Here is a 112,207-nt window from a genome sequence, read left to right on the forward strand (position 1 = left end):
CTCGACGCCTCCTTCGGCCGGTTCGCCGGACTCCCCCCGGCGCTGCGGGCCGGCCTCGCCCACCAGCCGGTGCGTCACGAGCCCATGGCGGTCGTCCTGCCCGAGGGTCACCCGCTGGCCCGGCTGCCGCAGGTGCCGCTGTCCGCACTCGCCGGGGAGACCGTGTACGCCGGGGCCGGCAACCCGCGCACGCCGGAGTGGACCGACCTCGCGCACCGCCTGTTCGCGGGACGCGGCATCGACGTGGCGCCGCCCCTTCCGCCGGCGATCGGGGAAGAGGAGTTCCAACGCATCATGGACAAGACACGCAATCCGATCCTCGCCGTGGTGAGTTTTCCGGCCATGGCCGCCACCGTGGTGCGTCCGCTCGTCAACCCCGTGCCGCTGTCGCCGGTTTCCTTGGTCTGGCGAAAGGGACTGGTGCATCCGGCGCTCGACGCGCTGCGCCGGGCGGCATCCCAGGTCGCGGCCGAAAAGGGTTGGCTCAGGGTCCCGGCCGAGGGGTGGATTCCGGCCGCCGACGCGACTGTGATGTCCGCCCATAAGTGACACTCGGCAACCACGCATCCTCCGCGTGCGCTACATTCTTTGCCTGAGCACGGTGTGATACAGGGGGCGCTCGAACCTGGTGGGGGCCGGTTCGACCGACGAGTGCTCGGAGTCGTACGCGCACCCGGAAGTGTTCCGTGGGGGGAAGTGCGCGCGTGTGAAGAAATGGCAAGAAGACGCCCAACCGGAGTGGCCCGAGGTCGAGTCCGGGGCTCGTGAACTCCCGGAGGCAAGACAGGATGCCCAGGCCACCGAGGTGCTGCCGTCGACCCGGACCGTCCCATCGGCCGGGGAACCTCCGATGACCGCGACCGGCGGGCCCGGTGGACCCACCGGGTCCGGGCACACCGGAACCACCGGGCCCGCGTCGGACTCGGGGTGGTTCGGAAGTCCCGGTGAGGGCCGTCCTCGTCACGGGAGTTCCGCCGGCGACCGGACGGAGATCCCCGGCTCCCGAATAGCGGACCGGACGGGCCGGCGCCCGAGGGACGGTGCCCCGGCGGGCGGAGCCCGTGGGTCTCGCGGCCTGGGCCCCGATCCGCTGGCTCAGGGACGGATAACCTGGGGCACGACCGACCCGGCCGGGGCGAACCGGGGCGAGGCCACACCGAACGGCAACGCCCCGTACGGCAGCACGCCGTCCGCCGACGCGTCGTCCGCCGACGCGTCGTACGGCGACGCCTCGTCCGCCGACGCCCCGTACGGCAACGCTCCGTACGGCAACGCTCCGTACGGCAACGCCCCGTACGGCAACGCCCCCTACGGCGGCACCGCGTACGGCAACGTCCCGAACGACGCCGCCCCGAGCGGGGCCCGTCCGACCGGGACCGACCCGGCGAGGGCCGACCCGGCGAGGGCCGACTCCACGAGGACCGACCCGTTCGGCACGGCAGCTCCCGGCGCCGCCCCGCCGCCCGGACCCGGCCACGCCCACCGCGGCACCGGTACGGACGCCGACCGGACGGACGTCCTCCCGTCGGCCGGTCCCGCCGCCCCGGCCGTTCCCACCCGCGCCCTCCCCGCCACCGCCGCACTCCGCGACCCCTGGCAGGAGACCCCGGGCACGGACGGCGACGCGGGTGCCGACGCCGGTGGCCACACCCACGACCCGCACGAGGTGACGGTCCAGCTCGACGCCGTCCAGCTCGGCGACGGCGTACTCCTGCGGGCCGACGGCGGACACCGCAAGAGCGGCCCGGAGGCCTCCGAGGGGCCCGTCTTCGTCGACGCCTCGGGCCGCCGCAGCCGCCTGTACCGCCGGCTGGGCATCCTGGTCGGCATCGCCTGCGCGGTCTACGCCGTCGTCATCGTCTCCACGCTGCTCTCCGGCAACTCCGACGCGCCCTGGATGCCCGTACCGGCCCAGGAGGAGGGCGCCCCGGCCGGCCAGGTCGACACCACCCCGCTGCCCTCCCAGTCTGCGCAGCCCTCCGGCACCGGCACCGCCGACCCGCGGGCCACGCCCTCGACCGGCACCGGCGCGACCACCGCGCCGGGCGTCGAGGCGCCCGCCTCGGGCACGTCCGGCGCGTCCGGCACCACGGGCCGGCCCGGTACGAGCGCCGTCCCCGAGTCGTCGGCGCCGGGGACCGGCCGGAACCCGGGCGGCACCGGCGCGACCGGCCCCGACCCGACGCAGTCGACACAGGCGCCGCCCCCCGCCACCACGGACCCGTCGGCCACGACGGGCGGCGGCACCACGGCCGACCCGGCCACACCCACCGGCGGCTCCACCACGGGCACCGACCCGGGTACGGGCGGCACCAACGCCAACGGCGCGAGCGACCCCGGCCCCGTCGCCGGGCCGGCCGGCGAACCCGTCGTGGTCGCCGAACCCGGCGACATCTCCACGTCCCCTTCCCTGTCCCCGGAGAACACCCTCTGATGGCATCCCGCACCCGCCGTCACGGGGCCGCGCGCGGCGCCCGTGAGGGCTCCCGCCGTCGCCTGCCCCTGCGTCTGCTGCTTCCGCTGCTGGTCCTGGTCGCCCTGGTCGCGATGCTCATGCTGCGCGGATACGTGCACAGCGAGATCCTCGCCGACCACCGCGTCCAGCCGCCCGCCGCCACCACCCACGTGCCCGAGAAGATCATGGAGGGCGGCCCGGTCATCGACGTCCGCGGCGGCCGCACCGAGAGCATGAGCGTGCCCGACCACCGGCTCGTCCTCACCTTCGACGACGGCCCGGACCCGACCTGGACACCGCGCGTCCTCGACGTGCTGAAGAAGCACGACGCGCACGCGGTCTTCTTCGTCACCGGCACCATGGCCTCCCGCTACCCCGACCTCGTCGAGCGCATGGTCGACGAGGGCCACGAGGTGGGCCTGCACACCTTCAACCACCCCGACCTCTCCTACCAGTCCGCGAAGCGCATCGACTGGGAGCTGTCGCAGACCCAGCTGGCGATCACCGGCGCGGCCGGTGTCCGCACCTCGCTCTTCCGTCCGCCGTACTCCTCCTTCGCCGACGCCATGGACGACAAGTCCTGGCCCGTGACCGAGTACATCGGCAGCCGCGGCTACATCACCGTCGTCAACAACACCGACAGCGAGGACTGGCAGAAGCCCGGTGTGGACGAGATCATCCGCCGCGCCACGCCGCACGGCGGCAAGGGCGCCATCGTCCTGATGCACGACTCCGGCGGCGACCGCCACCAGACCGTGCAGGCCCTGGACAGGTTCCTGCCCGACCTGAAGAAGAAGGGCTACGAGTTCGACAACCTCACCGAGGCCCTGGACGCGCCCAGCGCCATGACCCCGGTGGCCGGCGCCGAACTGTGGAAGGGCAAGGCATGGGTCTTCCTCGTCCAGGCCTCGGAGAGGCTCACCGACGTCCTGGTGGTGGGCCTGGCGATCATCGGCACGCTGGTCATCGGGCGCTTCGTCCTGATGCTGCTCCTTTCCGGCGTCCACGCCCGCCGGGTCCGGCGCCGGCGCTTCCGCTGGGGACCGGCGGTCACCGAACCGGTCACCGTGCTGGTCCCGGCGTACAACGAGGCCAAGTGCATCGAGAACACGGTCCGCTCCCTCATGGAGAGCGACCATCCGATCGAGATCATCGTCATCGACGACGGCTCCAGTGACGGCACCGCCCGGATCGTGGAGAAGCTGGGTCTGCCGGGCGTCCGGGTGATCCGGCAGCTCAACGCGGGCAAGCCGGCCGCGCTCAACCGGGGCCTGGCCAACGCCCGCTACGACATCGTCGTGATGATGGACGGCGACACCGTCTTCGAGCCCTCCACCGTCCGCGAACTCGTCCAGCCCTTCGGCGACCCGAAGGTGGGCGCCGTGGCAGGCAACGCGAAGGTCGGCAACAAGGACAGCCTCATCGGCGCCTGGCAGCACATCGAGTACGTGATGGGCTTCAACCTGGACCGCCGGATGTACGACATCCTCGGCTGCATGCCGACCATCCCCGGCGCGGTCGGCGCCTTCCGCCGCTCCGCCCTGCAGCCCATCGGCGGCATGAGCGACGACACGCTCGCCGAGGACACCGACGTCACCATGGCGCTGCACAGGGCCGGCTGGCGGGTGGTCTACGCCGAGAACGCCCGCGCCTGGACCGAGGCCCCGGAGTCCGTGCAGCAGCTGTGGTCCCAGCGCTACCGCTGGTCGTACGGCACCATGCAGGCCATCTGGAAGCACCGCCGCGCGGTGATCGAGAAGGGCTCCTCGGGCCGCTTCGGCCGCGTGGGCCTGCCCTTCGTCTCCCTGTTCATGATCGTGGCGCCGCTGCTGGCCCCGCTGATCGACGTCTTCCTGCTCTACGGCCTCGTCTTCGGGCCGACCGAGGAGACGGTCATGGCGTGGCTGGGCGTCCTGGCCATCCAGGCGGTCTGCGCGGCCTTCGCCTTCCGGCTCGACCGGGAACCGCTGACCCCGCTCATCTCGCTGCCCCTCCAGCAGATCCTGTACCGCCAGATCATGTACGTGGTGCTGCTCCAGTCCTGGATCACGGCGCTCACCGGCGGCCGGCTGCGCTGGCAGAAGCTGCGGCGCAGCGGCGGCGTGTCCGCGCCGCCGCCCGGAGCCGACGGCGTCGTGTCCCAGCGGCGGTCCGGTGCCGTGGACGGGAGGCCGGTCGGATGACCACCCCGCCGTTCGACCCGACGCGGCCGACGCCCGCCGCCCCGGCCACCGCCGCCCCGACCCGGAGAGTCCCGCACGTGACCGCACCGCCCCCGTATCCTCCCGTCGGCGCGGACTCGGCCGCACGGACCGCACCGGCCGGCCCTCCCGTGCCTGCCCGTCCCGCGGCGCCGGCCATGCCCCAGCAGCAGGCACGGCGCGCTCCCGTCCGCGACCGTTACTTCGACCTGCTGCGGGCCGTGGCCCTCTTCCGCGTGGTCCTCTACCACCTGATGGGCTGGGCCTGGCTGCCGGTGGTGTTCCCGTCCATGGGCGTGATGTTCGCCCTCGCGGGCAACCTGATGGCGCGCTCCCTCAAGCGCCCGGCCGTCCAGGTCGTCCGCAGCCGCATGCGCCGTCTGCTGCCGCCGCTGTGGCTGCTGGGCGTCGTGGGCGTGACCGGCATGGTGCTGCAGGGCTGGGGACCGAACGACGACGGGCACCCGGGCTTCTGGTGGCTCCACCTCGCCTTCTGGATCCTGCCGCTGAGCGACCCGCCGTTCGCCGAGGGGCTGCCGGGCATCCACGGCATCCTGGGCGAGGACTGGGCCTCGGAACTCGCCGGTCCGCTGTGGTACATCCGCGCCTACCTCTGGTACGTCCTGCTCTCCCCGGTACTGCTGCGCGCGCTGCGGGCCCTGCCGTGGCTGACGATCCTGGCGCCGCTCGCGCTGTCGGCCGCCTTCCAGTTCGGCTACCTCAACCTGCCGGGCGAGCGGTTCCCCTCGGCGCTGACGGATTTCAGCACCTTCGGGGCCTGCTGGGTCCTGGGCATGGCCCACCAGGAAGGCGTCCTGAAGCGGCTGCCGCGCTACGTCGTGCCCTCGATGGCACCGGTGATCGCGGCTGTGGGCCTCTGGTACGCCTTCCGGGAGGGCTTCAAGACCGGGTACGACCTCGACTCCATCCCCTTCGCGCAGGCCGTCTGGTCCTTCGCCACGGTCCTGCTGCTCCTGCACGTCAGTCCGTCGTGGACGGAGTGGCCGCGCCGGCTGCGACGCTGGGACCGGCTGATCACCCTGCTCAACTCGCGCGCCGTGACGATCTACCTGTGGCACAACGTCTGCATCCTCGTCGCGGCCACCCTGTGGGACCAGCTGTGGGGCTTCGACGTCCTCTACGAGCACGTCCCGTGGCTGCTGGAGAGTGCCTGGCCGGTCCTGGTCATCGCCTGGCTGCTGATCGGGAGCTGCATCGTCTGGTTCGGCTGGATGGAGGACGTGGCCGCCAAGCGCAAGCCCCAGCTGTGGCCGGACGGCGGCGGGAAGCGCCCCGCGCGGAAGCAGCCCACGGGCCGGGCCCGGGCGGCACACCGGAGCTGACGCGTGTCGGCCCTCCGTGCGAGACTGCCCCGGTTGCGCAAGTGAACACAGTGGCGCGAGCCGGTCAGGGGGAGCGGGCGGGATGAGCAAGCGGCAGACGCGGAAGATGCTGCGGTTGATGGCGAGCGGGGAGCCGGTCCAGCTCACCAGCCCGATGGCGTCCGTGAAGAAGCTCGCCAGACTCGCCTTCGTCGCCCAGCAGTTCGGGTACGAGTACGCCGACGTGCGCCAGGGCGGCGGGAACAACGCCTCGCTCACCATGCTGCTCGTCCCCGATCCCGGCCCGCAGGCCCGGACCCGGGCGGCGCAGAACTGGGCGCAGTATCCGAACGCCGGTGACGGGGTGTCGGTGCCGCCGCTCGTGCCGGACGCCTTCGAACTCCTCAAGGCGCGGATCAACTTCGACCTCACCGGCAAGAACGCCGAGAAGCGGATGGGGTACGGCGCCCTCGGCGTCACCGTCGGCTGTGTGGTCCTCGCCTACCGCGCGGGCGGCTCGTCCGGCGACTTCGTCGTCGCCGCGGTCGTCTGGCTGTTGGTCCTGGCCCTCCTGGGCGTCGGCTTGCTCGTCACCCGCAAGCGCAACGCGAAGTTCGCGGCCCGGCTGCGGGCCGCCGGGTTCATGCCGGTGGCCGACGAGGAGGGGCGGGTGCGCTACCTGCCGCCCTGGGGTTACGGACATCCGCTCCCCGGCCAGTACGCCGCCCAGCCGCAGCAGCAGCCGTACGGTCATCCGCAGCAGCCCTGCCCGCCCCAGCGGGCCCCGCAGCCCTACGCCCCGCAGCCGCAGCAGCCGTACGCCCAGCCCCAGCAGCATGACGCACCTCAGCAGGCCCCGCGGCCCTACCCGCCGCAGCAGGCCCCGCAGCCGTACGCGTCGCCGCAGCCGTACGCGTCGCCGCAGCCGTACGCGTCGCCGCAGGAGCGGCAGCCGTACCCGCCGCAGGCCCACCCGCAGCAGAACCCGCACGGGCAGCCGCACTCCCCGCAAGGCTGACCGCGATCTCTCGGCCCGCGCAGGCGCCGGGTGAGAGCAACGTTCCCTTCCGGTCATCCACAGCCCCACCGGCCCGAAACGCGCTCTCCCTAGCTTCTTGGGAACCGAGCTGTGGAGCACCGTGGAGGCGCGATGAAAGTCCCTGGCGGACGCTGGATCGAGCATTGGGACCCCGAGGACGAGACCTTCTGGAAGGAGACGGGGGAGCGGACCGCTCGGCGCAATCTGTTCTTCTCCGTTCTCTCCGAGCACATCGGGTTCTCCGTCTGGACGCTGTGGTCCGTACTGGTGCTCTTCATGGGCCCGGAGTACGGGCTGACACCGGCCGACAAATTCCTGCTGACGTCCGTGGTGACGCTGGTCGGCGCCGTCGTGCGGGTGCCGTACACGTTCGCCGTCGCGATCTTCGGCGGTCGCAACTGGACGGTGATCTCGGCGGGCATGCTGCTCGTCCCGACGCTTGCGGCCTTCTACGTGATGGAGCCGGGGACGTCCTTCTCGACATTCCTGCTGGTCGGGCTGTTGGCGGGCATCGGAGGCGGCAACTTCGCGTCCTCCATGACCAACATCAACGCCTTCTTCCCTCTCCGGGAGAAGGGCTGGGCGCTCGGCCTCAACGCCGGTGGCGGCAACGTCGGTGTACCGGTCATCCAGCTCGTCGCGCTCGCCATCATCGGGGCGAGCGGCGGGCCGAGGCTCCTCCTCGGCATCTACATCCCGCTGATCCTGGTGGCCGTCGTCCTCGCCGCGCTCTTCATGGACAACCTCACCACGGTGAAGAACGACACCGGTGCCGCCAAGGACGCGGCCAGGGACGCCCACACCTGGATCATGTCAGTGCTGTACGTCGGGACCTTCGGCTCGTTCATCGGCTACAGCTTCGCCTTCGGGCAGGTGCTGACGGCCCAGTTCGGGCGGACGCCGCTGCAGGCGGCGTATCTCACGTTCATCGGCCCGCTGCTGGGGTCCCTCGTCCGTCCGCTGGGCGGCAGGCTCGCCGACCGGTACGGCGGTTCGAGCATCACGCTCTGGAACTTCGTCGCGATGGCCGTCGCCACCGGGGTCCTCGTCCTGGCCGGCATGGAGAGGTCCCTGGCTCTGTTCGTGACCGTGTTCGTGGTGCTGTTCGTGCTCAGTGGGCTCGGCAACGGTTCGACGTTCAGGATGATTCCCGGCATCTTCCACTCCAAGGCGCTGGCCCGGGGGCTGAGGGGCGAGCGGGCCGTACTGCACGGGCGGCGGCTGTCGGGCGCGTCCATGGGACTGATCGGCGCGGTGGGCGGTCTGGGCGGCGTCGGCATCAATCTCGCCTTCCGGCAGTCCTTCCTCTCCTCCGGTTCGGGTACCGGTGCCTTCGTCGCCTTCCTCGCCTTCTACGCGGTGTGCATCGCGGTGACCTGGGCGGTATACGTTCGCCGTCCCACCGTCCGGAACGAGGACCCGGCGAGTCCGGCGGTGTCGAAGGCGCTGCTCAGCCATGCCGAGGTCTGACGTAACACTGGTGACATGAGGCGGAACCGAGCCCGTCACGCACTGTTGACAGGCTCGGTCGCCACGTGACTGTGCACATGGGCGTGAACGGATCGGAGCGCGGCGAACGATGGACGACGTGGGCGACGTGGACGACGAACAGCGGCGACCCGAGCACGGCCCCCTGGCCGGCTTCACCGTGGGCGTGACCGCCGCCCGCCGGGCCGACGAACTGGGCGCGCTGCTCCAGCGGCGCGGTGCCGCAGTCCAGCACGCACCCGCGCTGCGGATCGTGCCGCTCGCCGACGACAGCGAGCTGATGGCCGCGACCAAGCAGCTCATCGACCGGGCCCCGGACGTCGTCGTCGCCACCACCGCCATCGGGTTCCGGGGCTGGGTCGAGGCGGCCGACGGCTGGGGGCTCGGTGACGCCCTGCTGGAGCGGCTGCGCGCGGTCGAGCTGCTGGCGCGCGGCCCCAAGGTCAAGGGGGCGGTCCGGGCCGCGGGGCTGACGGAGCGGTGGTCACCGGCCTCCGAGTCCATGGCGGAGGTGCTCGACCGGCTCCTGGAGCAGGGCGTCACGGGCCGCCGGATCGCCGTACAGCTGCACGGTGAGCCGCTGCCGGGGTTCGTGGAGGCGCTGCGGGAGGGCGGCGCCGAGGTGGTGGGCGTGCCCGTGTACCGGTGGCTGCCACCGGAGGACATCGGCCCCGTGGACCGGCTGCTGGACGCCGCCGTGTCGCGGGGCGTGGACGCCGTGACGTTCACCAGCGCGCCCGCCGCGGTGTCCCTGCTGGGGCGGGCCGAGGAGCGGGGCCTGCTGCCGGAACTGCTCGCCGCCTTCGGCCACGACGTGCTGCCCGCCTGCGTCGGTCCGGTCACCGCGGTGCCGCTCCAGGCGCACGGTGTCGACACGGTCCAGCCCGAACGCTTCCGGCTCGGGCCCCTCGTCCAACTGCTCTGCAAGGAACTGCCGGCCCGCGCCCGTGCCCTGCCGGTCGCCGGGTACCGGCTGGAGATCCGCGGGCACGCGGTGCTCGTCGGCGGGGAGCTGCGGGCCGTACCGCCGGCCGGCATGTCCCTGCTGCGGGCCCTCGCCCGGCGGCCGGGCTGGGTCGTGCCCCGCGCTGAGCTGCTGCGCGCCCTGCCGGGCACCGGCCGCGACGAACACGCCGTGGAGACGGCGATGGCCCGCCTGCGCACGTCCCTCGGCGCCCCGAAGCTGATCCAGACGGTGGTGAAACGCGGCTACCGCCTGGCCCTCGATCCGGCGACGGACGCCAAGTACACGGACGGCTGAGACACGGCGCGTCCTCCCCGCGCGCCCGGCAGCTCGGCACCGGTCGGCCGCGAGGGCGCGTGCGGCGGTCGCCGGACGGGTACGCCGGACACCCAACGCCCGGCCGGGTGCGGTACCTCCCGCGTCGACGTCCGCCGTTTCTCCTCCGGCGTCACCGGCGTCACCGGCGTCACCGCGTCACCGGCGTCACCGCGTCACCGGCGTCGCCCGCGTCACCCGTCCCCACGCCACGGCCCGGCGCGCGGGCGCATCCGCAAGCGGCCACGCGGGAGCGGTACGAGGGGTTCCGGCCGCGGGTGCGGGCAGGCACTGTAGAGGGAACGGTCCACAAGCGGTCCACCTGCTCCCCTTCCCAGCCCGCGCCTCGCCGGGCAAGCCCTAGGCGGTGACAGGAACATGGCACTGGGTACGGCCACCGACCCGTACGAGCTGCGGTTCGACACCGGGCGGATCTGTCTGGACCTCATCGCCACCACCCACCCCGTGGAACGCCTCGGTTCCCTGGCCGCACTGCGCGCCTGGATCACCGGCTCCGGACTCGTCCCGCCCGGCACCCCGCTGACCCACGCCGACACCGCCTGGCTGACCGGCTTCCGGGAACTGCGCGGCGAGACCGCGAGGTTGGTGCGTACCCGGCCGGTCCCCCGCACCCACCCGTACGAGCTCGCGCTCGCCCGCGTCAACGAACTCGCCCTCGCCGCACCCCCCGCACCCCGCGCGGTCCCCGGTGAGGACGGCGCGCTGGTGCGGCGGCTGACCGGGCCGCCGCAGTGCGCGGCGCTGCTCGGCGCTCTCGCCCGGGACACCGTGGAGCTGCTCACCGACCCCGTCGCGCGGGCGAGCCTGAGGCAGTGCGCGGGCGACAACTGCCCCATCGTCTACGTGGACACCTCCCGCGGCCGCCGCCGGCGCTGGTGCTCCAGCGAGATCTGCGGCAACCGCGAGCGCGTCGCCCGGCACCGCCGCCGCGCCGCCCTCGCCCGCTGAACCGCGCCTGCGGGGGCCGGGCGGCCGGGGGTTTCGTCGGTGTCCGCGTGACAGAAAGGTGAAGAGAAAGGGGCGGTTATGTGCTGCCGTGTCCCTCTCGTCACGCCACCCCCGGGAAAACTCTCATCCCGCTTTGAACACACCGCAGTTCGCGTCCGTACCGAATGGGCGAGCGACCGACTGGGGGAACCCCCGGACATCGGAGGTGGGCGTGCGCAAGGATTCCGTCGTGGCCAATGAACGTGGTGCGAGGGCCCGACATCGCATGTCGCAGTCGTCCCCGGAACCCGACGAGGAGCTGATGCGCGCGCTGTACCGCGAGCACGCCGGCCCCTTGCTGGCCTACGTGCTGCGGCTGGTCGCGGGGGACCGCCAGCGCGCCGAGGACGTCGTCCAGGAGACGCTCATCCGTGCCTGGAAGAACGCCGGTCAGCTCAACCGTGCGACCGGATCGGTACGCCCCTGGCTGGTGACGGTCGCCCGGCGCATCGTCATCGACGGCCACCGCAGCCGGCAGGCCCGGCCGCAGGAGGTCGATCCGTCGCCGCTGGAGGTCATCCCCGCGGAGGACGAGATCGACAAGGCGCTGTGGCTGATGACGCTGTCGGACGCGCTCGACGACCTGACCCCGGCTCACCGGGAGGTTCTCGTCGAGACGTACTTCAAGGGGCGTACCGTCAACGAGGCGGCGCAGACACTGGGCATACCCAGCGGCACCGTTCGCTCCCGGGTGTTCTACGCCCTGCGTTCGATGAAGCTGGCTCTGGAGGAGCGGGGGGTGACGGCGTGATGAGCGGGTACGGGGGAGTTCAGGGATTCGGCCCGGGGGACACGGGTAATCCTGTCCCCATGGAGGGATCACCGGCGCCGAACGAGCACGAGACCGTCGGCGCCTACGCCCTCGGGATTCTCGACGACGCGGAGGCGACGGCCTTCGAGGCCCACCTCGCCACCTGCGAGTGGTGCGCCCAGCAGCTCGACGAGCTGGCCGGCATGGAGCCGATGATGGCCGCGCTCGCGGACCTGCCCGGCACCGGTACGCCCGCGATCGCCGAGTCGCTGACCGCCAGGCCGGGCCCGCGGCTCTCGGAGAAGCTCGTCGACGAGGTCGCCGAACGCCGTGCGAGCAAACGCCGCCGCAACTTCTACCTGGTGGGCACCGCGGCCGCGCTGATCATCGGCGGCCCGTTCGCCGCCGTGGCGACCACGGGCGGCGGTGGCGGTGACGACACCGGCGGCGGCCGCAGGACCGAGTCGTCGCAGCAGGCCGCGAGCCCCGCCGAGTCCGCCTTCGCCGCCATGCCGGACCGGGTCACCGCCACCGACCCGGCCACCCGGGTCAGCGCGACCGTGGCCCTGGAGAAGAAGGCCTGGGGCACCGAGACGGTCCTGGAGCTCAAGAACCTCAAGGGCCCCCAGAAGTGCTCCCTGATCGCCGTCGGCAAGAACGGCGAGCGGGAGACGCTCACCTCCTGGACGGTCCCCGACTGGGGCTACGGCATCCCGGACGCCACCACCGACAAGGCAAAAAAACCGCTCTACGTGCACGGCGGCGCCGCCTTCGAGCCCAACCAGATCGCCCACTTCGAGGTCATGACCTTCGACGGGAAGCGACTGGTGGAGGTCGACGCGTAGGGTCCGTCCAAAAGACGGGCCCTGAGGCCCGCTCCAGGCGCGCCGTAGCTTCCCGGGCCCCCTTCGCGTATTTTTGACGGCTGCCCAGCACGTCAGAAGGGGGCCCGGTGGCCGCACAGGCTCAACAGGACTCAGCGGTCGACTCGGTGCACGACTCCGCACGGGAGGATTCCGTACGGGAGGACTCCGTACGGGACCGAGAGATCAACGTGGAACAGGCACACCTGGACCGGGTGTACCGCCGCCTCGAGGAGAAGATCCACGAGGCGGAGTTCCTCATGCACGACGCCGCCCAGCGCGGCCACGTCGGCACGCCCGGCGCCCTGGCCGAACGGGACGCGCAGGTCTTCCGGGCCGGCATCCACCTCAACCGCCTGAACAACGAGTTCGAGGACTTCCTGTTCGGCCGCATCGACCTGCTCCCGGGCAAGGACGGCAAGAAGGGCCCGGACGGCGCGTACACGGCCGTGGAGCCCGCCGAGGGCGCCCTGCGGCCCGACGACACCGCCGACATCGCCGAGACCCTGCACATCGGCCGCATCGGCGTCCTGGACGAGGACTACGCCCCCCTGGTCGTCGACTGGCGGGCGCCCGCCGCCGCCCCCTTCTACCGGTCCACGCCGGTCGACCCGGGCCGGGTCGTGCGCCGCCGGGTGATCCGCTCCAAGGGGCGGCGCGTCCTCGGCGTCGAGGACGACCTCATGCGGCCCGGGATCACGGCCCGCCTGGACGGCGAGGAGCTGGCCGTCGTCGGCGACGGCGCCCTGATGGCCGCCCTCGGCCAGGCCCGTACGCACTCCATGCGGGACATCGTGGCCTCCATCCAGGCCGAGCAGGACCAGGTGATCCGCGCCCCCGCCGCCTCCGTGACCTACGTCGAGGGCGGCCCCGGCACCGGCAAGACCGCCGTCGCCCTGCACCGGGCGGCGTACCTCCTCTACCAGGACCGGCGCCGGTACGCGGGCGGCATCCTCATCGTCTCGCCGACGCCGCTGCTCGTGGCGTACACCGAGGGCGTACTGCCCTCCCTCGGCGAGGAGGGCCAGGTCGCCATCCGCGCGATCGGCTCCCTGGTCGAGGGCGCCGAGGCCACGCTGTACGACTCCCCGGCCACCGCCCGTGCCAAGGGCTCCTCCCGCATGCTCAGGGTGCTGCGCAGGGCCGCGCGCGGAGCGCTGGAGCCGGCCGGCTCGCCGACCCTGCTGAGGGTCGTCGCCTTCGGCCGCCGCCTCGAACTGGAGGCCGGGGAGCTGGACGGCATCCGCCGCACCGTCCTCGGCGGCACCGCGCCCGTCAACCTGCTGCGCCCCCGCGCCCGACGCCTGCTCCTGGACGCGCTGTGGGAGAGGTCGGGCGCCGGGGCCCGGCACACCGACCCCGAGCTGGCGGCCGAGCTGCGCTCCTCCTTCGACGAGGACGTCAGCGCCGAGGACTCCTTCACCGGCTTCCTGGACGCCTGGTGGCCGGAGCTGACCCCGGGGGCCGTGCTGGCGGCCATGGCGGACGAGCGGCGCCTCGGCCGCTGGGCCCGGCGTGTCCTGAACCCGGGCGAGGTCCGCAAGGTGGCCCGTTCACTGCGGCGCGAGGGCCGCTCCGTGCACGACATCGCCCTGCTCGACGAGCTCCAGGCGATCGTCGGCACCCCGGCCCGGCCCCGCAAGCAGCGCGAGGCGGACCCGCTGGACCAGCTCACCGGCCTGGAGGAGCTGATGCCGCAGCGCGAGGAGACCCAGTGGGAGCGCGCCGAGCGGCTGGCCCAGGAACGCACCGAGTACGCGCACGTCATCGTCGACGAGGCGCAGGACCTCACGCCCATGCAGTGGCGGATGGTCGGCCGCCGCGGCCGGCACGCCACGTGGACCGTCGTCGGCGACCCGGCCCAGTCCTCCTGGTCCGACCCCGACGAGGCGGCCCAGGCCCGTGACGAGGCCCTGGGCACCCGACCGCGCCGCCGCTTCGAGCTGACCGTGAACTACCGCAACCCGGCCGAGATCGCCGAGCTGGCCGCCAGGGTGCTCGCCCTCGCCATGCCGGGCTCCGAGTCGCCGACGGCCGTGCGCTCGACCGGTGTGGAGCCGCGCTTCACGGTGGTGCGGGACTCCCTCGCCCGGACGGTCCGGGCGGAGGCGGACCGGCTGCTCGGCCTCGTGGACGGCACCGTCGGCGTCGTGGTCGCCATGAACCGGCGCGAGGAGGCCCGGCGCTGGCTGGCCGGGCTCGGTGACCGGGTGGTCGCGCTGGGCAGCCTGGAGGCGAAGGGCCTGGAGTACGACGCCACGGTCGTCGTCTCCCCGGCCGAGATCGCCGACGAGTCGCCCGCCGGCCTGCGCGTGCTGTACGTCGCCCTGACCCGGGCCACCCAGCAGCTGACGGTCGTCTCGTGCGAGCGGGACGAGCCGGACGCCGCGGGGGTGCCGGACCTGCTCCGCGACTGAGCGCACCGGGCCGGGGCACCGGCTCGGCATGCGGGGGAGCAATGCGAGAGGCCCGCGCCGTCCGGCGGCGCGGGCCTCTCGTCTTCTCTTCGTCTGAGCGGCACCGGCCCGCCATGCTCGCCTCGCGGCAAGTGGTCGCTCGTAGCGACGATGGTTGGGCCCGGGGGCTTGGATCGAGCCGGTGCCACGTCCAAGGTAACAAACGATCCCCGCAAGACAATTCCCGTCCCGCGGGTTCCTTGCGTGGCCGGGCCGCGTCCTGCCCGGGTGTTCCGGCGGGCCCTTCCCCCGACGGGCCACTTCTCGTATGGTGGAAGTCGTTTTCCGAAAGTGCCACGAACAAAAAGTTCGCAATCCGGGGTGGCTACCACGTACTCAGTGGTAGGTGCGACGATCGGACGGCACAACCCAGTTACACGGTGAAAGCAGAGGAAGTCGGCCATGGCAACGGCGCCCAGCGTCTCCTACTCGATGACGGTCCGACTGGAGGTGCCCGCGGGCGGGACCGCGGTCTCGCAGCTCACCACCGCGGTCGAGTCCGCAGGCGGCTCGGTCACCGGCCTCGACGTCACGGCCTCCGGCCACGACAAGCTCCGTATCGACGTCACCATCGCGGCCGGTTCGACCTCCCACGCCGACGAGATCGTGGAGCAGCTGCGCGGCGTCGAGGGCGTCAACCTGGGCAAGGTCTCCGACCGTACCTTCCTCATGCACCTCGGCGGCAAGATCGAGATGGCGTCCAAGCACCCCATCCGCAACCGCGACGACCTGTCCATGATCTACACGCCCGGCGTGGCGCGGGTCTGCATGGCGATCGCCGAGAACCCCGAGGACGCCCGCCGCCTCACGATCAAGCGCAACTCCGTTGCGGTCGTGACGGACGGTTCGGCGGTGCTCGGCCTCGGCAACATCGGCCCGAAGGCCGCGCTGCCGGTGATGGAGGGCAAGGCGGCCCTGTTCAAGCGGTTCGCCGGCATCGACGCCTGGCCGCTCTGCCTGGACACCCAGGACACCGACGCGATCGTCGAGATCGTCAAGGCCATCGCCCCGGGCTTCGCCGGCATCAACCTGGAGGACATCTCCGCGCCGCGCTGCTTCGAGATCGAGGCCCGGCTGCGCGAGGCCCTCGACATCCCCGTCTTCCACGACGACCAGCACGGCACCGCCATCGTCGTCCTCGCCGCCCTGACCAACGCCCTGCGCGTCGTCGACAAGCCCATCGAGAACGTACGGGTCGTCATGTCCGGCGCGGGCGCCGCCGGTACGGCCATCCTCAAGCTGCTGATCGCCGCGGGCGTCAAGAACGCCGTCGTCGCCGACATCCACGGCGTCGTGCACGCCGGCCGCGCCGACCTGGTGGACGCCGCGCCCGGGTCGGCCCTGCGCTGGATCGCCGACAACACCAACCCCGAGGGCCTCACCGGCACCCTCAAGGAGGCCGTGCACGGCGCGGACGTCTTCATCGGCGTCTCCGCCCCCAACGTCCTCGACGGCGAGGACGTGGCCGCCATGGCCGAGGGCGCCATCGTGTTCGCGCTCGCGAATCCCGATCCCGAGGTCGACCCGGCGATCGCCCGCCGGACGGCCGCGGTCGTCGCCACCGGCCGCTCGGACTTCCCGAACCAGATCAACAACGTGCTGGTCTTCCCGGGTGTCTTCCGCGGTCTGCTGGACGCCCAGTCCCGCACGGTCAACACCGAGATGATGCTGGCCGCCGCGCACGCCCTCGCGGACGTGGTGACCGAGGACGAGATCAACCCGAACTACATCATCCCCAGCGTCTTCAACGACAAGGTCGCCGGTGCCGTCGCGGGCGCCGTGCGAGAGGCGGCGAAGGCCGCCGGAGTGGTGGCGTAGGTTCCCCCGGCCGGGGAAGGCGGCCTGTGGCGTGGTGGTGAGGATCACCACGGCGGGGCCGCCCCACCGGCGCGTCGCGGGATGTCGGGCCTCGGGTCGCCCTCTAGGGTTGCGCAAGGCTCAGGCCCTCTCGGCGTGTGACTCCCAAGGGTGTTCTCACGACTCCTGGGGGTGCCGGATTGGCTTTACCGCCGCAGGTGGAGGCAGGATGCCTCCCTGGGCGCGAGGGTCTGACGACCGACCCGGGTCCGGGGAATGTCAGAGGGCCCTGGCAGCATCGGCATCGCTGTGCCCAACATGCGGCTCCGCCGCGTGGCACGCCTCAATGGCAAGAAGAACACGGGAGTAACAACATGAACCGCAGTGAGCTGGTGGCCGCGCTGGCCGACCGCGCCGAGGTGACTCGCAAGGACGCCGACGCCGTGCTGGCCGCGTTCGCCGAGGTTGTCGGCGACATCGTCTCCAAGGGCGACGAGAAGGTCACCATCCCCGGCTTCCTGACCTTCGAGCGCACCCACCGTGCCGCTCGCACCGCCCGCAACCCGCAGACCGGCGAGCCGATCCAGATCCCGGCCGGCTACAGCGTCAAGGTCTCCGCGGGCTCCAAGCTCAAGGAAGCCGCCAAGGGCAAGTAATCGCTCCGCATCGAGCGCCGGGGAACTGCGCGGACCGTCCGTCCGGCCCGCGGGCCGTGCGCGGCCGCGGGCCGGACGCGGCTGGTCGCGCAGTCCCCCGCGCCCCTCGCAGGGACGCTGCTCCGTAACGCCGATGGGGCGGCCACCCGAGTCCGGGTGGCCGCCCCATCGGCGTACGTGCCGCGGTCAGCCCAGTGCCTTGCCCGGCAGCTCGACCTTCGCGCCCAGCTCCACGAGCTTCTCCATGAAGTTCTCGTAGCCCCGGTTGATCAGGTCGATGCCGTGGACCCGGGAGGTGCCCTGGGCGGCGAGGGCGGCGATCAGGTACGAGAAGCCGCCGCGCAGGTCGGGGATGACCAGGTCGGCCCCCTCCAGCTTGGTCGGGCCGGACACCACGGCCGAGTGCAGGAAGTTGCGCTGGCCGAAGCGGCAGTGGGAGCCGCCCAGGCACTCGCGGTAGAGCTGGATGTGGGCGCCCATCTGGTTGAGCGCGGAGGTGAAGCCCAGCCGGGACTCGTAGACCGTCTCGTGCACGATGGACAGCCCCGTCGCCTGCGTCAGCGCGACCACCAGCGGCTGCTGCCAGTCGGTCTGGAAGCCGGGGTGCACGTCCGTCTCCAGGGCGATGGACTTCAGCCGGCCGCCCGGGTGCCAGAAGCGGATGCCCTCGTCCTCGATCTCGAAGGCGCCGCCCACCTTCCGGAAGGTGTTCAGGAACGTCATCATCGAGCGCTGCTGGGCGCCCCGGACGTAGACGTTGCCCTCGGTCGCCAGCGCGGCCGACGCCCAGGAGGCGGCCTCCAGGCGGTCCGAGAGGGCCCGGTGGGCGTAGCCGCCCAGCTCGTCCACGCCGGTGACGCGGATCGTGCGGTCGGTGTCCATCGCGATGATCGCGCCCATTTTCTGCAGGACGCAGATCAGGTCCTCGATCTCCGGCTCCACGGCCGCGTTGGACAGCTCCGTGACGCCCTCGGCGAGCACGGCGGTCAGCAGGACCTGCTCGGTCGCGCCGACGGACGGGTACGGCAGGTTGATCTTCGTACCGCGCAGCCGCTGCGGAGCCTCCAGGTACTGGCCGTCCGCCCGCTTCTCGATCGTCGCGCCGAACTGCCGCAGCACGTCGAAGTGGAAGTCGATGGGCCGGCCGCCGATGTCGCAGCCGCCCAGACCGGGGATGAAGGCGTGCCCGAGGCGGTGCAGCAGCGGGCCGCAGAACAGGATCGGGATGCGCGACGAGCCCGCGTGGGCATCGATGTCGGCGACGTTCGCGCTCTCCACGTGGGTCGGGTCCATCACCAGCTCGCCGGGTTCCTCACCCGGACGGACGGTCACCCCGTGCAGCTGCAGCAGTCCGCGTACGACCCGCACGTCGCGGATGTCCGGCACGTTGCGCAGCCGGCTCGGCGCACTGCCCAGCAGGGCGGCCACCATGGCCTTCGGCACGAGGTTCTTCGCCCCGCGGACCCGGATCTCGCCCTCCAGCGGGGTCCCGCCGTGGACAAGCAGTACGTCATCAGCGCCGTTGACGGTCATGAATCTCGCGTTCCGTGGGGTTGGGCAGGGGCCAGAAGGGAAAGGGTAATCGTCTTGTACCCCCCTTCAGTGCGCCTCCGCACGGTCGGACAACGTCATGGATTTGTCACAACACGCGGTGTTCACCGGCGCGTACGGGGGGTCACGGCCGAGGGGCGTGCGCGGGGGCGTGTTCACTCCCGTGCCTCCGATTGCCTCCCCACGGGAGGGGAACATGCGGGATCATGTCTGGCATGACCGAGGTGTCCTCGCTCACGGGGCGGCTGCTCGTGGCAACGCCCGCCCTGGCGGACCCGAACTTCGAGCGTGCGGTGGTGCTCCTCCTCGACCACGACGAGGAGGGCTCCCTCGGTGTCGTCCTCAACCGTCCCACGCCGGTCGACGTGGGCGACATCCTGGAGGACTGGGCGGGCCTGGCCGGCGAGCCGGGCGTCGTCTTCCAGGGCGGCCCGGTGTCGCTGGACTCGGCCCTCGGTGTCGCCGTCGTCCCCGGCGGGGCGTCGGGCGAGCGGGCGCCGCTGGGCTGGCGCCGGGTGCACGGCGCGATCGGCCTGGTGGACCTGGAGGCGCCGCCGGAGCTGCTGGCGTCCGCCGTGGGCGCCCTGCGGATCTTCGCCGGGTACGCCGGATGGGGGCCCGGGCAGCTGGAGGACGAGCTGACCGAGGGCGCCTGGTACGTGGTCGAGTCCGAGCCCGGCGACGTCTCCTCGCCGTTCCCGGAGAGACTCTGGCGCGAGGTCCTGCGCCGGCAGCGGGGCGACCTGGCGATGGTGGCGACGTATCCGGACGACCCGTCGCTCAACTGAAGCGTGTGAGCTTCAGTACCCTTGGCGGTTATGAGCACTCTCGAGCCCGAGCGCGGGACTGGTACGGGGACCCTCGTCGAGCCGACGCCGCAGACGTCCCACGGCGACGGTGATCACGAGCGCTTCGCGCATTACGTCCAGAAGGACAAGATCATGGCGAGCGCCCTCGACGGCACGCCCGTCGTGGCGCTGTGCGGCAAGGTCTGGGTGCCGGGCCGCGACCCGAAGAAGTATCCCGTGTGCCCCATGTGCAAGGAGATCTACGAGTCCATGAGCGGGGGCGGGGACGAGGGCAAGGGCGGCGACAAGAAGTAGCGCTTCTGCCCGGACAGTCCTCTCGGATCTTCCCGAAGGCCCCCGGAGTGTGCCCGCGCGCACTCCGGGGGCCTTCGTGCGTCACGAACTGGTTCAGACCTCTTGTGGACAGGTTCATCCGGTCCCTAATCTCCTGCTTGTTGTGCAGAGCGAAACCGTCATTGCATATGTTGCAACGCACGTCCGGAGGAACACTCCATGAAGCTCGCCCCCCGCCTGGCCGTACTGCTGGCCGCCGCCGTGGTCGCAGCGACCGCATGCGCCCCCCAGACGTCCGACAACTCCTCCTCCGGCGAGGACGAGAAGAGCGGAACCCTGCGCGTCTGGCTCTTCCAGGAGGTCAACAACAAGCCGAAGGAAGAGGTCGTCGACACCGTCCTGGCCGGCTTCGAGAAGGCGCACGAGGACACGGAGGTCGCCGTCGAGTACATCCCCGTCGAGACCCGTGCCCAGCGCATCAAGGCCGCCTTCAACGACCCGGAGAGCGCCCCCGACGTCATCGAGTTCGGCAACACCGACACCGCCGGGTACGTGAAGGACGGCGGACTCGCCGACGTGAGTGCGGACTTCGCGGCCTGGGACGAGGCCAGGGACACCGACCCCACCGCCCGCCAGTCGGTCACCGTGGACGGAAAGGTCTACGGCGCCCCCTACTTCGTCGGCGTACGCGCCCTCTACTACCGCACCGACGTCTTCGGTGAACTGGGCCTGGAGGCCCCCACGTCGCTGGCCGAACTGGCGTCCACCGCCAAGAAGGCCAGGGCCGCCGAGCCCGGCCTGTACGGAATCGCGGTCGGCGGCGCCTACACGTACGGCGCCATGCCCTTCATCTGGGTCAACGGCGGCGAACTGGCCACCGGCAAGGGCGGCTCCTACGCCTCGGCCATCGACGGCGCCGCCGCCCGGAAGGGCATCAAGGCGTACACCTCCCTGTTCGGCGACGACAACTGCCCGGCCGCCAAGTGCGCCGGTATGGGCGGCAACGACACCGTCACCGCCTTCGCCTCGGGCAAGGCGGCCATGGCGATCGGCGGCGACTTCAGTCACCAGGCCGTGGAGGCCGGCCGGGTGAAGGGCAAGTACGCGGTCGTGCCGCTGCCGGGCGTCGAGTCCGGCTCCATCGCCCCCGCCTTCGCGGGCGGCAACAACATCGGCGTCCTGCGGAGCACCTCGCACCGCACCCTCGCCGTCGACCTGATGAAGCGGCTCGCGTCGAAGCAGGCGCAGGGCGAGCTGTTCGACGCGATGGGCTTCCTGCCGACCTTCGCGGACGTACGGCAGCAGGTGGCGGCCGAGGAGCCGTTCGTGAAGCCGTTCGTCGACACGCTCGCCGCAGGCACGAAGTTCGTCCCGGCCTCTCCCGCGTGGGCGACGATCGACTCCTCGCAGGTGCTGCCGACGATGTTCCAGGAGGTGGTCAGCGGCAAGAAGGACGTGGACGCGGCCGCCGGGGACGCCGCGAAGAAGATGGACGCCGCGTTCGGCTCCGCCGGATGAGCGTGCCGCCTTCCGGCTCGGCGGGTGCGGTCCGTGGGCGGGCGACGGTGCGCCGCGGCCTGTCGCGCCCACGCGGCGCCGGCCGCGGATCCGACACGGCCCCGCACCCCTCGGGGCGCGGCTCCCGTACCCCCTGGCTGTATCTCGCCCCGGCTCTCGCCGTCCTCGGCGGGCTGCTCGTCTACCCCGTCTACCAGCTCGGGCTGATCTCCCTTCTGGAGTACACGCAGGCTCAGGTGTCCGGCGGTGAACCGACGACCTTCCAGGGATTCGGGAACTACACCGAGTTGTTCGCGGACGGCGAGTTCTGGCGGGTGCTGCTCGCCACCGTCGTGTTCGCCGCCGCCTGCGTCGTCTCCACGCTGGCCGTCGGGTGCGCGCTCGCCGTGCTGCTCACGCGGGTGCGCGCCGTGCCGCGCCTGGCGCTGATGCTGGCGGGGCTGGGCGCCTGGGCGACCCCGGCGGTCACCGGGTCGACGGTCTGGCTGCTGCTGTTCGACCCGGACTTCGGCCCCGTCAACCGGATGCTGGGCCTCGGCGACCACTCCTGGACGTACGGGCGCTACAGCGCCTTCCTGCTCGTCCTGCTGGAAGTCGTCTGGTGCTCCTTCCCGTTCGTCATGGTGACCGTCTACGCCGGGATACGGGCCGTACCGTCCGAGGTCCTGGAGGCCGCCGCGCTCGACGGCGCCTCGCAGTGGCGGATCTGGCGCTCGGTGCTCGCGCCGATGCTCCGGCCGATCCTGGTGGTCGTCACCATCCAGTCGGTCATCTGGGACTTCAAGGTCTTCACCCAGATCTACGTCATGACGAACGGCGGCGGCATCGCCGGCCAGAACCTCGTCCTCAACGTCTACGCCTACCAGAAGGCGTTCGCGTCCTCGCAGTACAGCCTCGGCTCCGCGATCGGCGTGGTCATGCTGCTGATCCTGCTCGTCGTGACGCTGGTCTACCTGCGGTTGCTGCGCCGCCAGGGGGAGGAGCTGTGAATCTTCCGCGCGCGCGTGTGCGCCGTCCGTGGCGGCTGGCCGCGGAGACCTCCGCGCTGCTGATCGCGGTCGTGGTCGCCTTCCCGCTGTACTGGATGGTGCTGAGCGCCTTCAAACCGGCCGGGGAGATCGAGTCGAGCGAGCCCAGGCCCTGGACGTCGGCGCCCTCACTGGATTCCTTCCGGCGCGTCTTCGGGCAACAGGAATTCGGTCGGTACTTTCTCAACAGCCTGCTCGTGGCGGGTACCGTCGTGATCGCCTCGGCGCTGATCGCGTTCCTCGCGGCGACCGCGGTGACGCGTTTCCGGTTCCGTTTCCGGACCACCCTGCTGATCATGTTCCTGGTGGCCCAGATGGTGCCCGTGGAAGCGCTCACGATCCCGCTGTTCTTCCTCATGCGGGACCTCGGCCAGCTGAACACGCTGGGCTCGCTGATTCTGCCCCACATCGCCTTCTCGCTGCCCTTCGCGATCTGGATGCTGCGGGGCTTCGTGAAAGCCGTGCCCGAAGCCCTGGAGGAGGCCGCCCGCATCGACGGCGCGAGCCGGGCGCGCTTTCTGTGGCAGATCCTTTTCCCGCTGGTCCTCCCGGGACTGGTGGCCACCAGTGTCTTCTCCTTCATCTCGACCTGGAACGACTTCCTGTTCGCCAAGTCGTTCATCATCAGCGACACCTCCCAGTCGACGCTGCCGATGGCGCTGCTGGTCTTCTACAAGCCGGACGATCCCGACTGGGGCGGCGTCATGGCCGCGTCCACGGTGATGACGGTTCCGGTGCTGGTCTTCTTCGTACTCGTACAACGACGACTCGTCTCCGGCCTCGGCGGAGCGGTGAAGGACTGACCTCGTGACGGATGTGACGGATGTGACGGGCGTGATGGACTCGGCAGGCGTGATCCCCCGGCCACGGCAAGTGGCCCGCCAGGACGCCTTCTTCGAACTCGGGCCGGACACCGGGCTGACGGCCGATGACGGCAGCCGGCCCACCGAGCGCTGGCTGCGGGCCACGCTGGGTGCGGCCACCGGCCTGCCGCTGGCACCCGGAGCGGGTGACGGCGGAGCCGTCCGGCTCGCCCTGGACGGTGAACTGCCCGACGAGGGCTACCGCCTCGACATCGCGCCGGAGGGCGTGCACCTCACCGGCGGCGGCCCGGCCGGCCTCTTCTGGGGCGCGCAGACGCTGCGCCAGCTGCTCGGCCCGGACGCCTTCCGGCGAGCCCCGCTGCCCGACCGCCGCTGGCGGCTGCCACTGGTCCGCATCGAGGACGCGCCCCGCTTCCGCTGGCGCGGCCTGATGCTGGACGTCGCCCGGCACTTCATGCCCAAGGACGGCGTCCTGCGCTACCTGGACCTGATGGCCGCCCACAAACTCAACGTCCTGCACTTCCACCTGACGGACGACCAGGGCTGGCGCGTCGAGATCGAACGCCACCCGAGGCTCACCACGACCGGCTCCTGGCGGGCCCGTACCAAATACGGTCACCGGGCCTCGCCGCTGTGGGAGGACAAACCCCACGGCGGCTACTACACCCGGGAGGACATCCGGGAGATCGTCGCCTACGCCGCCGAACGGCACATCACCGTCGTCCCCGAAATCGACGTACCCGGACACTCACAGGCCGCCATCGCCGCGTATCCGGAACTCGGCAACACGGACGTGATCGACACCACCGCCCTCTCCGTCTGGGACACCTGGGGCGTCTCCCCGAACGTTCTCGCCCCCACCGAGAACACATTGCGCTTCTACGAGGGCGTGTTCGAGGAACTCCTGGAGTTGTTCCCCTCGGAGTTCATCCACATCGGCGGCGACGAATGCCCCAAGGAGCAGTGGCGGCGTTCGGCCACCGCGCAGGCGCGGATCGAGGCACTCGCACTCGCCGACGAGGACGAACTCCAGGCCTGGTTCATCCAGCACTTCGACACCTGGCTCAGCGAACGGGGGCGCCGGCTCATCGGCTGGGACGAGATCCTGGAGGGCGGACTGGCCAAGGGCGCGGCCGTGTCCTCCTGGCGCGGTTACGCGGGCGGGGTCGCCGCCGCGCGCGCGGGGCACGACGTCGTGATGTGCCCCGAGCAGCAGGTCTACCTGGACCACCGGCAGGCCGCGGGCGAGGACGAACCCGTGCCGATCGGGTTCGTGCGCACCCTGGAGGACGTCTACCGGTTCGAGCCGGTTCCGGCGGAACTGACTCCGGACGAGTCCGGACATGTGATCGGCACCCAGGCGAACGTGTGGACCGAGGTGATGGAGAACCAGGAACGGGTGGACTACCAGGTGTTCCCGAGGCTCGCCGCCTTCGCCGAGGTCGCCTGGAGCACGCTGCCCGCCCCGGCCGACCGGGACTTCGCCGCCTTCGAGCGGCGGATGGCCACCCACTACCGGCGACTCGACGCCCTGGGCGTCGCCTACCGGCCGCCCGGCGGCCCGCTGCCCTGGCAGCGGCGGCCCGGCGTGCTCGGCCGGCCGATCGAAGGGCCGCCGCCGGTCAAGTAGGGAGATCCGGCTCGCGAAGCGCCTCCGAACGTCACCCAAGAGTGGCAACTCGCGCACATCGCACGTAGCTCCGATCGTCGGAGATCCCGTGTGAAAACGGACCATCTCCCCGGCGGGGCGGGCGAATGCCTCCTAGCGGACCCCTGCGTTCGGGCCCTGGAAAGATGTGCCAGAGTTGCCACGTCCGCCCTTTCAGGTCGTACCGTACGGCCACATGGGCGGGACCAGGTGGGACAGCGGGAAGGGGCAGTCGGTTTGACCACGCACGCACCGCAGGCGGCGCAGGCCGTCACGCTGCCCACGACACTGGACGAGGCCGTGGCGGCGCTCGCCGCGATGCCCGCGGCCGTGCCTGTCGCGGGCGGCACCGACCTGATGGCGGCCGTCAACTCCGGCCAGCTCAGGCCCGCCGCGCTGGTGGGCCTCGGGCGGATCAGCGAGATCCGCGGCTGGCAGTACCAGGACGGGCACGCGCTGCTCGGCGCAGGGCTCACCCACGCCCGCATGGGGCGCCCCGACTTCGCCGCGCTCATCCCGGCGCTCGCCGCCGCCGCGCGTGCCGCCGGGCCGCCGCAGATCCGTAACGCGGGCACCCTGGGCGGCAACATCGCCTCGGCCGCCGCCACCGGGGACGCGCTGCCGGTGCTGGCCGCCCTTGAGGCGACGCTGATCATCGCGGGCCCGGACGGGGTCCGCCGGGAGATGCCGGTCTCGCACCTGCTGGCGGGCATGGAGATGCTCCGCGCGGGCGAGCTGATCGGCTACGTGCGGGTGCCGCTGCTGCACGCGCCGCAGGTCTTCCTGAAGGCGACCGGCCGGACCGGCCCGGGCCGCGCGACGGCCTCCGTGTCGCTGGTCCTCGACCCGGGCCGGCGCGGCGTGCGGTGCGCGGTCGGCGCCATCGCGCCGATGCCGCTGCGGCCCCTGGAGGCCGAACACTGGGTGGCCTCCCTCATCGACTGGGACAACGGCCGCGCCATCGTCCCGGAGGCGCTGCGCGGCTTCGGCGAGTACGTCGCCGCCGCCTGCATCCCCGACGCGGCCCCGGCCGAGGACGGCTCCGTGCCACAGCTCCCGCCCGCCGTACTGCACCTGCGGCGCACCGTCGCCGCGCTGGCCCGACGAGCACTGGGGAGGGCGCTGTCGTGACCGACGACCAGAACGACGACCAGTACGACGGCCAGTACGACGACCAGTACGACGGCCAGTACGACGACCGGCACGACGGCCAGTACGGCGACCGGCACGGTGATCAGCACGGCGACCAGTACGGCCAGTACGGCGACCGGCACGGCGATCAGTACGCCGACCGGCACGGCGACCGGCACGGCGACGAGTACCGAGGGGGTACACCCCCGAGCGGCGGTCGCTGGGACCCGCTGCCCCAGGGCGACTACGACGACGGCGCCACCGCCTTCGTCAAGCTCCCCGAGGGTGGCGTGGACGCGCTCTTCGCCTCCTCCGACAGCCCGCTCGCCGCGCCCGGACACGGCTACGTGCCGCCCCGGATCACGGTCACGCCCGCCACCACCGCCGATACCGACCCGGCCGCCACCGGCTCCTGGGCGGTGCCGTCCGCGCCCGTGGACGGCACCCAGTGGCAGGTCCCGGACGCCGGGCAGGAGCCCTCCGCTCACCAGGGATACGCCGAGTACGACCAGCACGACCAGCACGACCCGTACGGCGGGGCCGCGCCCTACGACCCGGACGCCGGGCGGGGTGCCCCCGGGCAGGACGACCGCTTCAGTTACCAGCCCGGGGCCACCGGACAGTGGGACTTCCCGCAGGCCGGGACGGAGGCCGGGACGGAGGCCGGGGCGGCCCGGCCCGCGCCCGGCCAGGACGTGACCGGGCAGTGGTCCATCCCCGTCGCCGACGGGGATCTGCCGGACGAGTCGGGCGAGTTCACCACCTCGTCCCTGACCGGGCAGTGGGGGGCCGGTGCTCCGGCCACCCTCCCCGGCGGCGCCCCCGCGCCCTGGGCGACGCAGCCGGCCGGTCAGCCGTGGGGCGAGGGCGAGGCACAGGCCCGGCCGGACGCCGGGGAAGGGCCCGCCGAGGCCCGTCGCGCGCCGTCGGTCCGGCCCGGCGGTCAGCCGTGGGGCGAGGAGGCGGCGCAGGCCGGGCCGGGCAGCGATGAGCAGCACCCCGAGAGCGCGCAGGCACCCGGCGCCGCCGAGAGCCCGTACGCTCACGCGCCCGTCGAACCCGCGGCCGAAGCCGCCGCCGAACCCGCGGCCGAACCCGCGGCCGAAGCCGCCGCCGAACCCGCGGCCGAAGCCGCCGCCGGGGCCGCCGCTGAGACCGACCCTGCCGCACCGGTGGCCCCTGCCGCACCGGCGGCCGACGGGACGGCCGAGACGGCCACCGGCGAGCCCGGTGGGGCCCAGGAGGCCCCTGAGGGCCTCACAGAGCGCTCTCCGGGCTCCGCCGAGGAGTCGATGACCGAATCCGGTCCGGAGGCCGCCGAAGGCCCCGTGACGGGCCCGGCACCGGCCACCGTTCGGGAACCGGCACCCGGGCCCGGGCCCGGGCGAGACCACGGGCAGGAACCCGCAGGAGCGCCGCAGCCGGAGGCCGCAGGAGCGCCGCAGCCCGAGACCGCGGGAGCGCCGCAGCCCGAGGCCGCTGGAGAGCCGCGGCCGGAGCCCGCGCCCGGCCCCCGGGGAGCCGGGGCCGGCCTGTCCGACCAGGACGGCCGCGGGGCCGACCCGGCGGACACGGCCGGCGCCCGTACCGACCCGGACGAGGCCCGGCCCGATACGGGCGGCACCGGGGCCGCCCCGGCCGCGGTCCGTGAACCGGGCCCCGCCGGACCGCACGAGGAACACCCCCTCGCCTCCTACGTGCTGCGTGTCAACGGCGCCGACCGGCCCGTCACCGACGCCTGGATCGGCGAGTCCCTGCTGTACGTGCTGCGCGAGCGGCTCGGCCTCGCGGGCGCCAAGGACGGCTGCTCACAGGGCGAGTGCGGCGCCTGCAACGTGCAGGTCGACGGACGGCTCGTCGCCTCCTGCCTGGTCCCGTCCGTGACCGCGGCCGGCAGCGAGGTGCGCACGGTCGAGGGCCTGGCCGCCGACGGGCAGCCGTCGGACGTGCAGCGGGCGCTCGCCCGGCGCGGCGCGGTGCAGTGCGGCTTCTGCGTGCCCGGCATGGCGATGACCGTGCACAACCTCCTGGAGGGCAACCCGGCCCCGACCGAACTGGAAGCCCGCCAGGCCCTGTGCGGCAACCTGTGCCGCTGCTCCGGCTACCGGGGCGTGCTGGAGGCGGTCAAGGAGGTCGTCGCCGAACGCGAGGCACACACCGGCACCGACGCGGACTCCGACGAGCCCCGCATCCCGCACCAGGCGGGGCCGGGCGCGGGCGGCGTCAACCCGGCGGCGTTCGAGTCCCAGCCCCCGCCGGGGACACCGCACGCGACAGGACCGCACGACCAGCCCTACGGTGACCACGGCCAGGACGGAGGCCACGCGTGAGCAACGACGCCGCGACTGCGGAGGCCGAGGGGACCGCCGAGACGGCGACCCCCGTACCCGAACCGATCCCGCACGGCCTCGGCGCGTCCCTGCCGACCGCCGACGCCCGCGCCAAGACCGAGGGCACCTTCCCGTACGCCGCCGACCTGTGGGCCGAGGGCCTGCTGTGGGCGGCCGTCCTGCGCTCACCGCACCCGCACGCGCGCATCGTGTCCATCGACACGACCCACGCGCGCGAGATGCCCGGCGTCCGGGCCGTCGTCACGCACGAGGACGTCCCCGGCACCCCCCTGCACGGACGCGGCGGCCGGGCCGACCGCCCGGTGTTCGCCTCCGACGTCGTACGCCACCACGGCGAACCCCTCGCCGCCGTCGCCGCCGACCACCCGGACACGGCGCGGATGGCCGCCGCCGCCGTCATCGTCGAGTACGAGGTGCTCGACCCGGTGACCGACCCGGAGCAGGCCTTCGAGGCCGAGCCGCTGCACCCCGACGGCAACCTGATCCGGCACATCCCGCTGCGCCACGGCGACCCGGAGGCGGCCGGCGAGCTCGTCGTCGAGGGCCTGTACCGCATCGGCCGCCAGGACCCGGCGCCCATAGGAGCCGAGGCGGGTCTGGCCGTACCGCGCCCCGACGGCGGCGTGGAGCTGTACCTGGCCTCCACCGACCCGCACGGCGACCGCGACACGGCCGCCGCGTGCTACGGCCTGCCACCGGAACAGGTGAAGATCGTCGTCACCGGGGTGCCGGGCGCCACCGCCGACCGCGAGGACCAGGGCTTCCAGCTGCCGCTCGGCCTGCTGGCGCTGAAGACCGGCTGCCCGGTGAAACTGACCGCCACGCGCGAGGAGTCCTTCCTCGGACACACCCACCGGCACCCCACCCTCCTGCGCTACCGCCACCACGCGGACACCGAGGGCCGCGTCGTGAAGGTCGAGGCGCAGATCCTGCTCGACGCGGGCGCCTACGCCGACACCTCCTCCGAAGCCCTGGCCGCCGCGGTGGCCTTCGCCTGCGGCCCGTACGTCGTCCCGAACGCCTTCATCGAGGGCTGGGCCGTGCGCACCAACAACCCGCCCTCCGGCCATGTGCGCGGCGAGGGCGCCATGCAGGTGTGCGCCGCGTACGAGGCGCAGATGGACAAGGTCGCCAAGAAGCTCGGCCTCGACCCGGCCGAGGTGCGGCTCCGCAACGTCCTGGCCACGGGCGACGTGCTCCCCACCGGCCAGACGGTCACCTGCCCGGCGCCGGTCGCCGAACTCCTCCAGGCGGTCCGCGACTTCCCCCTCCCCGCGCTGCCCAAGGACACGCCCGAGGACGAGTGGCTGCTGCCCGGCGGTCCCGAGGGCGCGGGCGAACCGGGCGCGGTGCGCCGGGGCGTGGGCTACGGCATCGGCATGGTGCACATGCTGGGCGCCGAGGGCGCCGACGAGGTCTCCACGGCCACCGTGAAGGTCCAGGACGGCGTCGCCACGGTGCTGTGCGCGGCCGTCGAGACCGGCCAGGGCTTCACCACGCTGGCCCGGCAGGTCGTGCAGGACACCCTCGGCGTCGACGAGGTCCAGGTGGCGCCCGTCGACACCGACCAGCCCCCGGCAGGACCGGGCTGCCGGGGCCGGCACACCTGGGTGTCGGGCGGCGCGGTGGAGCGGGCGGCCAAGATGGTCCGCACCCAGCTCCTCCAGCCGCTGGCGCACCAGTTCGGGATGTCCACCGAGCTGCTCCAGATCGCCGACGGCAAGATCACCTCGTACGACGGCGTGCTGTCGACGACGGTCGCCGAGGCGCTGGACGGCAAGGAACTGTGGGCCACCGCCCAGTGCCGCCCGCACCCGACCGAGCCGCTGGACGAGGCCGGGCAGGGCGACGCCTTCGTCGGCATGGCCTTCTGCGCGATCCGCGCGGTGGTGGACGTCGACATCGAGATCGGCTCGGTACGGGTCGTGGAGCTGGCCGTCGCCCAGGACGTGGGCCGCGTCCTGAACCCCGCCCAGCTGACCGCCCGTATCGAGGCGGGCGTCACCCAGGGCGTCGGCATCGCGCTGACGGAGAACCTCCGCACCCCCCGCGGCCTGATCCGCCACCCCGACCTGACCGGCTACGCCCTCCCGACCGCGCTGGACGCCCCCGACATCCGGATCGTCAAGCTCGTGGAGGAACGCGACGTGGTCGCCCCCTTCGGCGCCAAGGCCGTCAGCGCGGTGCCGGTGGTGGCCTCCCCGGCGGCCGTCGCCTCCGCCGTACGCGCGGCCACGGGACGTCCGGTCAACCGGCTCCCGATCCGCCCGCAGGCCGCGGTGGTCACCGGAAACTGAGCCGCCCGCCCGCGTGAGGCAACGGGTGGGCGGCCGGGCGCGTCCTACCGGGCGAGCGGGGTCCGCACACGAAGGCGTTGTCAGTGGTGGCGCGTAGTCTCCGAAGGAGTGCGAACGGCAGCCGTCGGCACACGGACGGCCATACATTCTCGGGGGAGACGATGCACACGGTCACCGGTGGTACGACGGCCATGCCGGGTTCGGCGGCGGATGCCCGGACGGCCCCCTCGCTGGTGACCCGGGTCCGCCTCGCGACGTCGGTGGAGGACCCGTCGTGGACGCGCGGCGCCCTCCGGTGGTGCCAGGGCGCGGGCGAGAGGCCGTCGCTGTGGAATACGTCGACGCTGATGAGCTGCCTGCTCCTGGCGGTGAGCCACCGCACGGCGCCGGGAGCCTCCCGGGACCTGCCGGACCGGTTCCTGGACCAGGAGTTCGGCCGGGACCGGGTGACGCGCTTCGAGGACGTCGACTTCCCGGGGACCCTGGAGCACGAGCCCACCCGCCGCTTCCTGCGCGGGACGGGCCTGCCCGAGGACGCCCACCCCTTCCGGCTGGACACGGACGACCTCCCGGTGCCGCTGCCGACGCTGGCGGAGTACTGCGGCGAGTTCCCCGGGCAGCGGCTCCCGTCCGGCGCGGACCACCTCATACGTCTGGGCCGGCTGGCGGACGGCGATCACGTGGTCGTCGACGGCACGACGGGCGCCGTCCTGATGTGGAGAGCGTCCGCCGGCACCCTCCACCCCCTGGTGTCGGACGTCTCCGCCCTGGCCCTGACCCTCTGGGTCCTGCGCCGCGCGGCGCAGTTGGAGGCAGTGGCGGGCACCGGCCCCGCGTAGCTCCCCGGCGGGGGCGTGGGCGGCGACGCGGGTGCGTGCGCCTCACTCCCGGGATCAGGACCGTCCCCGAGGTACCGCGAGAACCCGCCGCAGGCGGATGTGACGTCCGTCCCACCCGGGAGTGACCCGCCCCGGTGGGCGCGTTGATCCCGTCCGCCCGCCGGTAGGGTGGCCCGGTTGTCATACGTGGCCGAGCCGTTCTACCCCCCTTCGGAGACCGTGACTACCACCGCCAGCTCCAGCACCTCGCACCACCTGTCCCCGGCCTTTCCCGGCCGTGCCCCCTGGGGCACCGCCGGCAAGCTGCGGGCCTGGCAGCAGGGGGCCATGGAGAAGTACCTCCAGGACCAGCCCCGGGACTTCCTGGCGGTCGCCACCCCCGGAGCCGGAAAGACGACCTTCGCGCTGACGCTGGCGTCCTGGCTGCTGCACCACCACGTCGTGCAGCAGGTGACCGTCGTCGCGCCGACCGAGCACCTGAAGAAGCAGTGGGCCCAGGCCGCGGCACGGATAGGGATCAGGCTGGACCCCGAGTACAGCGCCGGACCGCTCAGCCGCGAGTACCAAGGCATCGCCATCACCTACGCGGGCGTCGGCGTCCGCCCCATGCTGCACCGCAACCGCGTCGAGCAGCGCAAGACCCTCGTCATCCTCGACGAGATCCACCACGCAGGTGACTCCAAGTCCTGGGGCGAGGCCTGCCTGGAGGCGTTCGAGCCCGCCACCCGGCGCCTCGCGCTCACCGGTACGCCGTTCCGCTCCGACACCAACCCCATCCCCTTCGTCACGTACGAGGAGGGCAACGACGGCATCCGCCGCTCCGCCGCCGACTACACCTACGGGTACGGCTCCGCGCTCTCCGACGGCGTCGTGCGCCCCGTCATCTTCATGAGCTACAGCGGCAACATGCGCTGGCGGACGAAGGCGGGCGACGAGATCGCCGCCCGGCTCGGCGAGCCCATGACCAAGGACGCCGTCAGCCAGGCCTGGCGCACCGCGCTCGACCCGCGGGGCGAGTGGATGCCCGCCGTGCTGCGCGCCGCCGACCAGCGGCTCACCGAGGTCAGGAAGGCCGTCCCGGACGCCGGCGCCCTCGTCATCGCCGCCGACCAGGACTCCGCCCGCTCCTACGCCAAGCTGATCCGCGAGATCACCGGCGACAAGGCCACCGTCGTCCTGTCCGACGACACCGGCGCGTCCAGGAACATCGACGACTTCAGCGCGAGCACCGACCGCTGGATGGTCGCCGTCCGCATGGTGTCCGAGGGCGTCGACGTCCCCCGCCTCGCGGTGGGCGTCTACGCCACGACCATCTCCACCCCGCTCTTCTTCGCCCAGGCCGTCGGCCGCTTCGTACGGTCCCGGCGGCGCGGCGAAACCGCCTCCGTCTTCCTCCCCACCGTGCCCGACCTGCTCACCTTCGCCAACGAGATGGAGCGCGAGCGCGACCACGTCCTCGACAAGCCCAAGAAGGAGGGCGAGGAGGACCCCTACGCCGAGTCCGAGAAGGAGATGGACGAGGCGAACCGCGAGCAGGACGAGGACACCGGCGAGCAGGAGCAGTTCTCCTTCGAGGCACTGGAGTCCGAGGCCGTCTTCGACCGGGTGATGTACAACGGTGCCGAGTTCGGCATGCAGGCCCACCCGGGCAGCGAGGAGGAGCAGGACTACCTCGGCATCCCGGGCCTGCTGGAGCCCGACCAGGTGCAGCTGCTCCTCCAGAAGCGCCAGGCCCGGCAGATCGCGCACAGCCGCAAGAAGCCCGACGACGAGGCCGACCTGCTCGAACTGCCCGCCGAACGCCGCCCGGTCGTCTCCCACAAGGAGCTGATGGAGCTGCGCAAGCAGCTCAACACCATGGTCGGCGCCTACGCCCACCAGAGCGGCAAGCCGCACGGCGTGATCCATACCGAACTGCGCCGTGTGTGCGGCGGCCCGCCCAGTGCCGAGGCGACCGGCGGCCAGCTGCGCCAGCGCATCGCCAAGGTGCGGGAGTGGGCGACGCGGCTGAAGTGAGGCGCGGGGTCTGAGGTCCGACCCGCGCGTGCGACACGTATCGGGACAAACACCGGCAGTCGATAACGGTTGGCGCCCGGATTCTGGACGGAGCCTTCCGCTGAGCGGACCTGGTAGTTACTGTCCCGCTACGCATACGCCCCGTGGCAGCGCCGCCGCGGAGCGCAGCCGTGAAGCGACTGGGCCCGGGCACAAGGCCGGGCCGTCAGCCGATCGGCGGCCTCTGAAGCGCGTCACTGACGGGACTCGGTGACGCATCCCCGCGAGGAGGGCCGCCGACCTCACCACTAAGGAGTGGGCGTCGTGACCGCGGAGACCTCTCAGACGCTCGACCGGGGACTGCGTGTCCTCAAACTGCTGGCCGATACGGACCACGGGCTGACCGTCACCGAGCTGTCCCACAAACTGGGCGTGAACCGGACTGTCGTCTACCGGTTGCTCGCCACTCTGGAGCAGCACGCACTCGTACGCCGCGACCTGGGCGGCCGCGCCCGTGTCGGACTCGGGGTACTGGGCCTGGGCCGCCAGGTGCACCCACTCGTCCGCGAGGCGGCGATGCCCGCACTGCGCGCGCTGGCCGAGGACATCGGGGCGACGGCCCACCTGACACTGGTGGACGGCGCGGAAGCACTGGCCGTGGCCGTCGTCGAGCCCACCTGGACCGACTACCACGTCGCCTACCGCGCCGGCTTCCGCCACCCCCTGGAGCGGGGCGCCGCGGGCAAGGCGATCCTGGCAGCCCGCCGGCCGCCCCAGCCCACCGGCGGCGAGTCCGTGGACGACCCCGGGTACACCCTCACCCACGGCGAACTGGAGGCCGGCGCCTGCGGGGCGGCCGCGCCGCTGCTCGGAGTGACGGGGGTGGAGGGCAGCGTCGGCGTGGTCATGCTGGCCGACGTGGTCCCCGAGCGGGTGGGCGAACGCGTCATGCACGCGGCCCGGGAGGTGGCGGAGGCACTGCGGTGACGTCGCGCGGCGCGCCGGTGTCGGCCCCGCGCCGCGTAGGCGACGAAGTCGCCCCGGGCGGCGGGGGAGACGGCGAGCTGTGGACCGCACCCGTCCTCGGATCCCGGCTGCGAACCGTGGGGGGACATGTGGCGGTCTCCACAGCGTCCCTCACCTCCGAGGAGTGCCGGGGAGGCGAAGCAGCGGCACGGCCGCCCGCGGCCGGACCGGTGGTGCCGTCGCGTTAGATTGACCCCGTGCTCTCTCGTCTCACGCGCCCCCGGTTCCTCGCCGTCTGCGGCCTGCCCGTCGTGGCGCTGCTCGCCACCGCGGTGTTCGCGCCGCTGCCGTTCTCCGTGGCGCAGCCGGGGCTGACGGCCGATGTGCTGGGCGAGAACCGGGGGACCGAGGTGATCACGGTCAGCGGGGCGCCGACGCAGGAGACCAGCGGGCAGCTGCGGATGACGACGATCGAGGCGACCGGGCCGGACGCGAGTATCCACCTCGGGGACCTGCTCGGCAGCTGGTTCGACACCGGCCGGGCCGTCATGCCGCGCGACGCCGTGTACCCGAGCGGCGACGACCTGGGCGAGATCGAGGAGTACAACCGGGAGCAGATGAAGGAGTCGCAGGACAGCGCCACCACGGCCGCGCTCGGCTACCTGCACCTCGACGACGAGGACGTCGACGTGCGGCTCCGCCTGGAGGACGTCGGCGGGCCCAGCGCCGGGCTGCTGTTCTCGCTCGGCATCGTCGACAAGCTCGGCGCCGGTGACCTCACCGGGGGCAAGGTCATCGCCGGGACGGGGACCATCACCGACGGCGGCAGGGTCGGCGCCGTCGGCGGGGTGCCGCTGAAGACGCAGGCCGCCCGGCGGGACGGGGCCACCGTCTTCCTCGTACCGAAGGCGGAGTGCTCGGACGCGCGGGCCGAGCTGCCGAAGGGGCTCCGGCTGATCCCGGTGACCAACCTGGAGGGCGCGGTCGACTCGCTCAAGGCACTGGAGAGCGGGAAGGGCGGCGTTCCCGCCTGCTGAACACCGCGGGCCCGGACAGCGCTACCCCTCCTTCACGAAGCCCTTCTCCTTCATCCAGTCCAGCGCCACCTGGTGCGGATCCTCGCCGTCCACGTCGACCTTCGCGTTCAGGGTCTGTGCCACGTCGTTGGTCAGCGCCTCGGTGACCGGGTCGAGGACGGAGGCGATCGCCGGCCACTTCTTCAGGGTCGCCGTGCGGACCATGGGCGCCGCGTTGTAGTTCGGGAAGAACTTCTTGTCGTCCTCCATCACCACCAGGTTCATGGACTTGATCCGGCCGTCGGTGGTGAAGACCTCGCCGTAGGTGCAGACGCCCTTCGCGGTCTGGGTGTAGATGATGCCGGTGTCCATCTGCGTGGTGTTCCGGGCCGGAATGTCCATCCCGTACGCCTTCTCCAGGCCGGGGAGCCCGTCCGCGCGGTTGGCGAACTCGCCCTCCGCACACAGCGTCACCGCGCCCGGGTCCGACTTCGACAGCTCGGCGACCTCCGAGAGCGTCTTCGTGCCGTACTTCTCGTAGTTGGCCCGGTTCATCGCCAGCGCGTAGGTGTTGTTCATCGGCGCCGGCTCCAGCCACGTCAGCCCGTTCCCCGCGTCGGCCTTCTTCACCGCCTCCCACTGCTGCCGCGGGTCGGGGATGGGCTTGCTGTTGCCCAGGTACGTGATCCAGGCGGTGCCCGTGTACTCGTAGGTGGCGTCCGCGTCGCCGTTCTCCACCGCCGCGCGGGTGCCGACGGAGCCCTGGATGCCGGTGCGGTCGAGCACCTCGGCGCCGGCCGCCTCGAAGGCGATGCCCATGATCGCGCCGAGGACCAGCTGCTCGGTGAACTCCTTGGAGACGACCCTGAGGTCGGCCCCCTCCAGCGGTTCACCCCTGCCGATCGTGCCGGGCTTCACGTCGTCGACCATGGGGGATCCGCTGGTCAGACCGCAGCCGGCGGACGCCAGCAGGAGGGCCGCGGCCGGCAGGCAGGCACGCCGCCTCATGTCCCCGCCTCCAGACCTCGCGGGCGCAGCAGCACCTCGGCCAGCGAGGCGAGCCAGTCCACCAGCAGGGCGAGGGCGACGGTGAGGATCGACCCGAGCACCAGCACGGGCATCCGCTGGCTGGTGATGCCCGTGGTGATCAGTACGCCCAGGCCGCCGCCTCCGCCGAAGGTCGCCAGCGTCGCCGTGCCGACGTTCAGTACCAGCGCGGTGCGTACACCGGCCAGGATCAGGGGGACGGCGAGCGGCAGCTCCACCCGGGTGAGCACACCGGTGGGGGACATGCCGATACCGCGGGCCGCCTCAAGCAGCGTCGGGTCGTTGGCCCGCAGGCCCGCGATCGTGTTGGACAGCACCGGCAGGATCGCGTAGACGATGATGCCGATCAGGGCGGACCTGCGCCCGATGCCCAGCCAGATCACCAGCAGAGCCAGCAGGCCCAGCGCCGGTGTGGCCTGGCCCATGTTGGCGAACGCCATCGCCACCGGGGTCGCCTTCCGGAACATGCGGCGGGTGAGCAGGATGCCCAGCGGGATGGCGATGACCAGTACGAAGAAGGTGGAGATCACGGTGAGCTGGATGTGCTGCCACAGCGCCTTCGTCACCGCGCCCTGTCCCAGAGCGTTCCGGCTCAGGGGGTCCAGGTCCGCCTGGCGGAACCACAGCCACGTCGCCAGCAGTACGGCGATCAGGGCCACGGGCAGGAAGGTGAGTTTGCGCCAGGTCAGCCTCCGTGCCCCCGCGGCGGGTGACGGCGTACCGGGCTGCCGCTCGTCCTGGTCCTGCTCCTGCTCCTGGTTCTGGCCCCGGTCCTGCCGTACGGCCCCCATGGCTTCGTCGGCGCGCTGCGGGCGCCACTCGGACGAGCCGCTCACGCCTTCGCCTCCCCGCCGAATCCTTCCTGCTCGGCGTGGGTCCGCCCGGACCGGGCCTCCTGGAGGTCGTGCTGGTGCTCCAGCGCGTCGAGCCGGTCGGCCTCCAGCATCTCGTGCACCGAGTTGATCAGCGTCTCCATGTCGACGACACCGGTGTACTCGCCGCGCCGCCCGGTGACGGGCACCCGTCCCGCGTTGTCGGTCAGCACCGCCTCCAGCGCGTCCCGCAGCGTCGCGTCCCTGGTGACCGTGTCGTGCACCAGTGTCCCGGCCCGGGCCAGGGAGCCCCTGGCCCGCATCAGGTCACCGCGTCGCAGCCACTTGTACGGACGTCCGCGCCGGTCCAGCAGCAGCACCTCGTTCGTCCCACCGCCGCGCAGCGCGTCGAAGATGTGCTGAAGCGGGTCCTCCACGGTCACCGTCGGATAGTCGGTGATCTCCACGTCCCGCACACGCGTCAGGTTCAGCCGCTTCAGGGCCGCCCCCGCGCCCACGAAGCCGGAGACGAAATCGTCGGCCGGGTTGGTGAGGATCGCCTCCGGGGCGTCGAACTGGGCGATGTGCGACTGCTCGCGGAGCACCGCGATCCGGTCGCCCAGCTTGATCGCCTCGTCGAAGTCGTGGGTGACGAAGACGATCGTCTTGTGCAGCTCGTGCTGGAGGCGGATCAGCTCGTCCTGGAGATGGTCCCGGGTGATCGGGTCGACCGCGCCGAACGGCTCGTCCATCAGCAGCACCGGCGGGTCGGCCGCCAGGGCGCGCGCCACCCCCACCCGCTGCTGCTGGCCACCGGACAGCTGGCGGGGGTAGCGGTCGTGGAACTCCGCGGCGTCCAGCCCGACCAGGTCGAGCATCTCCTCCACCCGGGACCGGACCCGGGCCTTGGACCAGCCGATCATGCGGGGCACCAGCCCGATGTTCTGGGCGACCGTCATGTGCGGGAAGAGGCCGGAGGACTGGATCGCGTAGCCGACCTTCCGGCGCAGTTTCACCGGGTCCATGTCGGTGACGTCCTCGCCCCCGATGCGGATGCGTCCGCCGGTGGGCTCGATCAGCCGGTTGATCATCTTGAGGGTGGTGGACTTCCCGCAGCCGGACGGGCCGACGAGGATGACCGTCTCTCCCGCGTTGATCCGCATACTGACGTTGTCGACGGCCGGCTGCGGAGTGCCGGGGTAGAGCTTGGTCAGCGAGTCGAGCTCGATTGTCGCGCCCGTCGTGGCGTCGGAGCCCGTTCCGGACGCCGGGCCGGGCCCGCCGGCAGTGGACCCGGACATCGCTTCCCCAGAACGTCCGGGCACGGACGCGCCCTCGGATCTCTCACCCACGGATCCCCCTGGAAATGGTCAGCCGTCCCAGCAGGACGTACGCCGCGTCGAACAGCAGGGCAAGGACGATGATCCCGAGCGTGCCCGCGAGGACCTGGTTGAGCGCGTTCTTGCTGCCCAGCGACGCGATCCCGCGGAAGATCTCGTTGCCGAGGCCCGGCCCGGAGGCGTAGGCGGCGATCGCCGCGATGCCCATCAGCATCTGCGTCGAGACCCGGATGCCGGTCAGGATCGGCGGCCAGGCCAGCGGAAGCTCCACCCTCAGCAGCCGGGCCGGCCGCGACATCCCGATGCCCTTGGCCGCGTCCACCAGCGTCGGGTCCACCCCGCGCAGCCCCACGATCGAGTTGCGCACGATCGGCAGCAGCCCGTAGAGGGTCAGGGCGATCACCGTCGGCGCCACACCGAGGCCCACGATCGGGATGAGCAGGCCGATCATGGCCAGCGACGGGATGGTGAGGATGGTCGAGGTGGACAGGGTCGCCAGGTTCCCCGCCCACTCGCTGCGGTAGGTCACGACGCCGATCAGCACCCCGATCAGGGTCGCCACGACCATGCACTGGAAGACCGCGCTGGCGTGCTGGTAGGCGTCGGCGAGCAACTGCTGGTGGCGGCTGCCCAGGAAGTCCCAGAAGTTCACCTCCGCTCACCTCCGGGATCGGGCCGGTCTCAGTCGGGTACACCGTTGTCCCGGGCCGCCTGCTCCACCAGCGGGATGATCCGCAGCGGAACGGGGTTCTCCATGACGATCGCCGTGGCGGCCCGGACGATGCCATCAAAACCGACAACCCGGTCGATCACCCGCTGGAGATCGGCGTTGGACCGGGCCACCAGACGGCACAGCATGTCCCCGGTGCCGGTCGTGGTGTGCAGCTCCAGTACCTCCGGCACGTTCGCCAAGTGCGCCCGTACATCGGCTCCTTGGCCCTGCCGGATCTCCAGCGTGGCGAACGCCGTCACCGGGTAGCCGAGGGCCGCCGGGTCCACCTCCGGACCGAAACCGCGGATGACTCCGTTCGACTGAAGCCGGTCGAGCCGCGCCTGCGCGGTGCCGCGCGCCACCCCCAGCCGCCGGGACATCTCCAGCACCCCGATCCGCGGTTCCCGCGCCAGCAGACCGATGATCCGCCCGTCCAGTCGATCGATCGCCATCTCACGCCCTCCCGGCTGGTCATCCTGTACAGATCGCCCGCCCCTACCGGCATATCACTGGTCAGGTTGCCCACTGAAAACGCAAACTATTGCGCACCTTGCGGAGGCGGGAGACCCTGCGGCTATGACGCAGACCACACACCACACTCCCGACACCGTCCGGCAGGCCGATCCCTTCCCGGTCAAGGGAATGGACGCGGTCGTCTTCGCCGTGGGCAACGCCAAGCAGGCCGCGCACTACTACTCCACCGCCTTCGGCATGAAGCTGGTCGCCTACTCCGGACCGGAGAACGGCAGCCGGGAGACCGCGAGCTACGTCCTGGAGAGCGGCTCCGCCCGCTTCGTCCTCACCTCGGTGATCAAGCCCGCGACCGACTGGGGCCGCTTCCTCGCCCAGCACGTCGCCGAGCACGGCGACGGCGTCGTCGACCTCGCCATCGAGGTCCCGGACGCGCGCGCCGCCCACGCCTACGCCGTCGAGCACGGCGCCCGCTCGCTCGCCGAGCCGCACGAGGCCGAGGACGAGCACGGCACCGTCGTCCTCGCCGCGATCGCCACGTACGGCGAGACCCGCCACACCCTCGTCGAGCGCACCGGCTACGACGGCCCCTACCTGCCCGGGTACGCGGCCGTGAAGCCGATGGTCGCCCCGCCCGCCCAGCGGGTCTTCCAGGCCGTGGACCACTGCGTCGGCAACGTCGAACTCGGCCGCATGAACGAGTGGGTCGGCTTCTACAACAAGGTCATGGGCTTCACGAACATGAAGGAGTTCGTGGGCGACGACATCGCCACCGAGTACAGCGCGCTGATGTCGAAGGTCGTGGCCGACGGCACCCTCAAGGTCAAGTTCCCGATCAACGAGCCCGCCGTCGCCAAGAAGAAGTCCCAGATCGACGAGTACCTGGAGTTCTACGGCGGTGCCGGTGTCCAGCACATCGCGCTGAACACCAACGACATCGTGCGGACCGTCCGCGCGATGAGGGCGGCCGGCGTCGAGTTCCTTGACACCCCCGACTCGTACTACGACACGCTCGGCGAGTGGGCCGGCGAGACCCGGGTGCCCGTCGACACGCTGCGCGAGCTGAAGATCCTCGTCGACCGCGACGAGGACGGCTACCTGCTGCAGATCTTCACCAAGCCGGTCCAGGACCGTCCGACCGTCTTCTTCGAGATGATCGAACGCCACGGCTCGATGGGCTTCGGCAAGGGCAACTTCAAGGCCCTGTTCGAGGCGATCGAGCGCGAGCAGGACAAGCGCGGCAACCTCTGATCCCGGTCAGCCGGGCGGGCCCTCCACCGGGGGCTCGCCCAGCTCCGCCAGAGCCGCCTCCGCCCGCGGCACCCGCAGCGGGGAGAAGGACGGGTTGATCGTCAGCGCCTCCCGCAGATGCCGCCGCGCGGGCCCGGACCGGTCCAGCTCCTTCTCGATCACACCCCGGTGGAACAGGTGCAGCGCGCTGCGCGCCCCGCCGCCCCGGTCGCCGTCCGTGGCGATCGCCGCGAACTCCAGCGCCTCCCCGCCGGCGCCGGCGAGGTGCAGCGCCCAGCCCAGCGCGTCGGCGACCGCGGTCCCCGGCTGCCGCCCCCACTCGGCCCGCAGCAGGCGCACCGCCGCGGCCGGGTCGCCGTGGTCCGCCTCCAGGCGCCCCAGCACCAGCCGCTCGTCGGCCCCGGCCGCCTCGGCGACGCGTACCCGCTGCCGCAGCAGGTCGTACTCCACCCGCGCCGCCTGACCCAGGCCCAGCGACTCGTACAGCTCGCCCAGCTCCAGCGCGTACTCGGGGCTGGGCCGCTTGGCCAGCGCCGCCCGGTACGCGGACAGCGCGTCCGTCGTGCGGCCCAGCGCCGCCAGCACCCGGCCCTGCCCGGCCTGCGCGGCCCGCTGGTCGGAGTCGGTGCGCAGCGCCTCCTGGAAGAACCGCAGCGCCTCCACGCGGTCCCCGCGCTCGAACGCCAGCCGCCCGGCCTGCTCCAGGTACGCCGCCCGCTCGGCCGGCGCCCCTGCCCCCGCCGCCGCGTCGGAGATCCGGGCCGCCGCGTCCTCCCGCCAGCCCCGGTCCCGGTAGACGGCCGCGGCAAGCGCGCCCACCGCCGGTGCCTCCGGGCGCAGCTCCATCACCTTGTCCAGGGCACGGCCCACGCCCCTGTGGTCGCCGAGCCCGGTGTACGCGCCGATCAGCACGGCGTGCGCCGTCCACCGCTTCGGCGCCGCCCTCACGGCGCTCTCGCCCCACTTCTTCGCCGCCGGGAAGTCCCGGCGGGCCACCGCCAGCGCGGCCAGTCCCTCCAGGGCCTGCGGATTGCGCCGCGCCCCCGTCTTCAGGGAGGCGCGCAGCGCCTTCTCGGCCTTCGGCCAGTTCCCGGGGTCCGCCGTCCGGCGGCCCTGCTCGACGTACGCCGTGCCCAGCACCGCCCACGACGCCCCGTCCAGCGGATGCGCCCGCAGATGGGTCTCCCGGTCGCCGATGAGCGCCTCCAGGTCCCCCAGCGCGGCCGGCACCCCCGCGGTGACCGCGCCCCGTGCCAGCGCCGCGGGCCCCGGCGCGGGCGGGGGAGTGCCGCCCCCCTCCCACGGCAGCAGCATCAGGACGCCGCCGAGTACGGCGGCCCCGGCGACGGAGGCGATCAGCACCCGGCGCCGACGCGACCGCCATCCGCGACGCGACCGCCACCCGCGCCCGGTCTCCCGTTCCGTGACCCCTGCGGCCCCCGTGACCCTCATGCCTTCCATGGCGCTCACTGTGCGCCCATACGATGAGCGCACCGGGCAGGTGGCGGGTGCCGCCCACGGGGTTCACACCGATGGCCCCCGGGTGCGACGCTGTGATCATGAGCCGTATCGAAGCGCCTCGCGACGAAGACGACGCAGCCGCGGCGGTCGACAGCACCCTCGTCGACCGGCTGCTCGACGGACTGCCCGCCGGTTCCGTCCTCACCGACCCCGACGTCACGGCCGCCTACGCCAACGACATGGCGAGCTTCTGCCCGGCCGGCGCCCCCGCGGCCGTCGTCCTGCCGCGCACCGCGGAGGACGTCCAGCACGTCATGCGCACCGCCACCGAGCTGCGCGTCCCGGTGGTCCCGCAGGGCGCCCGCACCGGCCTGTCCGGCGGCGCCAACGCCACCGACGGCTGCGTGATCCTCTCCCTGACCCGGATGGACCGCATCCTGGAGATCAACCCGGTCGACCGCGTCGCCGTCGTCGAACCCGGCGTCGTCAACGCCACGCTCTCCCGCGCGGTGAACGAACACGGCCTGTACTACCCCCCCGACCCCTCCAGCTGGGAGACGTGCACCATCGGCGGCAACATCGGCACCGCCTCCGGCGGCCTGTGCTGCGTCAAGTACGGGGTGACCGCCGAGTACGTCCTCGGCCTCGACGTCGTCCTCGCCGACGGCCGCCTGATGTCCACCGGCCGCCGCACCGCCAAGGGCGTCGCCGGGTACGACCTCACCCGCCTGTTCGTCGGCTCCGAGGGCTCCCTCGGCATCGTCGTACGGGCGGTCCTCGCGCTGCGCCCCAAGCCGCCCGAGCAGCTGGTGCTGGCCGCCGAGTTCGCCTCCGGGGCGGCCGCCTGCGACGCCATCTGCCGGATCATGGAGGGCGGGCACGTGCCGTCCCTCCTCGAACTGATGGACCGTACGACCGTCAAGGCGGTCAACGACCTCGCCCACATGGGTCTGCCGGAGACCACCGAGGCCCTCCTGCTCGCCGCCTTCGACACCGCCGACCCGGCCGCCGACCTGGCCGCCGTCGGCGCACTGTGCGAGGCCGCCGGTGCCACGCAGGTGGTGCCCGCCGACGACGCGGCCGAGTCCGAACTGCTCCTCCAGGCGCGGCGCCTGTCCCTCACCGCCCTCGAAGCGGTCAAGGGCACGACGATGATCGACGACGTGTGCGTGCCGCGCTCCCGCCTCGGCGACATGCTGGAGGGCATCGAGCGCGTCGCCGCGAAGTACGGCCTCACCATCGGGGTCTGCGCCCACGCGGGCGACGGCAACACCCATCCCACCGTCTGCTTCGACGCCTCCGACCCCGACGAGTCCCGGCGGGCCCGCGAGTCCTTCGACGAGATCATGGCCCTCGGCCTGGAGCTGGGCGGCACCATCACCGGCGAGCACGGGGTGGGCGTGCTGAAGAAGGAGTGGCTGGCACGGGAGATCGGCCCGGTGGGCCTGGAGATGCAGCGGGCGATCAAGCAGGCCTTCGATCCGCTGGACATCCTCAACCCGGGCAAGCTCTTCTGACCTCTGCCGCTCCCGGGAACGCTCCTCGGACCGCGCCTCACCGGGCGAGCAGTTCGGCCAGCCCGTCGTCGATGCCGAGCCGCCCGCCCTCCGTCCCCGGCGGCACCGCCCGCAGGGTCCGCTCCAGCCAGGCCGACACCTGGGGGGCCGGCGCCTCCAGGAGGGCGTCCCCGTCCGGGCTGCTCAGCGCCACCAGAACGACGCCGCGTCCCTCCGCCTTCGACGGCCACACCCGCACGTCCCCGTGCCCCGACGGCCGGAAGACGCCCTCCACCAGGAGATCGCGGGCGAACGTCCAGTGCACCGGGTGCCCGGAGTCGACGTGGAAGGTGAGGTGGACGGCGTAGGGGTCGTCGGTGTGGTAGCCGAGGCGGGCCTGCACCGGGATGCCGTGCTCGGGCGACAGGATGAGCCGCAGCTCCAGCTCGCGTTCCACGACGGTGGGGTGGGGGGCGGGATCGGGGTGCATGGCACGGTGTCCTCTCGTACGGTCCGTGCGGGCCGCCCGGATCGGGCCCGCACGAGTGAGAGCGACCGGGGCCGCGAGCGTTACGCGGGTTCGCGGAACTTTTTTTCGCGGACTCTGCCCCGGGTGTGAAGGTCCGTGCACGAGGTTGCCCGGAATCCGTGCACGAGGTTGCCCGGAAAGGGGCCGGTACGGCGGGACCGGCGGTGCGGATTGCGCCTGTCTGATAGATGTTGAGGCCCCCATATCAACCCCCGAGCAGATACGGGACGACGGACATGAGCGCCCCAACCCCGGCCCCCGGCGACGACAGGCCCCGCGCAGGGTATTACCCGGACCCGTCCATTCCTGGATACGTCCGGTACTGGAACGGCGCCTCCTGGGTGGCGGGCACGAGCCGGCCCGCCCCCAGGGACGGTGAGCCGCTCGCGCCTCCGCCCGGCGCGCGGCCCTCCGTCGAGGAGACCGGCCCGCACTTCTTCGACGAGGACCCGGTCGAGGATCCGCCGCCCGCCGCAGCGCCCCGGCACGGCAGCCGTCCGGAGCCCGCCACCGCCTGGGGCGCCGACCGCGTCCGGCAGTCCGGACCCGCCGACACCCCGAACCAGCGCGTCGCCTGGCCGGGCACGGCGCAGGGCGCGGACCCGAGAGTCCCGCACGCCCGGCAGGCGGGACCCGCCGCCGGTGCGGGTGTCGCGGCCGCCGACCCCGGTGCGGCGGGCGACCCTCGCGCCGGGATCGCGGGGGCCGGTGCGGCGGGCGGCGGGGCCGAGACGGGCCGCGCCCCCGGCGGGCCCGCCTCACCGGGCTCGGCGGGAGCGGTCCCGGCGGGCACCGCGGGCGGGGGCGGGCCCGCCCCCGACGGCGCCGTCTCCCGGGCGGCGGGGGCGGACGCCCAGGCGGGCACCGCTTCCGGCGAGGCGGAGGACCGGGCCGGCGGCACCTTCGTCTTCCGCCGGCCGACGGCGGGCCGGCCGGGAGCCCCGGCTCCGGGCGGCACCCCGGCCACCGCGGAGGACGAGGGCACCATGACCTTCCGCGCGGTCACCCCGCGCACGGGCGCGCAGCCCGGCGGGCCCGGCTCCGGGTCCGGGTCCGGGTCCGGCTCAGGCTCCGGGTCCGGGTCCGGGTCCGGCTCCGGGTTCGGCTCCTCGTCCGGCTCCGGGTCCGGCTCAGGCCCGGGCTCCTCGTCCGGCTCCGGCCCGAATCCCGGTCCACGTCCCGGCTTCGGGGCCGGAAAGGCGGCCGCCGACCGGGCCGCCGCCGCGCAGGCTCCCGCCATCCCCTCCGGACCGCAGCGGGCGGGCGGCCCGGCCGTCCCACACCAGGGGGCGCCGCCGCAGCCCTCCGCCGCCGCGCCGGTCGCGGCGGGCGGCCCCGGCGGCGGTCAGTCCTCCTGGGCGCAGCAGGTGCACCGGCTGGCCGGGGCGGGCGGGGACGAGCGGCCCGTCGCCCCGTGGAAACCGCCGGTCGAGGACGTGTTCCAGGCCGCCGCCCGGCGCCAGGCGGCGGCCCGGCCCGCCGGGCTCGGCAAGCGGCTGGCCGCCCGGCTGATCGACACCGTCGTCCTCGCGGGCGTCACCGCCGTGGCCGCCGTACCCCTCGGCGTCAAGGCGGCCGACCACGTCAACGACAAGATCGACCAGGCGAGGCTCTCCGGCGAGACGGTCACGGTCTGGCTGCTGGACGGCACGACGTCCACGTATCTGGGCATCGTGCTCGCCGTCCTGCTGCTCTTCGGTGTCGCCTACGAGGCGCTGCCCACCGCCAAGTGGGGCCGCACGCTGGGCAAGAGGCTGTTCGGCCTGGAGGTACGGGACATCGAGGCCCACGAGCCGCCCTCCTTCGGGGCGTCCCTGCGCCGCTGGCTGGTCTACAGCGTCCCGGGCCTCCTGGTCGTCGGCGTGGTCGGCGTCGGGTGGTGCCTGTTCGACCGTCCCTGGCACCAGTGCTGGCACGACAAGGCAGCCGGCACGTTCGTCGCGGGCTGACCGGGAGCGGAGAGCGGCCGGGGCTCGTCTCGTGGGCGGCTGAGGGCGGGTGAGGGCGGGTGAGGGCTGGTCGCGCTCCGCGACGCGGCCGACGACGGCACAGCCTCGCGCCCTCTGGCGGGGGCGTCGGCTGCGCGTGCCTCAAGGGGCGCGGGGAACCGCGCGAGCGATCACCCGCGCATTCGTCCCGCCGGCGAACCCTCAGCTCTCCCGAAGGCGTCGGTCCTGGCGCCCGCTCCCGCGTACTCCGGACGGCGGCTCGCCCGCGTACTCCGGACGGCGGCTCGCCGGATGCGCCGGGCGGGGGTTCGGGGTCGACTCGGGCCATGAGCAGCGAACCGCCCACCGGCTCCGGCGGGCAGCCGCCGGAAGACGACCCGTTGAGGAAGCGCCCCCCGTCCCCCGGTCCGGGCCCCGGCCCCGGCGAGGGCGGCACGGGCTCGCCGTACGACACCCCGCGCCCGCAGGACGGAGGGGCGGCCGGACAGCCTCCGCCGTACGACGGCAGCGCGCCCCCGCCCCCGGGCGACGACGGACCGTACGGTGCCCGACCGCCCGGCGGCGGGCCCTACGGAGCCCCTCCTCCCGGCGGCGGGCCGTACGGCGCCCAGCCCCCCGGTGGTGGACCCCGCGGCGGTGATCCGTACGGCGGTGGCTCCTACCCGACCGATCCGCTGGCCGGGATGCCGCCGCTCGCCGACAGCGGGCGGCGTACGCTCGCGCGGATCATCGACATGATCCTCGTGGGCATCGTGGTCTGGCTGCTCAGCTGGGCCTTCAACGTCCAGGAGTACCAGGTGGACGGCGACGACGTCTCCGTCGGCAAGTCCTTCGGGCAGTCCGTGATCGCCGCCGTGCTCTACATCGGGTACGACACGTACATGACCACCAAGACGGGCCAGACCCTCGGCAAGAAGTGGCTCGGGATGAGGGTGGCCAACCTGGACAACGGGGCGACGCCCTCGGTACAGACCTCGCTGATCCGTGCCCTGGTGCTGTGGATCCCGTTCGCGTTCTGCTGCGCCTGTGTATGGACGATCATCGCGGGTGGCTGGAGCTTCTTCGACAGGCCCTACAAGCAGGGCCTGCACGACAAGGCGGCCAAGACGGTCGTGGTCGGCACCCGCTGACGGCCGCGGAGGGCGCGGACGCCCCGCCGGACCCCGCCCCGCCAGGACGCGGGTCTCAGGCGGCCCGCCCGCGCGCCGTCTCGCCCGCGCCCGCGGCGCCCCGGGCCGTAGCCGACACCGGCGTCCGGTCCGCGGCGGCCCTGGGGGCCGGCACGGCGGTCACCGCGCGCGTCCTGGGCTGGGGGACCGTCATGGCGACCAACAGCCCGAGGGCGAGGGCCGCGACGGCGATGAGAGCGACTCCGGGACCCGAACTCGTCTGCGACAGCAGCAGCATGGCGAGCGTCGAGAAGATCACGGTGCACGAACCGTAGGCGAGCTGTGCGGCAGTCGGACGGGGCATGGCCATCGTGTCCTCGGAAGACAATCATGGAGGTGAGACGGGTTGTCGGCCTGGCTTTCCGCCGGCTTCCGGGCGTTCCGCCAAGCGACTCTAACTCGCTGTGTGCCCGAGTGGAACCAGCGGTAAGCACGACCTAACCGGCATGCCGGATGCACGGGGGGCGCACGGATTCATGACGTCCGGGAAGTGGACGAACCCGCGCGCCCGTCGGACGCCGCGGCGGTCACGATCCGGCGTCCGCAAAGCGAACGACGGCTCCGCATAGTGCACTTGTCCTGCTCAAGTCAAGGTCTGTCTTTTCCGGGGAACCTCTAGTCAAATGTCGTCACTTGACTACACGCGTTGAGCACGTATGCGCGGACTTTGCCATGTCCTGGTCCCCCCATCCGCGCGCGTGAACGCGGGGGAGGAACTCAAGTGACCAGAAGATCCTGGACGTTCAGAACCGCGGCGACCACCGTCGCGCTCGCCGCTGCCACCGCCACGCTTTCGGCGGCCGGCGTGGCACAGGCGGACGCGCCCGCCCGACCGGAGGCCGTGGACCGCCACGACCCGGACCCGGCGAAGGGCGCGGACTCCCACGACCTCAAGGGCCCCCTGAGCGACACTCAGGCCGCCCAGCGTGAGGAGGCCCTGAAGCAGGTCATATCCGGCAAGACCTCGGTGAAGAAGAAGGACGGCTCCAACGTCGTCCAGCTCAAGAGCAAGAAGGGCGACAGCAAGTACGTCGAGCTGGGACGGGAGAAGACCGACAAGATCTTCACCATCCTGGTCGAGTTCGGTGACAAGGTCGACAGCAAGTTCGGCGGCGACGCCGGCCCGCTGCACAACCGGATAGCCAAGCCGAAGCGCAGGACGGACAACTCCACGGCCTGGCAGGAGGACTACGGCCAGGACCACTACCGGGACCTGTACTTCGGCTCCGGCAAGGGCGTCGACTCGGTCAAAACCTACTACGAGAAGCAGTCCTCCGGCCGCTACTCGGTCGACGGCGAGGTCTCCGACTGGGTCAAGGTGCCCTACAACGAGGCCCGCTACGGCAACAACGCCTGTGGCGCCACCAACTGCCCGAGCGTGTGGAACGTCGTCAGCGACGGCCTGAACGCCTGGGTCGAGCAGCAGAAGGCGGCCGGCCGCACCGACGCCCAGATCAAGGCGGACGTCGCCCGGTTCGACCAGTGGGACCGCTACGACTTCGACGGCGACGGCGACTTCAACGAGCCCGACGGCTACATCGACCACTTCCAGATCGTGCACGCCGGTGAGGACGAGTCCGCGGGCGGCGGCGTCCAGGGCACCGACGCGATCTGGGCCCACCGCTGGTACGCCTTCGGCACCGACGCCGGTGCCACCGGCCCGGCCGACAACAGGCTCGGCGGCGCGCAGATCGGCTCCACCGGTGTCTGGGTCGGCGACTACACCGTCCAGCCGGAGAACGGCGGACTCGGCGTCTACGCGCACGAGTACGGCCACGACCTCGGGCTGCCGGACCACTACGACACCGCCGGCGGCGACAACTCCACCGGCTTCTGGACGCTGATGTCGTCCGGTTCCTGGCTCGGCACCGGCCGCAACGAGATCGGCGACCTGCCCGGCGACATGAACGCCTGGGACAAGCTCCAGCTGGGCTGGCTGAACTACGACACCGCCAAGGCGGGCGTCAACTCCTGGCACAAGCTGGGCGTGGCCGAGTACAACACCAAGCACAAGCAGGGCCTGGTCGTCGAGCTGCCGAAGAAGGAGGTCACCACCGAGATCGTGCCTCCCGCCGAGGGCAAGACCCAGTGGTGGAGCGGCAGCGGTGACGACCTCAAGAACACGCTGACCCGCAGCGTCGACCTCACCGGCAAGTCGTCCGCGTCCCTCACCCTGGACGGCTGGTACGACATCGAGGCCAACTACGACTACCTCTACACCGAGGTGTCCACCGACGGCGGCGCCAACTGGACCGCCGTGGACGGCACGTTCGACGGCCGGCCGATCGAGCGTGACGGCAGCGACAAGCCCGCCCTGAGCGCCACGGTCGACGCCTACGGCAAGCTCGTCTACCCGCTGGACGCGTACGCCGGCAAGAAGATCGACCTGCGCTTCCGCTACCAGACCGACGGCGGTGTGGCCCAGAAGGGCTTCGCGGCCGACGAGATCACCGTGACGGCCGACGGCCAGACCGTCTTCGCCGACAACGCGGAGAGCGCCGACGGCGCGTGGACGGCGAAGGGCTTCACCCGTCAGGGCGCTTCCTTCACCAAGGACTACGCCCAGTACTACATCGCCGAGAACCGGCAGTACGTGTCGTACGACAAGACGCTGAAGACCGGCCCGTACAACTTCGGCTTCTCGGAGCGCCCGGACTGGGTCGAGCACTACAACTACCAGAACGGCCTGCTGATCTGGAAGTGGGACACCTCCCAGGCGGACAACAACACCAGCGTCCACCCGGGCAGCGGCCTGGTCCTGCCGATCGACTCGCACCCGACCGCGCTGACGTGGAAGGACGGCACGCTGATGCGCAACCGCATCCAGTCGTACGACTCGCCGTTCAGCCGCTACCGCACGGACGGCATGACGCTGCACAACTCGGACGTGGCGAAGTACGTCCCGGGCTCGAAGGGCGTCTCGGTCTTCAACGACCGCAAGAACGACTACTACGACCCGGCGAACCCGACCGGCGGCGTCAAGATCACTGACACCAACACGAAGATCAAGATTCTCAAGGAGGCCAAGAACGGCTCGACGATCGAGCTCGAGGTCGGCCCCGCGGGTAGGTAATTAGTATCTGCCCAGGTCAGAGCATGATCGGCGGTGACCCCCTGGCGGGTCGCCGCCGATCCGTGTTTAGGTGCGTCCTGTGGTTCTCTTATTGACACCGGGTCCGGCACCCGGACCGACACAGGCTGACTCGGGGGTATGACCGCATGGCCGCAGGAGGCTTCTGCAAGCTGCCGAACGGCACGGTGGTGGTGGCACTGAACCTGCCCAGCCCCGCCGCCGCGGGCGGCAGCGTGCGTTTTCTCGTCCACGCCCAGAACCGGGCGCGCGCCCTGACCCGGCTGCGCAACCTGGGGCTGCGCGCGGTCTACCTGCGGGGCAACGCGGCCCCGCCCACCCCGGACGAGGTCACCGCGGTCCTGCACCACCCGGACGGCCTGATATGGCGCACGGCGCCGGTGGCCGGGGCGGTGGGCGGCCCCGACCTCGTCCAGGAGCTGTGGCATCCGATCCGGGCGCTGCTCAGAGGCCCGGCCGCCCAGACCTAGGTCCTGTCGTCAAAGTCCCGTCTGCCCCGTGGGCGGCGACGCGAGTATGACGACGGGACCTAGCGCCGAGGGGCGGCCGGGCCGGCACTGCCCCGGCTACTGGACGACCGGTTTGCCGGACAGCTCCACGCCCGCCCCCCGCAGCTCCTCCAGCGCCCGCTCGGTGGTCCGGGCGGCCACCCCGGCGGTCAGGTCGAGCAGCACCTGCGTACGGAAACCCGCACGGGCGGCGTCCAGGGCGGTCGCCCGGACGCAGTGGTCGGTGGCGATGCCCACGACGTCGACCTCGTCGATCCCCCGGGAGCGCAGCCACTCGGCGAGCGCCGTGCCGTTCTCGTCGGCGCCCTCGAAGCCGCTGTAGGCGGCCGCGTACGCCCCCTTGTCGAAGACGGCGTCCACCGCGCCGGAGGCGACGGCGGGGGCGAAGTTCGGGTGGAAGCCGACCCCCTCGGTGCCGGCCACGCAGTGCGCCGGCCAGGAGTGGACGTAGTCGGGGTTGTCGGCGAAGTGGCCGCCCGGCGCGATGTGGTGGTCGCGGGTGGCCACCACGTGGCGGTAGCCGGCGGGCGCCTGCCCGATCAGCTCGGTGACGGCGGCGGCCACGTCGGCACCGCCGGACACCGCGAGGCTGCCTCCCTCGCAGAAGTCGTTCTGCACGTCTACGACGATCAAGGCGCGGCGCATGGTCGGTGTCCTTCGACTGGGTCGACTGTGGGGTCGGGAGGGGACGTGGGGTCGGGAGGGGGCGGGGGGACGGGCGGGGCCGACCGGGACCGGCCGGGCGGGTGGTGCGGGGCTGATGCGGGCCCTGTGGGGCCGCACCTGCTTTAGCTACCCGAGCCCTCGTGCGCGTACTCCGTCGGAATGACGGGTTCCCCTCGGGAGAGCTGGGTGGCGGACAGCGGAAGACCGGCGCGGGCGGCCGCGTGCCGGTCCCGGGCGGCGTCCAGCGGCTCGCGGGCGACGACCTCGCCGCCCTTGACCAGCTCGACCAGGAGCTGCCGGTCGGCGAGGTCGTCGGGCACCGGCCCGGTGCCGACCACCTCCGCCTCGGCGTACCCGTAGGAGTCCAGGCGCCGGGCGGCCCACTTGCGGCCGCCGACCGACGTCTTGCCGCCGCTGGACTTCTTGGCCACCGGCACCAGCGGCGCCGCCTCGCCGGCGGAGTCGGACTCGGCGCGGGCGACGAGCTTGTAGACCATCGAGGCCGTCGGGTGCCCGGACCCGGTCACCAGCTGGGTGCCCACCCCGTACGCGTCCACGGGCGCCGCCGCCAGCGAGGCGATGGCGTACTCGTCCAGGTCCGAGGTCACGACGATCTTCGTGTCCGTGGCACCCAGCTCGTCCAGCTGCTGCCGCACCCGGTGGGCGACCAGCAGCAGGTCGCCCGAGTCGATGCGCACGGCGCCCAGCTCGGGCCCGGCGATCTCCACCGCCGTACGGACGGCCGCGGCGACGTCGTAGGTGTCCACGAGCAGCGTGGTGTCCCGGCCCAGGGCTTCCACCTGGGCGCGGAAGGCGTCGCGCTCGTTGTCGTGCAGCAGGGTGAAGGCGTGGGCGGAGGTGCCGACGGTCGGGATGTTGTAGCGGAAGCCGGCGGCCAGGTCCGAGGTGGTCGCGAAGCCGCCGACGTAGGCCGAGCGGGCGGCGGCGACGGCGGCCAGCTCGTGGGTGCGGCGGGCGCCCATCTCGATCAGGGGGCGGTCACCGGCCGCGGAGGACATCCGGGAGGCGGCGGCCGCGATCGCGGAGTCGTGGTTGAGGATGGAGAGGATCACCGTCTCCAGCAGCACGCACTCGCCGAAGGTCCCCTCGACCCGCATGATCGGCGAGCCGGGGAAGTACACCTCGCCCTCGGGGTAGCCCCAGATGTCGCCGCCGAAGCGGTACTCGGCGAGCCAGTCCAGGGTCTGCCCGTCGACGATGTCCTTCTCGCGCAGGAAGCGCAGGACGCCCGGGTCGAAGCGGAAGTTCTCCACCGCGTCCAGCACCCGTCCGGTGCCCGCCACGACGCCGTAGCGGCGGCCGTCGGGCAGCCGCCTGGTGAAGACCTCGAACACGCTCCGCCGCCCGGCCGTACCGGCCTTCAGCGCGGCCCGGAGCATGGTCAGCTCGTACTGGTCCGTGAAGAGCGCCGTCGAGGGGACGTCCACCGGCAGCCCCAGGTCCGCTACGTCGTCCACCGAACTCTCCTAGCTGTGACTCGCCGGGCGCCCCCGGGCGGGCCGGGGGACCGGGGGCCGTCCCCCGGTGTGTGCAGCATGACGAGGATCGTACCCCCATTTCGTCAGACTGACGATTTATGGTCGCGTGGCGCCCGCCACAAGCCCGTTTGTGCGGGTGCCCCCCAGTGGTGGCAGCATGGGCCATGTGACGGCAGCCGCACCCATGGAGATCGAGAAGACCGAGTCGGCGGAGGAGGTCTTCGCCGTACCCGAGCCCGACGTGCCCTGGGTGACGATCGTCCACAACGATCCCGTCAACCTCATGAGCTATGTGACGTACGTCTTCCAGTCGTACTTCGGCTACTCCAAGGACAAGGCCACCAAGCTCATGATGGATGTCCATCACAAGGGCCGGGCGGTCGTGTCCAGCGGCAGCCGGGAGGAGATGGAGCGGGACGTGCAGGCCATGCACGGCTACGGCCTGTGGGCCACCCTCCAGCAGGACCGGAAATGACCCCCGCCCGCCCGCAGGACGGAAGCAGCTGAATCGCCTTCATGCCCGGACAATTCGAACCGCTCCCCGGCGGCGGCGCGGCCGTCGCGCTCGACGACGTCGAGACCTCCATCATCCGCTCCCTCGCCGTGCAGCTCCTGGAGCTGATCGGCCCCGGACCCGCCGAGGACGCCTCCGCCGACCCGCTCGCCGAGCTGTTCGCCGAGGGCCCGAGCGAGCCGCCCTCCGACCCGGTGCTGCGCCGCCTGTTCCCGGACGCCTACGGCGATCCCGAGGGCGCCCCGCGGGCGCGGGAGGCCGAGGAGCGGCGGGCGCACTCCGCGGAGTTCCGCCGCTACACCGAGAACGACCTGCGGGCCGGCAAGCGGGACGACGCGCTGGCGGTGGTCCGCACCCTGGACGCCCTCTCCCCGGCGTCGTCGGGCGAGGAGGGCGCGGTGCTGAAGCTGTCGCCCCAGGAGTCCCAGCGGTGGCTGCGCGCCCTGAACGACCTGCGCCTGGCGATCGGCTCCCGGCTGGAGATCGCCGACGAGGACGACACCGACCTGCTCTACCGGCTCCCGGACGAGGATCCGCGCAAGCCGATGGTGATGGCGTACCTGTGGCTCGGCGGACTCCAGGAGTCGCTCGTCGCGACGCTCATGCCCTGAACGGGCCGGTTCGCCCGGCGTCCGTGTCCGCTCAGCGGAGCCTCAAATCCGAGTAACGATCACGTCAAAGCCGCATCCCTTTTTGCTCGCCAGGGGTGCGTTTTGTCTGCTTCTCCCTGTGCAGCACGTCACAATTCGCCTCTGCGACCGGTGCCACGGCCGTGGTAAATCTTCACGACCGCCCGGCCGACACCACCCGCATGTCCGGCCGGGTGCGCCACCGAGCCGGCAGACCGCCGGCCAGGCACCGAGCGGGATGTGAGGCCCGCTCAGCTCCATCATCCGGGGGGATCGAGACCCGGTCCGAGGCCGACGAAAGGCCCGGGTCGGCATGGAGAAAGGCGCACCACACATGACCTCTGCGCAGGTCGACACGGAGAAGGCTCCCGGAGAGGGCTACGAGCGCGGGCTGGGCAGCCGCCAGGTCCAGATGATCGCGATCGGCGGCGCGATCGGCGTCGGTCTCTTCCTGGGCGCCGGGGCCAACATCGCCAAGGCCGGCCCCAGCATCATCCTCATGTACGCCCTCGCGGGCGTGATCATCTTTTTCATCATGCGGGCGCTCGGCGAGCTGCTCCTCTACCGTCCCGTCTCGGGCTCCTTCGCCGAGTACTCGCGCGAGTTCCTCGGCCCCTTCTTCGGCTACTTCACCGGCTGGACGTACTGGCTGATGTGGGTGGTCACCGGCATGGCGGAACTCACCGCCGCCGCCATCTACATCCACTACTGGTTCCCGGACATCCCGCAGTGGGTCTCGGCCCTGGTCTTCCTGGTCCTGCTGTTCGTGGCCAACCTGATCTCGGTGAAGCTGTTCGGCGAGATCGAGTTCTGGTTCTCGATGGTCAAGGTCACCGCCATCATCGGCATGATCGTGATCGGCGTCGGCGTGCTCACCCTCGGCTTCAGCCAGGCCGGGGACACCGCGGCCGTCTCCAACCTGTGGGAGTTCGACGGCTTCTTCCCCAAGGGCATCGGCTCGTCCCTGATGACCCTCCAGGGCGTCATGTTCGCCTACCTCGCCGTCGAGCTGGTCGGCGTCACCGCCGGCGAGTCCGAGAACCCGGAGAAGACCCTCCCCAAGGCGATCAACACCCTGCCCTGGCGCATCGCCCTGTTCTACGTCGGCGCCCTCACCGTCATCCTGGCCGTGGTGAAGTGGACCGAGTTCGCCGAGGGCGTCAGCCCCTTCGTGGAGGCGTTCACCGTCATCGGCATCCCGGCGGGCGCCGGCATCGTCAACTTCGTGGTGCTCACCGCGGCCCTGTCGTCCTGCAACTCCGGCATGTACTCCACCGGCCGCATGCTGCGCACCCTCGCGGACAACGGCGAGGCGCCCAGGGTCTTCAACCGGCTGTCGTCGACCAGGACCCCGGCCATCGGCATCGCCGTCTCGGTCGTCTTCATGGCCATCGGCGTGGTCCTGAACTACCTCGTCCCGGAGAGGGCCTTCGGCTACGTCACCTCCGTCGCCACCGCGGCCGGCATCTGGACCTGGCTGATGATCCTGGCCAGCCACGTCCGGTACCGCCGCAAGGTCGTCGCGGGCCGTCTGCCCGCCTCCTCCTTCCCGGCGCCGGGCGGGTCGGTGTGCTCCTACATCGCCATCGCCTTCCTGCTCTTCGTCACCTGCCTGATCGCCTACGACGCCGACGCCCGCGTCTGTCTGTACGTGATGGCCGGCTGGGCCGTCGCCCTCGGCATCGGCTGGGCGGTGCTCAAGAGCCGCAACCCGGAGGCCACCGAGCGGCCCGGCGAGCCGGAGTTCGAGAAGATCGGCTGACCGGCGCACAGACCGGCCGACCGGCGCACAGACCGGCCGACCGGCGCGCAGACCGGCCGACCAGCGCCTTCGCGCGCGCCCAGGACGTCCGGCCACCGGGGACGCTCGTGGCATCCCCACGGCCACCGCTCAGGACGTCCGGCATGTGGACCCCTCCGTACCACCCATCGGTACGTAGGGGTCCTACTGCTTATCCTGGCCGCATGCTGACCATCACACAGGCCCTGTACGACCAGATCGTCGCCCACGCGCGCGCGGACCACCCCGACGAGGCGTGCGGCGTGGTGGCCGGTCCCGCGGGCGAGGGCCGCCCCGAGCGGTTCGTCCCCATGCTCAACGCCGCCCGCTCGCCCACCTTCTACGAGTTCGACTCGCAGGACCTCCTCAAGCTCTACCGCGAGATGGACGACCGCGACGAGGAGCCGGTGGTCATCTACCACTCCCACACCGCCACCGAGGCCCACCCCTCGCGCACCGACATCTCCTACGCCAACGAGCCAGGCGCCCACTACGTCCTCGTCTCCACCGCGGACACCGAGGGCGCCGGCGACTTCCAGTTCCGGTCGTTCCGCATCCTGGAGGGCGAGGTCACGGAGGAGGAGGTCAGGGTCGTCGAGGCGTACTGATCCCACCTGACGGACAGAAATCGTCCATCACGTGGGATCACACTCCGGAAGCCGGACCGGGAATCGATACGATGAGCCCATGGTTCTTCTCGACGTGAGCGAAAAGGCGCCGGGCACGCTGCTCGTGGCGCGGCTGCACGTCGACCTGTGCAGGCTGAAAAGCGCCATCTGTTGATCTTCGTCGCCGCCGTACGGCCGTGAGCCGCGGCGTGCAGACGTGTGCCGCCGCGCGCCCTCACAACCCACGACAAACTTCCGACAGGAGCCCTCAGCCATGGCCATCGAGGTCCGCATCCCGACCATCCTCCGCCAGTACACCGACGGGAAGAAGGCGGTGGAGGGCACCGGGGACACCCTCGCCAAGCTCTTCGCCGACCTCGAGACCCGGCACACGGGCATCCAGGCCCGCATCGTCGACGGTGGGCAGCTGCGCCGCTTCGTCAACGTCTACCTGAACGACGAGGACGTCCGCTTCCTCGACGGCATCGACACCAAGCTCAGCGACGGCGACAGCGTCACGATCCTGCCGGCCGTCGCCGGCGGCATGGCCTGATCGCCGATGCGTTACGACTCCCCGCTGGCCGCGGTGGGCAACACCCCTCTGGTGCGCCTGCCGCGGCTGTCGCCGTCCGACGACGTCCGTCTCTGGGCCAAGCTCGAGGACCGCAACCCGACCGGCTCGGTCAAGGACCGCCCCGCGCTGCACATGATCGAGCAGGCGGAGAAGGACGGCCGCCTCACCGAGGGCTGCACGATCCTGGAGCCGACCAGCGGCAACACCGGCATCTCGCTGGCCATGGCCGCCAGGCTCAAGGGCTACCGCATCGTCTGCGTGATGCCCGAGAACACCTCGCGGGAGCGCCGCGACCTGCTCGCCATGTGGGGCGCGGAGATCATCTCCTCCCCGGCCGCGGGCGGCTCCAACACCGCCGTCCGGGTCGCCAAGGAGCTGTCCGCCGAGCACCCGGACTGGGTGATGCTCTACCAGTACGGCAACCCGGGCAACGCGGGCGCCCACTACGCGGGCACCGGCCCGGAGATCCTCGCCGACCTCCCGTCCATCACCCACTTCGTGGCCGGCCTGGGCACCACCGGCACGCTCATGGGCGTCGGCCGCTACCTGCGCGAGAACAAGCCGGACGTGAAGATCGTCGCCGCCGAACCGCGCTACGACGACCTGGTGTACGGCCTGCGCAACCTCGACGAGGGCTTCGTGCCCGAGCTGTACGACGCCTCCGTGCTCACCACCCGCTTCTCGGTGGGCTCCGCCGACGCGGTCACCCGCACCCGTGAGCTCCTCCAGCAGGAGGGCATCTTCGCGGGCGTCTCCACCGGCGCCGCCCTGCACGCGGCGATCGGCGTCGGGAAGAAGGCGGTGAAGGCCGGCGAGAGCGCGGACATCGCGTTCGTCGTCGCCGACGGCGGCTGGAAGTACCTCTCCACCGGCGTCTACACGGCGGCCACCACCGAGGAGGCCATCGAGACCCTTCAGGGCCAGCTCTGGGCCTGACGCGGTATCACCCCGGTGCCGCCTACCGCGCGAGGTGACGGACCTGGTCCCACAGGGCCGGGTCCACCACACCCACCCGGCGCCGGAAGTCCCGCACCGGCACCCGGCGCAGCTCGTCGGTCTCCAGGTAGCTCGTCCGCCCCCGCGCGTCCCCGACCGAGCCCGGCGGCAGCGTGATCACCCCGGCCCGCCCGTCCCGGTACCGGGTGGTGATCTTCGCGACCAGCACCCGCCGCCCGCGCACCGAGATCACCAGGCACGGCCGGTCCTTCGCGCCGGCCGAGTCCTCGTACGGCACGTTCGCCCACCAGATCTCCGCGGGCCGCGGCCGGACCGCCCGCTCCGCCGGTCCCCGGGGACGCCCAGGCGGACGCCGGCTGCCGCCCGGCCGGGGCGGCCGCCGCCCCCGGCCCCAGCCGTCGACGACCGTGGCGAGGAGCGCGAGCAGCGCCACCGCCGCGAAGGCGAGCCACCAGGACGTGTGCATACCGACGACCGTACCGGCGCGCGCCACCACCGCGCGCCTCTTCAGTGGCCCCGCGCGCCCCAGTTCCAGCCGAACCGGTGACACCGCAGGTGAGTTCGCCCACAACGGCCCCTGGCGGAGGAGCGACCACAGGTTTCGCGCCTTAGGCTCGACGAACCGCACGACCCCCGTCTCTCCACACGCGCCAGCGGAGGTTTCCGCTTCATGAAGCTCACCGTCGTCGGCTGCTCGGGGTCGTTCCCGTCCGCGGAATCGGCCTGCTCGAGCTACCTCGTCGAGGCCGACGGCTTCCGGCTGCTCCTCGACATGGGCAACGGCGCCCTCGGCGAGCTGCAGCGCCACTGCGGTCTCTACGACCTCGACGCGATCTTCCTCAGCCATCTGCACGTCGACCACTGCATCGACATGTGCGCCTACTTCGTGGCGCGCTACTACCGGCACGACGGCGGCCGCTGCGCGCCCCTCCCGGTCTACGGGCCCGAGGGCACCGAGCACCGGCTCACCACCGCCTACGCCGACACCCCCTCCGCCTCGTCCATGAGCGAGGTGTTCGACTTCCACACGGTCAAGCCCTCCACCTTCGAGGTCGGCCCGTTCACCGTGCACACCGAGCGCGTCGCCCACCCCGTGGAGGCCTACGGCATCCGCGTCGAGCACGGCGGCCGGTCGCTGACGTACTCCGGCGACACGGGTGTCACCCCCGTACTGGACGAACTCGCCCGCGACAGTGACCTGTTCCTGTGCGAGGCCGCCTTCACGTACGGCAAGGAGAACATCCCCGACCTGCACCTCAACGGACGCGAGGCGGGCGAGAGCGCCGCCCGCGCCGGGGCCCGGCGCCTGGTCCTCACCCACATCCCCCCGTGGACCGACCCCGGGATCAACCTGGCCGACGCGCGCGAGGTCTACGACGGGGCCGTGGAGGTCGCCGCCGCGGGCGCGGTGTACGAGATCTGACGGCCCCGTCCGACGGGCGGGCACGAAGAAGGCCCCGGAACCTTCCCGGGACGCGCCGACAGCGTCCCTTCCCGGTCCCGGGGCCTTCGCCGTGCCGTGCGGCGGGGCCTCACGCCTTCGTGATGTCCTCGATCTCCTCCTCGGGCTCGCGGCCCGGGGTGGTGAGGTTGAACTTCGTGATCGCGAACCGGAAGAGCACGTAGTAGACCGCCGCGAACACCAGGCCGATCGGGATGATCAGCCACGGCTTGGTGGCGAGGTTCCAGTTCAGCGCGTAGTCGATGAAGCCCGCGGAGAAGGTGAAGCCCGCGTGCACCCCGAGCGCCCAGGTGATCGCCATCGACAGCGCGGTCAGGACGGCGTGGATCGCGTACAGCACCGGGGCGATGAACATGAACGAGAACTCGATGGGCTCGGTCACACCCGTGACGAACGAGGTCAGGGCCAGCGAGACCATCATGCCCATCACGGCCTTGCGCCGCTCGGGCCGCGCGGCGTGCGCGATGGCGATCGCGGCGGCCGGCAGACCGAACATCATGATGGGGAAGAAGCCGGACATGAACTGGCCGGCGGTCGGGTCACCGGCGAAGAAGCGGTTGAGGTCGCCGTGCACCACCTCGCCGGCCGCGTTCTGGAAGTCGCCGATCTGGAACCAGGAGACGGTGTTGACGAACTGGTGCATGCCCACCGGGATCAGCGCGCGGTTGATCAGACCGAACAGGCCCGCACCGAGGGCCCCGAGGCCGGTCATCCACTCGCCGACGTCGGAGATGGCCTCACCGATCGGCTCCCACACCAGACCGAACAGGACACCCATGGCGGTGCCGACGAAGGCCATGATGATCGGCACCAGGCGGCGGCCGTTGAAGAAGCCGAGCCAGTCCACCAGCTTCTTGCGGTGGTACCGCTGCCACAGGACGGCCGCCAGCAGCCCCATGAGGATGCCGCCGAGCACCCCGGGGTTGTTGTACGTCGCGGCTATGTCCGCGCCGTCCTGGACCTTGGCCTCGGTGACGGGGAACGCCTTGAGGACGTTGCTGTAGACCAGGAAACCGACCAGGGCGGCCAGCGCGGTGGAGCCGTCGGCCTTCTTGGCGAAGCCGATCGCGACGCCGATGCAGAACAGCATGGGCAGGTTGTCGAAGATCGCGCCACCGGCCGTGGCGAAGACCGCCGTGACCTTGTCGGGCAGGTTCAGCTTGTCCTGGACGTCGGTCTGTCCCAGGCGCAGCAGGATGCCCGCCGCCGGCAGTACGGCGATCGGGAGCTGCAGGCTGCGGCCGACCTTCTGCAAACCCTGGAAAAGACCAGATCCCCGCTTCTTCGCGGGGGCCGCCTTGTCGGTGGCGGTGCTCATACTTCCTCCATCGGGTGGTGGTCTACACCACTCAGTGGTGTAGACCTGTTGTAGCACGATGAAGGCGGCGTAAGGAACCCGCGATTCCGCGACCGGACCGCTACGCGCAGTGCCCGGTCAAGTCCCCAGCTCACGCGCCCGCGAGGGCGTGCCGAAGGCCCCCGGACGGAGGTCCGGGGGCCTTCGTGGGACCACGGTCAAAGGGTACGCGAGGGTGCGTGAGGTCTATCCCTTCGTGACGTCCTCCACCTCGTCCTCGGGCTCCCGCCCCGGGGTCTTCAGGTCGAACCTCGTGATCGCGAACCGGAAGACCACGTAGTACACCACCGCGAAACACAGCCCGATCGGAATGATCAGCCACGGCTTGGTCGCCAGGTTCCAGTTGATGACGTAGTCGATCAGACCCGCCGAGAAACTGAACCCGTCCTTCACCCCCAGCGCCCACGTCACCGCCATCGACACCCCCGTCAGCACCGCGTGCGCGGCGTACAGCAACGGGGCGATGAACAGGAACGAGTACTCCAGCGGCTCCGTGATGCCCGTCACGAACGACGTCAGCGCCACCGACAGCATCAGGCCGCCGACCTCCTTGCGCCGGTGCGGCTTCGCGCAGTGCGTGATCGCCAGCGCCGCCGCCGGCAACGCGAACATCATGATCGGGAAGAAGCCCGTCGTGAACTGGCTAGCGTTCGGGTCGCCCGCGAGGAACATGTTGATGTCACCGTGCACCACCGTGCCGTCCGGCTTCGTGTACGAACCGAACTGGAACCACATCGGCACGTTCAGGAACTGATGCAGGCCGATCACCAGCAACGCCCGGTTCGCCAGCCCGAACACCCCGGCACCCCAAGCGCCGATCCCGTTCAGCCAGTCGCTGAAGCTCTCCAGCGCGTCACCGATGGGCGGCCACACCCACAGGCACAGCGCCGCGAACACGATCGCCACGAACGCCATGATGATCGGCACCAGGCGGCGGCCGTTGAAGAAGCCCAGCCAGTCCACCAGCTTCGTCCGGTGGAACCGCTGCCAGAAGTACGCCGTCAGCAAGCCCATCACGATGCCGCCGAACACCCCCGGATTCTGGAAGACGAACGCCGTCACCGTCCCCGAACCGTCGGTCAGCCGACAGCCGACCTGCGGGAGCGCCTCCGACCCCTCAGGGCAGTCCTCCGGGAACTGACGCAGCACATTGAAGTAGACGAGGAACCCCGCCACCGCCGCCAACGCCGTCGAACCGTCGGCCTTCTTCGCCATCCCGATGGCCACACCCACACAGAACAGCAGCGGCAGCCCCAGCGAGCCGTCCAGCAGCGCGCCGCCCGCACCGGTCATCACCTTCGAGACGTTCGACCAGCCGAGACCGTCGTCCCCGAACACGTCCGGCTGGCCCAGCCGGTTGAGAATGCCCGCGGCGGGCAGGACCGCAATGGGCAACTGAAGACTGCGACCCATCTTCTGCAACCCCTGGAACACCTTGTTCCAGCGGACGCGAGCGGGGCTGACCGCGCTGTCGGCACTCATCCGGTCTCCGTTCGGTCGCCGGTACACTGGTGTAGACCAGTTGACGGACGGCTCCGCCGTCGTGACGCCATCATTCGGTACCCACCGCACGATGGCTCGCGAAGATGAGCCAACTGTGGGTTACTGCGACAAAGCGGTACGGATCAGGGAGAAGGAACATGGCCAACAAGGCTGAGAAGATCGTCGCCGGCCTCGGCGGCATCGACAACATCGACGAGATCGAAGGCTGCATCACCCGACTCCGCACCGAGGTCAACGACCCCGCGCTGGTCGACGAAGCCGCCCTCAAGGCCGCCGGCGCCCACGGCGTCGTCAAGATGGGCACCGCCATCCAGGTCGTCATCGGCACCGACGCCGACCCGATCGCCGCGGAGATCGAAGACATGATGTGAGCGACCGGCTCACCCGCGAGGGGCCCTCTCAGCCGTGGAACTCCGTCGGTATCCACAGCGGGGAAGGCCCCTTCGCCGTGGGCCGCTAGGCTCACCCGCATGTCACGCATCGACGGCCGCACCCCCCAGCAGCTCCGCCCCGTCACCATCGAACGCGGCTGGAGCAAGCACGCCGAAGGATCCGTCCTCGTCTCCTTCGGCGACACCAAGGTCCTCTGCACCGCCTCCGTCACCGAAGGCGTCCCCCGCTGGCGCAAGGGCAGCGGCGAAGGCTGGGTCACCGCCGAATACGCCATGCTCCCCCGCGCCACCAACACCCGCGGCGACCGCGAGTCCGTCAAGGGCCGCATCGGAGGCCGCACCCACGAGATCAGCCGCCTCATCGGCCGCTCCCTGCGCGCGGTCATCGACTACAAGGCACTCGGCGAGACCACCATCGTCCTGGACTGCGACGTCCTCCAGGCCGACGGCGGCACCCGCACCGCCGCCATCACCGGCGCCTACGTCGCCCTGGCCGACGCCGTCGCCTGGGCCCAGGCCAAGAAACTGATCAAGGCCAACCGCAAGCCCCTGACCGGCACCGTCTCCGCCGTCTCGGTCGGCATCGTCGGCGGCACCCCGCTCCTCGACCTCCGCTACGAGGAGGACGTCCGCGCCGACACCGACATGAACGTCGTCTGCACCGGCGACGGCCGCTTCGTCGAGGTCCAGGGCACCGCCGAGGCCGAGCCCTTCGCCCGCGACGAACTCAACACCCTCCTCGACCTCGCCACCGCCGGCTGCGCGGAACTCGCCGAACTCCAGCACAAGGCCCTCGACGCGACCCTCGAAAGGTAAAGGGGACATCAAGGGCGCATCGAGGAAAGGCGGCCGCACGCGCAACTCGGCCGCCCGCCACCGCGTCCCCAGCAGTACAGCACCACGGGCGTACGGCAGACCACGCCGTACGCCCGACGCCGGCACACGGGCCGCCCGGCCCTGTCCCCAGGGGAGGACCGAGATCCATGGCCGCGAGCCGCCACCGCCGCCTTCGCCGCACCGCCACCGCCGTCGCCACCGCGGCGGCCATCGCCCTGACGGCCGGCCTCACCACCGGCTGCGACGCCGTCGACAAGGCACTCGACTGCGTGCGCACCGCCGACGCCATAGCCGACAGCGTCACCGAACTCCAGCAGGCGGTGGAGAACACGTCCGACCCCACCCAGTGGGAGGAGTCCCTCGACTCCATAGACAAGAACCTCGGCGAGATCGGCGACCAGACCGACAACGCCGACGTCAACCAGGCCGTCGACAACCTCGGCAAGGCCGTCGACAACGTCCGCACCTCGGTCGAGAACGGCGACGACACCCCCGACCTCAGCCCCGTCACCGACGCCGCCGGCGAACTGACGAAGGTCTGCACGCCGTAACGCTCGTCGGAGCGGGTGCCGAAAGCCCGGCGGGCGCCCGGGATACTTGACCCCATGACCCGCCTCATCCTCGCCACCCGCAACGCCGGCAAGATCACCGAACTCCGCGCGATCCTCGCCGACGCCGGCCTGCCCCACGAACTCGTCGGCGCGGACGCCCACCCGGAGATCCCCGACGTCAAGGAAACCGGCGTCACCTTCGCCGAGAACGCCCTCCTCAAGGCCCACGCCCTCGCCCGGGCCACCGGTCTGCCCGCCGTCGCCGACGACTCCGGCCTCTGCGTCGACGTCCTGAACGGCGCCCCCGGCATCTTCTCCGCCCGCTGGGCCGGCCGCCACGGCGACGACAAGGCCAACCTCGACCTCCTCCTCGCCCAGATCGGCGACATCGCCGACGAACACCGCGGCGCCCACTTCGCCTGCGCGGCGGCCCTCGCCCTGCCCGACGGCACGGAGCGCGTGGTCGAGGGCCTGCTGCGGGGCACCCTGCGCCACGCCCCGGCCGGCACGGGCGGCTTCGGCTACGACCCGGTCCTCCAGCCGGAGGGCGGGACCCGCACCTGCGCGGAACTGACGGCGGAGGAGAAGAACGCGATCAGCCACCGGGGGAAGGCGTTCAGGGCACTGGTGCCGGTGATGCGGGAGCTGCTGGGGTGAGACATGGGTGAGGGGCCGTCCGTGCGGGCGGCCCCTGCGTGGGTGCGGCCGATGGGAGTCGAACCCACATGGGCAAATGCCCCGAGGCACCTAAAACCTCTGCTTATACCATTCAGCAACGGCCGCAATGCGGCCATGCTACCGGTCGTCGGCCACTTGCCCACCCCGGCCTCCTCGGCACCAGGTGCCCGTGGAGGCGTGGCGACTGCGGCACGGCAGCCCGAGGTCGGCAGTCCACCCGGCCGCACCACGCATCCGGCAACGTCCGCGCCCCCGAGCCGCCTCCTCCGGCCGCTCCCGGCCGTACGCACTGGTCACCCTCACGTCCCCTCCGTCCCGGCCACGCGTGCGCAGCCTCGTACGGAGCGGGAAACCGTTTGCCGGACAGTCGCGCACGGAATGCGGCAGGGCCCGTACCGGGTCGGAACCCGCCGATGCCGGTACGGGCCCCGAGGGGGACCTCAGACGCCCAGGTCCTTGATGATCTTGGCCACGTGGCCCGTCGCGCGGACGTTGTACAGAGCCCGCTCGACCTTGCCCTCCTCGTCGACGACGACCGTGGAGCGGATGACGCCCATGTAGGTGCGGCCGTAGTTCTTCTTCTCGCCGAAGGCGCCGTACGCGTCGAGGACCTTCTTGTCCGGGTCGGCGAGGAGGGTGACCCTCAGGGACTCCGTCTCGCGGAACTCGGCGAGTTTCTCGGGCTTGTCGGGGGAGACGCCGATCACGTCGTACCCGGCGCCGGTCAGCAGCTCCAGGTTGTCCGTGAAGTCGCAGGCCTGCTTCGTGCAGCCGGGGGTAAGCGCGGCAGGGTAGAAGTAGACGATGACCTTGCGGCCCTTGTGGTCGGACAGGGACACCTCGTTGCCGTCGGCGTCCGGGAGGGTGAAGGCGGGGGCCGGGTCCCCGGGCTGGAGTCGCTCGCTCATCGATCCAGCGTAACCGGGGGTCCTGACAGTGCGGCGGGGCGAGTAGCTGACAGACTGTCCGGGACAGTGTCGGAAGACTTCGGAGGCGTACGGTGGCGGACACGTCGGACATCAGAACCCCGGCGCAGATCGAGGCGGACATCAAGCGCCGCCGCGAGGTGCTGGCCGAGACGCTCGACGAGCTCGGGATGCGGGTGCACCCGAAGACGATCGTGGGCGATGCGAAGGCCAAGGTCGCTTCCAGCGTCGATCACACGCTGGGGCGGGCCTACGTGCAGGCCAATCGGGTGGTCAGCGATGTGAAGTCGCAGTTCGTGGACGAGCAGGGCGCGCCGCGGATGGAGCGTGTCGTGCCGGCCGTGCTGGTGGTGGCCGGGGTCGTGGGGCTGCTCGCCCTGGGCGGCACCCGGCGGCGCCGGCGCTGAGCGGGGGCGGGTAGGTTCGTGGCGTGAGCGCCAAGAGAAACGAGCACGGTCCCCAGGACGACAAGCTGCCCATCCGGATGCTGCACGACCGCGTACTCGTGCGGCAGGACTCCGGTGAGGGCGAGCGGCGTTCCGGGGGTGGCATCCTGATCCCCGCCACGGCGGCGGTCGGCAAGCGGCTGGCCTGGGCCGAGGTCGTCGCGATCGGGCAGAACGTACGGACGGTGGAGCCGGGCGACCGGGTGCTGTACGACCCGGAGGACCGTGCGGAGGTCGAGGTGCGGGGTGTGGGCTACGTGCTCATGCGTGAGCGTGATCTGCACGCCGTGGCCGCGGACCGGTTCGAGGGGTCCGAGGACTCGACCGGCCTCTATCTGTAGAGGCGGGGCCGCGGCGGTGCCGCAGCAGGGGCTGGTGACCGGTGTCACCGGCCCCTTTCCCGTGCCTTTGCTACCGTGGGCGCACCCGACGAGACGCGCCGTACCGGGCTGAGGGAAAAGACGACGCACCACCGTTCAGTTCGTTCGCGGAGGTGCCTGTCATGGCGTGGGTTCTGCTCGTCGTCGCCGGTCTGCTAGAGGTCGGCTGGTCGGTCGGGATGACCTACACCGACGGTTTCACGCGGCTGTGGCCGAGTGTGTTCACCGGTGCCGGGATCGTCGTGAGCATGTTGCTGCTGTCGTACGCGGCCCGGACGCTGCCCATCGGTACCGCCTACGGCGTGTGGGTGGGGATCGGCGCGGCCGGTGCGGCGGTGCTCGGCATGGTCGTGCTGGGGGAGCCGGCGACCGCCGCCCGGATCTTCTTCATCTGTCTGCTGCTGGTCGCCGTGGTGGGTCTGAAGGCGACCTCGGGTCACTGACCCGGCGCGGCGTCACTGGCGTCGGGGTGTGACGGGGATGCCGGCGACCGTGCCCGCGGTGTCCGAGCCGCCGCCGCCCGCTCCGTCGGTGTCCCCGCCGCCCTCGGTGGTGCCGCCGTTCGAGGAGTCGTCGCCGCCTCCGTCGCCGCCGCCGGTGGGCCCGGGTTCGGTGCCGGCGCCGCCCGTGGTGGGGGTGCCGCCGCCGGTCGAGGGGGGACCGGACTCGTTGCCGCCGGAGTCGCCGGGCGGAGTGCTGTGGCCGCCGGTGCCGCCCGGGGTCCGGGTGCCGGTGCCGTCCTCGTCGCCAGTGGGTTCGTCGTCGGGGTCGCTGCCGCCGCTCTCGTCGCCGCTGCCGGGTTCGTCCGAGGAGTCGCTGGACGGGGGCGCGGTGACGTCGGCGCCGGCCTGGAGCTGGAGGTCGAAGTCGGTGACCGGTTCGCCCTTGAGGGCGGTGCGGGTGTACTGGCTCCAGATCTCGGCGGGTGCGCCGCCGCCGTTGACGCGCGGCAGGCCCATGGCGCCGTAGAGGGGCTTGTGGTCGGCGGTCTTCGGGTCCTGGCCCATGACGGCGACGACGGTGGCCAGTTCGGGGGTGTAGCCGGCGAACCAGGCGGCCGTGTCCTCCTCGGCGGTGCCGGTCTTGGCCGCGGCGGGGCGGCCGGCGGCCTGGGCGGCGGTGGCGGTGCCGTTCTGGACGACGCTGCGCAGGACCGAGGTGGTGGTGTCGGCGGACTCGCGGCTGACGGCCTGGCTCTCGCGCCGCTCCGGCAGCTCGACCTTCTGCTTGCCGTCCTTCATGACCTTCTCGACCAGCGTGTAGGAGCCGTGCCTGCCGTGGTTGGCGAGGGTCGCGTAGGCCTCCGCCATGTCGAGGGGACTGGCGGTGGCGACGCCGAGGGCGATGGAGGGGGAGGGGGTCAGTTCGGGGGTGTTCGGGGAGAGCCCGAGGTCGATCGCGGTCTGCTTGACCTTGTCGGAGCCGACGTCGACGGCCATCTGGGCGTACACGGCGTTGATGGACTTGTCGGTGGCTTCGCGGACGGTGACGTCGCCGTAGTCGCGGTGGTCCTCGTTCTCGGGGGCGTAGCGGCCGCCGGTCCAGCCCTGGACGGGGCGTTCGCTGGTGCCGTCGTAGGTGGTGTTCGGGTCGATCGTGCGGCCGTCCTGCGTCTCGGAGTGGTTCTCGACGGCGGAGGTGAACACGAAGGGCTTGAAGGTGGAGCCGACCTGGAAGTCGCGGCGGACGGCGTTGGGTGTGTACTGCTTGACGTAGTCGATGCCGTTGTACATCGCGACGACCTTGCCGGTCCTCGGGTCGACGGAGGCACCGCCGGCGCGGACGTAGGTGTCGACCTTGCGTTCCTTCTCGTCCAGCTGGGACATCAGCTTGTCGTCGACGGCCTTGACGAAGGCGTCCTGCTTGTCCTTCTGCAGGGTGGTGGTGATGCGGTAGCCGCCGCGGTCGAGTTCTTCCTCGGCGACGATGTCGTGCTCTATCAGGTACTTCTTGACGATGTTGACGACGTAACCGCGCTGTCCGGACATGCCGGTGGAGATGGTGGACTGTTTGGGCTTGGGGAACTCGGCGGCGGCGCGGTCGGAGGGGGTGAGCCAGCCCTTGTCGGCCATGCCGTCCATGACGTAGTTCCAGCGGGCCTCGGCGGCGGGCCGGTTCTCGGGGTGGGCGACGACGTCGTACTGGCTGGGGGCGTTGAGCAGGGAGGCGAGGTACGCGCCCTGGGCGGCGGTGAGATCCTTGGCGTCGACCCCGAAGTAGGCCTGGGCGGCGGCCTGGATGCCGTAGGCGCCGCGGCCGAAGAAGCTGGTGTTGAGGTAGCCCTCGAGGATCTCGCTCTTGCTCTTCTCCCGGTCGAGCTTGATCGAGATGAAGAACTCCTTCACCTTGCGGGTGACGGTCTGTTCCTGGCCCAGGTAGTAGTTCTTGACGTACTGCTGGGTGATCGTGGAGCCGGACTGCTTGCCCTTGCCGGTGGCCGTGTTCCAGCCGGCGCGGACCATTGCCCCGGGGTCGACGGCGGACTCGGTGTAGAAGTCGCGGTCCTCGGCGGCCAGGACGGCGTGCTGGGCGTCCTTGGAGATGCGGGCGAGGCCGACGCTCTCCCGGTTGACCTCGCCGTCGCGGGCGAGGACGCCGCCGTCGGCGTACAGGTAGACGTTGGACTGCTTGGTGGCGAGCGCGTTGGCGGCGGGGATCCGCACGAGGTGGTAGCCGAGGAAGAATCCGCCGATCACCAGCATGAGGCCGATGACGATGGTGCTCAGCACGGTGCGCCAGGTCGGGATCAGCCGGCGCCATCCGGTGCGCTTGGGGCGCTTGGGCTTCCGGGCCTCCCCCGCCTGTCCCGGCTGCTCCGGCTGTTCCGTCCGACCCTCGCCGGCCGCCTGTGGCTCTCTCGGTGCCCAGCCCTGGTCCGGCTGCTGCGGCTGCGGCTCGTCACTCATCTCGTGCACGGACTCCTGTTTCGCTTCTCGCTTCGTACGGTTTTCGCATCGTACGGTTTTCGCGTCGTACGGTCTGGTCTCGTACGCCTCCGCGCCCTCGGCGCCCTCCGAAGATCGTCTCGCGCCTTCCGAGGTCCTCCGGAGAAGACTCTCGCACCGGGCGTTCCGTTCCCACTCGACGGCACACCCGTGAAATTCCGTGGCAGGGGCGGTCGCGGCCGCACTAGGCTCCTGCGCTTCGGTGCCGGTCGGAGGGGGAGGGCTGTGGGCGTGGGCTCGGGGCGGTTGTACCTGGCCGTCGCGGCGGGGGGATTCCGACGGTACGCGACCTATCGGGCGGCCACCGCCGCCGGGGTGTTCACCAACACCGTCTTCGGATTGATCCTGGTATACACCTATTTGGCCCTGTGGGACGAGAAACCGCAGCTCGGAGGGTACGACCAGGCGCAGGCGGTGACCTTCGTGTGGCTGGGGCAGGCGCTGCTGGCGGCGCTGGCGATCGGGGGCGGCGGGTTCGAGGACGAGTTGATGGAGCGCATCCGTACGGGTGACGTCGCCGTGGATCTGTACCGGCCGGCGGATCTCCAGCTGTGGTGGCTGGCGGCGGACGCGGGGCGGGCGCTGTTCCAGCTGCTGGGGCGCGGAATGGTGCCGTTCGCGTTCGGGGCGCTGTTCTTCCCGGTGGCGCTGCCGCGGGAGGTGTCCGCGTGGGCGGCGTTCCTGGTGGCGGTGGGGCTGGCGATGCTGGTGGGCTTCGCACTGCGGTATCTGGTGGCGCTCTCGGCCTTCTGGCTGCTCGACGGCACGGGGGTGACGCAGATGGCGTGGTTGGCGGGACTGTTCTGTTCCGGGATGCTGCTGCCGCTGAACGTGTTCCCCGGGGCGCTCGGCGAGGTGGTGCGGGTGCTGCCGTGGTCGTCGCTGCTCCAGGCGCCGGCGGACGTGCTGCTGGGCGAGGCCGATCCGCTGGGGACGTTCGTCTTCCAGGCGGCCTGGGCGGTGGTGCTGCTGGCGGTGGGCCGGCTGGTGCAGTCGGCGGCGACCCGACGGGTGGTGGTCCAGGGTGGCTGAGACGTCTCCTGCGGCCGAGCGGGACGTGCGGCGCGGCCGGGTCGTCGAGGGACTGCGCGCGTACCGGCTGATCGCCGGGATGTGGATCAGGTCGACGATGGCGTACCGGACGTCGTTCGCGCTGACGACGGTCGGGAACTTCGCGATGACCGCGCTGGACTTCGTGGCGATCCTGCTGATGTTCTCCCGGGTCGACGCGCTGGGCGGCTGGTCGCTGCCCGAGGTGGCGTTCCTGTACGGGCTGTCCGGGGTGTCCTTCGGCCTCGCCGACCTGGCGATCGGCTCGATGGAGCGGCTGGGGCGCCGGGTGCGCGACGGCACGCTGGACACACTGCTGGTGCGTCCTGCGCCGGTGCTCGCGCAGGTGGCGGCGGACCGGTTCGGGCTGCGCCGGCTGGGCCGGGTGGCGCAGGGGCTGCTGGTGCTGGGGTACGCGCTCGCGGTCGTGGACATCGACTGGACGGCGGCGAAGCTGCTGCTGTTGCCGGTGGCCCTGCTCAGCGGGGCCGGGATCTTCTGCGCCGTGTTCGTGGCGGCGGCGGCGTTCCAGTTCGTGGCGCGGGACGCCTCGGAGGTGTCCAACGCCTTCACCTACGGCGGTACGACGATGCTGCAGTACCCGCCGACGGTGTTCGCGCCTGACCTGGTGCGCGGGGTGACGTTCGTGGTGCCGCTGGCGTTCGTCAACTGGCTGCCGGCGGGCTATGTGCTGGGGCGGCCGTATCCGCTGGACCTGCCCGAGTGGGTGGCGTTCACGCCGCCGCTCGCGGCGGCGGCCTGCTGTGCGCTGGCGGGGGTGGCCTGGCGGGCGGGGCTGCGTTCGTACCGGAGCACGGGGAGCTGAGGGGAGCTGAGGGAATTGGAGAGGGTGACCGAGGTGGGCGCCGCGGCCTTCATCGAGCTCGACGGCGTCGAGAAGGTCTTCGACGTGCGCGGGAAGACGGGCTTCATGAGGCGGGAGCGGCGGCGGGTGCGGGCCGTGGACGGGCTGTCGTTCACCGTGTCGCGCGGGGAGATGGTCGGCTACATCGGCCCGAACGGTGCCGGGAAGTCGACCACGATCAAGATGCTCACCGGCATCCTGACGCCCAGCGGCGGCCGGCTGCGGGTGGCCGGCGTCGACCCGTCCCGGGAGCGGACCCGGCTGGCACACCGTATGGGCGTCGTCTTCGGGCAGCGGACGACGCTGTGGTGGGACCTGCCGCTGATCGACTCCTACCGGCTGATGCACCGCATGTACCGCATCCCGGACGCCCGTTACCGCGAGAACCTGGACCGCTGCGTCGAACTCCTCCGGCTCCGGGAGCTGCTGGACGTGCCGGTGCGACAGCTGTCGCTGGGCCAGCGGATGCGCGGCGACATCGCGGCGGCGCTGCTGCACGACCCGGAGGTGCTGTACCTGGACGAGCCGACGATCGGCCTGGACGTCGTCTCCAAGGCCAAGGTGCGGGGCTTCCTGCGGGACCTGAACAGCGAGCGCGGCACGACGGTGCTGCTGACCACGCACGATCTCCAGGACATCGAGCAGCTGTGTTCCCGGGTGATGGTGATCGACCACGGGCGGCTGATGTACGACGGCCCGCTGGACGGCCTGCACGAGGCGGGGGAGAGCGAACGCACCCTGGTGGTGGACCTGGAACGGGAGCTGCCGCCGATCCGGGCGCCGGAGCCCGCCCGGGTGGTGCGGGTGGAGGGGCCGCGGCAGTGGCTGGCGTTCCCGGCGTCGGCGTCGGCGGCGGGGCTGGTGGCGCGGATCGCGGCGGAGTATCCGCTGGTGGACCTGTCGGTGCGGGAGCCGGACATCGAGTCGGTGATCGCGAGGATGTATGCGGAACGCACGAGCGCGTAGTGTCCGGCGCGGTGACCTCGTAGGCTGCTGTACATGACCGACGACGCCCTGGAACTCCGCGCCTCCGACGCCGACCGTGAACGAGTCGCCGAGGTCCTGCGCGACGCCCTCGCGGAGGGACGGCTGGACATGGCGGAGTTCGAGGAGCGGCTGGACGCCACGTACGGCGCGCGGACCTACGGGGAGCTGGCGCCGATCACCCGGGACCTGCCGGTCGGCGGGGAGGGCGCGGCGCCCCGGGTGCCGATGGCCGAGGAGGCCGGGCGGGGCGACGGCTGGGCGGGCCGGGTCACCGGCCGCGAGGGGTCGTCGACCTGGGCGGTCGCCGTGATGTCCGGCTTCCAGCGCAAGGGGCGCTGGACGGTGCCCAGGCGGTTCAACTCCTTCGCGTTCTGGGGCGGCGGGGACATCGACCTGCGCGAGGCGGACTTCGCCGACCGCGAGGTCGTGATCAACTGCGTCGCGGTCATGGGCGGGATGAACGTGATCGTGCCGCCGGGCGTCGAGGTGATCGTGCGCGGCATCGGCATCATGGGCGGCTTCGACCACCGCGAGGAGGGCGTCCCCGGCGACCCGGGCGCGCCGCGCGTGGTCGTGACGGGCTTCGCCTTCTGGGGCGGCGTCGGCGTCGAGCGCAAGGTGACGCGGGCCGAGCGGCAGCGGCTGAAGGAGGAGCGCCGGCAGGAGAAGCTGGAGCGCCGCCAGGAGCGGGACCGGGTCCGGCTGGAGCGCCGGTCAGGCCGCAAGGAGCTGGACCCCTCCCGCCACGGCCTCCACGACCCGCACGGCGAGAACCGGGAGCGGGAGCGCGAGCTGGAACGGGAGCGGCGCCGGGAGAACTGAGCGCCGCCCCGGACGCGGGCGGCCTCGGCCACGCTTCCCGGCGGCCATCCCCGGCGGTCACCCTCGGCGGCCATCCCCGGCGGTCACCCTCGGCGGCCATCCCCGGCGGTCACCCTCGGCGGCCATCCTCGGCGGTCACGCTTCCCGGCGGCCTCGGCCTCGGCCACGGCTTCCCGGCGGGTCCCCGGTCGCACGCCTCGATCGGCGTCCTCACGCCTCGATCGGCGCGGCGCCCTTCAGGACGTCCAGGTCGAGGGCCCGGCCCATCCGCGCGTACCCCTTGTCGCCGGGATGCAGGTGGTCGCCGCTGTCGTAACCGGAGCGCAGCCGGCGCGGGTCGTAGGGATCGCGCAGGGCCTTGTCGAAGTCGACGACCGCGTCGAAGACCCGGCCGGAGCGGATCTCCTCGTTGATCTCCTGCCGCATCGTCTCCCGGGCGGGCGTGTGACCGGTGTGACCGCCGAACGGCGTGATCGTCGCGCCGACGGCCTTGAGTCCCCGGGCGTGCGCCTGGTCGACCAGGGTGCGCAGACCGGCCAGGATGGCGTCGCGGTCGGCGAGTTCCGGGCTGTGCAGGATGTCGTTGACGCCGAGGAGGACGACGACGGCCTTGACGTCGGTGCGCTCCAGTACGTCCCGTTCGAAGCGGCTCAGCGCGCTCGGGTTGTCGGCCGGGCGGCCGGCCCCGCCGGTCAGGAGCCGGTTGCCGCTGATGCCCTCGTTGACGACGCTGTAGCGGGGCGCGTCCCGGCCGGGTCCGGCCGCCCCGTGCAGCCGCTCGGCGAGGACGTCGGTCCAGCGGTGGTTGGCGCCGGCCTCGGAACCGAGGCCGTCGGTGATCGAGTCGCCGAAGGCGACGACCGTGCCTTCGGCCTCGTGGCTCAGCACGTCCAGCGCGGTCAGATAGCGCCAGTACGGCGTGGGGGTGGTGTACGCGACGGCGGTGACGTCCGTCGTGCGGTCGCCGTCGGCGAGGTAACTGGTCTGCTGGGCCCGCGGGTGGTAGGTCACCGGCCCGGACGGGACGGGGGAGTACGTGGTGACCAGGATGTCCGCCCCGTAGGGGATGGCGATGCGGGCGATGTCGCTCATCACCCGGCCGCCCGCCGGGATGATCACCCGGGCGTTGCCGCCGAAGGTCAGCCGGCGCATCGTGTCGGCGATCGCGGCAGCCGTGCCGGGCCCCGCGGCCAGGGCGACGGAGGCGTGCGTGACGGTCAGCGGCGACTGTCCGTACAGGTTGGACAGGGTGATCCGCGCGCTGGTGCCGCCGACCGAGGCGTGCACGACGTTGCGCACCGAGCGGCCCGCCATGCCGGTCGTCTCGGTGCCCGGCTCGGCCGCGGCCGGTGCGGCGGCCCAGGCGCCCACCCAGGCGCCCGTGGAGGCGGGGGCGGCGTCACCCCGCGGGAGACGGCCACCGGCCAGGGATGCGCGGTCCCCGGTGCCGTCGTCCGCGGACACCCCGGCGTATATGGCGGCGGAGATCGCCACGATCAGGGTGACGATCACCGCGAGCAGGGCACGGTGCTTGGTGGGGGGCGCCCCCGCACCCCCGTCAGGACGCCGGGTCATGCTGTGCTGTTCTCCTCGGGCGAGGGGAGCCCGGAGGCTCCGGTCCGATGAACCCATGATGCGTCACGGGCGGAGGAAAGGCCGCGGGAGGCCCGCGCGTTCCCCCTCCCGGACAGACGCCGGGAACTTGTGTTCCGTTCCGGGAGTCGGTCGGGAAGGGACAATGTGTGAGGGACGTATCAGCGAACGGTGGAGCGGATGGAACGCACGAAAGCGGAACTTCCCGAAGGTACCGGAGGTTCCGGAGGGGACGGGGGAGGCCCGGCGCGGAGCGCGGGGGCGGACGCGGGCGCCGGCGTGCGCGCGGCGGGCGCGGTCCGCGACCACCGCGCGATGACGTCCTTCAGCCCGGCCGACGAGGTCAAGCGCCGCGGTGTACGCCGGATGAAGCTCACCGCCACCGGCCTGCTGCTGTTCGTCGCCGTGGTCTACGTCCTGACCGAGTGGGCCTCCCACCGGGGCGCGGGCGCCTGGGCGGGCTATGTGTCGGCCGCCGCCGAGGCCGGCATGGTCGGCGCGCTCGCCGACTGGTTCGCCGTCACCGCCCTCTTCCGCCACCCGCTCGGCATCCCCATCCCGCACACCGCGATCATCCCGAAGAAGAAGGACCAGCTGGGCGTGTCGCTGGGCGAGTTCGTCGGCGAGAACTTCCTCTCCGAGGACGTCGTACGCCAGCGGCTGCGCGCCGTCGGCATCGGCAGCCGCCTCGGCGCCTGGCTCGCCGTGCCCGAGCACGCCGACCGGGTGACGGCCGAGCTGTCCGCCGCCCTGCGAGGCGCCCTCACCGTGCTGCGGGACTCCGACGTCCAGGCGGTGGTCGGCGAGGCGATCACGCGCCGGGCCGACGCGCAGGAGATCGCCCCCGGCATCGGCAAGATGCTGGACCGGGTCGTCACCGACGGCGGCCACCGGCGCGCCGTCGACCTGATCGTCTCCCGCGCCCACGACTGGCTGGTCCTGCACGGCGACTCCGTGATGGACGCCGTACAGGGCGGAGCACCCGGATGGACGCCCCGGTTCGTCGACAGGAAGGTCGGCGAGCGGGTCTACAAGGAGCTGCTGCGCTTCGTCACCGAGATGCGCGACATGCCCGCCCACCCCGCGCGCGGCGCCCTCGACCGCTTCCTCACCGACTTCGCCTCCGACCTCCAGTCCGACACGGAGACCCGCGCCCGGGTGGAGCGGCTGAAGACCGAGGTGCTGGGCCGCGGCGAGGTCCAGGACCTGATCGCGTCCGCCTGGACGGCCGTACGAGCCATGATCGTCTCGGCGGCGGAGGACGAGCGCAGCGAACTGCGCCTCCGGGTCCGGGCCTCGCTGCTGTCGCTCGGTGCCCGGATGGCCTCCGAGCCCAAGGTGCAGGGCAAGGTCGACGGCTGGGTGGAGAGCGCCGCGGTGTACGTGGTCACCACCTACCGCAAGGAGATCACCTCTTTGATCACCGACACGGTGGCGAGCTGGGACGCCGAGCACACCACGAAGAAGATCGAGGCGAACATCGGCCGCGACCTCCAGTTCATCCGTATCAACGGCACGGTGGTCGGCTCGCTGGCCGGGCTGCTGATCTACACGGTCTCCCGCATCCTGGGGGCGTAGGGCTGCCGCGGGCGGCCCTGCGGCATCCCCGCACGGCGGGCGTGGTCCTTCCGGTGCAGGGCACACGTGAGGCGTTCACTCGACGGAGAGGGAGCCATGACAGCAGAATCGTCGTCGTCGGGCTCGGTGCCCGCCTCCACCGGCACGGTCACCACGGCCGTGCCGGCCCGCCTGGACCGGCTCCCCTGGTCACGGTGGCACTGGATGGTCGTGATCGGCCTGGGCACCGTCTGGATCCTGGACGGCCTGGAAGTCACGATCGTCGGCAACGTGGCCGGACGGATCGCCGAGGACGGCAGCGGCCTGGACATCAGCTCGGCCCAGGTCACCGGCCTCGCCGCCGCCCTGTACGTGGCGGGTGCCTGCTCCGGTGCCCTGTTCTTCGGCTGGCTGACCGACCGCCACGGCCGCAGGAAGCTCTTCATGATCACGCTGGTCGTCTATCTCGCGGCCACCGCGCTGACCGCGGTCTCCTTCGAGTCCTGGTGGTTCTTCCTCTTCCGCTTCCTCACCGGCTTCGGCATCGGCGGCGAGTACGCGGCCATCAACTCCGCGGTCGACGAGCTGATCCCGTCCTACTACCGGGGCCGGGTCGACCTCGTCATCAACGGCAGCTACTGGCTGGGCGCGATCGGCGGCGCCCTGCTGTCCATCGTGATGCTGGACACCGACATCTTCGCCAAGGACCTCGGCTGGCGGCTCAGCTTCGCCCTCGGTGTGGTCCTGGGCCTGGTGGTGCTCCTGGTGCGGCGGCACGTCCCGGAGAGCCCACGATGGCAGTTCATCCACGGCCAGGGCGAGAAGGCGGACGCACTCGTCTCCTCCGTCGAACGGGAGGTCGAGCGGGAGAAGGGCGAGAAGCTGCCCGAGCCGGCCGGTGAGATCACGATCCACCAGCGCAAGAGCATCGGCTTCGGCCTGATCGCCAAGACCGTCTTCCGCCGCTACCCGCGCCGCGCGGTCCTCGGCCTGTCCCTCTTCATCGGCCAGGCCTTCCTCTACAACGCCATCACCTTCGGCTTCGGCACCATCCTCATCACCTTCTTCGACGTGCCGACCGGCAGCACCGGCTACTACTTCGCCGTCATCGCCGCCGGCAACTTCTGCGGCCCGCTGCTCCTCGGCCAGCTCTTCGACACGGTCGGCCGCCGGATCATGATCTCCGGCACCTATCTGCTCTCCGGCATCCTGCTCTTCGGCACCGCCTGGCTCTTCGACCGCGGCTCGCTCACGGCGACGACCATGACGGCCTGCTGGTGCGTGGTGCTGTTCTTCGCCTCGGCGGGCGCCTCCAGCGCGTACCTGACCGTCTCCGAGATCTTCCCCATGGAGACCCGCGCCATGGCCATCGCCTTCTTCTACGCCCTCGGCACCGCCGCCGGCGGTATCAGCGGCCCGCTGCTCTTCGCCAACCTGACCGAGTCCGGCGTGGTCGGCGACACGGTCCTCGCCTTCCAGATCGGCGCCGGCCTGATGTGCGCGGCCGGTCTGGTGGCGGCGTTCCTGGCGGTGAAGGCGGAACGCCGTTCGCTGGAGGACATCGCGGAACCGCTGTCGTCGGTGGGGGCGAAATCCTAGGCGTCCGCCGGAGCAGCCGGAGCAGCGGGAGTAGCCGGAGCAGCGGGAGTAGCCCGGCTGGCTGAACCGGCTGCCGGCTGGAGAAGCAGGGGCAGCCTGATTGGCTGAACCAGCTGGAGAAGCCGGAGCAGATGGATCGGCTGGAGCAACGGGACCATAGGAGTCGTGCGATGACCGTCCGGAGAATCGTCCCCAACATCCACGTCCAGGCCGAGGGACAGTGGAACACGAGCCGTGACTTCTACGGCCTGCTCGGCTTCGAGGAGGTCATGGACATGGGCTGGGTGACGACCCTGGCCTCCCCGTCCAACCCCACCGCCCAGATCAGCCTCTTCACCGAGGAACGCACCGCGCCCGTCGTCCCCGACCTGAGCGTGGAGGTCGAGGACGTCGACCAGGTCTACGCGCAGGTGGTCGCGTCGGGCGCCGAGATCGTGCGGGAGCCGCAGGACGAGGAGTGGGGCGTACGGCGCTTCTTCGTCCGGGATCCGAACGGCCGGGTGGTCAACGTACTGACCCACCGGTCCTGAACGTCCCTTCCTGGGCCGCCGGTGCCCGCCCACCGGTCCTGGGCCGCTCGTGGGGTGAGCCCCGGTCCTGGGCCACTGGTCCTGGGCCACCGGTCCTGGGCCGCTCGTGGGGTGAGCCCCGGTCCTGGGCCACTGGTCCTGGGCCACCGGTGCTGGGCCGCTGGTGGGGTGAACCCCGGCGCCGAGCCGCTGGTGCTGAGGCGCTGGTCTACGTCGCTGGTGTCGAGCCCCGGTGCTGAGCCGCTGGTCCCGGGCTGCTGGTGGGGTGGGCCCCGGCGCCGAGCCGCTGGTCCCGGCCACCGGCGCCGAGCCGCTGGTCTTGGGCCACTGGTCCCGGGTCGCTGGGGCTGAGCCCCCGGTGCCGGGCCACTGGTCCCGGCCACCGGTGCTGAGTCGCTGGCGCTGAGCCACCCGGTGCTGAGCCACCCGGTGCTGAGTCGCTGGTCCTGACCGGCGTCGTGGTGCTCGGGCGTCGGAGTGCCGGGGCGTCGGAGTGCTCGGGCGACACGGTGCTCGGGCGTCGGAGCGCTCGGGGTGTGCCGCGGTGTTCAGGCGCGCCGGTCGGCGACCGCCCAGGAGGCCAGTGCCACGGCACCGGCGACACCGAGGACGGCGGGCCAGGCGCCCACCTTCCTGGCCAGCGGGTGGGACCCCGCGAATCCGGCGACGTACGCGGCCGACAGCGCTCCCGCGGCCCTGCCACCGGCCCGCTCCCGCCACTGCTGTGCGGCGGCGGCCCAGGCGACGGCGAGCACAGCCCCGCCGAGCTGCCGCTTCTTCGTCCAGCGGGCCACGCCGTACCCGCCGACCAGACCGCCCGCGGCCACCACCGCGCTGGGAACCCTCGCCATGTCCGCCTCCTGCTCCTGCCACTGCTCCGGCCGCGCCGACTACTGGAACCGAGGCTAATCCTGACCGGGCACGGCGCACGCGCCGGGGGTGTGCGCCGTGCGCGCCGTGCCCGCGGTCGCGCCGCACACCGGTGCCGGTGCCGGTGCTGGCCGCTCGATTGGCCGAACATCGTGCCCTGACCGCGGCACCTGCGGGCATCCGCCCGGTTAGGGCAGCGGAGGGGGAACGTACGGACGGAACCGATCGAGGGAGCAGGAAGCCGATGAGTACGCAGAGTCCCGGCACGGACCGGTCCCGCGCCAGGTGGGTCACGGTGGACGGCGCCCGCGTGGCGTGCTGGGAGTCGGGACCGCCCGACGCCGAGCCCGTACTGCTCCTGCACGGCTACCCCGCCGACCACCACTGCTGGCGCCACCAGGTCCCGCCCCTGTCGGTCCGGCACCGGGTCATCGCCCCGGACCTTCTCGGCTGGGGCATGTCCGACCGCCCCCTCCACCTGTCCTTCGACTACGACACGGAGGTCGCCCGGCTCGGCCGGCTCCTCGACGCGCTGGAGCTGGACTCGGTGAATCTGGTCGGCCACGACTACGGCGGCTTCCTCTCCCTCGGCTTCGCCGAGACCCACCCCGGGCGGGTGCGCCGGCTGGCGATCCTCAACAGCCGCGCGCACGCCACGTTCACCCGCCGCTGGTACGCCGCGTTCAGCCTGGTCAGCCTCGCCGGACGCAGCCCCGTACTCCGCCGCCCGGCGATGCGCCTGCCCTACGCCGCCCTCCACCGCCGCTCCTTCGCGCCGCTGGTGCGCGCCGGCCACCTCGACGCCCACGTCCTGGACGGTTACGTCGGCTGGATGGCCACCGCCGAGGGCCGCCGCTGGCTGCTCCACTACTTCGGCGACTACCGCACCCCGCCCCGTCCCGAACTGCGCCGACGCCTCGGCGAGATCCCCTGCCCGACGGCGGTCGTCTGGGGCCGCGCGGACCCGTACCTGAGCCCGGCGATCGCGGCCGGGCTGGCCGAGGCCGTCCCACGCGCCGAACTGACGATGCTGGACGACGCGGGCCACTGGGTGATGGACGAACGCCCGGCCGCGGTGACGGCGGCACTGGGCCGACTGCTGGAACGCACCACTCCGAACGGATGAGACGCAGGTCACAGACGATCCCCGCGCCGGCCTGTCACATCGCACCGCCGCCCTCCGTCGTAGCTGTGTACGGCCGACCAGCAACGGCCGACGGCCACCAGCAACGGCCGGCGGCCGACTACGGAGGGACCCACCATGGAAGCTCGTCTCAACATGTTCGCCAACCCGCTGGCGGGCAAGCTCCTGCGCCACATCAACTCCGCGGGCAAGGTCGTGGGCGACTCGACCCTGCCGGCCGCGACCCAGGAGCTGGTCAAGATCCGGGCCAGCCAGATCAACGGCTGCGGCTTCTGCCTCGACATGCACACCAAGGACGCCGCGAAGGCGGGGGAGACCGCGCTGCGCCTCAACCTGATCGCGGCGTGGCGGGAGGCCGAGGTCTTCACCGACGCCGAGCGCGCCGCCCTGGAACTGACCGAGCAGGGAACCCGCATCGCCGACGCCGCCGGCGGTGTCACGGACGAGGCCTGGGCGAACGCCGCCCGGCACTACGACGAGGAGCAGCTCACCGCACTGGTCGGGCTGATCGCCGTCATCAACACGTACAACCGCATGAACGTCATCACCCAGCAGCCGGCGGGCGACTACGAGCCGGGAATGTTCGGCTGAGGCCACCGGCCCCTGTCCCGCGCCTGCCGCTCAGCCGGCGTGCAGCAGGACCGGGAGCCGCTGGTGGCCATTGCTGATCAGGGAGGGCACGGGCGGCAGCTCCTCGGCCGGATCGGCGAGGCGGATGTCCGGGAAGCGGTCGAAGAGACTCTCCAGGGCGAGGGTCACCTCCATGCGGGCCAGCGGTGCGCCCAGGCAGAAGTGGACGCCGTGGCCGAAGGCCAGGTGCTCCTTGACCGTGCGGGTCGCGTCGAAGGTGTCGGCGTCCTGGTGCCAGTCCGGGTGGCGGTTGGCGGCGGCGTACGAGGCGAGGATCGGCTCCCCGCGGGCGATGGTCCGCCCGTCCGGCAGGGCGATGTCCGTGACCGCGTACCGCAGCGGCAGATGCTTGACCGCCGGTTCGTGGCGCAGCGTCTCCTCCACCACGTCCGCCCAGGTGACCTCGCCCTTGCGGACCAGCGCGAGCTGGTCGGGGCGGGTCAGCAGGGTGTGCGCCGCCTGGTCGATGACGTTGACGGTGGTCTCGTAACCGGCGCTGATCATCAGCAGCAGGGTGTCGCGCAGCTCGTCGGGGGAGAGGCGGGCGCCGTCCTCGTGGTCGCGCGCGGCGATGAGCAGGGACGTGGTGTCGTCGCCCGGGCCGGCGGACTTGGTCGCGATGAGCTGGTCCAGGATCTCGTACAGGCGCGCGGTGTTGGCCTGCGCCTCGGCCTGGTCCAGGGTGGTGTCGAAGACGCCGTCCACGACGGCCCGGAAGTCCGGCCGCTGGTCCTCGGGCACGCCCATGAGGTGACCGATCACCGCGATGGGCAGCGGGTAGGCCAGCTCCTGCCGCAGGTCGACCGGCTGACCGGCGGGCAGGTCCGCGAGCCGGTCGACGAGCCCGGTCACCATCGCCTCGACGGCCGGCCGCATCGCGTCGACGCGACGGGCACTGAAGGCGGGCGCCACCAGCCGGCGCAGCTTGCGGTGGTTGGGCCCGTACGCGGTGAACATGTTCTCCACCGCCACCCACAGGGCCAGCGGCCAGGTGCCGACGACCTCGCCGAAGGCGGGCCAGTGGGCCCGGGCGTCCTTGGAGACGTCGGGGCTGGTGAGCAGCTGTTTGAGGAGGACGGGGTCGCTGACCGACCAGGCCTGGACCCCGAGGACGTCCACCCAGGTGGCCGGGCCGCGCTCCCGCAGGGTGCGGTGCTCGGCGTGGTGGTCGGCGCCGGTGGGGTCGAGGACGAGGGCGGGCTGCTGGGTCGCCATGGACTGGCTCCTTAGTGTGCGGCTCGGTGCGCGGCGTGCCGCGCGGCGGGGAAGGTGACGGGCAGAGCTTCGAGGGCGCGGTGGAACGGCCCGGGTCGCCAGGTCAGTTCGGAGAGGGGGCGGGCGAGATCCGTCTCGGGGAGCGCGTCCAGGAGGTGGGTGACCGCGGTCTCGGCGATGAGGTAGGCGTGCGAGCGTGCGGGGCAGGTGTGCGGTCCGATGCTCCAGGCCAGGTGGGCGCGGTTGCCGCCGTGCTGTCCCCCGGGCACGCCCTCGGTGAGGGCCGGGTCGTTGTTCGCGGCCGCCATCGAGATCACGACCGGCTGGTCGGCCGGCAGCAGCACGCCCTCCACGTCGACGGGGTACGGGGGATAGGAGATGCAGTAGTTCGCCATCGGCGGGTCGGTGTAGAGGACGGCGTCGAGCGCGTCGCGCACCGTGGAGAGCCCGGCGTGCAGGTCCGCGGAGAACTCCTCGTCGGTGAGGATCTTCAGGATCGTGTTGCTGATCAGGTTGGTCATGGGCTCGATCCCGGCGCCGTAGAGCGTGACGAGCTGATGGCCCATCTCCTCGTCGCTCAGCTCGACGGGGTGGAGGGTCAGCCGGGAGGTGATGTCGTCGCCGGGGTGGGTCCGGCGCAGGGTCACGAGGTCGGACACGGCCTGGGCGAGGATCAGGTTGCCCTGCTCGGCGTTGGTGGTGTCGAAGATCTTCGCCATGCCGTCGGCGATGCGCTGCCCGATCTCGTCCGGGCAGCCGAGCAGCGCGCTCAGCACGCGGAAGGCGATGGGGAAGGAGTACTGGGTGAGCAGGTCGGCCGAGCCGACGGTGCGGAACCCGTCGATGGCGTCGGAGGCGACCTGCTCGACGAGGGCGCGCAGCCCGTGCTGGTCCACCTTGTCGATGGCGTGGGTGTTCGCGGACCGGTAGCGGGCGTGCTCGGCGCCGCCCGAGCGCAGCGCGTTGGGCCGCCACTCCATCATCGGCCGCACCGGGCAGGTCGCCGGGATCAGCTTCTCCCACGCGCGGGGGTCGGCCGGGAAGTGCAGCGGGTCGTTCAGGATGCGGCGGGCCTGGTAGTAGCCGATCACCAGGGTCGCGGGGACGCCGGGCGCCAGGTCGACGGGGACGAGCGGACCGTGGGTGCGGCGCATGCTCCGGTAGGCGGCGTGCGGGTCGGCGGCGAACTCCGGTGCGTACAGGGCGATCCGGCCCGGCTCACTCGTCGGCGCGGTCTCGGCGGCGGGCAACGTCATCGGCGGGACTCCAGGAGGGCGGCTGAACGGTGCTCGGAGAGGTACTCCGTGAGCGTGATCAGGGCGTGCAGGGAGGAGGTGCGGTCGCGGGCGTCGCAGTACGTCAGCGGCGTGGCCGGTTCCAGGGCCAGCGCCTCGCGCAGCTCGGCCTCGGGGTAACCCGGGGAACCGGGAAACGTGTTGATGGCGACGGCGTACGGAATGCCCGCGCCGTCCAGCAGACCGAGGGCGTCGTGGGAGGCGTCGAGGTCGCGGGTGTCGGCCAGGACCAGGCAGCCCAGGGCGCCCTCGGCCAGGTCCTCCCACAGCGGTCGGAAACGGGACTGCCCCGGCAGCCCGAACAGGTACAGCGCGAGCCGTCCGCCGGCCATGTGGATGCGGCCGAAGTCCATCGCCACGGTGGTCGTCGTCTTGTGCGGGGTGCCGCGCAGGTCGTCCACACCGGCGCTGGCCTGCGTGATGGGCTCCTCCATGCGCAGCGGCCGTACCTCCGAGACGCTGCCGATCAGCGTCGTCTTGCCGACACCGAAACCGCCCGCGACCACGATCTTGGCGGACCGGGTCACCGTGGCCGGGACGTAGGTGACGGACCGGTCGGAGCGGTCGGCTCCGCCGGGCCGGTCGGCTCCGTCGGACTGGTCGGTCCGGTCAGACCATGGAGCGAAGTCCACGGAGTACCTCCTGCAGCAGGTCGAAGTCGGGCTGGTCGTCGATCGCGGCGACCGGGCTGGAGAGGTGGCCGGAGTCCATCAGCGAGGAGACGAGGATGCGCAGCGTGGACGGCGGCAGCTCCAGCGCGGCGGCGATGTCGGCGACGGCCAGGCCGCCGTCCGCGCCGGCGAACAGCCGCATCACCCGGCGGGCGTCCGGGCCGAGGGTGTCCGTGGGACCGGTCGCGGCGATGACCACGCTCTCCAGGCGCACGTCCTCGCGCGCGCGGATCCGGCCCCCGGTGCGGACGTAGGGCCGGACCATGTCGGGATCGCGCCGCGGCCCGCTCATACCGGTGAGCCGCCGTCCGCGACCGGCACGCGCTCCTCCGTGGCCAGCTCGTGTCCCACCCGGGTGGCGAGCCGCACCATGTGGTGGGAGATCAGCCCGACGTCGGCGTCGGGGCCGGTCGTGCACACCGAGAGCATGGTGTTCTTCGCGGCGGTCGTCGTCAGGCCGATGCAGCCGACCGACTCGATCAGCAGCTGCCGCATCCCCGCGCCGCCGGTGAACTCGTCCCAGGCCTTGCCCGCCGCGCGCAGCGCCGCCGTCAGCGCGGCGAACTTCTCCCCGTCGTCCTGGCCGATCGTCTGGGTACGGGCCTTCAGCAGTCCGTCGCTGCTCATCAGCACGGCGTACCGGACGCCCTCGACGCTGCCGAGTTCCTGGTCCAGCAGCCAGCCCAGGCTGTTGGTGTGTGTGTCTTGCACGATCAGTGTCCTTCGTCGTCAGCGGCGTCGTGGGGGGTGGTGCGGGCGGCGGTGTGGGTCGCGGTGTCGGCGGAGGCCTGCGAGGGCTGCTCCCCGTCCCGGCCGCGACGGGTCCCGGCCGCCCAGGCGGCGGCGACGGCGGGACGGCCGGGCCCGGTGTCGTCGGGGGCGGCCGGGCGCCGCGCGGGGGCGGGCGCGGTGGAGCGCCGGCGGACGGTCAGACCGCTGGCGGTGGTGCCCGAAGGTGTGGCCCCGGCGGCCGGGGGCGCGGGGGTGCCTGCGGCGGTGGAGGTGGAGGTGGCCGAGTCGGGTACGGCCGCGGCGGCCTGGGCCGTGGGGACACCTGTGGTGGAGGTGGCCGAGTCGGGTACCGCCGCTGCGGCCGGGGTCCCGGCGGGCTCGGCGACTGCGGCAGATACCAGGGTGGCATCGGGCGCGACGGGAGACGCGGCCACCGCCGGGGCCGCCGGGGCCGCTTGGGTCACCGGAGCCGCTTGGGTCACCTGGGCCGCCGGGGCGGCGGGCCTCGGTACCGGCTGGGCCACCGCAGGGTCGACGGTCAGGTTCTTCGGCAGGACGACCATGGCCCTGGTCCCCTGGTAGATGTTGGGCGCGGTCAGCTCGACGCGGAAGCCGTAGTTCTCCGCCAGCAGGGACGCGACGCGCAGCCCGGTCTGAGGGTGGGCGCCCAGGCGCGTGATGTCGTCGCGCTGTTCGCCGGACATCACGTCGCTGGCCCACAGCAGCCGCTCGTCGTCCATGCGCAGTCCGGCGTCGTCCACGATCAGGAAGCACGCGTGGTGCCCCTGCTCCAGCGAGACGTGGACACTGGCGGCGGGCGGCGAGTAGCGCAGCGCGTTGTCCAGCAGTACGGCGAGCGCGTGCACGACCGCCTCCACGGCGCGGCCCTCGACCACCACGGACCCCATCTCGGGGTGCTTGATCCGCTCGTACCCCTCGATCCGGCCCATGGCCGCACGCACGATGTCGGTCAGCGTGGTGGCGGGCCAGCGCCGGGACAGCTTGTCCCCGGCGAGCACGGAGTACCCGGACGCCGTGAGCAGCATCTGCTGCGTGAGATGGTCGATCTCCACGAGCGTCGCGTACGCCTCGTCCGAGATGTGCCGCCGTACGCCCTGGCTGACGGCACGGCCGAGCCGCGCCGACCGGGCCACGACGTTGTTGGCGAAGCCGCGCACGGCGGCCCGGGCCACGCCGACGGACTCGTGCCGTACCTGCGCGATCTGCCGCTCGGTGTCCTGCCGTACCTGCTCGGCGGCGTGGGCCGCGGCCCGTTCGGCGGCCGCCCGCTCCTGCGTCCGTACGTCACCCACTGCCGAGGCCACCGCGCCGGGTACGGCACGCAGCCGCTCGGCGAGCGGCGTCCCGTCGAGCTGCGCCGGCACGGGCAGCCCGCCCTCGGGCCCCGCACCGCCGTGCCCGCCGTTGGCCGCCGCCGGGATCACGGTGGCGGCCAAATGCCCCACGCACTGCTCGGCGGCGACGAGTTGCAGGGTGAGCCGGTCGGCGTGCTCGCGCAGCTGCTCGGCCCGGCGCCGGGCCTGCACGCCCTTGCGCCGGAAGTACCACGCGGCCCCGACGCCGGCCGCCGCCAGCACGGCGGCGGCGGTCACTATCAGTTCAGTCATCAGGTCCTCACGGATCGGAAGCCGTCGGTGTGGGCGAGGTGGCCGAGGCGGGACGGCGCACAGGGGCGCGGCGCAGGGGCGGGGCGCGACGGCGGGGGCGCGACGGCCGGCCCGGTGCCGACCGGGCTCTCAACGGGCCCCGGCGGACCGGTGTCTCCCATGGGCACCCCGTGCCGCGGAGTCGGCAGCGGCGCGGGCGGCGGCGGGGGCGCACGACATGGAACTCCCAGGAACACGCGAGGGGCCGGTACGAGCAGGGGGCGCCGACGACGCGGACTCGAAGCGGGACGGGAACGCGCACCCCCGGCCATCACCTCGAACTCCCGTATCCGCGAACGGCGTTCGACGTACAGGAGGGGACACTACCGCTTGTGCTCACACCTCGTGTCAACCTCGTGACTACCAGCCGGAGCCGTCGGGGGTTTGACGCGAAAAATGCCCGGATGACGGCCGAACGTCATTGACTGAAAAGGGAGTTGGCCAGCGGGCTGACGTCCTGGTAGCGCCCTTCCGGCGGCGGCTCAGCCGGCGTCGGCGAGACGCTTCAGCCACTCGTTCAGCAGCAGCCGCTCCGCGTCGCTGAGTACCGTCTGCTCGGGCAGGGTGGCGCGCAGGGCTCGGGCGGCTCCCTGCGGGCCGGCGTCCCGCACGGCCGGCCGTTCGTTGGTGACGGCGGCGACCATGGACTCGCGCAGGGTGGTGAAGAGGGCCGGATCGCGCCGGTCCTCGGGCTGGGACAGCCAGGTGAGCACCGCGCCGCGCGCCGTGGCGTGGATGATCTGGGCCGCCAGCTCCTCGTCCACGCGCAGCCATCCACCGGCGGCCAGCCGCCGCATGCGGCCCATCAGGATCTCCATACCGGCCTTGAACGCGGCCGAGCCCGTCCGCGCGGGTTCGGTGTACATCAGCGTGTACAGCGCGGGATTGGCCAGACCGAACTCGACCGCGAGGTCCCAGCCGTCCCGCAGGTCCTCGATCGGGTCCCGGGGGGCGGGGTCGACGTGCTTGGCGGCGAGGAAGCTCGCGAAGCCGTGCTCGGCGACCGCGTCGAGCAGTCCGTCCTTGTCGCCGAACAGCCGGTAGATGGCCGGCGGCTGCAGCCCGGCCGCCTCGGCGACCGCGCGCGTGGTGACGGCGTCGCGGCCGCCGCGCGTCAGCAGACCGATGGCGGCCTCGATGACCCGCTGCCGGGTCTGGTCGGAAGAACGGGATGGCATGGAATCAACGATACCGCCTTCGTGTTGCCATCGTGATTATCACTGTTACCGTATTAGTGATTCCGCTGGAAACAGTGACGGGGAATCGCCCTGAACACTCCCTGTGGACATTTGGAGCGCATCATGATCATCGTGACCGGAGCCACCGGACAACTGGGACACCGGATCGTCGGGCACCTGCTCACCCGGGTGCCGTCGGAACAGGTCGGCGTCAGCGTCCGCGACCCGGAGAACCCGCGGGCCCGGACCTTCGCCGACCGGGGCGTCCGCGTACGGCGGGGCGACTTCACGGACGCCGAGAGCCTCGCCCACGCCTTCGAGGGCGCCTCACAGGTCCTCGTCGTCTCCGTGGACAAGCTGGGTGAGGAGTGCGTGAAGCAGCACCGCGCCGCGATCGAGGCGGCCGTCGCGGCGGGCGCCCGCCGCATCCTCTACACCAGTCAGATGGGGGCCGGTGCGGCCTCCCACTTCCAGGCCTGCCGCGACCACGCCGCCACCGAGGAGATCCTGCGCGGCTGCGGGGTCCCCTTCACCTCGCTGCGCAACGGCTTCTACGCCGCCAGCGCGACGCGCTTCCTCGACCACGCCCGGGAGACCGGCGAGATCCGGCTCCCCGCGGACGGCCCGGTCGCCTGGACCACGCACGCCGACCTCGCGGAGGCGACCGCCGCGATCCTGGCCGACGAGGGCCGCTTCGACGGTCCCACCCCGCCCCTCACCGCGGCGCGGGCGCTGACCTTCGACGACATCGCGGCCCTCGCCGCCGAGGTGACCGGCCGCGCCTTCACGAGGACCACCGCACCCGGGGCCGGCTTCCGCGACCAGCTGATCGCCCAGGGCGTCCCCGCGCACTACGCCGACCAGCTCCTGGGCATCTTCGCCGCCGCCCGCACCGGCGAGTTCGCCACCACCGACCCGACGCTGGGCACGCTGCTGGGCCGGGAGCCGGCCGACATGCGGGAGGTGCTGGGGGAGGCCCTGCGGTAAGGGCTGCGGGATGCCCTGCGGCAGAGGGATACGGGAGGCGGCGCCTCACCGCGGAGGCAGGGGCTGCGGGAGGCGGCGCCTCACCGCGGAGGCAGGGGGCTGCGGGAGGCGGCGCCCCGCCACTGCGGCAACGGCGACGCTTCCCGGTCCCCCGCCCCCGCCCGGTCACCCCGAGGCCAGCTGCTCCGCGATCTCCTTGACCCAACCGGCGGTCCTCTCCGGATCGTTGAGGGTCTCCGCCCACGCCTGCGGCTCCAGCTTGTGCTGTGCGGGCCCCGCCTTGAGCGCGACGAGCAACTCCCGGGCGGACTGCCGGATCTCGGGCGTCGTGTCGGCGCTCCCGGGGATGTCGGGCCCCGCCGCGAGACCGTAGATCCTGCGGGCCATGGCCTGGCGTTCGCCCTTCGACACCTTCTTCCAGATCTTCAGGGCGTGCTTCAGCGAATCCTTGCGGGACCGGGCCGCCTCCGGCTGCTCGCCCTCCGGCGCCCAGCGCTCGGGGTGGCGGACCTCTTCGTAGCGCTTCGTGGCCGCGCGCCCCGCCTTGTAACCGGCCACGCCGAGAATGAGACCGGCCCCCACCGCGGCGGCGATCCAGCCGCCCGGGTTGCTCCCCAGCACCCCCGCCGCGGTGACCGCCGCCACGATGCCGCCCGCGGCCTTGGCGGGCTCGCCCACCGCGCCGCCCACCGTCTCCTTGCCGATCTTGGTGAGCTGCTTCTTCTTCGCGTACTTCTGTGTCCCGCCCAGGGTTTCCGTGTCCTGCACGGCCCGCCGGTAGGCCGCCGCGGCGATCCCGGCGCGCTCGTACTCCTCCCGGATGGCGTCGAAGGCGGCCTCGGCGGCGGGGTACCACTCCCTGGGCGGGCGCCCCTGCCCGGCCTCCCTGACGGCGTTCAGCCGCGCGAACGCCGCGTCGACCCGCTGCTCGGCCTGGTCCGACTCCTCCCGCAGCCGGGCCAGCAGCTCCGCGTGAACCTCGCCCGGATCGCCGAGCTGCTTGATCCGCCGGTACTTGCGGGTCGCTCCCCCGACCTTCCCCGCGGCCCGGGCGCCCTTCCACAGGCCGGTGACGGCACTGAAGACGCCGCTCACCTCGGCGGCGGTCGCCGCGTCCGCCGCCGCCTGGACCTTGGTCGCCTCCTTGGCGACGGCCGCACCGTAGCCACCCGAACTGGCGGTGCCGACCACCGCGTCCGTCCCCTTGGTCCTGGCCTTCTTCCCAGCCGTGTGGTGCGCGGCCCCGGACCGGTTCCTCCTGGCGTCCTTCATGTTCTTGAGCGAGTCGTACGCGTTGACCACGACCCCGGTGACCTCGGTGAGGAGGTTCCACGCCCCGGCGGCGGTGCCCGCGGCGGCGGCGTCGTGCTTGAGGGCCCCGTCGCCCGCCGCGGTGGCTGCCTGGCCGAGGCCGGCGCTGGTGGGTGCCTGGGCGCCCTTGGCCAGGTTGTCCACGGGGTCGAGGTTCTTCTTGAACCGGTCCAGCAACTCGGCGGCCCGCTTGACCAGATCGTCCGCCGACCTCGCCGCGACGGCCGCCTCCGCCTCCGTTTCCGGTTCCGGCTCCCTGGCCGTCTCGAAGGTCTCCGGGGTGCCCGGCCGGGACGGCTCGTGCCCGTCCGGAGTGCCCGGCCGGGCGGTCACGAAGCTGTCCGAGGTGCCCGACGACAGGGCGGTCGCGAAACTCTCCGGCGTGCCCGGCCGGGACGACTCGGCGGACCCCGGCGCGCGTTCCATGGTCGCGTTCCGGACGCGCTGCACGGCGGCGGTCGCGGCCCGGTTGCCGACGCTGGACTGGAACCGCAGGAAGGCGTGCTCCCCCGAACGCCCGGACGGACTTCCGGCCCGGCTGCCCTCCCGTTCCCGGCGCTGCCGGGCCGAGGCCGACGTGGCCACGGACGGCCGGGGCGGGGTCTGCTGGACCGGGGTGCTCATGGACATACCTCTCCTGCTGCCGGACCGGGCGAGGCGAAGGTAGCCAGGCACGGCGAACAGAAGGGGTGCGGCGGGCAAACACCTCACGGACGCGGACGGAACGCGTCGAGATCGCGCAGGCGGCCCTCCGGCCGACCTGCCCGGGCACCGTGCTCGGCGGTACCCGGGGACGGGCGGCCGGTTCCTCGTCCCCGCGCTTCACGCCGTCACCCGAGGACGTACGCCAGGCAAGCGACCTCGAACACCACCAGCCCGATCAGATCGCCCCGCTTCCACAGCGGCCTGCGGGAAGCGATGACGGTCTCCACGCGGCCGGGCGCCACCGGGTCGTAGCGCACCTTCACCGTGTCACCGGCCCGAGTCCCGGCAGGCACCGTGTCACCGGTCCGAGTCCCGGCAGGGACGTCGCTCTCGTTGGCGGAACAGGTCATCTTGCGTCCGTCCGCCGTCCGGAAGCCGAGGAGGAACGTGGGCCCGCCGCCCCGCACCCGCCACTCACGGTCGTAGCAGCGCGCGTCCACCTCCACGCCACGAGTCCGTACCAGCAGGCGCTTGCGAAACACCCAGACGAACGCGACGACGCCGAGCGAGGCCGGTATGAGGAGCAGGCGGTCCGAATTCACTGTCGGCCCTTCCGGAGGTCAGTGCGGACCCGAAAGGTGCCCGGAAGCGGTGCGGGCCCGAGGCCGCTGCCGGAAGCGGACTTGAGGCCCCCTCAGCGAACGGGCACCGGAGCGGCCGACGGCGACCACTCCCGCCTGATCAGCCCGTACACCCAGGAGTCGGACACCTCGCCGTTCACGACGCAGTCCTCCCGCAGCGTCCCCTCGCGCACGAACCCGACCTTCTCCAACACCCGGGCGGACGCGTCGTTGCGCGTATCGGCCTCCGCTTGGACCCGGTTCAGGTCCAGCGTGTCGAAGGCCCACCCCAGCAGGGCGCGCGCCGCCTCGGTCGCGTAGCCGTGCCCCCACATCGTCTCGTCGAGGCAGTAACCGAACGACGCGCTGCGATGGACCGGGTTCCACTCCGACAGGCCGCACCAGCCGACGAAGGCCCCGTCGGACGCACGGTCGATGACGACACGCGCTCCCGTGCCCTCGTCCGCCAACTTCCGGCAGTTCGCGAGGAACCGCTCGGCGCGGGCCCGTTCGGTCCACGGCGGGGAGTCCCAGTAGCGCATGACGTGGGTGTTGCTGTGCGCGGCGAACAGACGGTCCCCCGTCGGCGGGAGAGAAGGGGCGCAGTCGCAGCCGGTCGGTCCGCAGCTCGGGAGTCACCAAAGTCATGCGCGTCATCCTGGGCCCTCACGGGGCGGGCAGAACACCGATTATCGTCATGGCGGTGCGACGGCTTTCGGTTGCGCGGCCGTGAGGGGCATCCGTGCAGTGGAGCTTCCCCTTGATCGCGGACACCTGGAGACTGGGATCCTGAGGTTCCAGAGGAAGTAGCACCAGGTGGGAAGCAAGTACACGAAGCGGTACACCGAGGAGTTCAAGCGGGATGCGATCGCGCTCGTCGACTCCTCGGGCAAGACGGTCACTGCCGTCGCCCGGGAGCTCGGCATCAGCTCCGAGTCTCTGCGGGGCTGGTACCCGGCGGGCGAAGGCGGACCGGGGCGAGGGCGAGTCCGGTGAGCTGACCAGCGGCGAGCGCGAGGAGCTCAAGCGACTGCGCAAGGAGGTCCGTGAACAGCAGCAGACGATCGAGATCCTGAAAAAAACGACGGCCTTCTTCGTGAAGGAGAACGACCGGTGAGCGAGCTCTACCGGTTGATCCATGCGGAGAAGGCGGCCTACCCGATCGTCCTGCTGTGCCGGGTGCTGAAGGTCGCCCGCTCGTCCTACTACGCCTGGTGCGAGGGCGAGGCTGCCCGTCGTGCCCGAAAGGCCGCCGACGACGTGCTCGCGCACGAGATCACCGTGCTGCACATCGCCTCCCGTCGCACCTACGGTGTCCCGCGCATCCACGCCGAACTGCGCCGCCTGGGCCGGCGAGTGAACCGCAAGCGCGTCGCCCGCGAATACGGGAGTTGCAGCTACAGCAGAGTTGTGGACGCACCGGATCGTGCTTCGACAACGCTGCCGCGGAGCGTTTCTGGGCCCTGCTCAAGGAGGAGATCGGCACCCGTGCCTGGCCCGACCGGGCCACCGCCCGAGCCGAGGTCTTCTCCTTCATCGAATCCTTCTACAACCGCCGCCTGCGCAAGCACAAGACCTTCGGCTACCTCACTCCGGCCGAGACCAGGCAGCGGCATCAACACACCCTCGCGGCATAACGATCACGTGTCCGAGATCGCGGGGAAACTCCACTCCACGCGTCTGCCCTCTCTGTGTGCGTTGAAGGAGCCGTTCCCGCCTCCCGTCGGTCAGGGAGACTCCTGCATGGGGTGGCCTACAGAGTCGATGAATCGGTGCCAGGCAGTCTGGGTCACGCTGAGTATGGGCCCGTCGATGCGCTTGGAGTCGCGTATCAACGCGCCGCGTGAGACGTACGCGCACTCCACGCATTCAGTGCCGCTGCCCCCGCTGTAAGAGGACTTGAACCAGCGGGGCTCCTGGTTGGCTGCGATCAAGACTCACTCCTTGCTGACCCGGTCGATGAGTTCGACCGAGGACTCGAGGTCGAGCGCCTGGGCGCTGAGGTAGTCGAAGGCCAACCTATATCGCTCCAGTTCCTCGGGCTTCTCCATGAACAGGCCACCACCGAGGAGATCCACATAGACGACGTCCAGCTCACGGGCTTGGCCGCGAAGTGTGACGAAGCTTCCCACTGCGGCGGCATGTGCTCCCAGGGAGAACGGAAGGACTTGGACGGTGACGTGCGGTCGCTCGGCACAGGCCAACAGGTGGGCGAGTTGCTCTCGCATGACGTCACGGCCTCCGACCTGACGGCGGATCGCGGCTTCGTCGATCACGCACCAGATGCGCGGGGGCTCTTCACGCTCCAGCAACTCCTGGCGCTTCATGCGGATGTCGACCATGTGCTGGACTTCGCGTTCGCCGCATTGCACCTCTGAAGCGCGGTGGACCGCCTCTGCGTAGGCGCGCGTCTGGAGGAGTCCCGGAACGTACATGCACGCGTAGTGGTCCTCGCGTACGACCTCGTCTTCCAGGGTCAGCATCAGGTTCATGGAGTCGGGGATGGGGTCGGCGAGTGATCGCCACCATCCTTGGATCTTGGCGCCCTTCGCCAACTGCACGAGGGCAAGGCGCTCTTCGTCCGTTGCAGAGTACTCACGGCACAGGGCGTCTACGGCCGGCCACTTGACCGTGCCCTCCTTCGTCTCGTAGCGGCTCAACGTCGCCTTCGAGATGCCGACGCGGGATCCTGCCTCTTCGAGCGTCAGCCCCTTGCGTTCCCGGAGTCGTCGCAGATCGGCACCGAGTTGGCGCCTACGAGTGGTGGGTCCGACTGCCATGTCCTCAGTCCTTCGCGTTGGTCCAGTAGATCGTGGTGCTCCGCTGGTGGCGGCGGCAAGACGGTGTGCGCCGGGGGCGCGTGACGAAGCTGCGTGCCCCCGGCCGATGTCTAGTGAGAGTTCCATTTAGAGAGTTTCAATGCAACTCTGAGTCGCGTCAGCAACACAGTGCGGCATCAGTGGTGGGGAGTGGATAGGACATGGACGACGCCCTTTGGAGGCCGACGCAGCCGTGGAGGCTGCCGTTTCTGGCGGAGGCCGATCAGGTGTGGGCTCTTCGACGCGCTCTGCGGATCCACCTGGAGTATTGGGGCCTGCATGAGCTGACGGATGCCGCCGAGCTCTGCGTAGGTGAACTCGTCGCCAATGTGATCAAGCACGTCGGACCGGAGACGCCGACCACGCTGGTCGCTTCACTCGAGGGCTCCCACCTGCGCATCGAGGTTCACGATCCCGATGCTCGCGCCCTTCCGACGCTTACCTGCGCGACTCTCGACGCGGAGGCGGGCCGGGGGATGACGCTGGTCGACGCCGTGAGTGATCGCTGGGGCGTGGAACTTACCGGTGATTGCAAGATCACCTGGTGCGAGTTCCGCATGGACGCGACTTGCGCCGAGCGGCAGCACACGTCGATGCCGCGACTGGCGCGAGTCGCGGACGTGCTGAGTCTTTACAGCGGTTCGGGGCGGACGCAGGAGCCGGTCGTTTCAGGCCGGTTGGCGACGGCTACGGCGGAGGATGCCGCGATCAACGCCATCACGGACTTGCTCTACTGGTTCCGCACCCAAGGGTGGGACGTAGACGACGCGCTCGACCGGGCGCAGTCGCACTTCGAGGCGGAGTGCGCAGTGCGACTGTCGTGAGTCGTTCCGGTCACGGCCGACGTATGTGAGTCAACTCGCCTGGATCGCCGCCGAGTAGGACCACACGTCGGCCGGGAGCGGATGATCGAGATGCCAGGTGATCGCCATCGGCTTGCTGCCGGTGTGCTTCACGTAGGTCGCCGGGCCCAGGAGCATCCACGGCTGTGACTTGCCCGTGTCCGTGTTCGCGTAGCGGCGCATGAACAGCAGGACGTGGGTGCCACGACCGGCGTGCTGCTGGTAGCGCTTGCCGGTGGCGGAGTCGGGGGAGGTCGCGTTCTGGGACTCCCAGTGGAAGAGGTGCGGGCTGACCGCGTAGTCCTTGTACCGGACGGTGGGTGAGAAGTCCTTCTCGTCCTTCTCGAGCGTGATGAGTAGCGCGTCGGTCTGAAATTCCTCCGCCCATTGCACACCCTGGGCGAAGGATCGCGGCATCTGTCCACCGAACCGGGCGATGCCGAGGGCGGCAAGGATCTCCGACCGGTTGTACGAGCTGTGAACCTTCAGCGGCAGGGTGCCGAGACCATCGGACAGTGGGATCGGGACGTGATCGGCTCGGTCGATGACGTACGACAGCACCTGGCGGAGTTCATCTCTCAGAGCTCGCTGCGAACGTAGCGCCGCGATGCCCTCTGTATAGCTGGTGAAGCCTCCCGCGTTGTCCCACAGGTTGAAGAACAGCATGCGGGCGTAGGTCTGGCGGGTCTGGTCGAGTTCCTCGTACGGCGGGGCGTCGTCCGCCAGAAGGCTCAGGTATGCCTGCGCGCGCTCGGGGTCGTCCACGTGAAGGAAGGCGTGTACGCGCTTGAGTAGCGGCTCCTCGCCCGGAGGAGCCGGTTCGGCGATCAGGCCGGCACGACGCAGCACGAGGGTCCAGGAGTTGCCGCTCTTGTACAGCTCCTTGATCTCTCGGCGGCTCTCCCGAAGGTAGTCGGCGAGGAGAGGAGTGCTGTACTCCTTGACCTCCTTCACCAGTGTCTTCACCGTGGCGCCCAATTGCGTCCTGATGTTGTTGAGGACCAGGCTCTTGGCCTTGCCCTCCAGGATGATCTGGCAGCCAGACGGCAACTGCGGAAAGCCGCGCTCGATGTGCTCGACCAGCCGATTGCGCGACAGGTTGGTCATGGCCCGGAACTGCTCCTCGAAGCGGAACTCCGCTCGGTGCTGTCCGATGAAGTCCAGGACCGTGAGTACCGGTTTCGTGTCGGTACGCCGTAGTCCCCGCCCCAACTGCTGGAGGAAGACGGTGGCGCTGTTGGTGGGGCGCAGCAAGAGCAACGTGTCCACGTCGGGGATGTCAAGCCCCTCGTTGAACAAGTCCACCGAGAAGATGACCTGGATCTTGCCGTTCTGGAGGTCACGCAGCGCTTGAGCGCGTACCTGGGATGACGAGTCGCTGTCGAGGGCCGCAGCCTGGAAACCGGCCTTGCGGAAGTAGTCCGTCATGAAATGGGCGTGCGCTTTGGTGACGCAGAAGCCGAGAGCACGCATCGCGCCGGGGTAGGAGATCTTGTCCTGGACCTGCTTGACGATGATGTGCGCTCGCGCGTCATTGCCTGTGAGGAGATTGCCGAGCTCCTGATCGGCGTACGAACCCTTCTGCCAGGTGAGATTCGTGAGGTCGGTCCCGTCGGGGATGCCGAAGTAGTGGAACGGAGACAGCAGGTCGTTCTCCAGGGCTTCCCAAAGCCTCATCTCGGCGGCGATGCGGCCGTCGAAGAACTCGTCCTGGACATTGAGCCCATCCATCCGCTCCGGGGTGGCGGTGAGTCCCAGCAACTCCTTCGGCGCGAAGTGTTCGATCACTCGACGGTATGTACCGGCCGTGGCGTGGTGGAACTCGTCGATGACGATGACGTCGAAGTGGTCTGGCGCCAGCTGTTCCAGTCTCTGGACGTTGAGCGACTGGACGCTGGCGAAGACGTGGGTCCACTCCTGTGGATCGGCCCCGCCGTGCAGCAACTCGCCGAACGAGGCGTCGGCCAGCACTTCGCGATACGTACGCAAGGACTGCTTGAGGATCTCCTTGCGATGCGCCACGAACAGCAGCCTTGGTCGACCGGAGGTCGCCTGCTTGCTCAGGGAGCGGTAGTCGATGGCGGCCATCACGGTCTTTCCGGTGCCGGTCGCCGCAACCAGCAGATTGCGGTGCCGTCCGCGGATCTCGCGCTCCGCGCTCAGTCGCTCCAGCATGTCCCGCTGGTGCGGGAAGGGATGCACCTGAAGGCGAGAGAGGTCGATTTCGAAGTCGGTGGCCGATGTCGTCCCGCCCGCCTGGGCGAGCGCCGCGTCGAGGCGCTCGCCGTCGTCATCCGGGTCGTACGTCTCGAACGCCAGGTCGTTCCAGTACGCGTCGAAGGTGGCCTCGAATTTGTCCATCACCGCCGGTGTGGCCACCGAGGACAGACGCACGTTCCACTCCAGGCCGTCGAGCAGAGCCGCACGGGAGAGGTTCGAGCTGCCGACATACGCCGTGTGGAATCCGGTCCCGCGCCGGAACAGCCAGGCCTTGGCGTGCAGCCGGGTCGAGCGGGTCTCGTAGTTCACCTTCACCGTGGCGCCGAATTCGCGCACGAGCCGGTCGAGTGCACGCCGGTCCGTGGCGCCCATGTAGGTCGTGGTGATGATTCGGATCGGGACGCCCCGCTCCTTCGCGGCGAGGAGCGAGTCCTCCAGTACGCGGATGCCGTACCACTTGACGAAGGCGCACAGCAGGTCGATCCGATCCGCCGTGGCCAATTCGGCCCGCAACTCCGATCCCAAGTTGAGGTCCTCGGGGGAGTTGGTGAGAAGAGAGGTCTCGGAGAGGGGCGTGAGCGGACGGATTGCATAGGCACCCGGTGCCTCTTGCTCCGCCAGAGCCAGCAATTGGCGCGGTCCCTCGACGAGGGCGCTGACGGACTCGGCGCCGCCCTGTTCACCGACCTCTGCCGCCAGGGACTCAAGGATCCGGTTGGCAAAGGGGACTCGGTGTTCGGGCCGGAGCTGGTTGAGGTGGCGGGCCACTATGTCACCGACGTGACGGGCCAGCACATGCGGTGACGATTCTGCACCGACCTCGGCGTCGATGGCCTTCCAACCGTCGGCCTCAAGACGCTCCAGTTCACCGCGCACGCGATCCGTAACCAGCTGCTCGTAGACCCCCGCGACCGGCTGCTCCGGACTTCCCGCCTGCTGCACCACGACCCCCTTCACCACCGTGTTGACGTGGAGGCAGTTGTAGCAGGAGTCACTGACACGAGGGTGGGCTGATCGACCGAATCAGCCCCTTCAAGGCGTGCCCGGTGTGCATCCTTGAGCGGGGAATGCGGCGCCAGCCAGGGATCTCCCGACCCGGTTCGCCACACCCTCCGGCGCCTCGTGCTCCCAAAACCGCAGCACCGTCCACCCCCGGCCCTGCAGGTGCCTGGTCGTCTCGACGTCGCGGGCCATGTTCTTGTCGAGCTTGGCCCGCCACCACTCGGCGTTCGACTTCGGCCGCGTGGCGTGCTGCGGGCAGCCGTGCCAGAAGCAGCCGTCGAGGAAGACCGCGACCTTGCTCCTGGCGAAGACGATGTCGATCGTGCGGCGGGCCATGCCCGGCACCGGCACGTTCACGCGGTAGCGCAGGCCCGACGCGTGGAGCAGTCGCCGCACCGCGATCTCCGGAGCCGTGTCGTGGGAGCCCTGGCGGCTCATGCGGGCGGACACAGAGGCGGAGGACGGGACGGGGCCGGACATGCGGCCATTGTGCCGGACGGCCTCGTGCGCCGCTGACCACGGGCAGAGCTCGCAGGTCGTGCCGGGCGTCGGTCCCGAACCCGTTCCGGGCCATCGCGACGAGGTTCGACGACCGCGCGTGAGGCGCTCGAGAACCGTTGGAACAACGCCGCTGTGTGCCCCTACCGTGCTGCCGAACCGAGTCGCCCAGGCAAGGACGTGCCGTTTACACCCTGTGAGACCCCCCGAGTGCTGATCTGTCGCGCGTCGCACATGTGAGACGCGCTCCTTTCTGCTGCGGTCTTCTCACTGAAACCGGTGCACTTCTGTGCTCGACAACTGGGTTGTCATGCCCACCTGCCTGCCTCTCGTCCTCCGCCCTTGCCGAACGTGCGCGTCCAAACGCTTCCGGGCAAGCGGCAAGTTCCGCGTCAACGCACACCACAAGCTCCTCGACGCCTGGCTCCTCGTGCTATGCACCGCCTGCGGGGACACGGCAAAGCTCACGGTCCTGGAGCGGACGGACGTGCGTTCCGTACGGCCTGAGCTGCTTGACCGACTGCATGCCAACGACCTCGGTCTGGCAGCTGAGTTGCTCCAGGACCCGGTCGTGCAGCGCCGTAATCGCGTCGTCCTCGACTGGGACGACGCCTGGCGCCTCGACACAGGCGGATCAGATCACCTGGACCGCGAGGTGATCGACGTGTCGGTCCGCTTCGCGGCGCGGATCCCTGTCCGGCCGGTGCGGCTGATCGCTGAAGGGTGCGGTCTCTCGCGGGCCGAGACCGAGAGACTGATCGCGGAGGGCAGACTCGTTTCGGTAGCACGGCTGAGCGGCAAGCTGTCCGGCGACTTCACCTTCACGCTCAAGCGCTGAGCCCTCCGTGGGGCCGGGGCCTGTCCGGCAAGAGCCGCCGGACAGGCCCCGAACCGTCGTGGGCGCCTCGCCCGGCGACCCCGGTTGATAACCTGCCGCGATGGACGAGGCGTTGGACGAGGGACCGTTCTTTCACGGCACGAAGGCCGACTTGCGGATCGGGGATCACCTCACCGCCGGCTTCGCTTCGAACTACCGGCCCGAGATCGTGATGAACCACATCTACTTCACCGCGTTGTGCGACGGCGCGGGGCTCGCCGCCGAGCTCGCCGCCGGGGACGGGGAACCGCGCGTGTATGCCGTCGAGCCGACCGGGGAGTTCGAGAACGATCCGAACGTCACCGACAAGAAGTTCCCCGGCAATCCCACCCGTTCCTACCGCAGCACGGAGCCGCTCCGGGTCGTCGGTGAGGTCACCGACTGGACGCGGCAGACGCCCGAAGCCCTCCAGTTGTGGCGAGACCGGCTGGCCGCGATGGTTCTGGACGGACGCGCCGAGATCATCAACTGACCTGCTCCTCACCCGGTAGAGGTCTTCGGTGCGTGGCTCGCATACTGGCGCGATGAGCCCCATGCCCACGCACCACCGGTTCCGAGACCCGCGCCGCACGAAGTACGACTTCCTCGCGTCTGTTCTCGTGTGGTGCCCCGGCTGCGAGGGGATTGCGCACGTCGGTACGGCACCGGACCCGTCCGGAGTGAGCGACCGGGGCCTCTTCGCGCCGAGGCGTCTCGTTTGCCGTGGTTGCGGGATGGCGAAGGAGTGGAGTCGCGGCGGAGTGGCCCTGGCCCGGGACTGGCGCGCACCGGCCGTGGACCCGTACTTCGGTGTCCCTCTTCGGTTGCAGGGCGAGACCCGGCACGGGTGGGTGTGGGCCTACAACTTGGAGCATCTGGATCTGATCAGACGATTCGTGCGGGCACCGCTGCGTGAAGGGACCCCCTGGCACGATCACGGCCGGAGGATGACCGTGGTCGCCCGCTTGCCCGCATGGATGCAGCACGCCAAGAACCGTGACGAGGTGACGCGGGCCATCGCCCGCATCCACGCCTCACTGCTGCGCGCCTGAGGTGGTCTCGCACCCGTGCGGAGGGCCCGTGCGACGGGTCCGCGACCAGTACGAGCGGGTCGCCACGATCAACGCGCAGCCGTACCCGGCGAATGCGGCCAGGCCGATCCAGCCGACCAGGAGTGCGTCGTCCGGGGAGTGGAAATCGCCGCTCCGCATCGTCACCACGTCCAGCGTGGCCAGAGCGAGGTAGCCGAGGCCGAGGACGCCGTACGGGGCGAGTGTGGCGGCGCCGAGCAGGGCCGGGGACAGGGGGAGCCAGCGCGGGACCGGGCGGCCGCGCAGGAACGGTGTCCGGCGCGGGAAGACCTGGCCCCAGGGGCGGACGAGGCCCCACAGCAGGAAGACGCCGAGGGCGGCCAGGAGCATGGTGCCGTCCAAGCCCCAGGACTCCAGGGTGAGCCAGAGCCCCGAGGCACCGTTGCGCTCGGAGATCGCGCGCATCTCCGAGCCGGACATGCCGGCGAAGGTGCCGCCGAAGGCCCAGACCTGCTTCATGACCGCGTACGGAAGGAAGGACACCGTGCCGGCCCAGGCGGCCAGTTGCGTCGGCCGGGGTGCGGCGGAGGGCGAGGGGGGAGCGGTCACGCCGGACGGGGGCCGAGCCGAACGCGCCGTGGCCGCGAGCAGGAGTGCCCCGGCCGCCGCCAGCGCACGGTGTGCGGTGGCGGCCCAACTCTCCACGCTCTGACCGGACATCAGCATGATGACGTCCATGAGCAGGCTGAACGCCGCGCACGCGGCCAGGCCGCACCACGCCCACAGCAACGCCCGCAGGGCGGGTCGCGGTCCGTGTCGTGACACCGCGGCACAGGTCAGTGCCGTCAGTGTCCCCGTCGTCGTGACCGCCCACCCCGACGCGGAGGGGCCCAGGATGCCGCTGGAGTGGAACAAAGGGGTTCCGTTGAGTGCGCACACCAGGCCGAAACCGGTGTACACCGTCGCCCAGAGCGTGGCCGCCCGGGGCGACGGTCGCGGTCCCCGCCGCCGCAACGTGCGCCAGGGCGCCTTCGCCATCCGTGGATCAGTGGTCATGTTCTGAACGTCGCACCGGCGGCGTCGGCGCGGCATCGGCCACTTGAACCACTTGAACGATCCCGCTCCCTCTGCCGGGGGAGCACCGGCAGCGATCAGTAGCAGATGAGCGAGGCGTGAACACCGGCCGGGAAGTGTTCACGCCTGGAGGTGGTCAGGGAGGTGGTCAGGCCTTCGGGTCGTCCGCCAGGAACCCCGTCAGCCCGTCCAGCAGCATGCCGCTGCCCTGTTCCGCGCCGTCCCGTTCCTCCGCCGTGTCGCAGGTCTGGCGGAGGGTGATCACGGTGTTGCGGGGGCCCTGTTCCGTCAGTTCCAGGGTCATCGTCGCCGGGTCCGGGCGGCCCGGGACGTCCATGCCGAGGGTCAGCCGGTGCGGTTCGGCGACCTCGACGTAGGAGCCCGTCAGGGGGAACTCCGCGCCCTCCGGGGTGCGCACCGTGGCTTTCCAGGCGCCGCCGGGGCGGACGTCCATCTCCACGGAGCCGGGGACGGCGTAGGCCCACCGGGCGTACTGGCCGGGGGTGGTCCAGGCCTGCCAGACCCGCGCCGCGGGGGCCTCCAGGGCGCGGGTCAGGGTGTAGGAGAAGCCGTTGGCCGTGGCGGGGGTCTGCTCGGTGCTCATGTCGTCCTGTCTCCTCGGGTCGACTCGGCCGACGCCTTGCGTCGCGCGTCGGGCTGTCGCACCTGTGGACACCCGCCGGCGCCGGATCTCATCGGTTCCCGGCGACGTCCTCCCCGTGGCACTCCCCGTACGGCCGCTGCGAGCCGCACCAGCACGCCGCCCCGCGCTGCGGCGGCCACGCCACCGCGAGTCCCCGGGCGGCCAGCGTCGTCGCGTACTGCGGGAGCAGGGTCGGGTCGGCCGGGGACGCGCCCTCCGACGCCGCGAAGGCCTCGTAGGACGGGACCGTGCCCGGGACCACGCCCAGGTTCGCGGTGCCCGACGAGGCCAGTTCGCGCAGGGCCGCCTCTATCGTCGCCAGGTGGGCGTCGTAGGAGGGGTACTCCGCGGCCAGGGCCGGGTACGCCTCGACCAGTTCCGTCAGCTCGTCGGCCGGCCAGTGGAGCATGGCCACCGGGAAGGGGCGGGACAGCGCCTCCCGGTAGGCGCCCAGCTCGGCCCGCAGGCGGGAGATCTCCGCCTCCAGGTCCGCGGGATCGTCCGAGCCCAGGGACCAGACCCGCTTCGGGTCGTGCAGCTCGTCCAGGGAGACCGGCATCGAGTGCAGCGTGTCGGCCAGGGCGTCCCACTCGTCGTGGGCCAGGCCCAGCATGCGGCGGACGCGGTGGCGGCCGTAGAGGAGCGGGTGCGTCGTATACGGCGGTTCCGGCACGTCCGTCAGGAGCAGGCGGGCGCCCTCCGTGAACGTGTCGTGCGCCGCCTCCAGTTCGTCGTGGGACTCCAGGGCCTCGGCCACGATCACCCAGGGCGCCGGATCGCGCGGCGCCGCCGCACGGACCCCGTCGATGATCGCCCTGGCCTCCGCCTCGTGGTCGTACTCCCAGAGGTTGGAGGCTTTCAGGGCGCGGACCAGGGACGGGTTCTCAAGGGTGGCGGAGCCGTCGGAAGCCGAGGACAGCAGGCGGTCGTAGAGCCTGGTCGCGGCCGGGCGGTCGCCGGACAGTTCCAGGTGGGCCGCGGCGCGCAGGAGCAGGGCCTCGGCGTCCTCGGGGTAGAGGCCGGCGGTTCGCTCCAGGCGGGCCGCTTCGGCGGTGTGGTCGACGTCTTCGGCGGGCGTGTCGGGGCGCATGGGGGACACCGTACTGCCGCGAGGTGACGAGGGTCAGTCACCGGTGGGCCCGAGGCCGGGGATCGGCGCCCCCGGGCCCGCCGAGAACCGCCGGGGGCCGCACCGCCGCTCAGTGCCGCTCCCGCAGCGCCCCCACCAGCACTCCCGCCACCACGGCCAGCCCCGCCGACACCCACAGCGCCACGTCCGCCCCCGCCCCCGGACTCCCCGCCGAGGTCGCGATGGCGATCGTCAGGGCGACCCCGGCGCACGAGCCGATGTAGCGGAACGTCTGCTGCGCGCCCGAGCCCATCGCCGCGCGGGCCGCCGGTACCGACTCCACCGCGAGCAGCGGCAGCGCGGCGTTCAGCAGACCGCTGCCCACGCCGGCCACCACCAGGCCGGGCAGCAGCCGGGGCCAGGAACCCGCGCCGACCGCGCCGAGCATGGTCAGGACGCCGACCGCGTGCAGGGCGAAGCCCGCGGCCAGTTGGTGGCGCGGGGAGACACGGTGGGCGATACGGCGGGCCTGGAGCGCCACCGCGAAGGCGAGACCGGCCCACAGCAGGGAGAGCAGGGCCGTCTCCATCGGGGACAGGCCGAGCGCCCGCTGCAACACCGTCGGCAGGAAGCTGAAGAGACCGATCACCGACAGGCCCGTGAACAGCCCGCCCGCGGAGGAGGCCAAGAAACGCGGGCGGCGCAGCAGCGAGAGGTCGATCATCGGGGTGGCCGCGCGGCGCTCCAGTACGGCGAACAGCCCGCCCAGCAGCAGCGCCGCCGCCAGCAGCAGGCCCACCGGCGCCCGCAGCCACCCGTCCCGCCCCAGCGTCAGCGCCGCCACCAGCGCGACCAGCGCCGGTCCGAACGTCAACGCCCCGGCGAGGTCCGGCCGGCCGTCCCGCGGCGAGCGCGACTCCGACAGGGCCCGCGCGCCCAGCCCCGCCACCACCAGCGCGGCAGCGCCGAGAACGCCGTACGCCACCCGCCAGTCCGGGACCGCGCCGACGAGCACGGGGCCCACCGCTATCCCGCCGCTCACGAAGGCGCCCCACACGCCGGTCGCGCGCAGCCGCCCGGCCGGGGTGGGGAAGGCGTGGACGAGCAGGCCGAGGCTGCTGGTCAGCAGCGCCGCGCTCGCCGCGCCCTGCGCGATGCGGGCCAGCGTGAACAGCCAGGTCGTGGACGCGAACGCGCCCAGGACGGTGGTGACGCCGAGGGCGAGCGTGCCGGAGACGAAGAGCCGGCGGCGCCCGTAGTCGTCGGCCAGGCTGCCGGCCACCAGGAGCCGGGCGGCCAGGCCGAGAGGGGTGCCGTTCAGCAGCCAGGCCTGGGCGGACAGCGGAGTGTGCAGGGCGGCGGCGGTCTCGGGCAGCGTGACCATCGGCGCGGTGTACGTCATCAGGGCCACGGCGGTCGCGGCGCTGGTCAGCGCGAGGGTGCGGCCGGGGCGCGGCGGAGGCGCGTCCCTGTCGGGCCCGCCGCCTCTCCGACGTACGGAGGCGGCGGGGGCGGCCGAGGCGGCGGGCGTGGCGGAGGTGGCGGAGGTGGCGCTCGCGGGGGAATCCGTGCCGATGTCGGTCATGGCTGTCCGCTCTCCCTGCTCGGGACGTATGGGTTCGGTCAATGAACTGAGGTTTCGGCGGTCAACCTAGCATCATCGGTTCGGTGAATGAACTGAGCTGTCGGAAAGTGGCTACAGTGGACGTCATGGCACTGGGCAAGGACTACGCGACGCAGGAATGCTCGATCGCCCGCGCGCTGGAGGTCGTCGGCGAGCGATGGACGCTGCTGGTGATCCGCGACGCGCTCTACGGCGTCCGGCGCTACAACGACTTCCTCGTCCACCTCGGCATCCCGCGCGCGGTCCTGGCCAACCGCCTCCAGGCGCTCACCGCCGAAGGAATCCTGGAAAAGCGCAGGTACCAGCAGTCACCGCCCCGGGACGAGTACGTCGTCACCGACCGCGGCATCGCCCTGTGGCCCGCGCTGCGGGCGCTCGGGATCTGGGGACGCGAGCAGCTCGGCGGGGAGCCGATGCGCACCTTCTGGCACGCCGACTGCGGCACCGAACTCGGTCCGTACGGCTCCTGCCCCGCCTGCGGAACCCTCGTCGCCGTCCGCGACATCGACATGAGGCCGGGACCGGGACTCGACCCCGACCCGGCGGATCCGGTCAGCCGGGCGCTGCTCGGCCCGCGGCGGCTGCTCGAACCGATCGAGACCGAACAGAGCCCCGCGTAGGCGAAGTCCCGCACGGGCAGCCGGGGCTGGGCGGGCTCAGCAGGGTCCTGCCGTTCCTGTCCTTCTTCACGCTCGTCACCGTGGCCGTCGTGCCGCTGGCCGCCGCGCTGTACGTCGTCACCAGCACGGCGTGGAGTGCCGTCGAGCGGGCCGTCCTGTACCGCTGAGCCCACCGGCCCGGGGCGCCGCCCGGCCCGGCTACGGTCCAGTACGTGAACGGGGTATTGCGGAGTGGACCCCGACCTTGGACGATCGGCCAGTCCTCCGATGGTTGCGCGATGCTGCCGCACCCAGGTCCTGCTCCGTCGGGCGGGCTGCCCGCGATCGAGGAGTTGGGGATCATGAAACTGTTGCGAGTCGGTACGGCGGGGTCGGAGCGCCCCGCGCTGCTCGACGCCGACGGGACCCTGCGAGACCTGTCGGGCATCGTGACGGACATCGACGGCGGACTGCTCGCCGACGAGACCGCGCTCGACCGGGTACGGTCCGCCGCCCAGGCCGGTGAGCTGCCCGCCCTGGACGGCACGGAGCTGCGCGTCGGGCCGCCCGTGGGGCGCATCGGCAAGATCGTGTGCATCGGCCTCAACTACCACGACCACGCCCGAGAGACCGGGGCCGCGCCGCCCGCCGAGCCCGTCGTCTTCTTCAAGGCGCCGGACACCGTGGTCGGGCCCCACGACACCGTGCTCGTGCCGCGCGGCTCCGCCAAGACCGACTGGGAGGTGGAGCTGGCGGTCGTGATCGGGCGTACGGCCCGCTACCTGGAGTCGGCGGAGGAGGGCCTCGCGTGCGTCGCCGGGTACGCGGTCGCGCACGACGTGTCCGAGCGGGAGTTCCAGATCGAGCGCGGCGGCACCTGGGACAAGGGCAAGAACTGCGAGACGTTCAACCCGCTGGGCCCGTGGCTGGTGACCGCCGACGAGGTGCCCGACCCGCAGCGGCTCTCGCTGCGGCTGTGGGTGAACGGTGAGCTGAAGCAGGACGGCACGACCGCGGAGCAGATCTTCCCCGTGGGGGAGGTCGTGCGGTACGTCAGCCGGTTCATGGTGCTGCGCCCCGGTGACGTCATCAACACCGGGACGCCGGCGGGCGTGGCGATGGGGCAGCCCGAGCCGAAGCCGTATCTGCGGGCGGGGGACGTCGTCGAGCTGGAGATCGAGGGGCTCGGGCGGCAGCGGCAGGAACTCGAGGACGCCTGACGCGGCCGGGGCGCGCTTCCCCGCGCCCCGGAAGTGCGACTTCCCTCGGCCTCGCTCAGGCCAGTAGCGCGGCGAGCCTGCGCCAGCCGTCCCTCGGGAGGCGGGCCGGGTCGTCCTCCACCACCTGGAGTGCCACGTGGTCGGCGCCCGCGTCGTGGAAGGCGTCGATGCGGGCGCGGATCGTGGCCTCGTCGCCCCAGGCGAAGACGGCGTCGATGAGACGGTCGCTGCCGCCGCCGGTGACGTCGGCGTCGGTGAAGCCGAGGTTGAGGAAGTTCTTCGTGTAGTTCGGCAGCTTCAGGTACATGGCGAGATACGCGCGGGCCGTCGCGCGGGCACGGGACGCATCGGAGTCGAGGACGACCTTGAACTCCGGAGCCAGCAACGGGGCGGCACCGAGGCGCTCGCGGGCCTGCGCGGTGTGCTCGGGCGTGACCAGGTACGGGATGGCGCCCGCCGCCCGGTCCCGGGACAGGTCCAGCATCTTCGGGCCGAGCGCGGCCAGCACCCGGTGGCCGGACCGCATCCCGGCCCTGTCCAGGTCGTCGAGGTAGCCGACCATCGTCGAGTACGGGCGGCGGTATCCCTCCACACGCGGGCCGTGGCTCACCCCCAGGCCGAGCACGAAGCGGCCGGGGTGGGACACCTCCAGCTCGGCGAGGCCCGCCGCGGCCTCGGCCGCCCCGTGCTCCCAGATGCTCTGGATGCTGGTGCCGACCACGATCCGCGAGGTCGCCTGGATCAGCGGGGCGGCGTGCCGGGCGGCGCTGTTGCCGCCCAGCCACAGGGCGCCGTATCCGAGCCGCTCCAACTCCGCGGCGGCCTCGGCACGTTCGGCACCGCCCTCCGGTTCCTCGGAGCGCAGCTGGACACTCCAGACGCCGTACCGTCCGACTGATTCCTTCAGGGAGGCCGTCGTGTCGTTCATGGGTTGCGATCCCTCCGGTGGGCACCGTGATCATCCTGCGTGTCTGCCTGCCAACCACAGGTACCCGCCGGTGATTCCCCGCGTGCGCGGTCCGCGGCCGATCGGGCTACTCGCCCAGGAACCGCTCCAGGGCCTCCACCACGAGCCGGTGGTCCTCCACCTGCGGCAGCCCGGAGACCGTCACCGCGCCGACGACACCGACGTCGGCGACGGTGACCGGGAAGGAACCGCCGTGCGCCGCGTACGTGTCGGGGTCGAGTCGCGAGGACTCCTCGAAGGTCGTGCCCTTGGCCCGGAAACGCGAGCCGACCAGGTACGAAGCCGAGCCGTACCGCTCCACCACCCGGCGCTTGCGGGCGATCCAGGCGTCGTTGTCGGGGGTCGAGCCGGGCAGGGCGGCGCGAAAGAGCTGCCGGCCCGCGCGGTGGATGTCGATGGCGACGGGTGCCTGACGCTCCCGGGCCAGCTCGACCAGCAGGGAGCCCAGCGTCCACGCGTCGTCGTTCGTGAACCGGCGGAAGACCAGGTGGCGTTCCTGCTCCTCCAGCTCCGCCACGGTCGGGGCTGCGGCGGTCGGCACGGCTGCCTCGGGGGTCGCGGGACTCTTGCGGCTCACAGGACTCCCGGGGTTCGCGTGGCTCACAGGGTTCGCGGGGTTCGCGTGATTACCGGGGTTCGCATGGCTCACAGGGTCACCACCACTCCGTCGCAGGCGGACCGGCGGGCCGCCTCCAGTACGTCCAGGGCGGCGGCCGCCTCCCGGGCGTCCACCGGGTTCGGGCCGCCCTCGCGCAGGGCCCCGGCCACCGCCGCGTAGTAGGCGGGATAGTCACCCGCGACGGTCGCCGCCACGTGCCCGCCACCGGTCAGCGGGGACTCCCCCGAGCCCACGCGCCCCCACAGCGACTCGTCCTCCTCACCCCAGCCGGGGCCCGGCCGCTTGCCCTCGCGCAGCGCCGCCTCCTGCGGGTCGAGCCCGTGCTTGACGTAGCCGGCCGTCGAGCCGAGCACCCGGAAACGGGGGCCGAGCTGGGCGGCGGTGGAGGAGACGTAGAGGTGGGAGCGGACGCCGTTCGCGTGCGTGAGGGCGAGGAACGTGTCGTCGTCCGCCTCCGCGCCCGCGCGCCGCACGAGGGACTCGGCGTACACCTGCGTGGCCGGGCCGAACAGGACGAGGGCCTGGTCGACGACATGGCTGCCGAGGTCGTAGAGGAGCCCTCCGATCTCTGCCGGGTCGCCGGACTCGCGCCAGCCGCCCTTCGGCTTCGGCCGCCAGCGCTCGAAGCGGGACTCGAAACGCCACACGTCGCCCAGCGCGTCCTCGGCGAGCAGCTTGCGGAGAGTGAGGAAGTCGTTGTCCCAGCGGCGGTTCTGGAAGACGGAGAGCAGCAGACCGCGCTCCTCCGCCAGCGCCGCCAGCTCGCGCGCCTCGGCCGCCGTGCCCGCGACCGGCTTGTCCACCACGACCGGCACACCGACCTCGAGAGCCCGCCTCGCGAGCGGTACGTGCGTCTTGTTGGGGGACGCGACGACGATCAGATCCAGCTCGCCGGCCCGGTCGAACAGCTCGTCCGGGCCGGCGACGGTGCGCACGTCCGGGAATCCGGCGCGGGCCTGCTGCTGCCGCTCCGGGTTCGAGGTGACGACCGTGTCGAGGGCCAGGCCCTCGGTGGCGGCGATCAGCGGGGCGTGGAAGACGGAGCCCGCGAGTCCGTAGCCGACGAGGCCGACGCGCAGAGGAGGAGTGCCGGGAGGAGTACCAGTCATGCGTTCTACTTTCGCAACGGTGTTGCCAAAGTGCAAGCGCCGGAGACAATGGTGGTGTGAACAGGACGAACGGCGGAGGTACGGGGACCGGTGCGGGGGGTGCCGGTGGCGGCGGTGTGCGGGGCGCGGCGGGCGGCGCCAACCTGCTCGCCCTGCGCAGCCACAACACCGCCCTGGTGCTCGACCTGCTGCGCACCGCCGGTGTCGAGGGCATCAGCCGGCTGGAACTCGCCGAGCGCACCGGGCTCACCCCCCAGGCGGTCAGCAAGATCACCGCCCGGCTCCGGGGGGAGGGCCTGGCCGCCGAGGCCGGACGCCGCGCGTCCACCGGCGGCAAGCCGCGCACGGTACTGCGCCTGGTGCCCGAGGCGGGCCACGCGCTCGGCGTCCATCTGGACCGGGACGAGCTGAGGGCCGTGCTGGTCGACCTCGACGGCGCCGTGGTGGGGGAGCGGTGCGCTCCGCTGGACCTGGGCGCGGGGGCGGAGACCGTCGTGGAGGGGGTGGCCCGGGCGGTGGAGGCGCTCGCGGAGTGTCTGGGGGTGAGCGCCGTGGAGGGCTTGCGGCCGGGTGTCGTGGAGAACCTGCCGCCGGGTGCCGTGGAGGGCTTGCGGCCGGGTGTCGTGGAGAACCTGCCGCCGGGTGCCGTGGAGGGCTTGCGGCCGTCTGCCGGGGGCGGCCCGCCCACGCCTGCCGGGGACGGTTCCGGACCGCTTGCCGCGCAGGGGCTGCGACCTCCTGCCGCGCAGCAGCGGCGACCTCCTGCCGCGCGCGGCCCGCGCGCGCCGGGCGCCGTCCTCGCCGCCGCCCCCACTCTCCTCGGCCTCGGCGTCGCCCTCCCCGGTCCGCTCGACCACGTACGAGGTGTGCTGCACCGGGTCACCGGCTTCCCGGAGTGGGACGGCTTCCCTCTGCGGGACGCGCTGGCGCGGCGGCTCGGCGTGCCGGTCGTCGTCGACAAGGACACCAACGCGGCGGCGCTCGGTCTCGCCGTCGGCGGCGAAGGCGGCGAAGGGGGCGGCGAGGGCGGCTCCTTCGCCTACCTGCACCTCGGTACGGGACTCGGCGCCGGCCTCGTCTTCGACGGCGGCGTGCACCGGGGCGCCCGGACCGGCGCCGGGGAGTTCGGGCACCAGGTCGTCCAGCTGGACGGGCCGCCCTGCACCTGCGGCGCCCGGGGCTGCATAGAGGCGCTGTGCCTCGGTGCCGTCGCCCGCGGGGACCTCGCGGAGGCGGCGAGAGTACTCGGCGCGGGCGCCGCGAATCTCGCCGGGCTGCTGGACATCGACCTGGTGCTGCTGGGCGGCCGTACCGTCGCCGCCGCTCCCGAGGCCTTCGTCCACGGGGTCGGCGCGGTCCTCGACGCCCGCGCCCGGCGCGAGGGCGGCCACGACGGTGCCGTACCGGTGCGGATCGCGCCCGGCGGGACGCGCACGGTCGCGGAGGGCGCGGCCCAGCTGCTGCTCGCACCGCTGTTCGGGCGTGGGGACGGCGGCTGAGCCGACGGGAACGGCGCGGCGCGAACACGGCCACAACCGGTACGGAGGCGTCGCGGCCGGTACGAGGGCGCTGTCGGCAGCCCGTACGGGGAGCCGTGGTGGCCGGGGCGGGGGCCGCCGGGGTGCCGCAGCCGCCGTTCGAGGGGCGTGTGCCGCCGTTCGGGGGGCGTTCCCCGAACGGCGGTGCCGTCGGGCCGGGGCCTCCGACACGCTCATGTGTTTATGCGACTGTTCACGCGCACGTCCCCGTTCCCCCGCTCGACGGCGGCAGCCGCCCTCCGCACCGCCTGCGCCTGCGCGTCCGCCGCCTTACTCGCGCCCGCCGTACTCGCGCCCGCCGTCCCCGCCTACGCGGACGCCCCCCTGCCCGCCTGCACGGCCCCGGACGACCACACCTTCCCCCTCACCACCCGCCTCCACGGCGGCCCCGCCGGTTACGACCCCGG

105 protein-coding genes, 1 tRNA gene, 2 pseudogenes and 1 riboswitch (2 of these 109 only partly in view) are annotated in these 112,207 nt (G+C 71.9%); of the genes and pseudogenes, 68 read left to right on the forward strand and 40 right to left on the reverse strand.

The genetic code is table 11. The annotated features are described in order from the left end of the window. The 13 genes from ACGFYH_RS08460 to ACGFYH_RS08520 all read left to right on the forward strand — a co-directional run. Positions 1–549, forward strand: the 3' portion of a protein-coding gene (locus ACGFYH_RS08460; RefSeq protein ID WP_393802356.1) for a LysR family transcriptional regulator. It extends 423 nt beyond the left edge of the window; 549 of the gene's 972 nt are visible here — the last part of the coding sequence; its start codon lies beyond the left edge, outside the window; it ends in the stop codon at positions 547–549. A gap of 301 nt (positions 550–850) precedes the next feature. Next, positions 851–2,434: a hypothetical protein gene (locus tag ACGFYH_RS08465; RefSeq protein ID WP_393802357.1), complete on the forward strand. Its 1,584-nt coding sequence runs from the start codon at positions 851–853 to the stop codon at positions 2,432–2,434. Then, on the forward strand, positions 2,434–4,638 hold the full coding sequence (locus ACGFYH_RS08470; protein ID WP_393802358.1) for a polysaccharide deacetylase family protein: 2,205 nt from the start codon (positions 2,434–2,436) through the stop codon (positions 4,636–4,638). Before ACGFYH_RS08465 ends, ACGFYH_RS08470 begins: the two co-directional genes overlap by 1 nt. After that, positions 4,635–5,999 (forward strand): acyltransferase, encoded by a 1,365-nt coding sequence (locus tag ACGFYH_RS08475; protein ID WP_393802359.1) that lies wholly within the window; start codon positions 4,635–4,637, stop codon positions 5,997–5,999. The genes ACGFYH_RS08470 and ACGFYH_RS08475 overlap by 4 nt, the downstream gene beginning before the upstream one ends. A gap of 82 nt (positions 6,000–6,081) precedes the next feature. After that, the gene (locus ACGFYH_RS08480) at positions 6,082–6,996 is read left to right on the forward strand and encodes a hypothetical protein (protein WP_393802360.1); all 915 of its coding nucleotides are present in this window, start codon (positions 6,082–6,084) and stop codon (positions 6,994–6,996) included. Between the two features lie 132 nt (positions 6,997–7,128). Then, on the forward strand, positions 7,129–8,487 hold the full coding sequence (locus tag ACGFYH_RS08485; RefSeq protein WP_393802361.1) for a nitrate/nitrite transporter: 1,359 nt from the start codon (positions 7,129–7,131) through the stop codon (positions 8,485–8,487). 109 nt (positions 8,488–8,596) lie between these two features. Beyond that, the gene (locus ACGFYH_RS08490; RefSeq protein ID WP_393802362.1) at positions 8,597–9,766 is read left to right on the forward strand and encodes a uroporphyrinogen-III synthase; all 1,170 of its coding nucleotides are present in this window, start codon (positions 8,597–8,599) and stop codon (positions 9,764–9,766) included. Between the two features lie 396 nt (positions 9,767–10,162). Continuing rightward, a complete protein-coding gene (locus tag ACGFYH_RS08495) occupies positions 10,163–10,753 on the forward strand; it encodes a CGNR zinc finger domain-containing protein (protein WP_393802363.1) in 591 nt (196 codons plus the stop codon). Between the two features lie 265 nt (positions 10,754–11,018). Next, the gene (locus ACGFYH_RS08500; RefSeq protein ID WP_393802364.1) at positions 11,019–11,543 is read left to right on the forward strand and encodes a sigma-70 family RNA polymerase sigma factor; all 525 of its coding nucleotides are present in this window, start codon (positions 11,019–11,021) and stop codon (positions 11,541–11,543) included. Positions 11,544–11,602: 59 nt separating this feature from the next. Beyond that, positions 11,603–12,388, forward strand: coding sequence for a zf-HC2 domain-containing protein (locus tag ACGFYH_RS08505; protein WP_393802365.1), 786 nt, complete (start codon positions 11,603–11,605; stop codon positions 12,386–12,388). Positions 12,389–12,495: 107 nt separating this feature from the next. Beyond that, complete coding sequence (locus ACGFYH_RS08510; RefSeq protein WP_393802366.1) at positions 12,496–14,823, forward strand: HelD family protein; 2,328 nt, start codon at positions 12,496–12,498, stop codon at positions 14,821–14,823. 441 nt (positions 14,824–15,264) lie between these two features. Then, positions 15,265–16,680, forward strand: a complete 1,416-nt coding sequence (locus ACGFYH_RS08515; RefSeq protein ID WP_393802367.1) for an NAD-dependent malic enzyme — start codon at positions 15,265–15,267, stop codon at positions 16,678–16,680. 353 nt (positions 16,681–17,033) lie between these two features. Beyond that, the gene (locus tag ACGFYH_RS08520) at positions 17,034–17,315 is read left to right on the forward strand and encodes an HU family DNA-binding protein (RefSeq protein ID WP_003950507.1); all 282 of its coding nucleotides are present in this window, start codon (positions 17,034–17,036) and stop codon (positions 17,313–17,315) included. Between the two features lie 186 nt (positions 17,316–17,501). On the opposite strand, the gene murA is transcribed toward ACGFYH_RS08520, so the two are convergent. Then, on the reverse strand, positions 17,502–18,848 hold the full coding sequence (gene murA, locus ACGFYH_RS08525) for a UDP-N-acetylglucosamine 1-carboxyvinyltransferase (RefSeq protein ID WP_393802368.1): 1,347 nt from the start codon (positions 18,846–18,848) through the stop codon (positions 17,502–17,504). A gap of 233 nt (positions 18,849–19,081) precedes the next feature. On the opposite strand from murA, the gene ACGFYH_RS08530 reads away from it, so the two are divergent. From ACGFYH_RS08530 to ACGFYH_RS08590, 13 genes are all read left to right on the forward strand, one after another. Next, a complete protein-coding gene (locus tag ACGFYH_RS08530; protein WP_382820834.1) occupies positions 19,082–19,654 on the forward strand; it encodes a YqgE/AlgH family protein in 573 nt (190 codons plus the stop codon). A 30-nt stretch (positions 19,655–19,684) separates the two neighbouring features. Then, a complete protein-coding gene (locus ACGFYH_RS08535; RefSeq protein ID WP_030402030.1) occupies positions 19,685–19,969 on the forward strand; it encodes a DUF3039 domain-containing protein in 285 nt (94 codons plus the stop codon). 198 nt (positions 19,970–20,167) lie between these two features. Further along, positions 20,168–21,466, forward strand: a complete 1,299-nt coding sequence (locus tag ACGFYH_RS08540; protein ID WP_393802369.1) for an extracellular solute-binding protein — start codon at positions 20,168–20,170, stop codon at positions 21,464–21,466. Next, positions 21,463–22,455, forward strand: coding sequence for a carbohydrate ABC transporter permease (locus ACGFYH_RS08545; RefSeq protein ID WP_393802370.1), 993 nt, complete (start codon positions 21,463–21,465; stop codon positions 22,453–22,455). Before ACGFYH_RS08540 ends, ACGFYH_RS08545 begins: the two co-directional genes overlap by 4 nt. Further along, entirely contained in the window at positions 22,452–23,297 is an 846-nt protein-coding gene (locus tag ACGFYH_RS08550) for a carbohydrate ABC transporter permease (protein WP_393802371.1), read from the forward strand. The genes ACGFYH_RS08545 and ACGFYH_RS08550 overlap by 4 nt, the downstream gene beginning before the upstream one ends. Positions 23,298–23,310: 13 nt before the next feature. After that, positions 23,311–24,948 (forward strand): beta-N-acetylhexosaminidase, encoded by a 1,638-nt coding sequence (locus ACGFYH_RS08555; protein ID WP_393802606.1) that lies wholly within the window; start codon positions 23,311–23,313, stop codon positions 24,946–24,948. A gap of 255 nt (positions 24,949–25,203) precedes the next feature. Beyond that, a complete protein-coding gene (locus ACGFYH_RS08560) occupies positions 25,204–26,097 on the forward strand; it encodes an FAD binding domain-containing protein (RefSeq protein WP_393802372.1) in 894 nt (297 codons plus the stop codon). Next, the gene (locus ACGFYH_RS08565; RefSeq protein WP_393802373.1) at positions 26,094–28,427 is read left to right on the forward strand and encodes a 2Fe-2S iron-sulfur cluster-binding protein; all 2,334 of its coding nucleotides are present in this window, start codon (positions 26,094–26,096) and stop codon (positions 28,425–28,427) included. The genes ACGFYH_RS08560 and ACGFYH_RS08565 overlap by 4 nt, the downstream gene beginning before the upstream one ends. Further along, entirely contained in the window at positions 28,424–30,745 is a 2,322-nt protein-coding gene (locus tag ACGFYH_RS08570; protein WP_393802374.1) for a xanthine dehydrogenase family protein molybdopterin-binding subunit, read from the forward strand. Before ACGFYH_RS08565 ends, ACGFYH_RS08570 begins: the two co-directional genes overlap by 4 nt. A gap of 161 nt (positions 30,746–30,906) precedes the next feature. Continuing rightward, positions 30,907–31,584, forward strand: coding sequence for an SUKH-4 family immunity protein (locus tag ACGFYH_RS08575; protein ID WP_393802375.1), 678 nt, complete (start codon positions 30,907–30,909; stop codon positions 31,582–31,584). A 219-nt stretch (positions 31,585–31,803) separates the two neighbouring features. Beyond that, positions 31,804–33,600, forward strand: coding sequence for a DEAD/DEAH box helicase (locus ACGFYH_RS08580; protein WP_393802376.1), 1,797 nt, complete (start codon positions 31,804–31,806; stop codon positions 33,598–33,600). A gap of 303 nt (positions 33,601–33,903) precedes the next feature. Beyond that, positions 33,904–34,566 (forward strand): IclR family transcriptional regulator, encoded by a 663-nt coding sequence (locus ACGFYH_RS08585; protein WP_393802377.1) that lies wholly within the window; start codon positions 33,904–33,906, stop codon positions 34,564–34,566. Positions 34,567–34,802: 236 nt separating this feature from the next. Next, positions 34,803–35,582 (forward strand): S16 family serine protease, encoded by a 780-nt coding sequence (locus tag ACGFYH_RS08590; protein WP_393802378.1) that lies wholly within the window; start codon positions 34,803–34,805, stop codon positions 35,580–35,582. A gap of 21 nt (positions 35,583–35,603) precedes the next feature. Here the strand turns inward: ACGFYH_RS08590 and ACGFYH_RS08595 are convergent, their stop codons facing one another. From ACGFYH_RS08595 to ACGFYH_RS08615, 5 genes are read right to left on the reverse strand one after another with little or no spacing between them, the layout of a single operon-like run. Continuing rightward, positions 35,604–36,569, reverse strand: a complete 966-nt coding sequence (locus tag ACGFYH_RS08595; RefSeq protein WP_393802379.1) for a glycine betaine ABC transporter substrate-binding protein — start codon at positions 36,567–36,569, stop codon at positions 35,604–35,606. Beyond that, entirely contained in the window at positions 36,566–37,399 is an 834-nt protein-coding gene (locus ACGFYH_RS08600) for an ABC transporter permease (RefSeq protein WP_393802607.1), read from the reverse strand. Before ACGFYH_RS08600 ends, ACGFYH_RS08595 begins: the two co-directional genes overlap by 4 nt. Positions 37,400–37,440: 41 nt before the next feature. Then, positions 37,441–38,721: a betaine/proline/choline family ABC transporter ATP-binding protein gene (locus ACGFYH_RS08605; protein ID WP_393802380.1), complete on the reverse strand. Its 1,281-nt coding sequence runs from the start codon at positions 38,719–38,721 to the stop codon at positions 37,441–37,443. Between the two features lie 43 nt (positions 38,722–38,764). Beyond that, complete coding sequence (locus ACGFYH_RS08610; RefSeq protein WP_393802381.1) at positions 38,765–39,412, reverse strand: ABC transporter permease; 648 nt, start codon at positions 39,410–39,412, stop codon at positions 38,765–38,767. Between the two features lie 29 nt (positions 39,413–39,441). Then, positions 39,442–39,924, reverse strand: coding sequence for an Lrp/AsnC family transcriptional regulator (locus tag ACGFYH_RS08615; RefSeq protein ID WP_393802382.1), 483 nt, complete (start codon positions 39,922–39,924; stop codon positions 39,442–39,444). Between the two features lie 124 nt (positions 39,925–40,048). Between ACGFYH_RS08615 and hppD the strand changes: the two genes are divergently transcribed. Further along, positions 40,049–41,194, forward strand: coding sequence for a 4-hydroxyphenylpyruvate dioxygenase (gene hppD, locus ACGFYH_RS08620; RefSeq protein WP_393802383.1), 1,146 nt, complete (start codon positions 40,049–40,051; stop codon positions 41,192–41,194). A gap of 6 nt (positions 41,195–41,200) precedes the next feature. On the opposite strand, the gene ACGFYH_RS08625 is transcribed toward hppD, so the two are convergent. Further along, the gene (locus ACGFYH_RS08625; protein ID WP_393802608.1) at positions 41,201–42,646 is read right to left on the reverse strand and encodes a tetratricopeptide repeat protein; all 1,446 of its coding nucleotides are present in this window, start codon (positions 42,644–42,646) and stop codon (positions 41,201–41,203) included. Positions 42,647–42,747: 101 nt separating this feature from the next. On the opposite strand from ACGFYH_RS08625, the gene ACGFYH_RS08630 reads away from it, so the two are divergent. Next, positions 42,748–44,172 carry an FAD-binding oxidoreductase gene (locus tag ACGFYH_RS08630; protein WP_393802384.1) on the forward strand — a complete coding sequence of 475 codons (1,425 nt, stop codon included), beginning with the start codon at positions 42,748–42,750 and terminating at the stop codon, positions 44,170–44,172. Positions 44,173–44,209: 37 nt separating this feature from the next. Here the strand turns inward: ACGFYH_RS08630 and ACGFYH_RS08635 are convergent, their stop codons facing one another. Beyond that, the gene (locus ACGFYH_RS08635) at positions 44,210–44,641 is read right to left on the reverse strand and encodes an SsgA family sporulation/cell division regulator (RefSeq protein WP_393802385.1); all 432 of its coding nucleotides are present in this window, start codon (positions 44,639–44,641) and stop codon (positions 44,210–44,212) included. A 275-nt stretch (positions 44,642–44,916) separates the two neighbouring features. On the opposite strand from ACGFYH_RS08635, the gene ACGFYH_RS08640 reads away from it, so the two are divergent. After that, on the forward strand, positions 44,917–46,629 hold the full coding sequence (locus tag ACGFYH_RS08640; RefSeq protein WP_393802386.1) for an RDD family protein: 1,713 nt from the start codon (positions 44,917–44,919) through the stop codon (positions 46,627–46,629). Positions 46,630–46,955: 326 nt separating this feature from the next. Then, the gene (locus tag ACGFYH_RS08645) at positions 46,956–47,759 is read left to right on the forward strand and encodes an RDD family protein (protein ID WP_393802387.1); all 804 of its coding nucleotides are present in this window, start codon (positions 46,956–46,958) and stop codon (positions 47,757–47,759) included. Positions 47,760–47,814: 55 nt separating this feature from the next. Here the strand turns inward: ACGFYH_RS08645 and ACGFYH_RS08650 are convergent, their stop codons facing one another. Next, complete coding sequence (locus ACGFYH_RS08650) at positions 47,815–48,102, reverse strand: hypothetical protein (protein WP_393802388.1); 288 nt, start codon at positions 48,100–48,102, stop codon at positions 47,815–47,817. 417 nt (positions 48,103–48,519) lie between these two features. On the opposite strand from ACGFYH_RS08650, the gene ACGFYH_RS08655 reads away from it, so the two are divergent. Together ACGFYH_RS08655 and ACGFYH_RS08660 are read left to right on the forward strand one after the other, a co-directional pair. After that, on the forward strand, positions 48,520–50,871 hold the full coding sequence (locus ACGFYH_RS08655) for an immune inhibitor A domain-containing protein (protein ID WP_393802389.1): 2,352 nt from the start codon (positions 48,520–48,522) through the stop codon (positions 50,869–50,871). A 146-nt stretch (positions 50,872–51,017) separates the two neighbouring features. Further along, a complete protein-coding gene (locus ACGFYH_RS08660; RefSeq protein ID WP_393802390.1) occupies positions 51,018–51,359 on the forward strand; it encodes a hypothetical protein in 342 nt (113 codons plus the stop codon). Positions 51,360–51,455: 96 nt separating this feature from the next. On the opposite strand, the gene ACGFYH_RS08665 is transcribed toward ACGFYH_RS08660, so the two are convergent. Both ACGFYH_RS08665 and ACGFYH_RS08670 read right to left on the reverse strand, forming a co-directional pair. Continuing rightward, on the reverse strand, positions 51,456–52,043 hold the full coding sequence (locus tag ACGFYH_RS08665) for a nicotinamidase (RefSeq protein WP_393802391.1): 588 nt from the start codon (positions 52,041–52,043) through the stop codon (positions 51,456–51,458). Between the two features lie 143 nt (positions 52,044–52,186). Continuing rightward, positions 52,187–53,512, reverse strand: a complete 1,326-nt coding sequence (locus tag ACGFYH_RS08670) for a nicotinate phosphoribosyltransferase (RefSeq protein ID WP_393802609.1) — start codon at positions 53,510–53,512, stop codon at positions 52,187–52,189. Between the two features lie 208 nt (positions 53,513–53,720). Between ACGFYH_RS08670 and clpS the strand changes: the two genes are divergently transcribed. From clpS to ACGFYH_RS08705, 7 genes are all read left to right on the forward strand, one after another. Beyond that, the gene (gene clpS / locus ACGFYH_RS08675; RefSeq protein ID WP_073723603.1) at positions 53,721–54,038 is read left to right on the forward strand and encodes an ATP-dependent Clp protease adapter ClpS; all 318 of its coding nucleotides are present in this window, start codon (positions 53,721–53,723) and stop codon (positions 54,036–54,038) included. Positions 54,039–54,079: 41 nt separating this feature from the next. Beyond that, positions 54,080–54,688: a DUF2017 domain-containing protein gene (locus tag ACGFYH_RS08680; RefSeq protein ID WP_393802392.1), complete on the forward strand. Its 609-nt coding sequence runs from the start codon at positions 54,080–54,082 to the stop codon at positions 54,686–54,688. Positions 54,689–55,040: 352 nt separating this feature from the next. Next, complete coding sequence (locus tag ACGFYH_RS08685) at positions 55,041–56,468, forward strand: amino acid permease (protein WP_393802393.1); 1,428 nt, start codon at positions 55,041–55,043, stop codon at positions 56,466–56,468. A gap of 203 nt (positions 56,469–56,671) precedes the next feature. Beyond that, positions 56,672–57,094: a Mov34/MPN/PAD-1 family protein gene (locus ACGFYH_RS08690; RefSeq protein WP_393802394.1), complete on the forward strand. Its 423-nt coding sequence runs from the start codon at positions 56,672–56,674 to the stop codon at positions 57,092–57,094. A gap of 79 nt (positions 57,095–57,173) precedes the next feature. Further along, the gene (locus ACGFYH_RS08695) at positions 57,174–57,269 is read left to right on the forward strand and encodes a putative leader peptide (RefSeq protein ID WP_309546867.1); all 96 of its coding nucleotides are present in this window, start codon (positions 57,174–57,176) and stop codon (positions 57,267–57,269) included. A gap of 99 nt (positions 57,270–57,368) precedes the next feature. Further along, positions 57,369–57,647 (forward strand): MoaD/ThiS family protein, encoded by a 279-nt coding sequence (locus ACGFYH_RS08700; protein ID WP_393802395.1) that lies wholly within the window; start codon positions 57,369–57,371, stop codon positions 57,645–57,647. A gap of 6 nt (positions 57,648–57,653) precedes the next feature. Continuing rightward, a complete protein-coding gene (locus ACGFYH_RS08705) occupies positions 57,654–58,604 on the forward strand; it encodes a PLP-dependent cysteine synthase family protein (RefSeq protein WP_393802396.1) in 951 nt (316 codons plus the stop codon). Positions 58,605–58,626: 22 nt separating this feature from the next. Here the strand turns inward: ACGFYH_RS08705 and ACGFYH_RS08710 are convergent, their stop codons facing one another. Further along, positions 58,627–59,091, reverse strand: coding sequence for a type II toxin-antitoxin system PemK/MazF family toxin (locus ACGFYH_RS08710; RefSeq protein ID WP_393802397.1), 465 nt, complete (start codon positions 59,089–59,091; stop codon positions 58,627–58,629). Between the two features lie 204 nt (positions 59,092–59,295). Here ACGFYH_RS08710 and ACGFYH_RS08715 point away from each other — a divergent pair, with 204 nt between their 5' ends. Next, entirely contained in the window at positions 59,296–60,048 is a 753-nt protein-coding gene (locus ACGFYH_RS08715) for an MBL fold metallo-hydrolase (RefSeq protein ID WP_393802398.1), read from the forward strand. 109 nt (positions 60,049–60,157) lie between these two features. On the opposite strand, the gene ACGFYH_RS08720 is transcribed toward ACGFYH_RS08715, so the two are convergent. Both ACGFYH_RS08720 and ACGFYH_RS08725 read right to left on the reverse strand, forming a co-directional pair. Continuing rightward, positions 60,158–61,405: a PTS transporter subunit EIIC gene (locus tag ACGFYH_RS08720; RefSeq protein WP_393802399.1), complete on the reverse strand. Its 1,248-nt coding sequence runs from the start codon at positions 61,403–61,405 to the stop codon at positions 60,158–60,160. Positions 61,406–61,630: 225 nt separating this feature from the next. After that, entirely contained in the window at positions 61,631–62,926 is a 1,296-nt protein-coding gene (locus ACGFYH_RS08725) for a PTS transporter subunit EIIC (protein WP_393802610.1), read from the reverse strand. 158 nt (positions 62,927–63,084) lie between these two features. Here ACGFYH_RS08725 and ACGFYH_RS08730 point away from each other — a divergent pair, with 158 nt between their 5' ends. The 4 genes from ACGFYH_RS08730 to rdgB all read left to right on the forward strand — a co-directional run bounded on the left by ACGFYH_RS08730 (position 63,085) and on the right by rdgB (position 65,384). Then, on the forward strand, positions 63,085–63,318 hold the full coding sequence (locus tag ACGFYH_RS08730; protein WP_393802400.1) for a glucose PTS transporter subunit EIIB: 234 nt from the start codon (positions 63,085–63,087) through the stop codon (positions 63,316–63,318). 99 nt (positions 63,319–63,417) lie between these two features. After that, positions 63,418–64,155: a ribonuclease PH gene (rph, locus tag ACGFYH_RS08735; protein ID WP_393802401.1), complete on the forward strand. Its 738-nt coding sequence runs from the start codon at positions 63,418–63,420 to the stop codon at positions 64,153–64,155. A gap of 167 nt (positions 64,156–64,322) precedes the next feature. Continuing rightward, positions 64,323–64,727, forward strand: coding sequence for a hypothetical protein (locus ACGFYH_RS08740; RefSeq protein ID WP_393802402.1), 405 nt, complete (start codon positions 64,323–64,325; stop codon positions 64,725–64,727). Positions 64,728–64,781: 54 nt separating this feature from the next. Further along, a complete protein-coding gene (rdgB, locus tag ACGFYH_RS08745) occupies positions 64,782–65,384 on the forward strand; it encodes an RdgB/HAM1 family non-canonical purine NTP pyrophosphatase (RefSeq protein WP_393802403.1) in 603 nt (200 codons plus the stop codon). Between the two features lie 43 nt (positions 65,385–65,427). Here rdgB and ACGFYH_RS08750 read toward each other — a convergent pair. Both ACGFYH_RS08750 and bcp read right to left on the reverse strand, forming a co-directional pair. Next, positions 65,428–65,510: transfer RNA gene (locus ACGFYH_RS08750), tRNA-Leu, on the reverse strand. Positions 65,511–65,845: 335 nt separating this feature from the next. Then, positions 65,846–66,313, reverse strand: a complete 468-nt coding sequence (bcp, locus tag ACGFYH_RS08755) for a thioredoxin-dependent thiol peroxidase (RefSeq protein ID WP_393802404.1) — start codon at positions 66,311–66,313, stop codon at positions 65,846–65,848. A 92-nt stretch (positions 66,314–66,405) separates the two neighbouring features. Between bcp and ACGFYH_RS08760 the strand changes: the two genes are divergently transcribed. The 3 genes from ACGFYH_RS08760 (at position 66,406) to ACGFYH_RS08770 (ending at position 67,600) form a co-directional block, all read left to right on the forward strand. Continuing rightward, positions 66,406–66,738, forward strand: coding sequence for a DUF3618 domain-containing protein (locus tag ACGFYH_RS08760; RefSeq protein WP_393802405.1), 333 nt, complete (start codon positions 66,406–66,408; stop codon positions 66,736–66,738). 23 nt (positions 66,739–66,761) lie between these two features. Next, the gene (locus ACGFYH_RS08765) at positions 66,762–67,118 is read left to right on the forward strand and encodes a GroES family chaperonin (protein WP_393802406.1); all 357 of its coding nucleotides are present in this window, start codon (positions 66,762–66,764) and stop codon (positions 67,116–67,118) included. Positions 67,119–67,176: 58 nt separating this feature from the next. After that, positions 67,177–67,248, forward strand: a riboswitch (guanidine-III (ykkC-III) riboswitch). Positions 67,249–67,279: 31 nt separating this feature from the next. Further along, positions 67,280–67,600 carry a DMT family transporter gene (locus ACGFYH_RS08770; protein ID WP_393802407.1) on the forward strand — a complete coding sequence of 107 codons (321 nt, stop codon included), beginning with the start codon at positions 67,280–67,282 and terminating at the stop codon, positions 67,598–67,600. Between the two features lie 12 nt (positions 67,601–67,612). Here the strand turns inward: ACGFYH_RS08770 and ACGFYH_RS08775 are convergent, their stop codons facing one another. Continuing rightward, a complete protein-coding gene (locus ACGFYH_RS08775) occupies positions 67,613–70,063 on the reverse strand; it encodes a transglycosylase domain-containing protein (RefSeq protein ID WP_393802408.1) in 2,451 nt (816 codons plus the stop codon). A 264-nt stretch (positions 70,064–70,327) separates the two neighbouring features. Here ACGFYH_RS08775 and ACGFYH_RS08780 point away from each other — a divergent pair, with 264 nt between their 5' ends. From ACGFYH_RS08780 to ACGFYH_RS08795, 4 genes are read left to right on the forward strand one after another with little or no spacing between them, the layout of a single operon-like run. Beyond that, a complete protein-coding gene (locus ACGFYH_RS08780; RefSeq protein ID WP_393802409.1) occupies positions 70,328–71,134 on the forward strand; it encodes an ABC transporter permease in 807 nt (268 codons plus the stop codon). Further along, positions 71,127–71,978, forward strand: coding sequence for an ABC transporter permease (locus ACGFYH_RS08785; protein WP_393802410.1), 852 nt, complete (start codon positions 71,127–71,129; stop codon positions 71,976–71,978). Before ACGFYH_RS08780 ends, ACGFYH_RS08785 begins: the two co-directional genes overlap by 8 nt. Positions 71,979–72,011: 33 nt before the next feature. Then, positions 72,012–72,983: an ATP-binding cassette domain-containing protein gene (locus ACGFYH_RS08790; RefSeq protein WP_393802611.1), complete on the forward strand. Its 972-nt coding sequence runs from the start codon at positions 72,012–72,014 to the stop codon at positions 72,981–72,983. 33 nt (positions 72,984–73,016) lie between these two features. Further along, positions 73,017–73,826, forward strand: a complete 810-nt coding sequence (locus ACGFYH_RS08795; RefSeq protein ID WP_393802411.1) for a DUF1707 domain-containing protein — start codon at positions 73,017–73,019, stop codon at positions 73,824–73,826. Between the two features lie 210 nt (positions 73,827–74,036). Here the strand turns inward: ACGFYH_RS08795 and ACGFYH_RS08800 are convergent, their stop codons facing one another. Then, positions 74,037–75,401: an SGNH/GDSL hydrolase family protein gene (locus ACGFYH_RS08800; protein WP_393802412.1), complete on the reverse strand. Its 1,365-nt coding sequence runs from the start codon at positions 75,399–75,401 to the stop codon at positions 74,037–74,039. Between the two features lie 198 nt (positions 75,402–75,599). Here ACGFYH_RS08800 and ACGFYH_RS08805 point away from each other — a divergent pair, with 198 nt between their 5' ends. The 3 genes from ACGFYH_RS08805 to ACGFYH_RS08815 all read left to right on the forward strand — a co-directional run bounded on the left by ACGFYH_RS08805 (position 75,600) and on the right by ACGFYH_RS08815 (position 79,105). After that, positions 75,600–76,997 (forward strand): DUF445 domain-containing protein, encoded by a 1,398-nt coding sequence (locus ACGFYH_RS08805; protein WP_393802413.1) that lies wholly within the window; start codon positions 75,600–75,602, stop codon positions 76,995–76,997. Positions 76,998–77,093: 96 nt separating this feature from the next. Next, entirely contained in the window at positions 77,094–78,575 is a 1,482-nt protein-coding gene (locus tag ACGFYH_RS08810; protein ID WP_393802414.1) for an MFS transporter, read from the forward strand. Positions 78,576–78,745: 170 nt separating this feature from the next. Then, complete coding sequence (locus tag ACGFYH_RS08815; protein ID WP_393802415.1) at positions 78,746–79,105, forward strand: VOC family protein; 360 nt, start codon at positions 78,746–78,748, stop codon at positions 79,103–79,105. Between the two features lie 548 nt (positions 79,106–79,653). Here ACGFYH_RS08815 and ACGFYH_RS08820 read toward each other — a convergent pair. Continuing rightward, positions 79,654–79,956, reverse strand: coding sequence for a hypothetical protein (locus ACGFYH_RS08820; RefSeq protein ID WP_393802416.1), 303 nt, complete (start codon positions 79,954–79,956; stop codon positions 79,654–79,656). Positions 79,957–80,219: 263 nt separating this feature from the next. Here ACGFYH_RS08820 and ACGFYH_RS08825 point away from each other — a divergent pair, with 263 nt between their 5' ends. Further along, the gene (locus ACGFYH_RS08825; RefSeq protein WP_393802417.1) at positions 80,220–81,101 is read left to right on the forward strand and encodes an alpha/beta fold hydrolase; all 882 of its coding nucleotides are present in this window, start codon (positions 80,220–80,222) and stop codon (positions 81,099–81,101) included. 135 nt (positions 81,102–81,236) lie between these two features. Then, positions 81,237–81,710: a carboxymuconolactone decarboxylase family protein gene (locus tag ACGFYH_RS08830; protein WP_393802418.1), complete on the forward strand. Its 474-nt coding sequence runs from the start codon at positions 81,237–81,239 to the stop codon at positions 81,708–81,710. Positions 81,711–81,740: 30 nt separating this feature from the next. On the opposite strand, the gene ACGFYH_RS08835 is transcribed toward ACGFYH_RS08830, so the two are convergent. The 7 genes from ACGFYH_RS08835 to ACGFYH_RS08865 all read right to left on the reverse strand — a co-directional run bounded on the left by ACGFYH_RS08835 (position 81,741) and on the right by ACGFYH_RS08865 (position 88,507). Then, positions 81,741–82,964 carry a cytochrome P450 gene (locus tag ACGFYH_RS08835; RefSeq protein ID WP_393802419.1) on the reverse strand — a complete coding sequence of 408 codons (1,224 nt, stop codon included), beginning with the start codon at positions 82,962–82,964 and terminating at the stop codon, positions 81,741–81,743. Positions 82,965–82,975: 11 nt separating this feature from the next. Beyond that, positions 82,976–84,220, reverse strand: a complete 1,245-nt coding sequence (locus tag ACGFYH_RS08840; RefSeq protein WP_393802420.1) for a cytochrome P450 — start codon at positions 84,218–84,220, stop codon at positions 82,976–82,978. After that, positions 84,217–84,891, reverse strand: a complete 675-nt coding sequence (locus ACGFYH_RS08845; RefSeq protein WP_393802421.1) for an ATP/GTP-binding protein — start codon at positions 84,889–84,891, stop codon at positions 84,217–84,219. The genes ACGFYH_RS08840 and ACGFYH_RS08845 overlap by 4 nt, the downstream gene beginning before the upstream one ends. Continuing rightward, positions 84,869–85,222, reverse strand: coding sequence for a DUF742 domain-containing protein (locus ACGFYH_RS08850; RefSeq protein WP_393802422.1), 354 nt, complete (start codon positions 85,220–85,222; stop codon positions 84,869–84,871). The genes ACGFYH_RS08845 and ACGFYH_RS08850 overlap by 23 nt, the downstream gene beginning before the upstream one ends. Beyond that, positions 85,219–85,641, reverse strand: a complete 423-nt coding sequence (locus tag ACGFYH_RS08855; RefSeq protein ID WP_087809118.1) for a roadblock/LC7 domain-containing protein — start codon at positions 85,639–85,641, stop codon at positions 85,219–85,221. The genes ACGFYH_RS08850 and ACGFYH_RS08855 overlap by 4 nt, the downstream gene beginning before the upstream one ends. Positions 85,642–85,643: 2 nt before the next feature. Further along, complete coding sequence (locus ACGFYH_RS08860) at positions 85,644–87,290, reverse strand: ATP-binding protein (protein ID WP_393802423.1); 1,647 nt, start codon at positions 87,288–87,290, stop codon at positions 85,644–85,646. A gap of 521 nt (positions 87,291–87,811) precedes the next feature. Continuing rightward, positions 87,812–88,507 (reverse strand): TetR/AcrR family transcriptional regulator, encoded by a 696-nt coding sequence (locus tag ACGFYH_RS08865; protein WP_393802424.1) that lies wholly within the window; start codon positions 88,505–88,507, stop codon positions 87,812–87,814. Between the two features lie 123 nt (positions 88,508–88,630). Here ACGFYH_RS08865 and ACGFYH_RS08870 point away from each other — a divergent pair, with 123 nt between their 5' ends. Then, positions 88,631–89,494 carry an NmrA family NAD(P)-binding protein gene (locus ACGFYH_RS08870; protein WP_393802425.1) on the forward strand — a complete coding sequence of 288 codons (864 nt, stop codon included), beginning with the start codon at positions 88,631–88,633 and terminating at the stop codon, positions 89,492–89,494. Between the two features lie 165 nt (positions 89,495–89,659). Here ACGFYH_RS08870 and ACGFYH_RS08875 read toward each other — a convergent pair whose 3' ends face one another. The 3 genes and pseudogenes from ACGFYH_RS08875 to ACGFYH_RS08885 form a co-directional block, all read right to left on the reverse strand. Next, positions 89,660–91,429 (reverse strand): hypothetical protein, encoded by a 1,770-nt coding sequence (locus ACGFYH_RS08875; RefSeq protein WP_393802426.1) that lies wholly within the window; start codon positions 91,427–91,429, stop codon positions 89,660–89,662. A 206-nt stretch (positions 91,430–91,635) separates the two neighbouring features. Beyond that, entirely contained in the window at positions 91,636–92,052 is a 417-nt protein-coding gene (locus tag ACGFYH_RS08880; RefSeq protein ID WP_393802427.1) for a DUF3592 domain-containing protein, read from the reverse strand. A gap of 92 nt (positions 92,053–92,144) precedes the next feature. Further along, positions 92,145–92,718: pseudogene (locus tag ACGFYH_RS08885) on the reverse strand (GNAT family N-acetyltransferase). Between the two features lie 168 nt (positions 92,719–92,886). Here ACGFYH_RS08885 and ACGFYH_RS08890 point away from each other — a divergent pair. The 3 genes and pseudogenes from ACGFYH_RS08890 to ACGFYH_RS08900 all read left to right on the forward strand — a co-directional run bounded on the left by ACGFYH_RS08890 (position 92,887) and on the right by ACGFYH_RS08900 (position 93,707). Continuing rightward, positions 92,887–93,066, forward strand: coding sequence for a transposase (locus ACGFYH_RS08890; RefSeq protein ID WP_393802428.1), 180 nt, complete (start codon positions 92,887–92,889; stop codon positions 93,064–93,066). Positions 93,067–93,330: 264 nt separating this feature from the next. Further along, a pseudogene (locus ACGFYH_RS08895) lies at positions 93,331–93,438 on the forward strand (IS3 family transposase); the annotation flags it as partial. 23 nt (positions 93,439–93,461) lie between these two features. Continuing rightward, entirely contained in the window at positions 93,462–93,707 is a 246-nt protein-coding gene (locus ACGFYH_RS08900; protein WP_393802429.1) for an integrase core domain-containing protein, read from the forward strand. A gap of 90 nt (positions 93,708–93,797) precedes the next feature. On the opposite strand, the gene ACGFYH_RS08905 is transcribed toward ACGFYH_RS08900, so the two are convergent. Together ACGFYH_RS08905 and ACGFYH_RS08910 are read right to left on the reverse strand one after the other, a co-directional pair. Continuing rightward, positions 93,798–94,004, reverse strand: a complete 207-nt coding sequence (locus tag ACGFYH_RS08905; protein ID WP_393802430.1) for a DUF397 domain-containing protein — start codon at positions 94,002–94,004, stop codon at positions 93,798–93,800. A gap of 3 nt (positions 94,005–94,007) precedes the next feature. Then, a complete protein-coding gene (locus ACGFYH_RS08910; RefSeq protein WP_393802431.1) occupies positions 94,008–94,850 on the reverse strand; it encodes a helix-turn-helix domain-containing protein in 843 nt (280 codons plus the stop codon). A 200-nt stretch (positions 94,851–95,050) separates the two neighbouring features. Between ACGFYH_RS08910 and ACGFYH_RS08915 the strand changes: the two genes are divergently transcribed. Next, the gene (locus ACGFYH_RS08915; protein WP_393802432.1) at positions 95,051–95,713 is read left to right on the forward strand and encodes an ATP-binding protein; all 663 of its coding nucleotides are present in this window, start codon (positions 95,051–95,053) and stop codon (positions 95,711–95,713) included. 30 nt (positions 95,714–95,743) lie between these two features. Here the strand turns inward: ACGFYH_RS08915 and ACGFYH_RS08920 are convergent, their stop codons facing one another. Further along, positions 95,744–98,893, reverse strand: a complete 3,150-nt coding sequence (locus tag ACGFYH_RS08920) for a DUF3427 domain-containing protein (protein WP_393802612.1) — start codon at positions 98,891–98,893, stop codon at positions 95,744–95,746. 90 nt (positions 98,894–98,983) lie between these two features. After that, the gene (locus ACGFYH_RS08925) at positions 98,984–99,433 is read right to left on the reverse strand and encodes a very short patch repair endonuclease (protein ID WP_393802433.1); all 450 of its coding nucleotides are present in this window, start codon (positions 99,431–99,433) and stop codon (positions 98,984–98,986) included. 328 nt (positions 99,434–99,761) lie between these two features. Here ACGFYH_RS08925 and ACGFYH_RS08930 point away from each other — a divergent pair, with 328 nt between their 5' ends. The 3 genes from ACGFYH_RS08930 (at position 99,762) to ACGFYH_RS08940 (ending at position 101,359) form a co-directional block, all read left to right on the forward strand. Further along, the gene (locus ACGFYH_RS08930) at positions 99,762–100,289 is read left to right on the forward strand and encodes a DUF1062 domain-containing protein (RefSeq protein WP_393802434.1); all 528 of its coding nucleotides are present in this window, start codon (positions 99,762–99,764) and stop codon (positions 100,287–100,289) included. Between the two features lie 100 nt (positions 100,290–100,389). Then, a complete protein-coding gene (gene arr / locus ACGFYH_RS08935) occupies positions 100,390–100,800 on the forward strand; it encodes an NAD(+)--rifampin ADP-ribosyltransferase (RefSeq protein ID WP_393802435.1) in 411 nt (136 codons plus the stop codon). A gap of 52 nt (positions 100,801–100,852) precedes the next feature. Continuing rightward, positions 100,853–101,359 carry a hypothetical protein gene (locus tag ACGFYH_RS08940; RefSeq protein ID WP_393802436.1) on the forward strand — a complete coding sequence of 169 codons (507 nt, stop codon included), beginning with the start codon at positions 100,853–100,855 and terminating at the stop codon, positions 101,357–101,359. Here the strand turns inward: ACGFYH_RS08940 and ACGFYH_RS08945 are convergent. The 4 genes from ACGFYH_RS08945 to ACGFYH_RS08960 form a co-directional block, all read right to left on the reverse strand. Beyond that, positions 101,342–102,394: a hypothetical protein gene (locus ACGFYH_RS08945; RefSeq protein ID WP_393802437.1), complete on the reverse strand. Its 1,053-nt coding sequence runs from the start codon at positions 102,392–102,394 to the stop codon at positions 101,342–101,344. The genes ACGFYH_RS08940 and ACGFYH_RS08945 overlap by 18 nt on opposite strands. A gap of 166 nt (positions 102,395–102,560) precedes the next feature. Then, on the reverse strand, positions 102,561–103,016 hold the full coding sequence (locus ACGFYH_RS08950; protein WP_393802438.1) for an SRPBCC domain-containing protein: 456 nt from the start codon (positions 103,014–103,016) through the stop codon (positions 102,561–102,563). A gap of 88 nt (positions 103,017–103,104) precedes the next feature. Continuing rightward, positions 103,105–104,145 (reverse strand): SEC-C domain-containing protein, encoded by a 1,041-nt coding sequence (locus tag ACGFYH_RS08955; protein WP_393802439.1) that lies wholly within the window; start codon positions 104,143–104,145, stop codon positions 103,105–103,107. Positions 104,146–104,254: 109 nt separating this feature from the next. Beyond that, positions 104,255–105,709 carry an MFS transporter gene (locus ACGFYH_RS08960; RefSeq protein ID WP_393802440.1) on the reverse strand — a complete coding sequence of 485 codons (1,455 nt, stop codon included), beginning with the start codon at positions 105,707–105,709 and terminating at the stop codon, positions 104,255–104,257. 125 nt (positions 105,710–105,834) lie between these two features. On the opposite strand from ACGFYH_RS08960, the gene ACGFYH_RS08965 reads away from it, so the two are divergent. After that, entirely contained in the window at positions 105,835–106,368 is a 534-nt protein-coding gene (locus tag ACGFYH_RS08965; protein ID WP_393802441.1) for a winged helix-turn-helix transcriptional regulator, read from the forward strand. Positions 106,369–106,709: 341 nt separating this feature from the next. Next, positions 106,710–107,567 (forward strand): fumarylacetoacetate hydrolase family protein, encoded by an 858-nt coding sequence (locus tag ACGFYH_RS08970; protein ID WP_393802442.1) that lies wholly within the window; start codon positions 106,710–106,712, stop codon positions 107,565–107,567. Positions 107,568–107,622: 55 nt separating this feature from the next. Here the strand turns inward: ACGFYH_RS08970 and ACGFYH_RS08975 are convergent, their stop codons facing one another. The 3 genes from ACGFYH_RS08975 to ACGFYH_RS08985 form a co-directional block, all read right to left on the reverse strand. Then, positions 107,623–108,495, reverse strand: coding sequence for an LLM class F420-dependent oxidoreductase (locus tag ACGFYH_RS08975; RefSeq protein ID WP_393802443.1), 873 nt, complete (start codon positions 108,493–108,495; stop codon positions 107,623–107,625). A gap of 106 nt (positions 108,496–108,601) precedes the next feature. Then, entirely contained in the window at positions 108,602–109,075 is a 474-nt protein-coding gene (locus tag ACGFYH_RS08980) for a heme-degrading domain-containing protein (RefSeq protein WP_393802613.1), read from the reverse strand. A gap of 104 nt (positions 109,076–109,179) precedes the next feature. Further along, on the reverse strand, positions 109,180–110,262 hold the full coding sequence (locus ACGFYH_RS08985) for a Gfo/Idh/MocA family oxidoreductase (RefSeq protein ID WP_393802444.1): 1,083 nt from the start codon (positions 110,260–110,262) through the stop codon (positions 109,180–109,182). 56 nt (positions 110,263–110,318) lie between these two features. Here ACGFYH_RS08985 and ACGFYH_RS08990 point away from each other — a divergent pair, with 56 nt between their 5' ends. Together ACGFYH_RS08990 and ACGFYH_RS08995 are read left to right on the forward strand one after the other, a co-directional pair. After that, positions 110,319–111,761 (forward strand): ROK family protein, encoded by a 1,443-nt coding sequence (locus tag ACGFYH_RS08990; protein WP_393802445.1) that lies wholly within the window; start codon positions 110,319–110,321, stop codon positions 111,759–111,761. Between the two features lie 222 nt (positions 111,762–111,983). Further along, a protein-coding gene (locus tag ACGFYH_RS08995) for a hypothetical protein (protein ID WP_393802446.1) crosses the window boundary here: on the forward strand, positions 111,984–112,207 show its 5' portion. The gene runs 616 nt beyond the window's last position; the window shows 224 of its 840 coding nt (coding positions 1–224); the start codon lies at positions 111,984–111,986; its stop codon lies beyond the right edge, outside the window.

Origin of the sequence: Streptomyces sp. NPDC048392 (genome assembly GCF_043200575.1) — a bacterium.
Classification (GTDB): Bacteria; Actinomycetota; Actinomycetes; order Streptomycetales; family Streptomycetaceae; genus Streptomyces.

What these genes read in the sequence shown, in the direction of transcription:
- ACGFYH_RS08475 (WP_393802359.1), top strand. Translation starts at nt 4,635, where the DNA reads ATGACCACCCCGCCGTTCGACCCGACGCGGCCGACGCCCGCCGCCCCG.
- ACGFYH_RS08825 (WP_393802417.1), top strand. Translation starts at nt 80,220, where the DNA reads ATGAGTACGCAGAGTCCCGGCACGGACCGGTCCCGCGCCAGGTGGGTC.
- ACGFYH_RS08950 (WP_393802438.1), bottom strand. Translation starts at nt 103,016, where the DNA reads ATGAGCACCGAGCAGACCCCCGCCACGGCCAACGGCTTCTCCTACACC.
- ACGFYH_RS08775 (WP_393802408.1), bottom strand. Translation starts at nt 70,063, where the DNA reads ATGAGTGACGAGCCGCAGCCGCAGCAGCCGGACCAGGGCTGGGCACCG.
- ACGFYH_RS08810 (WP_393802414.1), top strand. Translation starts at nt 77,094, where the DNA reads ATGACAGCAGAATCGTCGTCGTCGGGCTCGGTGCCCGCCTCCACCGGC.
- ACGFYH_RS08665 (WP_393802391.1), bottom strand. Translation starts at nt 52,043, where the DNA reads ATGCGCCGCGCCTTGATCGTCGTAGACGTGCAGAACGACTTCTGCGAG.
- ACGFYH_RS08645 (WP_393802387.1), top strand. Translation starts at nt 46,956, where the DNA reads ATGAGCAGCGAACCGCCCACCGGCTCCGGCGGGCAGCCGCCGGAAGAC.
- ACGFYH_RS08815 (WP_393802415.1), top strand. Translation starts at nt 78,746, where the DNA reads ATGACCGTCCGGAGAATCGTCCCCAACATCCACGTCCAGGCCGAGGGA.
- ACGFYH_RS08985 (WP_393802444.1), bottom strand. Translation starts at nt 110,262, where the DNA reads ATGACTGGTACTCCTCCCGGCACTCCTCCTCTGCGCGTCGGCCTCGTC.
- ACGFYH_RS08725 (WP_393802610.1), bottom strand. Translation starts at nt 62,926, where the DNA reads ATGAGTGCCGACAGCGCGGTCAGCCCCGCTCGCGTCCGCTGGAACAAG.
- ACGFYH_RS08865 (WP_393802424.1), bottom strand. Translation starts at nt 88,507, where the DNA reads ATGCCATCCCGTTCTTCCGACCAGACCCGGCAGCGGGTCATCGAGGCC.
- ACGFYH_RS08500 (WP_393802364.1), top strand. Translation starts at nt 11,019, where the DNA reads ATGTCGCAGTCGTCCCCGGAACCCGACGAGGAGCTGATGCGCGCGCTG.
- ACGFYH_RS08850 (WP_393802422.1), bottom strand. Translation starts at nt 85,222, where the DNA reads ATGAGCGGGCCGCGGCGCGATCCCGACATGGTCCGGCCCTACGTCCGC.
- ACGFYH_RS08540 (WP_393802369.1), top strand. Translation starts at nt 20,168, where the DNA reads ATGAAGCTCGCCCCCCGCCTGGCCGTACTGCTGGCCGCCGCCGTGGTC.
- ACGFYH_RS08685 (WP_393802393.1), top strand. Translation starts at nt 55,041, where the DNA reads ATGACCTCTGCGCAGGTCGACACGGAGAAGGCTCCCGGAGAGGGCTAC.
- ACGFYH_RS08695 (WP_309546867.1), top strand. Translation starts at nt 57,174, where the DNA reads ATGGTTCTTCTCGACGTGAGCGAAAAGGCGCCGGGCACGCTGCTCGTG.
- ACGFYH_RS08830 (WP_393802418.1), top strand. Translation starts at nt 81,237, where the DNA reads ATGGAAGCTCGTCTCAACATGTTCGCCAACCCGCTGGCGGGCAAGCTC.
- ACGFYH_RS08915 (WP_393802432.1), top strand. Translation starts at nt 95,051, where the DNA reads ATGGACGACGCCCTTTGGAGGCCGACGCAGCCGTGGAGGCTGCCGTTT.
- arr (WP_393802435.1), top strand. Translation starts at nt 100,390, where the DNA reads ATGGACGAGGCGTTGGACGAGGGACCGTTCTTTCACGGCACGAAGGCC.
- ACGFYH_RS08530 (WP_382820834.1), top strand. Translation starts at nt 19,082, where the DNA reads ATGACCGAGGTGTCCTCGCTCACGGGGCGGCTGCTCGTGGCAACGCCC.
- ACGFYH_RS08795 (WP_393802411.1), top strand. Translation starts at nt 73,017, where the DNA reads ATGACCGACGACGCCCTGGAACTCCGCGCCTCCGACGCCGACCGTGAA.
- ACGFYH_RS08930 (WP_393802434.1), top strand. Translation starts at nt 99,762, where the DNA reads ATGCCCACCTGCCTGCCTCTCGTCCTCCGCCCTTGCCGAACGTGCGCG.
- ACGFYH_RS08770 (WP_393802407.1), top strand. Translation starts at nt 67,280, where the DNA reads ATGGCGTGGGTTCTGCTCGTCGTCGCCGGTCTGCTAGAGGTCGGCTGG.
- ACGFYH_RS08650 (WP_393802388.1), bottom strand. Translation starts at nt 48,102, where the DNA reads ATGCCCCGTCCGACTGCCGCACAGCTCGCCTACGGTTCGTGCACCGTG.
- ACGFYH_RS08715 (WP_393802398.1), top strand. Translation starts at nt 59,296, where the DNA reads ATGAAGCTCACCGTCGTCGGCTGCTCGGGGTCGTTCCCGTCCGCGGAA.
- murA (WP_393802368.1), bottom strand. Translation starts at nt 18,848, where the DNA reads ATGACCGTCAACGGCGCTGATGACGTACTGCTTGTCCACGGCGGGACC.
- ACGFYH_RS08505 (WP_393802365.1), top strand. Translation starts at nt 11,603, where the DNA reads ATGGAGGGATCACCGGCGCCGAACGAGCACGAGACCGTCGGCGCCTAC.
- ACGFYH_RS08805 (WP_393802413.1), top strand. Translation starts at nt 75,600, where the DNA reads ATGGAACGCACGAAAGCGGAACTTCCCGAAGGTACCGGAGGTTCCGGA.
- ACGFYH_RS08945 (WP_393802437.1), bottom strand. Translation starts at nt 102,394, where the DNA reads ATGACCACTGATCCACGGATGGCGAAGGCGCCCTGGCGCACGTTGCGG.
- ACGFYH_RS08720 (WP_393802399.1), bottom strand. Translation starts at nt 61,405, where the DNA reads ATGAGCACCGCCACCGACAAGGCGGCCCCCGCGAAGAAGCGGGGATCT.
- ACGFYH_RS08465 (WP_393802357.1), top strand. Translation starts at nt 851, where the DNA reads ATGACCGCGACCGGCGGGCCCGGTGGACCCACCGGGTCCGGGCACACC.
- ACGFYH_RS08700 (WP_393802395.1), top strand. Translation starts at nt 57,369, where the DNA reads ATGGCCATCGAGGTCCGCATCCCGACCATCCTCCGCCAGTACACCGAC.
- ACGFYH_RS08955 (WP_393802439.1), bottom strand. Translation starts at nt 104,145, where the DNA reads ATGCGCCCCGACACGCCCGCCGAAGACGTCGACCACACCGCCGAAGCG.
- ACGFYH_RS08840 (WP_393802420.1), bottom strand. Translation starts at nt 84,220, where the DNA reads ATGACGTTGCCCGCCGCCGAGACCGCGCCGACGAGTGAGCCGGGCCGG.
- ACGFYH_RS08740 (WP_393802402.1), top strand. Translation starts at nt 64,323, where the DNA reads ATGGCCGCGAGCCGCCACCGCCGCCTTCGCCGCACCGCCACCGCCGTC.
- ACGFYH_RS08615 (WP_393802382.1), bottom strand. Translation starts at nt 39,924, where the DNA reads ATGGCGATCGATCGACTGGACGGGCGGATCATCGGTCTGCTGGCGCGG.
- ACGFYH_RS08545 (WP_393802370.1), top strand. Translation starts at nt 21,463, where the DNA reads ATGAGCGTGCCGCCTTCCGGCTCGGCGGGTGCGGTCCGTGGGCGGGCG.
- bcp (WP_393802404.1), bottom strand. Translation starts at nt 66,313, where the DNA reads ATGAGCGAGCGACTCCAGCCCGGGGACCCGGCCCCCGCCTTCACCCTC.
- ACGFYH_RS08940 (WP_393802436.1), top strand. Translation starts at nt 100,853, where the DNA reads ATGAGCCCCATGCCCACGCACCACCGGTTCCGAGACCCGCGCCGCACG.
- ACGFYH_RS08860 (WP_393802423.1), bottom strand. Translation starts at nt 87,290, where the DNA reads ATGACTGAACTGATAGTGACCGCCGCCGCCGTGCTGGCGGCGGCCGGC.
- ACGFYH_RS08520 (WP_003950507.1), top strand. Translation starts at nt 17,034, where the DNA reads ATGAACCGCAGTGAGCTGGTGGCCGCGCTGGCCGACCGCGCCGAGGTG.
- ACGFYH_RS08875 (WP_393802426.1), bottom strand. Translation starts at nt 91,429, where the DNA reads ATGAGCACCCCGGTCCAGCAGACCCCGCCCCGGCCGTCCGTGGCCACG.
- ACGFYH_RS08485 (WP_393802361.1), top strand. Translation starts at nt 7,129, where the DNA reads ATGAAAGTCCCTGGCGGACGCTGGATCGAGCATTGGGACCCCGAGGAC.
- ACGFYH_RS08690 (WP_393802394.1), top strand. Translation starts at nt 56,672, where the DNA reads ATGCTGACCATCACACAGGCCCTGTACGACCAGATCGTCGCCCACGCG.
- ACGFYH_RS08970 (WP_393802442.1), top strand. Translation starts at nt 106,710, where the DNA reads ATGAAACTGTTGCGAGTCGGTACGGCGGGGTCGGAGCGCCCCGCGCTG.
- ACGFYH_RS08575 (WP_393802375.1), top strand. Translation starts at nt 30,907, where the DNA reads ATGCACACGGTCACCGGTGGTACGACGGCCATGCCGGGTTCGGCGGCG.
- ACGFYH_RS08680 (WP_393802392.1), top strand. Translation starts at nt 54,080, where the DNA reads ATGCCCGGACAATTCGAACCGCTCCCCGGCGGCGGCGCGGCCGTCGCG.
- ACGFYH_RS08730 (WP_393802400.1), top strand. Translation starts at nt 63,085, where the DNA reads ATGGCCAACAAGGCTGAGAAGATCGTCGCCGGCCTCGGCGGCATCGAC.
- ACGFYH_RS08640 (WP_393802386.1), top strand. Translation starts at nt 44,917, where the DNA reads ATGAGCGCCCCAACCCCGGCCCCCGGCGACGACAGGCCCCGCGCAGGG.
- ACGFYH_RS08910 (WP_393802431.1), bottom strand. Translation starts at nt 94,850, where the DNA reads ATGGCAGTCGGACCCACCACTCGTAGGCGCCAACTCGGTGCCGATCTG.
- hppD (WP_393802383.1), top strand. Translation starts at nt 40,049, where the DNA reads ATGACGCAGACCACACACCACACTCCCGACACCGTCCGGCAGGCCGAT.
- ACGFYH_RS08600 (WP_393802607.1), bottom strand. Translation starts at nt 37,399, where the DNA reads ATGGGGGCCGTACGGCAGGACCGGGGCCAGAACCAGGAGCAGGAGCAG.
- ACGFYH_RS08495 (WP_393802363.1), top strand. Translation starts at nt 10,163, where the DNA reads ATGGCACTGGGTACGGCCACCGACCCGTACGAGCTGCGGTTCGACACC.
- ACGFYH_RS08515 (WP_393802367.1), top strand. Translation starts at nt 15,265, where the DNA reads ATGGCAACGGCGCCCAGCGTCTCCTACTCGATGACGGTCCGACTGGAG.
- rph (WP_393802401.1), top strand. Translation starts at nt 63,418, where the DNA reads ATGTCACGCATCGACGGCCGCACCCCCCAGCAGCTCCGCCCCGTCACC.
- ACGFYH_RS08835 (WP_393802419.1), bottom strand. Translation starts at nt 82,964, where the DNA reads ATGGCGACCCAGCAGCCCGCCCTCGTCCTCGACCCCACCGGCGCCGAC.
- ACGFYH_RS08710 (WP_393802397.1), bottom strand. Translation starts at nt 59,091, where the DNA reads ATGCACACGTCCTGGTGGCTCGCCTTCGCGGCGGTGGCGCTGCTCGCG.
- clpS (WP_073723603.1), top strand. Translation starts at nt 53,721, where the DNA reads ATGGGCCATGTGACGGCAGCCGCACCCATGGAGATCGAGAAGACCGAG.
- ACGFYH_RS08820 (WP_393802416.1), bottom strand. Translation starts at nt 79,956, where the DNA reads ATGGCGAGGGTTCCCAGCGCGGTGGTGGCCGCGGGCGGTCTGGTCGGC.
- ACGFYH_RS08470 (WP_393802358.1), top strand. Translation starts at nt 2,434, where the DNA reads ATGGCATCCCGCACCCGCCGTCACGGGGCCGCGCGCGGCGCCCGTGAG.
- ACGFYH_RS08625 (WP_393802608.1), bottom strand. Translation starts at nt 42,646, where the DNA reads ATGAGGGTCACGGGGGCCGCAGGGGTCACGGAACGGGAGACCGGGCGC.
- ACGFYH_RS08705 (WP_393802396.1), top strand. Translation starts at nt 57,654, where the DNA reads ATGCGTTACGACTCCCCGCTGGCCGCGGTGGGCAACACCCCTCTGGTG.
- ACGFYH_RS08800 (WP_393802412.1), bottom strand. Translation starts at nt 75,401, where the DNA reads ATGACCCGGCGTCCTGACGGGGGTGCGGGGGCGCCCCCCACCAAGCAC.
- rdgB (WP_393802403.1), top strand. Translation starts at nt 64,782, where the DNA reads ATGACCCGCCTCATCCTCGCCACCCGCAACGCCGGCAAGATCACCGAA.
- ACGFYH_RS08870 (WP_393802425.1), top strand. Translation starts at nt 88,631, where the DNA reads ATGATCATCGTGACCGGAGCCACCGGACAACTGGGACACCGGATCGTC.
- ACGFYH_RS08490 (WP_393802362.1), top strand. Translation starts at nt 8,597, where the DNA reads ATGGACGACGTGGGCGACGTGGACGACGAACAGCGGCGACCCGAGCAC.
- ACGFYH_RS08635 (WP_393802385.1), bottom strand. Translation starts at nt 44,641, where the DNA reads ATGCACCCCGATCCCGCCCCCCACCCCACCGTCGTGGAACGCGAGCTG.
- ACGFYH_RS08480 (WP_393802360.1), top strand. Translation starts at nt 6,082, where the DNA reads ATGAGCAAGCGGCAGACGCGGAAGATGCTGCGGTTGATGGCGAGCGGG.
- ACGFYH_RS08535 (WP_030402030.1), top strand. Translation starts at nt 19,685, where the DNA reads ATGAGCACTCTCGAGCCCGAGCGCGGGACTGGTACGGGGACCCTCGTC.
- ACGFYH_RS08595 (WP_393802379.1), bottom strand. Translation starts at nt 36,569, where the DNA reads ATGAGGCGGCGTGCCTGCCTGCCGGCCGCGGCCCTCCTGCTGGCGTCC.
- ACGFYH_RS08605 (WP_393802380.1), bottom strand. Translation starts at nt 38,721, where the DNA reads ATGTCCGGGTCCACTGCCGGCGGGCCCGGCCCGGCGTCCGGAACGGGC.
- ACGFYH_RS08965 (WP_393802441.1), top strand. Translation starts at nt 105,835, where the DNA reads ATGGCACTGGGCAAGGACTACGCGACGCAGGAATGCTCGATCGCCCGC.
- ACGFYH_RS08925 (WP_393802433.1), bottom strand. Translation starts at nt 99,433, where the DNA reads ATGTCCGGCCCCGTCCCGTCCTCCGCCTCTGTGTCCGCCCGCATGAGC.
- ACGFYH_RS08960 (WP_393802440.1), bottom strand. Translation starts at nt 105,709, where the DNA reads ATGACCGACATCGGCACGGATTCCCCCGCGAGCGCCACCTCCGCCACC.
- ACGFYH_RS08975 (WP_393802443.1), bottom strand. Translation starts at nt 108,495, where the DNA reads ATGAACGACACGACGGCCTCCCTGAAGGAATCAGTCGGACGGTACGGC.
- ACGFYH_RS08660 (WP_393802390.1), top strand. Translation starts at nt 51,018, where the DNA reads ATGGCCGCAGGAGGCTTCTGCAAGCTGCCGAACGGCACGGTGGTGGTG.